The following is a 100,179-nucleotide window of genomic DNA, read 5'->3' on the forward strand; positions in this document are numbered from 1 at the left end:
TCAGCACCGGCGTGAGCTTGGCCAGCGTCTCGGGCCGAGGCGTCGTCACTTTTGAGCCTCCTTCAGGTTGCGCTGCTGCGCCCCGGCGTCGTCGCCGGCGGGCTTGCCGTCGCCGGCCGGCGGGTTGGCCGCCGCGCCGGCCGCCTCGGCCGCCTGGGCGTCGCGCGGCGCGGGCGGCGCGCCGTCGGTCGGGACCTTGGTGCCCGGGGCGTCCGGGACCGCGGTGCTCGCGTCCGGCTGCCGGGTCTCGGCGGTACGCACCTGCGGCGACTTGTCGTCCGGCGCCTTCACGTCCGGCGCGGTGCTGCCGGTGGCCGCCGTCCCGGCGGCCGGCTTCGCGGGCTCCGCGGCGGGGGCCGGCTTCGCGGCCTCGGCCTTCGCCTTCGCCTCGGCGGCGGCCCGGTCGGCCTCGGCCTTGCTGCGGATCGGCGTGTTCGGGTCGAAGCCCGACACCGAGATGCCGTGCTGCTCGGCCAGGCGCAGGCCGCGCAGGCTCGGCTCGCCCGGGCTGCCGTCGGCCACCGCGCCGTCCCGCTCGTCGGCGAACCCGGCGAGCTGGACGGCCATCTCCTTGAGCGTGCAGAGCCGGGCGCCGCGGGTCGGCATCGGCCGGCCGCCGGCGCGCAACTCCTCGACGACGCCCAGCGCGGTCTGCGCGTCGACGTTGTCGAAGAAGTCGTAGTTGACCGTCATCACCGGGCCGTAGTCGCACGCCGCCAGGCACTCGGCGTGCTCCAGGGTGATCTTCCCGTCGGCGGTGGTCTCGTCGTGCCCGACACCCAGGTGCTCGGCCAGGGTGTCGTAGACCTCCTGGCCGCCCAGCACGTTGCACATCGTGTTGGTGCAGACGCTGACCAGGTAGTCGCCGGTCGGCTTGCGCTTGTACATGGTGTAGAAGGTGGCCACCGCGCCGACCTGGGCCTTGTTCAGGCCGAGCACCTCGGCGCAGAACTCGACCCCGGCCGGGGAGACGTACCCCTCCTCGGACTGGACCAGGTGCAGCAGCGGCAGCAGCGCCGAGCGGGACCGGTCGGCCGGGTACCGGGCGATGATCTCCCGCGCCCGCTCCCGGGTCTGGTCAGTGAAAACGGTCATCAGAGCCGCCCTTCGTTCGCGACTGCGGTGCTCCGCTGCGCTGCGCTCCGCGCACTCACCGGTCACACCCCCCCATCACCGGGTCCAGCGAGGCGCCACCGGCGATCACGTCGGCGATCAGGCCACCCTCGGAGATCGCCGGGAGGGCCTGGAGGTTGACGAAGCTCGGCTCCCGGTAGTGCACCCGGTACGGCCGGGTGCCGCCGTCGGAGACGGCGTGCACGCCCAGCTCGCCGCGGGGCGACTCGATGCCGACGTACACCTGTCCCGGCGGGACCCGGAAGCCCTCGGTGACGAGCTTGAAGTGGTGGATCAGCGACTCCATCGACTGACCCATGATCTTCGCGACGTGCTCCAGCGAGTTGCCCATGCCGTCGACGCCGATGGCGAGCTGCGCCGGCCAGGCGATCTTCTTGTCGGAGACCATCACCGGGCCCGGCTTGGCCAGCCGGTCCACCGCCTGCTCGACCAGCTTCAGCGACTCCCGGATCTCGGCGAGCCGGACCAGGTAGCGGCCCCAGACGTCGCCGTCGGTGTGCGTCGGCACGTCGAACTCGTACGTCTCGTAGCCGCAGTACGGCATGGTCTTGCGCAGGTCCCAGGCCAGGCCGGCGGAGCGGAGCACCGGGCCGGTCACGCCGAGCGCCAGGCAGCCGGTCACGTCGAGCACGGCCACGTTCTTGGTCCGCTCGATCCAGATCGGCTGGCCGGAGAGGAGGTCCTCGTACTCCTTGAGCTTCTTCGGCAGCAGGACCAGGAAGTCGCGGATCTTGCGGATCGCGTCCTCCGGCACGTCCTGCGCCACCCCGCCCGGGCGGACGTACGCGTGGTTCATCCGCAGGCCGGTGATCGTCTCGAAGATGTCGAGGATGTACTCCCGCTCGCGGAAGCCGTACAACATCATGTTGATCGCACCGAGCTCCATGCCGGTGGTGGCCAGCCAGACCAGGTGCGAGGAGATCCGGTTGAGCTCCATCATCAGCACCCGGATGGTGGTGGCCCGCTCGGTGATGTCGTCGGTGATGCCGAGCAGCTTCTCCACCGCCAGCGCGTACGCCGTCTCGTTGAACAGCGGGGAGAGGTAGTCCATCCGGGTCACGAAGGTGGAGCCCTGCACCCAGTTGCGGAACTCGAGGTTCTTCTCGATGCCGGTGTGCAGGTAGCCGACGACCGAGCGGACCTCGCGGACCGTCTCGCCCTCCAGCTCGAGGATCAACCGGAGCACGCCGTGGGTCGACGGGTGCTGCGGACCCATGTTGACGACGATCCGCTCGTCGTTGATCGGGTCGGTGCCGGAGACGACCTGGTCCCAGTCCCCACCGGTGACGGTGAAGACCTTGCCCTCGGTGGTCTCACGCTCGGTCGCATAGTTCGACGTCGTCACTGGTAAGACCTCCTCCGGTCCGGCGGCGGGATCTCCGCGCCCTTGTACTCCACCGGGACGCCACCCAGCGGGTAGTCCTTGCGCTGCGGGTGCCCCTCCCAGTCGTCCGGCATGAGGATCCGGGTCAGGTTGGGGTGGCCGTCGAAGACGATGCCGAACATGTCGTACGTCTCCCGCTCCTGCCAGTCGGCGGTCGGGTAGACGGCGGTGACGCTCGGCAGGTGCGGGTCGTCGGCGGGGACCGCGGCCTCCAGCCGGACCAGGCGCCGGTAGGTCATCGAGGTGAGCTGGTAGACCACGTGCAGCCGGCGCTCGTCGGCGCCGAGGTAGTCCACCCCGGACACCGAGGAGCACAGCTCGAAGCGGAGCGCCAGGTCGTCGCGCATCACCTGGCAGACCTCGGCGATCCGCTCCGGGCGGACGTGCAGGGTCAGCTCGCCCCGGTCCACCACGACCTTCTCGATCGCCTCGCCGAACTGCGGGTACGCCTCCTCGAGCGCGTCCCGGACCTCGTCGAAGTAGCCGCCGTACGGGCGGCTGGCCTCCTCGATCGGCTTGCGCTGCCGGACCAGGCCGCCGTAGCCGGAGACGTCACCGGTGCCCTGGTTGCCGAACATGCCGCGCCCGGCGGGGCTGGCCGGCGGGTACTCGGCCGGGGCGGTGCTGCTGGCGCCGGCCGGGGTGACCGGTACCGGCACGCCGCCGTCGTTGTTCCTGTCGTTCGGTGCGGTCACTGCCCCTGCCCTCCGTTCACGACTGCCCGCTCCGCCGTACTCCGCGCGCTCACTTGGGGCCCTGCTGCGGCTGGAGGTGGTGCTGCGCCTTCATCCAGTTCTCAATCCGCAGCTGCTCCTCGCGGCCCTCCCGGACCGCCCGGGTCCACTCGGCCCGACGGGCCTTGTCGCTGCGGTACGACGACGGCATCGAGCCGTACGGCACGACGGGCACGTCACCGCGCTCCTTGCGGGCCTCGAGCATCTTGCGGCCGTTCGGGCCCAGCGGCTCGTACATGATCTTCTCGCGGAGCTTGAGCACCGCGTCGATGAGCATCTCGGGCCGGGGCGGGCAGCCCGGGAGGTACATGTCGACCGGCACGATGTGGTCGACGCCCTGCACGATGGCGTAGTTGTTGAACATGCCGCCGCTGCTGGCGCAGACGCCCATCGAGATGACCCAGCGGGGCTCGGCCATCTGGTCGTAGATCTGGCGCAGCACCGGGGCCATCTTCTGGCTCACCCGGCCGGCCACGATCATGAGGTCCGCCTGCCGCGGCGAGGCCCGGAACACCTCCATGCCCCAGCGGCCCATGTCGTAGTGCGGACCACCGGCGGCCATCATCTCGATGGCACAGCAGGCCAGGCCGAAGGTGGCGCCCCAGACGGACGACTTCCGCGACCAGTTGACCAGCTTCTCCACGGAGGTGAGCAGGACGCCGGCCGGGAGCTTCTCCTCGATGCCCATCTGACGTACCTCCCTCAGTCCCAGTCCAGGCCGCCGCGCCGCCAGACGTAGGCGTAGGCGACGAAGACCGCGACGATGAACAGGACCATCTCCACGAAGCCGAAGATCGGCAGGGCGTCGAAGGAGACGGCCCAGGGGTAGAGGAAGATGATCTCGATGTCGAAGACGATGAAGAGCATCGCCGTCAGGTAGAACTTGATCGGGAACCGGCCGCCGCCGACGGGCTGCGGGCTCGGCTCGATGCCGCACTCGTACGCCTCGAGCTTGGCCTTGTTCAGGCGTCGGGGGCCGGCGAATCGGGCGGCGGCCACGGAGAACAGGGAGAACCCCGCGGCGAGGGCGAACAGCCCGATGATCGGTGCGTAAGGCGAGAGCGTCATCGTAGTCTCCTGCTCGTCCTTCCCTGACCTCGGTGGTTGCCGAAAATCACACTATTCACGTCCCTCACGACCTCGGCCGGCGGGGTCGATCTCCGCCCGTTCCCGGCCCCGCGGTTGCGGGTACGGGTGGTCCTGGACGGCGCCGGCTCACGTTCCGCGACTGCGGGGCTCGCACGCTCACTCCTCGCGCTACACGGCTGGCGCCACCTTCGTCATCGCGTTGATGACCCGGTCCATCGCGTCCCCGCCCCGGGGGTCGGTCAGGTTGGCCAGCAGCTTGAGCACGAAGCGCATCAGCATCGGGTGCGGCATGCCGTGCTTGGTGGCCAGCCGCATGATCTCCGGCCGGCCGATCAGCTTCACGAAGATGCCGCCGAGCCGGTAGTAGCCGCCGAAGCGGGCCTTCAGCTCCTGCGGGTACGCCAGCAGCGCCCGCTCCCGGTCGGCGCCGGCCGGCCGGGCCAGCGCCTGCACGGCCACCTCGGCGGCCAGCTCACCGGACTCCATGGCGTACGCGATGCCCTCGCCGTTGAACGGGTTGACCATGCCGCCGGAGTCGCCGACCAGCAGCACCCCACGGGTGTAGTGCGGGACCCGGTTGAAGCCCATCGGCAGCGCGGCGCCGAGGATCGGCCCCTCCGCGTTGGTCTCGTCGGTCATCCCCCAGTCCTCGGGGGTGTTGGCCAGCCAGTCGGTGAGTAGCCGCCGGTAGTTGGTCTTGCCGAAGGCGGCGGAGGAGTTGAGCACGCCCAGGCCGACGTTCACCCGGCCGTCGCCGAGGCCGAAGATCCAGCCGTACCCGGGCAGCAGCGCGTCGCTGCCCTTGGCCCGCAGTTCCAGCCACGACTCCAGGTAGTCGTCGTCGTGCTTGGCGGGCGAGCGGTAGTAGCGGCGCACCGCCACGCCGATCGGCCGGTCCTCCCGCTTGGCCAGCCCGAGGGCGAGCGGGAACCGACCGGAGACGCCGTCCGCGGCGACCACCAGCGGGGCGTGGAAGGTGGCCGGCTCGTTGTCCGGACCCACCTCGGCCTGCACGCCGATCACCCGGTCGTCGGCGTCGAGCACCGGGCCGAGCACGTTCACGCTGGTCCGCAGCTTCGCCCCGGCGGCGACGGCCCGCTGGGCGAGCAGGTCGTCGAAGTCGAGCCGGGTGCGGACCAGGCCGTAGTTGGGGAAGCTGGCGAGGTCGGGCCAGTCCAGTTCGAGGCGTATCCCGCCGCCGATCACCCGCAGGCCCTTGTTCTGCAGCCAGCCGGCCTCGGGCGAGGTGTCCACGCCCATCCGGATGAGCTGCCGCACGGCCCGGGGGGTCAGGCCGTCACCGCAGACCTTCTCCCGGGGAAACTCGGTCTTCTCCAGCAGCAGCACACGTACGCCGTGCCGCGCCAGGTGGTACGCCGTCGCCGATCCTCCGGGACCGGCGCCCACGACGATGACGTCGGCGTCGTTCTCCACCGCGGTCATCCGCGCCTCCTCCCGCACGCTCGTGAAATGGTTCACAAGCCGATCGGGTTGGAGTCTATGACCGGGGTTACACCGGAACGCGCTGAGGGGGGCCTAACTTGGCGAAAGTCGGCCGGAACGGCTCCCGGCGCTGGTCAGGAGCGGGCCGAACGGGCCGGTCCGAGGCCGGCGTCCAGCCGGATCGTCTCGGGCAGGTGCTCGCGCAGCGCGCCGCCGGCCGCCCGGTCCAGCGCGGCCAGCACCTCGGCGACCACCTGCCGGACGTCCGCCGGATCCGCACCGGCCAGCTCCTTGAGCTGGGCGATGAGTTCGGCGGCGTCGTCGTCCGTGGCCGCCTGCTCCGGTCCCGTCATGGGACCAGCCTACGGGTCAAAGTAGACGAAAGTCTGATATTCACGAAACTTGTCGGTTTGGCGGTTTCGCCCGACCGCGGTCAGTCCTGAACGGCGCGCTCAGTCGCGGACGGCGCGGTGCAGTGCCACCACGCCGCCGGTCAGGTTCCGCCACGCCACCCGGCTCCAGCCGGCCCCGCCGATCCGCGCCGCCAGGGCCGGCTGGTCCGGCCAGGCCCGGATCGACTCGGCCAGGTAGACGTAGGCGTCCGGGTTGCTGGAGACCGCCCGCGCCACCGCCGGCAGCGACCGCATCAGGTACGACAGGTAGACCGTGCGGAAGGCCGGGTTGACCGGGGTGCTGAACTCGCAGACCACCAGCCGGCCGCCCGGCCTCGTCACCCGGGCCAGCTCGCGCAGCGCCGCGTCGGTGTCGTTCACGTTGCGCAGGGCGAACGAGATGGTCACCGCGTCGAAGCTGGCGTCGGCGAAGGGCAGCCGCAGGGCGTCCCCGGCCAGCAACGGCACGCCCGGCCGGGTCCGCTTGCCGGCGTGCAGCATGCCCAGCGACAGGTCGGCGCCGACCGCGTACGCCCCGGAGTGGGCCAGTTCCTCGGTCGAGACGCCGGTGCCCGCGCCCACGTCCAGCACCCGCTCGCCCGGACGCAGTCCGAGCGCCGCCCGGGTGGCCCGCCGCCAGAACCGGTCCTGTCCGAAGGAGAGGACGGTGTTGGTCAGGTCGTAGCGGGCCGCCACGCCGTCGAACATCGCGGCGACCTCGTGCGGCTGCTTCTCCAGGCTGGCGCGCTGGCCCTGCGGGGTACGGCTCACCCCTCCACTCTGCCAGCCGGCCCCCGCGCGGCTCCTGCCGGGTACGCGAACGGGGCGGGATGGTCGCCCACCCCGCCCCGTCGCGTACCGGTCGATCAGTCGCCGTCCGTCTCGTCGGTCGGCGTGACCAGCACCACCTTGCGGCGGCGGCCCAGCATCAGCAGCAGCCCACCGGCGACCAGGACGGCGACGCCGATCCCGCCGATCAGGCCAACCTGGACACCGGTCACCGGCAGGCCACCGTCGCCACCACCGGCACCGCCGCCCGCACCGTCACCGGCGGTCGGCGTGACGCTCGGGTGCGCGCTGCCGCTCGGGCTCGGCTCGGCCGTCGGCGTCGCGCTGGGGGTCGGGGTCGGGCTCGGGGAGGGCTCCGTGGACAGGTCGACGAAGACGTCGAAGATGGTGTGGTTGTCGGGCTTGTCGGTCTCGGTGAACGTCCGCTGCTGGCGCGCGTCGGCCGCCCGCGCCTCCTCCTCCGGCTCACCGGTCGCCTCGTCCAGGCCGTATCCGAAGATGTCACCGGGACGCAGCACCGGCTCGGTGACGTCCTCGGCAACCTTCACCCACACCTCGTCGGTGTAGTACTGCCCCGGCCTGATCACCGCACCGTCGTCCTGGCACAGCGCCTGGGCGAGGCCGTTGATCACCTGGGCGGAGCAACTACCGGGCAGCCGGTCGAAGGTGACCCCGGCGGGCAGCGTGATGCCGTAGAAGATGCCGGTCGCCTTGCGGCTGCCGTGGTTGTAGACGGCCCAGTCCAGCGGCGCGGTGCCGCCCGGCCGCACCGGGCGGAGATCCGTCTCCTTCTCCTGAACGCCGTCCACCCGCACGTTGGCGTAGACGTCCTGGACCCACGTGGTGAGGTCGTAGCCGCGCCGGGTCACGGTGACCGGCACCTCGACCACGTCGGCCGGATCGCGCTCCCAGTTGTCGCTGCTGATCCCGACGATGAGCCTGCCGCCGTCGCCCCGGTCGCCGGTGCTGAACAGCGGCACACCGAAGTCCTGGGTGGTGCCGGCGGGCAGGTCGCCCAGCGGGCAGTCGTAGAGGTTCGGCGTGAGCAGCCGGCAGCCGACCGGGACGACCCAGCCGACCCGCGTCGGGTTCAGCTCGGCGGCGTTCAGCCGATAGTGGACGTTCCGGGCGGTGCCGGGCCCGGAGTTCGTGACGGTGAACTTGAAGGGCTTGGCCCTCGCCTCCTCGACGCCCTTGGCGAGCTGGGAGCTGATCGGGGCGAGGGCGATCTCGGCCTGGTCGGACGCGTGTGCCGGCGCGGCGACGGCGGCCAGCGCACCCGCGGCCAGCACGGCCACCGTGCCGGCGCGGGCGAGTATCGAACGGTGCGCGATGGTCATGGATCCCCCGGGGTAGGGAACGGACGAACGTTGCGGAACGCACGGACGCTACCGGAGCGACGTCACGACACGCCAGCATCGTCGATGCATCCCGTCCGTCCTGAGCAGACCGGACAGACAGCAGGGGCGGGATGGTAGGACCATCCCGCCCCTGCTGCCGTGCGTTATGTGAACGGCCCCTCGCGGGCCGATGGAGGACGAGGTCAGCGAACGAACGATCGACAGCGTAGCCGCCGGAGCCGCCGCGCGGTCCCCGGTCGCGCGGGTCGCCGCCGTCCTGTTATCTGCCGGGTCGGTGGGCCCGCCGCGAGCTGGCCGTTCGGCCGATGGACCGGTCAGTTGACCTCGACCAGCGGCAGCGACTTCCCGGCCCCACCGCCGGGCAGGGCGATCGAGGAGAAGTGCGAGACCACCCGGTCGTCGCTCGGATCGTCGGCCGGGGTCCGGTGCACCGCGAGCCGGTTGTAGAGGGTGTCCCGCTGCGCGGGGATCCGGTCGGCGGTACGGATCATGCCGATCAGCTCGTGCAGGTTGGACCGGTGCCGGGCGCCGGCCGAGGAGATCACGTTCTCCTCCAGCATGATCGAGCCCAGGTCGTCCACGCCCATGTGCAGGGCGAGCTGCCCGACGTCCTTGCCGGTGGTCAGCCAGGACGCCTGCAGGTGCGGCACCGTCTCGAAGAAGAGCCGGGCCACCGCGACCAGCCGCAGGTACTCCAGGGTGGTCGCCTGGGTGCGGCCCTTGAGGTGGTTGTTCTCCGGCTGGTAGGTCCACGGGATGAAGGCCCGGAAACCGCCCGTACGGTCCTGCACGTCCCGGATCATCCGCAGGTGCTCGATCCGCTCGGCGTTGGTCTCGCCGGTGCCCATCATCATGGTCGCGGTGGACTCGAGGCCCTGCCGGTGCGCCAGCTCCATGACCTCCAGCCAGCGCGCGCCCGACTCCTTGAGCGGCGCGATCGCCCGGCGCGGCCGGTCCGGCAGCATCTCGGCGCCGGCCCCGGCGATGGAGTCCAGCCCGGCGGCCTTGATCCGGGCGATCGCCTCGTCCAGGCTCACCCCGGAGACCTTGGCCATGTGCAGGATCTCGCTCGGGCCGATCGAGTGGATGGCGAGCTGCGGGTACGCCGTCTTGACCGCGGAGAACAGCTCCTCGTAGTACTCGACGCCGTAGTCCGGGTGGTGGCCGCCCTGGAGCATGACCTGGGTGGCGCCCAGCTCGACCGCCTCGCCGCAGCGGCGCAGGATCTCCTCGGTCGGGTGGGTCCAGCCCTCCTTGTGCTTCGGGGCCCGGTAGAACGCGCAGAACTTGCACGCCGTCACGCAGACGTTCGTGTAGTTGATGTTGCGATCGATCAGGTACGTGACGATGTTGTCCGGGTAGCGCCGCCGGCGCACCGCGTCCGCCGCCTCGCCCAACGCGTGGAAGGGCGCCTCGGTGTAGAGCAGCAGGGCCTCCTCGGGCGTGATCCGCCCGCCGTCCGCGCCGCGCTGCAGGATGTCGTCGATCTCCCGGCTCACCGTCACGCCTTCGAGGGTACGCCGCTGTGACGCCGACCCCGCCGGGGGTGTTCGCCGCTGTGACGCCTCCGCCCGGGTCAGTTGACCCCTGGGCCGGCCACCGCGAGGCCGACCGCCCTGGCGGCGTCCAGCAGTCGCCGGTCGTAGCTGACGAACGCGCGGGCATCACGATCGACGATCTTCGCCTATCGTGCGGTGTCCGCTCAGGCTTCGCACCGGGAAGAGTCGTGACCGCACCCTTCACCAACCCAGCACCGGTCCCGCACGCGCCGCAGGCGCCGGCCGGGCCCGCCCCCACCGTCCGCACCTGCCGCTTCTGCGGATCCGTGCCGGCCATCAAGGCCTCGCTGCACGGGCACCAGGGCTTCATCATCTTCATGCGCGTGCTCACCCAGCACGGCCCGTTCTGTCGATCCTGCGGCATCGCGATCTGCCGGGAGATGAGCGCCAGGACGCTCTGGCAGGGCTGGTGGGGCTTCCTCTCCCTGATCATCACCCCGCTGGTCCTGCTCGGGAACCTCGTCACCCGGATCCGGCTCGGCCGCCTCGGCGAGCCCGTGCCGGGTGCGCCGGGCACCCCGGCGGCGCCCGGCAAGCCGGTACTCCGGCGGGCCGCGGCGCTCGGCCTCGTGGTGCCCGTGGCGATCGCCGGCGTGGTTGCCTGGAGCATCTCCACCGACCCGTCCTACGCCGAGGTCGGCGACTGCGTCAGCGCCGAGGGCCCGAACACCAGCCCTGAGGTCAGCGTCGTCGACTGCGGCGACCGGACCGCCGCCTACGTGGTGGTGGGCACGGTCGAGGACAGCACCGACAACGCCCGGTGCGCGCAGTTCCCCGGCACGGTGGCCAGCTACTCCGAGCAGCGCGACTCGCGCGAGCTGCTGCTCTGCCTCGGCGAGAACGGCTGACGGCGACGCCGCGGATGGCCCGGGCCGCGGCGAGCCGCCCGGGCCGTCCCGCTCGCGTTCCCGCCGCCGAGGGGAGGCGGGCGGTCCGTCTCAGGCGTCGTAGTCGACGGTGAGCCTGTCGGTCACCGGGCTGGACTGGCAGGTCAGCACGTACCCGGCGGCCAGCTCGTCCGGCTCCAGGGCGTAGTTGCGGGCCATCGTCACCTCGCCCGCGACGACCTTGGCCTTGCAGGTCGAGCAGACCCCGCCCTTGCAGGCGTACGGCAGCTCGCCGCGCACCTTGAGGGCGGCGTCCAGCACCCGCTCGTCCCGCCCCATGGTGAAGCTCGACGACCGCCCGTCCAGCACGATGGTGACCTCGGCGCCGGTGCCGGGCTCGTCGGCCGGGCGGCGGACCGGCTCCGGCGGGGCGTCGACGTGGAACAGCTCGGTGTGCACCGCCGCGTCCGGCACGCCGCGACCGGCCAGCACCGCCTTGGCGTCCACCACCATCCCGTACGGGCCGCAGAGGAACCACTCCTCGATGGCGTCGCCGGGGACGATGGTGTCCAGCAACCGGGTCAGCCGGTCGGCGTCGATCCGGCCGGAGAGCAGCGCCGACTCGCCCATCTCGCGGGACAGCACGTGCACCAGGTGCAGCCGGGTCGGGTAGCGGTCCTTGAGGTCGGCCAGCTCCTCGGCGAACATCACGGTGTTCGCCGTCCGGTTGCCGTACACCAGGGTGAAGGTGCTGGCCGGCTCGACGGCCAGCGCGGTCGCGACCAGCGCGAGCACCGGGGTGATGCCGGAGCCGGCGACCACCGCGCCGTAGCGGCGGGCCCGGTCCGGCGCGAAGGCCGTGGTGAAGTGCCCCAGCGGGGGGAGCACCTCGACGGTGTCGCCGCCGCGCAGGGCGCCGCAGGCGTACGCGGAGAAGGCGCCGCCGGGCACCTCCCGCACCCCGATCCGCAGCCGGCCGTGCCGGGCCAGCTCGTCCGGGGTCGAGCAGATCGAGTACGACCGGCGCACCTCCGTCCCGCCCGCCCCGGCGGAGCCGGTGAGCCCGTCGCCGGCGGTGCGCCGGACGGTCAGGTGCTGGCCGGCGGAGAAGGCGAAGGTCTCCCGCAACTCCTCGGGGACGGCGAAGGTGACCGCCACGGCGTCGTCGGTGAGCCGGTCGACGGCGGCGACAGGCAACGGGTGGAAGACCGGCCGGCGGCGGACCGGCCGGGTGATCGTGACAGTCACAGCGCCTTCAGGTGGTCGAAGGGTTCGGAGCAGGCGCGGCAGCGCCAGAGGGCCTTGCAGGCGGTGGAGCCGAAGCGGCTGACCTGCTCGGTCTCGGGGGAGCCGCAGCGCGGGCAGCGCACGGCGAGGGTCAGCGGCACCACGGTGCCGCCGCGCGGGGCCGGCGCGGGCGGGGCGATCCCGGCGGCGGCGAGCTTGGCCCGCCCGCGCTCGGAGATCCAGTCGGTGCTCCACGCCGGGCTGTAGACCGTGCGGACCTCGGCGTCCGGGTGGCCGGCGGCGGCGAGCGCGCGCCGGATGTCCGCCCGGATCACGTCCATCGCCGGGCAGCCGGTGTAGGTGGGGGTGATGGTGACGACGAGCCGGCCGGTCTCCGGATCCTCGTCGACCGACCGCAGGATGCCCAGCTCGTCGATGGTGATGACCCGGATCTCCGGATCCACCACCGCCGCCACGGCCGCCCTGGGGTCACTCACCACTTCGCTCCGGGGTGGGCGCGGTGCAGCACCTGCATCTCGGCGAGCAGGTAGGAGAGGTGCTCGGTGTGCAGGCCGTCCCGGCCGCCGCCGGGCGTCCAGCCGTCGGCGGGGCGGGTCAGGGTGGCCTGGTCGAGCACGTCGCTGACCCCGGCGGCGAAGTCGGCCCGGAGGGTGGCCGGGTCGACCGGCGCCGCCGGGGCCGGCGTGAACAGCTCATGGGTGTACGGCCAGACCTGGTCGACCGCGTCCTGCATGCGCCGGTGCGACTCCTCGGTGCCGTCGCCGAGCCGCTTCACCCAGAGCGCGGCGTGGTCCAGGTGGTACGCCGACTCCTTGCGCGCCTTCGCGCCGATGGCGGCCAGCCGCTCGTCGGCGCAGTCGGCCAGCGCGGTGTAGAGCGGGAGCTGGTAGGCGGCCAGGAAGAACAGCTTGGCCATGGTGACGCCGAAGTCGCCGTTGGGCAGCTCGACCAGGAGGCAGTTGCGGAACTCCCGGTCGTCGCGGAGGTACGCCAACGCGTCCTCGTCCCGGCCGGCGCCCTCCAGCTCACCGGCGTAGCTGAGCAGCAGGCGGGCGGCACCGAGCTGGTCGAGGGCGATGTTGGCCAGCGCGATGTCCTCCTCCATCTCCGGCGCCCGGGAGGTCCACTCGCCGAGCCGCTGCGCTGCGATCAGCGCGTCGTCGCCGAGGGCGAGGGTGAAGTCGACGAGGCTGGTCACCGGGCCAGTCTTCGTTCCCGACTGCGGGGCTCGCAGAACCGGCTCACTCCTCGCGCTCACAGGTGGGCCACCCCGTCCGGCACCGGGTAGAAGGTGGGGTGGCGGTAGACCTTGTCGGCGGCCGGGTCGAAGAAGGCGTCCTTCTCGTCCGGGCTGGACGCGGTGATCGCGCTCGCCGGCACCACCCAGATGGAGACGCCCTCCTGCCGGCGGGTGTAGAGGTCGCGGGCGTTGCGCAGGGCCAGTTCGGCGTCGGGGGCGTGCAGGCTGCCGACGTGGGTGTGTGACAGGCCGCGCCGGGCCCGCACGAAGACCTCCCACAACGGCGAATGATCCTTCGCGCTGAGCCGGTCGGTTCGCTCGCTGCGCTCGCTCACGCCGCCACCATCTCCCTGCTGTTCTGCTTCGCCGCGTACGCCGCGGCGGCCTCCCGCACCCAGGCGCCCTCGTCGTGGGCGCGGCGCCGGTGCTCCATCCGCTGCCGGTTGCACGGCCCGTTGCCCTTGATCACCCGCAGCAGCTCGTCGTAGTCGGGCTGGGTGTAGTCGTAGGACTGGCGCTGCTCGTTCCAGCGCAGGTCGGGGTCGGGGAGGGTCAGGCCGAGGATCTCCGCCTGCTGGACGCACATGTCCACGAAGCGCTGCCGCAGCTCGTCGTTGGAGAACCGCTTGATCTTCCAGGCCATCGACTGCGCGCTGTGCGTCGAGTCTCCGTCCGGCGGGCCGAACATCGCCAGTGACGGGTACCACCAGCGGTCCACCGCGTCCTGGGCCATCGCCTTCTGGCCGGGGGTGCCGTGGGCCAGGGTGTGCAGGATCTCGTAGCCCTGGCGCTGGTGGAACGACTCCTCCTTGCAGACCCGGATCATCGCCCGGGCGTACGGGCCGTAGGAGCAGCGGCACAGCGGCACCTGGTTGACGATCGCCGCGCCGTCGACCAGCCAACCGATCGCGCCCACGTCGGCCCAGGTCAGGGTCGGGTAGTTGAAGATCGAACTGTACTTCTGCCGGCCATCGAGCAGCAGCTCCACCAGCTCGTCACGGCTCACGCCGAGGGTCTCCGCGGCGGCGTAGAGGTAGAGCCCGTGGCCGGCCTCGTCCTGCACCTTGGCGAGCAGGATCGCCTTGCGCTTGAGCGACGGGGCCCGGCTGATCCAGTTCCCCTCCGGCTGCATGCCGATGATCTCGGAGTGGGCGTGCTGGGCGATCTGCCGGATCAGCGTCTTCCGGTACGCCTCGGGCATCCAGTCCCGCGGTTCGATCTTCTGGTCGGCGTCGATCACGCCGGCGAAGTACCCGGCGAGGTCCTCGTCGCCGGCGGGACCGCCGCGCCGGCCCCGGGCCGCCGCCTCGCGCAGCGCCGCCTCGGCCGCCTCCACCTCACCGAGCAGGCCACCACCCGGACCGTCCTCGGGCGGGGCGAAGTCGTTGCCATACATGAGGCCAGTGTTACAGCTCGCCGTCTAGGACACCAGAGGGTGTAATAGCTTTCCGGCGTTGCACAGCCTTCCGGTCACCGATTGCAGTCGGCACCTCCGGGCTGCGTAAACGTGTGACATCGAACACGCGCGGAAGATGAATCCTCCCAAGAAGTGCATAACGGTCTATTGTCCCGTCTTCCTAGCGAGTCGCCGGTTGTCGGAACCTGGCGTGGGGCCGGTCCGGAAGTAGACTTCCCCCGGCACACCGATCGGCTGCTGACGATCGCCACCAGCCCCAGGCCACCTCCCCCGGCCTCGGCGATCAGGCCGTACCCATTCGGAACAGCCGGTCCCCCCGGCCCTAGATCTGGAGTTCACCCACTCATGCGACCTCGCGTGGCCATGGTGCTCGCCGTCGTGGCAGTGCTCATCGGTGGCGTCATGCTGGTGCCCGCCGCGTACGCGAAGCTCTCCGGCGGCGACCGGCTGGGCGGCCTCGGCGGTATCGGCGGCGGTGTGGCGCAGGTTCCCGCGCCCGCCCCCACGACTCCCCCCGCGCCGACCCTGGCCGCCGGCCCGGTTTCGGTGAACTTCAAGGGCAGGTTCTTCTCCTGGGCGTTGATGGACCGGAAGACCGGCAAGATCAGCGGTGCCCGGAACATGGCCGCGACCAACTCGACCGAGTCGATGATCAAGGCCTGGATCGTCTCCGACTATCTCCGCGGGCTCGGCGGCAAGGCGCTCACCGCGCAGCGCCGGCAGCAGGCCGTCACCGCCATCCGGGACAGCAACGACAACTCGGCCGAGGCGCTCTACAACGCCGGCGGGCGCAAGCCGGTGCTGGACCGGCTGATCAAGATGTGCAAGCTGACCGACACGAAGATTTATCCCGACCGGGCCAAGTGGGCGTACACCCAGATGTCGCCGCGCGACGCGGTGCGGATGGGCGACTGCATCGGCGACGGCACCGCCGCCGGGCCGAAGTGGACGAAGTGGGTGTTGAACGAGATGGCCCACGTGCGGGGCGGCGTCAAGGACCAGAAGTCCGTGACCGTGCAGGGCGGCCACTGGGGCATCGTCGACGGCCTGCCCGACGCGATCACGGCGCAGGGCCCGGTGAGCATCAAGAACGGCTTCACCATGCTCTGGGACGACGGCCAGTGGCACGTCAACTGCCTCGCGGTCACCCACGACTGGACCCTGGCGGTGATGATGCGCTACCCCCCCGCCGGCGACCCGAGGACCCCCTCGTACGGCGCGAAGGTCTGCGCCAGCGTGGCCACCCAACTGGTGACCCCGCAGCCGGGCGCCGCCCTCAAGGTGCCGCAGCAGCCGGTCGGGAAGCTCTGATGGCGGGCACCCGCCGCCGGCCGGGCAGCGACCGCCGTCCGCTGGCGTACAGCGCCGTCGCGGTCATCCTGGTCGGGCTGGTCCTGGTCTCGCTGCGATTCGTGCCCGGCTCGCCGTTCCGCCCGACCCCCACCTCGCACACCGGCACGGCGGACGGCCGCTCCACCGGCGCGCCGGTGAACCGGAGCACCCGGGCCCAGCCGTCGCCCTCGCCGTCGCTGGAGCCGTTGCCGTTCCAGGCCCAGGATCTCGACGACCTCGGGATCAAGGGCTGGTACTCCTGGGCCGTGCTGGACAAGCGGACCGGAAAGATCATCGGTTCGGAGAACATGGCCGAGACCAGCACCACCGCCTCGCTGATCAAGTCCTGGGTGGTCGCCGACTACCTGCGCCGCAGCGCCGAGGCGGGTCGGACTCCGAGCGACGCCAAGCTGGCCGACGCCACGCAGATCATCCGGGACAGCGACAACACCCGGGCCCAGCAGTTCTACGAGAGTGTGGGCGGCTCGGCCTCGATCAAGCGGCTGATCTCGATCTGCAAGCTGACCGACAGCAAGGTCGCCAGCGACGGCGGCTGGAGCCGGACGCTGCTGTCGCCCCGGGACACCGCGCGGCTCGGCCTCTGCATCGACGACGGCCGGGCGGCCGGGTCGAAGTGGACCAAGTGGCTGATCAACGAGATGCGGCTGGTCCGTGGCGTCGGCGACTTCGGCATCCGCAAGGCGTTCCCGGCCGCCGAGCAGAAGCAGATCGCGATCAAGAACGGCTGGATCGACCGGCAGAAGGAGCGGGAGTACCACGTCAACTGCCTGGCCATCGGCGACACCTGGACGATGGGCGTGATGGTCCGCACCCCGTTCGGCACCACCGGCGGCTGGGAGTACGGCATGAAGGCCTGCGAACGCATCACCGAGGCGCTGCTCCGCGACGCCAACTGACCCCCCGCTGCGCGAAGCGGCGGTGCCCCGGCGGACCGGGGCACCGCCGCTTCGTCGTCCCGGGGTCGGGGCTCAGCCCTGGAAGAAGTGCGGTCCGCCCTCGGGCAGGGCGGGCGCCTCACCGGTCGCGGCCGCGCGGCGGGCGAACTCGCGCAGGCCGGCCACCTGCCGGTCGCCCAGCGAGAAGTCGAGGGTACGGAAGTAGGTGGCCAGGGTCGCCGCGTCGAACGGCTCCCAGCGGGCCCCCGCCTCGGCCACCTGGTCCAGCTCGGCCAGGCAGAGGTCGCGCGAACGCAGGAACGCCTCGTGCACCTCCTTGACCAGGCCCGGGTGCGCGGCGGCGAAGTCGCGGCGGACCGCCCAGACGGCGAAGACCATCGGCAACCCGGTCCACTCCCGCCAGGCCTGCCCGAGGTCGGTCACCGCCAGGCCCTTACCCGGCGCCTCGTAGAGGGCCCGCAGCGCCACGTCGCCGATCACCACGCCGGCGTCGGCCTCCAGCAGCATCTGGGTCAGGTCCGGCGGGCAGCGGAAGTACTCCGGGCGGACCCCGTACCGCTCGGCCAGCAGGAGCTGGGCGAGCAGCACCCCGGTACGCGAGGTGGAGCCGAGCGCCACCCGGGCGCCGTCCAGCTCCGTCAGCGGCCGGGTGGAGACCACGTTGACCGAGAGCACCGGGCCGTCGCTGCCGACCGCGAGGTCCGGCAGGAGCAGCAGCTCGTCGGCGTGCCGCAGGTACTCCACCAGGGAGATCGGGCCGATGTCCAGGTCACCGGCGACCAGCGCGGCGTTCAACCGGTCCGGCGAGTCCTTGTGCAGGTCGACGTCGATCAGCGCGCCGGACCGCATCAGCCCCCAGTAGATCGGCAGGCAGTTCAGGAACTGGATGTGCCCCACACGGGGGCGGGCGATGCGGTCGGCCATGCCCCGACCGTATCCCCGCCCGTCGCGGCCGGCTCAGTGGGAGGGGGTCGGAGTGGCCAACTCCGCACCGGGCCGGGCCGCCTCCGCGCCGGTCACCGCCGGGCCGGCGCCCGGGGCGGACGCCGCCGGGTCGGCGGCCGGGGCGGACGCCGCCGGGTCGGCGGCCGGGGCGGGACGGGTGGCGGCGGCCGCGCGCTCGACCCGGACGGCCCGGGTGACCGGGAGCGCGACCAGCATGATCACCAGCAGCCCGGCCACCCCGCAGGCGGCGACCAGGACCCGGGGGGCGGCCACCGCGAGCAGCAGGCCACCGAGCAGGTAGCCGACCATGGCGGTGCCCTGGACGGAGGCGCCCAGTGCCGCGTACGCGCGGCCCCGAGCGGCCTCGGGCACCCGCCGGGCCAGCAACACGTTGTCGAAGACGTTGGCCCCGCCGTTGCCCACCCCGCCGAGCAGCCAGACGGGCACCAGCAGGATTGCGGTGGGTACCGCGGCGGAGAGCAGAATCATCAGGCAGCACCCGCCGAGCAGGGCGAGGTAGCCGACCAGCATCCGACCGTCGTCGACCAGCCGCCGGGCCAGCCGGGCGAACACCCAGGACCCGATCAGGATGCCGAGCGTCCAGGAGCCAGTGACCAGGCCGTACATCGTGGTGGAGCTGCCCAGCGTCTCGCGGATGAAGAAGACCTCGACCACGTTGATCGCCCCGACCGCGCCGATCACCCCGGCGAGGGTCGTGATCATCGCGACCAGCAGCGGGTCCCGGCGCAGCCGCCAGGCGGGGGCCGGGAGGTCGCGGGCCGGCAGGTCGCGGGCCGGGCCGGGAACCGTCGCCGGGGCCGAGCCGGGAACCGTCGCCGGGGCCGGTCGCCGGCCACCCCGCCGGGTGCGGATCAGCAGCCCGGCCGCGACCAACGCGAGGTAGCTGCCGGCGTCGAGCAGCAGGGGCAGCCGGGCGCCGAAGCCGCCGACCAGCAACCCGGCGAGCGCCGGGCCGGCCAGCGCGCCGAGGGTGCCGGCGGTCTGGTTGAGCGCGCTGGCCCGGGGCAGGTCGTCGGCGCGGACCATGGTCGGCACCAGCGCGGAGAGCACCGGCTGGGTGATCGCGAGGCCGGCGGCGAGGGCCGCCACCAGCGCGATGATCAGGGCCGGCTGGCCGGCGTACGCGAGCGCCAGGCAGATCGCGGCCTGCCCGAGCCCGGTGAGCACCAGCAGCAGGCGGCTGTCCACCCGGTCGGCGAGCCGGCCGGTCAGCGGGGCGAGCACCGCGAGCGGCAGGGTGGCGGCGAGCATCAGCCCGGAGACGGCGAGCCCGCTCGCGCCGGCGGACTGGAGGGCCAGCGCCAGGGCACTGGCGGCCAGGAAGTCGCCGCAGGTGGAGACGCCCCGGGCGGCGGTGACGAGCCAGATGTCGGACCAGCGCGACCGACCAGATGTGAAGGACATACTTCGAAGATAATCCTTCACACCTGTTTGTCAATCCCCGCGTTCAGTCCAGGGGCAGCGCCCGGTACTGCACCGCGACCGTCCGCGCCCCCTCCGGCGGGTCGGTCCGCAGCCGCCGCCGGTACGGGTCCAGCAGCCCGTGCACCGCCACGTTCAGCGCGGCCAACTCCTCGGCCGTGAGCAACAGCAGGGTGTCGCTGAACCAGGCCGCCTGGTACCACTCGCGCGGCTCGTCCGGCGCCCGGCGGATCCACTCCCGGACGCGCTGGCTGTCCCGCGCCAGGTGGACGTCGACCAGGTTCAGCTCGGCGGCCCGGGCCTCGGAATCGGCGTCCTGACCCGTCTCCACGTAGTACGACGGGCTGAACGCCTGCCAGACCCGCTCCCGGGCGTCGCCCCGGCTCGGTGCCTCCTGGATCAGCCCGAATTTCGCCAACTCCCGCAGGTGGTAACTGGTGGCGCTCGGCGACAGGCCGGCGATCTCGGCGCACTCGGTCGCGGTCGCGCCGCCCTCCAGCGAGCCGAGATGTTCCATGATCGCCATGCGGGCCGGATGCGCGAGCGCCCGCATCACCTGCGGATCGCTGATCGTCACCCGGCGCTGCTCGGGGTGCTCCTCGGTCATGCCCCCATGATTCCGCCCCGCGGGCGGCCGGGCGAAATTCCGCCCGCACAGGCGGCCGGGCGAAATTCGGTTGCCCGCCGACCCGGCCGGAGTAAGCTGCTCTGTCCCGCCCGACGGCCGTGGTGAGTAGCACCGCACAGGACGTCCCCGCGCCGGCCCCAGGTCGGAAACGCGAGCGGCAGCGTTTTTCCCGTGACGAGGAGTACGTGGATGACCCTGCACGCCCGAGAACAGACCCTCGACGACGAACTCGACGCCGAACGCGCCCACCTGGAGGCGTCCCGCGCGGCGTTGCGCCGGATGCGCGAGCGCGCCGAATCCCTCTTCGCCACCGGCGACAAGGTCGCCGGCGACGCGTACACCGCCGAACAGCTCGGCCGGCACATGGCCCGGCGGGTCAAGGAGCTGGCCGACGACCCGAGCACCCCCCTCTTCTTCGGCCGCCTCGACTTCGGCGACCTGGACCCGGACCACGCCGGGCGCGACTACCACGTGGGACGCCGGCACGTCACCGACGACCTCGGCGAGCCGCTGGTGCTGGACTGGCGGGCCCCCGTCTCCCGGTCGTTCTACCGGGCCAGCGCCCGCGACCCGCAGGGCGTCGCCGTCCGGCGCCGGTTCGGGTTCAGCTCCGGCGTGCTCACCAGCTTCGAGGACGAGCACCTGGACCGCGGCGAGGAACTGGGCACGGCCAGCCGGATCCTCACCGCCGAGATCGAACGCCCCCGCGTCGGCCCGATGCGGGACATCGTCGCCACCATCCAGCCCGAGCAGGACGAGCTGGTCCGGGCCGACCTGGCCGCCTCGATCTGCGTACAGGGCGCGCCGGGCACCGGCAAGACGGCGGTCGGCCTGCACCGCGCCGCGTACCTGCTCTACCTGCACCGGGAGCGGCTGCGCCGGTCCGGTGTCCTGATCGTCGGGCCGAACCGGGCGTTCCTGTCGTACATCGCGGCGGTGCTGCCCGCGCTCGGCGAGGTCGAGGTCGAGCAGGCCACCGTGGAGGACCTGGTCGCCCGGGTGCCGGTCCGCGCGGTCGACGACCCGGCCGTCGCCGTGGTCAAGCACGACGTGCGGATGGCCGAGGTGCTGCGCCGGGCCGTCGAGGCGCACATCGGTACGCCGACCGAGCCGATCATGGTGTCGGACGGCTCGTTCCGCTGGCGGATCGGGCTCGACCCGCTGCACCGCGTCGTCGAGGAGACCCGCCGCGAGGGCCTGCCCTACGCGACCGGGCGGGACCGGGTCCGGGCCCGGGTGGTGGGACTGCTGCAACGCCAGGCCGAGGCGCGCCGGGCGGAGTCACCCAGCGACGCCTGGCTCCGCCGGATGGCGAAGGCGAAACCGGTCACCGAGTACCTCGACGCGGTCTGGCCCGCGCTCACCCCGGAAGGGCTGCTGCACCGGCTGCTCACCGACCCGGCGATGCTCGCCGCGGCCGCCGACGGCCTGCTCAGCGCCGGGGAGCAGGAACTGCTCCGGTCGGGCCGGCTCGGGCGTACCCCGAAGGCGACCCGCTGGACGCCCGCCGACGCGGTGCTCCTCGACGAGATCACCGGGCTGCTGGAACGGCTGCCGGGCTTCGGGCACGTGGTGGTCGACGAGGCGCAGGATCTCTCCCCGATGCAGTGCCGGGCCATCGCCCGGCGCAGCGAGCACGGCTCGATCACCCTGCTCGGAGACCTGGCCCAGGGCACCGCGCCGTGGGCGGCCACCGACTGGCGGGAGTCCCTGACCCACCTGGGCAAGCCCGACGCCGCCGTGGTGCCGCTCAGCATCGGCTTCCGGGTGCCGGCGGTGGTGGTCGCCTTCGCCAACCGGCTGCTGCCGGCGCTCGCCGTCGACGTGCCCCCGGCAGAGTCGCTGCGCCGCGACGGGACGCTGGCCGTGCGTACCGTCGACGACCTGACCGCGGCCACGGTGGCCGAGGTGCGCGCGGCGCTGGCGCACGACGGCTCGGTCGGCGTGATCGCCGCCGACGACACGGTGGAGCGGCTCCGCGCGGCCCTCGCCGACGCGGGCGTGCCGACCGGGAGCGCCGACGACGTCGAGACCGCCACGCGGGTCACCCTGGTCCCGGCCACCCTGGTCAAGGGCCTGGAGTACGACCACGTGGTGGTCGTCGAGCCGGCCGCGATCGTGGCGGCCGAGCCGCGCGGCCTGCACCGGCTGTACGTGGTGCTGACCCGGGCCGTGTCCCGGCTCGCCGTGCTGCACCACGAGCCGCTCCCCACCCCCCTGACCAGCTGACCCCGGTCCCGCGAGGGGCGGGTTCAGCCGGTGAGCGCGGCCGCGACCGCGCGCAGCGGCCGGCCCGACTCGGCGATCGGCACGGTGAAGGCCAGCCAGGACCCGTCGGTGAAGGTGAGCTTCAACCGCTTCGGGTTGAGCCGGTGCCAGCCCACCCGGGCCGAGGCCACCTCGGCGCGCGGGGCGGCCCAGACCACCCGGGTCTCGGCCAGCGCCCGCTCGTCGTCCTCCCGGCTGGACAGCAGCTTCACCGGGCCGGTGACGCAGACCAGCAGCCGCCGGTCGGTGACGGCGAGCAGGGTGTGCCGCACCTTCCCGTCCGGCCGGGCCGGGTTGACGGCCCGGTGCAGCCAGGACGCGGCCGAGCCGGGCGCGCCCCGACCGGCGATCCCCCAGCCGATCAGGTCCACCAGCCGGTCGCCCCGGTCCCAGGTGGCCAGCGGCGCGAGCACGTTGAGCAGCACCGAGGAGACGGTGACCCGGCTCGGGGTGGATGCGACCGTCTCGTCGGGCGGAGGTGCGGGCGTCAGGCCGCCGCCGACCTCCGCCTGGGCGTGGGCGAGCACCCGCTCGCCCGGATCGGCGAGCCGGGCGAGCAGGTCGAGGTATCCGCTCTGGTCCATCGGCTCAGTATCGGTCGTAGCCGTAGCCGTCGTCGGTGCGGCGCTCCGCGGCCGGGGCGTTGCCCATCACCTCGCCGACGATCTCCCGGACCCGGGCGGCGGCGGCCTCCTGGGCGCGGTTCGCGGCCGCGGTGAACTCCTCGGCCAGGGTGTACGAGTCGAGCCGCATGGCCCGGGCGTTCAGCTCGGTGGAGAGGATCTTGCCGTCGGCCGCCGCGGTCACCGTGACCAGGCCGGAGTCGCTCACCCCCTCGGCGCTGCTCTGCTCCAGCTCGGCCATCCGCGCGCCGAGCTCGCGCTGCCAGCCGTCCAGGTTGCGGGCCAGCGCCTCGAGCCGGTCCAGGGCGGGGAAGGTCATCACTGCCTCTCAGTTCACGATCGAGTCGAAGACGTTCTGCACGCCCCGGGTGTACGGGCCCAGGTCTTCGGAGTAGGTGCCGTCCACCAGGTAGTTGCGGTCCTTGTGCCCGTCGGCGACGTCGTACATGCCGACCCCGGTGTCGAGCAGGGCACCGCCGATGCCGGGGATGTTCACCGGGGAGGTGTGGTTGATGGCGAACTTGCCGGGGAAGAGGATCGCGGCCCGCTTCAGCTTGAACTCCAACGCCTCCCGGGTGTAGCCGGACTTGTTCCACGCCCGGTACGCCTTCTTGGCCTTGCGCAGCTCCATCACCAGCTTGCGGTACTTGGTCAGCAGCTCCGCGACCTTCTCCAGCTTGGTGACCAGCTTGGTGAGGATCTCCGCGAACCGGGCCACGATCTTGACCATCCGGCCGACCGTGGTGGCCAGCCGGGCCAGCACCCGGACCACCGTGGCGGCCAGGGTCACGCCGGCGCTGAGCACGGCGGCCACCGCCGCGATGATCACCTCGGTCAGGAACCAGAGCAGGAACTCCAGGATCAGTTCGACCAGCAGGTTGAACGCCTCGACGGCCGCGTTCGCGGCGTCGACCAGCACCTCCTTGGTGCCGTCCAGCCCCTTGGCCAGCTCCTCGATCGCCTCCTCCACAGCCTCCATCGAGGCGTGGAACTTGTCCGCCGCGTCGCCCTCCCAGGCGCTGCGCAGCCGGGCCCGGTCGGCGGTCTGCTCACCGGCGATCTGGCGTACCGCCTCGCCGGTGGTCAGGGCGAGCTGGGCCGCGCGCATCAGGTCGTCCGGCTCCCCGGCGACCAGCTCCAGCAACTCGTTGAACGGCCAGAGCACGGCCTGGGAGAGCGGCTTGAACGGGTCGGGGGTGCCCGACACGATCTGCTCGAAGTAGGTCTTGTTGCGCTGCAACGCCTCGGTGCTCATGCGTCCCCCTCAGGCGCCCGGCGCGAACATGTCGTTGGTGGCCAGGTCGGTGCCGGTGTACGCGTCGGCCGTGTCGCTGATCCCCTCGGCGATGTCCGCCATCACCTCGGCGCCCTCGGCGAGCCCGGTCAGGCACGCCTCGAACTGCTCGGCGTACGCGGCGGCGAGGCTGAACGACGCCGGCATGATGCCGAAGGCGTGCCGGGGCACGTGCCCGTCGTGGAACCGCTGGCGCAACTCGCTGAACTGGGTCGCCCGTCCCCTGGAGGTGGCGGCGAAGGCGACCAGCGCCTCCGGTTGTACGTCCAGGTTCTTGTTCGGACTCGTCACGGACCCTCCCCAGTGTCCTGTCGGCAGCCGCCCGCCGTGGCGTCACCGCCGGGCGGGACTATCACAGTAGGGGATCACGTCCCCCGGCCGCGCGGGGCAGCGGGCGTGGACCGGACACGGTACACAGGGACGCATCACCGACCGGGACCGCAACCCCGAGGAGTTGACCATGATCCTGGCCCGCGCCGACCAGGTCAGCCGCCGCTACGGCGACGTGCTGGCACTGGACCGGGTCGACCTGACCGTCCACACCGGCGAGCTGGTCGGGCTGCTCGGCCCGAACGGCGCCGGCAAGAGCACCCTGATCAACCTGCTGGTCGGGCTGCGCCGGCCCACCGGCGGCCGGGTCGAACTCTTCGGCGGCGACCCGCGCGCCGCGGCCAACCGGCGGCAGCTCGGGGTGACCCCGCAGGAGACCGGGCTCCCCGGCACGCTGCGGGTCGGCGAGGTGGTCGACTTCGTCGCGGCCCACTTCCCCGACCCGGTCCCCCGGGACGAGCTGCTCGACCGGTTCGGCCTCGCCGACCAGGTCCGCCGGCAGACCGGCGGCCTCTCCGGCGGGCAGCGCCGCCGGCTCGCGGTGGCCCTCGCCTTCCTCGGCCGGCCCCGGCTGGTCGTCCTCGACGAGCCCACCACCGGGCTGGACGTGACGGCCCGGCACACCCTCTGGGAGGCGATCCGCTCCTTCCACGCCGACGGCGGCACCGTCCTGCTGAGCAGCCACTACCTGGAGGAGGTGGAGGCGCTCGCCCAGCGGGTCGTGGTGATCGGCCAGGGCCGGGTGCTGGCCGACGACAGCGTCCCGGCGATCCGCGGCATCGTCGGCGTGCGCCGGGTCAGCCTGGTCGCCGACGACCTGCCGGCGCTGCCCGGCGTGGTGGCCACCGAGCACGCCGACGGGCGTACCCACCTGCTCACCAGCGACGCCGACCAGCTCGTCCGGGACCTGGTCACCGCCGGGGTGGCGTTCCGGGACCTGGAGGTCCGGCCCACCTCGCTGGAGGAGGCGTTCCTGGCCATCACCACCGGCGACCGGCCCGCCGTCCCGACCGTCTAGGAGCCCGCCATGCCGCTCGCCCTGATCCACGCCCGCTACCAACTGCTGGAGATCATCCGGATCCCGGTCGCGATCTTCGGCAGCGCCTTCTTCCCGGCCGCCGCGATGCTCTTCTTCGTGGTGCCGTTCGCCGGGGACGACGCCGAGGGCGCCACCTACGCCACCGCCGCGATGGTGACCTTCGCGGTGATGAGCGCCAACATCTTCCAGTACGGGATCGGCGTCGCCGAGGACCGCGACCAGCCGTGGAACCCGTACACCCGGACCCTGCCGGCCGGGCCCGGGCCGCGCTTCGCCGGCCGCATCCTCGCCGGGCTGACCATCACCTACCTCTCCATGCTTCCGGTGGTGGTGATCGCGGCGGTGGCCACGGCCGCCCGGGTCACGCCCGTGCAGTTCCTGCTCGGCGCCGTCGGGGTGGCGGTGATCTCGGTGCCGTTCACCCTGCTCGGCCTGGCCATCGGCTACTCGCTGCCGAGCAAGGCGGCGATCGTGGTCGCTCAGCTGATCTTCTTCCCGCTCGCGTTCGGCGGTGGCCTGCTCTCCGGCCCGGAGGACGCCCCCGGCTTCGTCCAGGCGATCGCCCCCTACCTGCCCACCCGGGGCGCGGTGGAGCTGATGTGGGCCGCGGTCACCGACTGGCGGCCGAGCACCCTCTCCATGGCCATGCTCGGCGTCTGGATCGTGCTGCTCGCCGCCGTCGCCGCCTGGGCGTACCGGCGGGACGAGGGGCGCCGCTTCAGCTGACGATCTGTCCGATTCCGCCCCGGTGGGCCGGGGGACGGTGCCACGATGCCGGCAGGGCGTGCCGTCGGGGCCGCCCCCGGCGAGAGGGGACCGCGTGAACGGCGTCGAGCCCGGCACGCCCTGCTGGGCCGACCTGGCCACGCCCGGGCTGGCCGCGGCGAAGGAGTTCTACCCGCAGCTCTTCGGCTGGACCGGGCAGGTCTCCCCGGAGCCCGCGGCCGGCGGCTACACCGTCTTCCGCAAGGACGGGCGCGCGGTCGCCGGGGCCGGTCCGCCGGCCACCCCGGACCAGGTGCCGATCTGGTCGACGTACGTGGCGACCGACGACGCGGACCTGGTGGCGACCCGGGTGGAGGCGGCCGGCGGTCAGGTGGTGGTCGCCCCGTTCGACGTCTCCGACCAGGGCCGGATGGCGGTCCTCGCCGACCCGGCCGGCGCGGTGTTCAGCGTCTGGCAGCCGATGGCGATGCGCGGCGCGGAACTGTTCAACGAGCCCGGATCGATGTGCTGGAACGAGCTGGTCACCCCGGACCCCGAGAGGGCCAAGGACTTCTACGGCCTGGTGTTCGGCTGGCACCCGGAGGAGCGGACACCCGGCCCGATGCCGTACACCGGTTGGCGCTGCGGCGCCCGGATCGTCGCCGGGATGATGCCGCAGCTGGAGAAGCTGCCGGAGGATCTGCCCGCGTACTGGTCGGTCTATTTCGCGGTCGCGGACGTGGACGCCACCGCGGCGCGCGCCGCCGAGCTGGGCGGCACCATCCTGGTCCCGCCCCGGGACAACCCGGCCGGGCGCAGCGCGGCGCTCCGCGACCCGCAGGGCGCGCTCTTCTCGGTGGCCACGCTGCGCTGACTGGTGCCCGCCACCGCCACCTGGTCCGGTCCGCTCAGCGGGGCCGGACGGGCACCACCAGCGGCCCGTGCTCGCCCGGGATGACGCGGACGTGCGCGCGGTAGTGGGCGGCGAGCAGCTCCTCGGTGAGCACCTCCTGCGGCGGGCCGGAGGCGACCACCCGGCCGTCGGCGAGCAGCACCATCCGGTCGGCGTACTCGCCGGCGACGGAGAGGTCGTGCATGGTGGCCAGCACGGTCAGCACCTGCTCGCGGCGGAGCTGGTCGACCAGCTCCAGCACCTCCTGCTGGTGCCCGATGTCCAGCGCGCTGGTCGGCTCGTCGAGCAGCAGCAGGGTGGCCCCCTGGGCCAGCGCCCGGGCCAGGAAGACCCGCTGCCGCTCGCCGCCGGAGAGGGTGGCCAGCTCACGGTGGGCGAACGCGCCGAGGTCGAGCCGGTCGACGACCTCGCGCACGGCGGCCAGGTCGGCGGCGGACTCCCGGCCCAGCGCCGGGATGTACGGGGTCCGCCCCAGCAGCACGTAGTCGAAGACCGACATGCCGGCCGGCACCACCGGGGACTGCGCCACGGTGGCCACCACCCGGGCCCGGTCCCGGCGGCGGAAGGAGTCGATCGGCGTACCGAAGAGGGAGACCGCGCCCGGCGCGGGCAGCAGGCCGCCGACGGCGCGCAGCAGGGTCGACTTGCCGGCGCCGTTCGGGCCGATCACGGTGACCCACTCGCCCACCGCGACGGTCAGGTCGACGCCGGCCAGGATGGGCGCCCCGCCCAGCGCGACCCGCAGGTCGCGGATCTCGACGGCGGCCGGGCTCACGTGAACACCCGCCGCGCGGTGCGCAGGACCAGGACGAAGAACGGCCCGCCGAGCAGCGCGGTGACCACGCCGATCGGGATCTCCGCCGGCGCCGCCGCGGTCCGGGCCACCACGTCGGTCAGCGCCAGGAACGCGCCGCCGAAGAGCATCGACAGCGGCAGGATCACCCGGTAGCTGGCCCCGGCGAGCAGCCGGACGGTGTGCGGCACGATGATGCCGACGAAGCCGATCAGGCCGGAGGCGGAGACCGCGGCGGCGGTGCCGAGCGAGGCGGCGGCGATCAGCAGGTAGCGGGAGCGCTGCGGGTGCAGCCCGAGGCTGGTCGCCTCGTCGTCGCCGACCGAGAGCACGTCCAGTTCGCGGCGGTGCAGCAGCACCACCACGGCGGTGAGCACGAAGTAGGGCAGGACCAGCAGGACGTCGTGCCAGCCGGCGGTGGCCAGCCGGCCGAGCAGCCAGGAGTAGACCTGCTGGATGCTGTCGGAGTGGCGTTGCAGCAGGTACGTCTGCCCGGCGGAGAAGAACGCGGAGACCGCCACCCCGGCGAGGATCAGCGTGGCCGGTGACCGGCTCCGGCCGCCCGCCGCGCCGAGCCCGTAGGTCATGGCGACCGCGGCGAGCGACCCGACGAACGCGGCGAGCGGGATGGTGACCGGCAGCCCGGTGATCGCCCCGCCGGCGCCGGCGCCCAGCGCGATGACCGCGGTCACCGCGAGCCCGGCGCCGGCCGCCACCCCGAGCAGGTACGGGTCGGCCAGCGGGTTGCGGAAGACCCCCTGGTAGCAGCCGCCGGCCAGGGCGAGCAGCCCGCCGACGAGCAGGCCGAGCACGACCCGGGGCAGGCGCAGCTCGGTGACGATGGCGACCTCCCGCTCGGTGAGCCCGCTCTCCAGGTGCACCCCGGGCAGCAGGTTGAGCAGTTCGGCCGCGACGCTGCCGGGCGGCAGGCTGACCGGGCCGAGGGACACCCCGGCGACCAGGGCGACCAGCACGGCGGCGAGCGCGGCGGCCAGCCAACGCTTGCGCAGCCGGGCCGGCCGGGCCGGCGTACCGGTGCCGGCCGTGGGCCGGGTGCCGCGGCCGGGGTCGGGAGCGGCCCGGCCCGGCCGCGGGCCGGGCGGTCGGGACGCGTCGGGCGCCCCGGCCGGCCGGTCGGCGGGTTCCGCTGGTCGCACGGTCACCGTCAGGCCGGGACCTTGGCGGTGGCGGCCACGATCGCCCGGACCAGGTCGACCACGCGCGGCCCCCAGCGCGAGGCGATGTCGTCGTCGAGGGCGACGACCTGGTTGTTCTTGACCGCCGTGATGCCGGCCCAGCCGCTGCGGGCCTTGACGGTGTCCGGGTTCTGCTTGCAGCACTTGGTGTCGGCCAGGAAGACGAAGTCGGGGTTCGCCTTGACGATGACCTCCTGGGAGAGCTGCGGGTAGCCGCCCTGCTTGCCGTCGGCGTCCGCCGGGTCGGCGATGTTCTCCAGGCCGGCGAGGGCGTAGATCGAGCCGAGGAAGGTCTTGCTGGTGACGCTGTACAGCTCCGGGCCCAGCTCGTGGTAGTAGGTGAGCTTCGTGGTCCGCTTCGGCAGGTCCTTGGTGAGGGACGCGATGTCGTCCTTCATCTTGGTGGTGAGGGCGTCCGCCTCGGTCTGGTGGCCGGTGAGCTTCCCCAGGTCGATGAGCTCCTGGTAGGTGTCGTCCAGGGTGGTCGCGGCCGGGCTGAGCAGCACCGGGATCTTCAGCGTGGTGAGCTGGTCGACGATCTTGTTGGTGTCGTTGGCGAGCACCACCAGGTCGGGGTTGCGGCCGGCGATCGCCTCCGCGTTCGGCTGGTAGCCGGAGAGGTCGGTCTTGGGCGCCTCGGGCGGGTAGTTCGACTGGTCGTCCACGGCGGTGACCTGCTTGCCGGCGCCGATGGCGAAGAGCATCTCGGTCGCGGTGGGCGACAGCGAGACGATCTTCTCGGGCCGCTTCTCCAGGGTCACCTTGCCGACGGTGACCGGGAAGGCGGCGGCCGCCGAGCCGCCGGCGGCGGGGGTGTCGGTCGAGGTCTTCTCGGCGCAGCCGCCGAGGAGCAGCGCGCCGGCCGCGAGCGCGGCGGCGAAGAGCCGGGGGGTACGTCTGGACATCGGTCCTCCTGTCGGTCGAGGAGCGTGGTGCTTCGCCGACAGGAGCGCCCTGGGTGCGCCCGTCCGCGAGGCGCCCTTCCTCGAGAGCGCGTATCGCGACCTGCCGCAGGCGACCTGGCTCATCCCCACGCGGTTCGGCGCCGGCCTCGGGCCGGCGCCGCGTGCGGGGCATCACAGTTGCGGGACAGCGCCGGTTTCTCACCGGCTTCGCTGCGGACTGGTCGGTGTCACCGTAGCGCACGTCCGGCGGAGATCGCCCGGACGGGCGGGGTGGTGGGGGCCCCGGCAGGGGGTGGGACCGGGGCCCCCACGGTGCGGCGGGTCAGCAGTACGTGCTCTGCTTGCCGATCACCCGGTACGGGCAGTCGGCGTACTCGGACAGCAGCAGGACGGCCTCCTTGTTGCGGGAGGTCTGGGTGGGGATCACCTCGTCGGGCGGGTAGAAGCCGCCGCCGGAGGACGACCCGGGGTACATCTCGAAGGTGTAGGCCCAGATCTTGTGGGTGCCCCACATCCAGTCGATGCTGGTGCCGTCGGCGATGTAGAGGTCGCTGGACTGCTCGGGCGTGTAGCCGTTGCTGGACGCCATCTGCCGGCCCAGGGTGGCGAAGGTGTTGTACTGGTCGGTGGTCATCCCGGTGGCGGTGTTGCTGTACGTGTAGCCGTACGGCCAGAGCACCAGCTGCGAGTAGGTGTGGAAGTCGATGTTGGCTTTGAGCTGCTGCACCCCGCCGACCACCCGGCTGTTGACGAAGTTGCGCAGCGCCGCCGTCTCGGGGGCGGAGAAGGCGGACGGGCCCCGGTAGGTCTCCGACGACTTCGAGGTGGACGAGCCGCCGCAGCAGCCCCACTGGTAGCCCCAGTTGCGGTTCAGGTCGGTGCCGACGGCGGTGGAGCCGCTGTTCGGCTGCCGGTTCTTGCGCCAGGACCGGTAGGAGCCGGTGGCGATGTCGTACTCGCTGCCGTCGGGGTTGACGGTGGGCACGATCCAGATCTCCCGGGAGTTGACGATGTTGGTGATCCGGGAGTCGGTGCCGTAGCTGTCGGTGAAGAGATTGAGCAGGTAGATGGCCATCTCGACGGTCAGGTGCTCGCGGGCGTGCTGCTGGGCGTTGAAGAGGATCTCCGGCTCGTTCTCGTCGGTGCCGACGTTGTCGGAGATCTTCACGGCCATCAGGTCCCGGCCCTGGTAGGACGTGCCGATGCTGAGCTTGCGGGCGATGCTCGGGTGGTCGGCGACGACCTTGTTCACCACCGCGGTCAGCTCGGCGTAGTCGTGGTAGTTGGAGTCGGCGGGCGGGAACGCGTACGCGACGGCACCGGGGGCCGCGGCCGGGGTGGCCTCCCGCTCCAGCCGGAAGCCGAGCCGGGTGATCGCGGCGGCCTCGGCGCTGGTCGCCGTGACGTGCAGCACGCCGTGTTCGGAGTAGTCGATCGCCGCGCCGGTCCGGGCGACGGCGCTGCGGTCGGCGACCGTGCGGGGTCCGAGCACCCGGTAGCTGGTGGCGGCCGGCGCGTCGGAGCGGTCCGGGGCGGGCCGGGCGGCGGCCGGCGTGCCGAGGGCGGTGACGAGGGTGAGGCCGACGGCGGCGGCGAGGGCCAGCCGGCGGCGGAGCGGGGACGTGCGGAGGGCCATGGACAACCTCCTCGGGGTACGGGAGATCCCGTTTCGCCCACCTCACCAGGAGTCACATGGTCATATCAATATTCATCACTGTGTTGGTCCATCCCGACCGGATCGTCACGTCGGCAAAGATTTTCCATGCGTTGACCTCTGGCGAAAGTTCCTTCCAGGAGCGACAGTGAACGGCAACGATGCCGCTCACCTGTGGGAGCCGCCATGGCCCGGACATCCCTGCGCGCGATCGCCGTCGCCGGCGTCACCGCGCTCGCCCTCCTCGGCACCACCGCACCGGCCGCCGCCGGCAAGCCGGCCGACGGGGTCACCACCGTCACCCACGACGAACAGATCACCTGGCAGGGCTGGTCCGGCACGGGCTGGTCGGCCGGGACCGCCGCCGGCACCACCGGCACCAGCACCGGCCTCACCCTGACCACCCCGGTCGGCACCGTCCAGTACCGGGACCCGCACACCGGCGTCCGGCGCACCTGGGCGTACGGGACCTGGACCTCGCCGCTCACCGAGGTCGGCTTCGGCGCCACCGAACTGGTCGCCTCGTGGAACGCCGACACCCCCGCCGGCACCTGGCTCCAGATCGAGGTCCAGGGCAGCTACACCACCGGCACCCGGACCCCCTGGTACGTCCTGGGCCGCTGGGCCGCCGGCGACGGCGACATCAAGCGGACCAGCGTCGACAAGCAGGGCGACAAGACCTCCAGCGTGTGGACCGACACCCTCGCGATCAACAACCCGGCCGCCGGGGTGCTGCTGCGGGCGTACCAGCTCCGGGCCACCCTCTACCGGGACCCGGCATCCACCGGCACGCCCGTGCTGCGCTCCCTCGGCGCGATGAGCTCCACCGTGCCGGACCGGTACACCGTCGCACCCAGCGCCGGGCACATCGCCTGGGGCACCGAGCTGGCCGTGCCGCGCTACTCCCAGAACATCCACGCCGGCCAGTACCCCGAGTACGGCGGCGGCGGCGAGGCCTGGTGCTCGCCCACCTCGACGGAGATGGTCGTCGAGTACTGGGGGCGCAAGCCGTCGGCGGCCGACACGTCCTGGGTGGACCCGAGCTACGCCGACCCGACCGTCGACCACGCCGCCCGGATGGCCTACGACTGGCAGTACGACGGCACCGGCAACTGGCCGTTCAACACCGCGTACGCGGCCAGCTTCCCAGGGCTGGAGGCGAAGGTGACCCGGCTGCACTCGCTGGACGAGGTGGAGCACTTCATCGCCGCCGGCATCCCCGTGGTCACCAGCGTGTCCTTCCTCGCCAGCGAGCTGGACGGGGCCGGCTACGGCACCGCCGGGCACCTGATGGTGGTGATCGGCTTCACCGCCACCGGCGACGTGATCGCCAACGACCCCGCCTCGCCCAGCGACACCGCCGTCCGGCACGTCTACCACCGCGACCAGTTCGAGCAGATCTGGCAGCGCACGAAGCGCACCACCGCCAACGGCGGCACCGGCAGCGGCTCCGGTGGCGTCGTCTACCTGATCAAGCCGACGACCGTGGCCTGGCCCGCCGTGGCCGGGTCCACCAACTGGTGACCCATCCCTTCACACCCTGCGGAGTTCACATGGTCAGACCAGCGCTGCGGGCGGTCGCCCTCGCCGGGGCCGCCGCGCTCACCCTGCTCGGCGTCACGGCCCCGGCCCACGCCGACAACAACCTGCCCGTCGCCGCGCACGACGAGCAGATCACCTTCCAGGACTGGTCGAAGTACCCGGACTGGCGCGACGGCACCCACCAGGGCACGTACGCCATCCCGGGGCACCGCACCGGCATCACCATCGACGAGCCGACCGGCACCACCCCGTTCACCGACGAGCACACCGGCGCCACCCGCACCTGGGAGTACGCCACCTGGACCTCGCCGGAACGGCAGATCGGCTTCGACGCCACCGAACTGGTCGCCTCGTGGAACGCCGAGACCCCGGCCGGCACCTGGATCCAGGTCGAAATGCTCGGCACCTACAACACCGGGGAGCAGACCGACTGGTACGTGATGGGCCGCTGGGCCTCCGGCGACCAGGACATCAAGCGGGCCACCCTTGACGGGCAGGGCGACGACTGGTCGACCATCTGGACCGACACCTTCTCCATCGACGATGCCGACGCCGGGGTGCTGCTGCGGTCGTACCAGCTGCGGCTGACCCTCTACCGGGCGCCGGGGCAGACCGCCTCGCCGCGGGTCTGGATGCTCGGCGCGATGAGCTCGAACGTGCCGGACCGGTTCACCGTCACCCCGAGCAAGGGCGGCATCGCCTGGGGCACCGAGCTGCCGGTGCCGCGCTACTCGCAGAACATCCACATCGGGGAGTACCCCGAGTTCGACAACGGCGGCGAGGCCTGGTGCTCGCCCACCTCGACGGAGATGGTGGTCGAGTACTGGGGCCGGAAGCCCTCCGCCGAGGACATCGCCTGGGTCGACCCGAGCTACGCCGACCCGACCGTCGACCACGCCGCCCGGATGACCTACGACTACGAGTACGAGGGCGCCGGCAACTGGCCGTTCAACACCGCGTACGCGGCCAGCTTCCCGGGCCTGGACGCGCGGGTCACCCGGATGCACTCGCTGGACGAGGTGGAACGCTTCATCAAGGCCGGCATCCCGGTGGTCACCTCGCAGTCCTTCCTCGCCAGCGAGCTGGACGGGGCGAACTACGGCACCTCCGGGCACCTGTTCGTGATCGTCGGCTTCACCGCCGAGGGCGACGTGATCGTCAACGACCCCGCCTCCTCCTCCGACGAGGTGGTGCGCAACGTCTACAAGCGGTCCCAGTTCGAGCAGATCTGGCTGCGGACCAAGCGCTACCGGGCCAACGGCACGGTGGCCGGCGGCTCGGGCGGCATCGCGTACCTGATCAAGCCCACGAACAAGCCCTGGCCGGTCGTACCGGGCTCCACCAACTGGTGAACGCCGCGGGCCCGGCGCGGTCCCCTCGGGGATCCCGCCGGGCCCGCGGGGCCTCAGCTCTGCACCGGCGTCCGCGCGAGCCGGTCGATGACGGCCTCTTCCTCGTCCGCACGCCGACGGCCCATGATCGTCCGGACGATCACCACCACCCAGCCGACCGCGGCGAGCGCGCCGCCCACCGTGAAGCCGGTGACCAGCAGCCAGGTGCTGCCACCCGTGGTCGAGAAGACGCCCTTGCCGGCCCCGGTGTCGTGGGCCGCCGCGCTGCCACCCGTGGTCAGGCCGGCCGGATCGTCATAGAGGATGACGTTCTTGCGGACGGCACCGCCGTCGGCGGGGACGAAGTCGCCGTGCCAGGTGCAGCTCCGCCTGCTGCACTCCTCGTTCACGGCGGTGAACGTGCCGGGCGTGCCGGCCCCGGACTTCGCCCGCCACGCCGGACCCACGTCCGGTGCGGCGAAGGCCAGCCCCATCACCGCGATGACCGGCAGCCCGACCCAGAGGAAGAACTTCATCCGCCAACTACTGATCCGCTCCATCACGGGGAGCGACCCTAGCGGGAGGAGGCCCCGCGACGCTGCCCCGCTCCGGCACGGATCGCCGGGATCAGCTCCGGCGGTCGCCGGTCTCGTTCTCGGTGGACGGGTCCTCGCCGGCCAGTGCGGAGCGCAGCCGTTCCTTCTCGGCCCGCCGCCGCTCCGACGCCTCCGCCATCTCCCCGGCCATCTCGTCCCGCCAGCCGCGCAGCAGGAAGAACGAGAGCGCGGCCGAGAAGACCAGCGCCAGCATCAGCCGCAGAAACATGTTCATCTCGACGAGCCACAGGGCCGCCAGCACGCCGACGAACAGCCCGATCCGGCCCAGCGTGTACTTGACCGCCGCGCTCACGTGCGTACTCCGTTCTCCGTTGCCGGCTCAGCCCGTACGCCGAGCCAGCCAGTGGACCCCAGGAAACCAGACCACCGCGTAGACCACGGTGAACGCCGCCGCGGCCAGCGCGCCGGACAGCAGCGGGGGCAGGTCGGCGGCCAGCCCGGCCGCGAGCAGCCCGGCGAGGACGCCGAGCACGACACCGGCCAGCGCGGCGAGCACCCGGGCGGCGCCGAAATCCCAGGCCCGGAAGTCGTCCCAGAAGAGCCAGACCGGCAGGATCACCGCCAGCCAGCCGTTGGTCCGCCCGAACCCGCCGGCCCCCATGGTGGCGAACGCCCACTCGAAGAGCACCAGCGCCGCCACCCCGATCACCAGGCCGGCGAGGCTCACCCCGAGCAGGTCACCGAGGGTGGCGATGCGTCCCTCGGCGTCCCGCCGGGGAAAGCCGCGCGGCTGCTCGTCGGTGCTCATCGGGCGCGGTCAGGCCCAGACCTGCTGCGGCTCGGACCGGCGCTCGGCCAGCGACGGCGCCGCGTCGTACTCGCGGACGATCTCGTAGCGGGTGTTCCGCTCGACCGGGCGGAAGCCGGCGTCCCAGATCAGGTGCAGCAGGTCGTCCCGGTGCATGGTGTTCGGCGTGCCGTACGAGTCGGCATCGTGGGTGATCTTGTATTCCACGACCGAACCGTCCAGGTCGTCCACGCCGAAGTTCAGCGAGAGCTGAGCCACCGAGAGGCCGTGCATCACCCAGAAGCACTTCACGTGCGGGACGTTGTCGAAGAGCAGCCGGGAGACCGCGAAGGTCTTCAGCGACTCGGCCGGCGAGGCCATCGTGGTCCGGGCCTGGATCCGGTTACGGATCTTGCCGTCCGCGGAGTCGACGAAGTCGTGCTGGTAGCGCAGCGGAATGAAGACCTGGAACCCGCCCGTCTCGTCCTGCAGCTCGCGCAGCCGCAGCACGTGGTCGACCCGGTGCCGGGGCTCCTCGATGTGGCCGTAGAGCATGGTCGACGGCGTCTTCATGCCCTTGGCGTGGGCCAGCCGGTGGATCCGCGACCAGTCCTCCCAGTGGCAGGCGTGGTCGACGATGTGCTGCCGGATCTCCCAGTCGAAGATCTCCGCGCCGCCGCCGGTGAGCGACTCCAGACCGGCGTCCATCAGCTCGTCGAGGATCTCGTCCGCGCCGAGGCCGCTGATCTTCTCGAACCACTGCACCTCGGTGGCGGTGAACGCCTTCAGGTTGACCTTCGGCAGCGCCGCCTTCAGCTCGCGCAGCACCTTCGGGTAGTAGCGCCAGGGCAGCGTCGGGTGCAGGCCGTTGACGATGTGCAACTCGGTGAGCTGCTCGTCCTCCATCTCCTTGGCCTTGCGGACCGCCTCGTCGATCCGCATCGTGTAGGCGTCCTTCTCGCCCGGCTTGCGCTGGAACGAGCAGTACGCGCACGAGGCGGAGCAGACGTTCGTCAGGTTGAGGTGCCGGTTGACGTTGAACATCACCCGTTCACCGTTCAGCTCGGTGCGCTTGTGATGGGCCAGCCGCCCGAGCCAGGCCAGGTCGTCGCTGGAGTAGAGGGCGACCCCGTCCTCGCGGGTCAGCCGCTCCCCCGCGTAGACCTTCGCTTCAAGCTCGCGCTTGAGTCCGGCGTCCATCGAAAGCCACGTCCCTTCCACCTGCGGTCCCGGTCGAGCCTACGTCGGCGCTCCGACGAACCGGCGGCCCGGTCGACCCCGACGACCTACTTCACCGGACTCTCAGCCGCTCGTTACCCTCCGCGCATCGACAACCCTCGCCCCGTGAGGTAAGACAGGGTGGGGCGGAACACACACCGAGAACGTCCCGGTCCACCGCGCACACCGAGCGCGGCAGGCACCAGACCGGACGGGGAGCGGAATGGGCGACAGCAAGCGGGTCCGACGACAGCGACGCGGGGGCCCGGTGATCTCGCCGGTGCTCCGGCCGAAGCTCTGGGCCGCCCTGCTCGGCATGGTGGCGGCCGCCGCCATGGCCACGCCGGCCTGGGCCGACCCCACGCCGGACAAGATCCCCTCCACCGGCGCCCGGCCCCCGGTCGCCGGCCTGCGGCTGCCCGGTTCGGTCCCCGCGCTCCCCGGCGTCCCGCCCGGCCTGCCCGGCGCGCCCGGCACCACGCCGGTGGGCGCCAACCCGGGTGACGGTCCGCTGATCGCCCAGATCAACCAGGCCGACGCGCTGGTCGCCCAACTCGGCGACACCCTGCTCAGACTCAAGGCCGAACGCGACGAGGCGCAGGCCCAGGTCGCCACCGCCACCACCAACCTGCGGCAGGCCCAGGACGCCCTCGCCCAGGCGCAGGAGAAGGCGAAGAACGCCGCGGCCGACGCGGTCAAGGCCGCCGCCGCGGTCCCGCCCGGCGAATTCGCCGCGGACCTGCGCGACCTCACCGTCCTCCAGCAGATCAGCCGGGGCGACAAGGCGGACGGGGCGACCACGGCGGTCGCCGGCGAGGTGGCCCGGGCCACCGCCACCGCGAACATCGCCCAGCAGGCGTACGACGCGGCCCAGCAGCGCGCCACCGACAAGGCCGCCGAGTACGTCCGGGTCGAGGCGGACCTGCACCGGCAGGAAGCCGCGCTGGTCAAGCTGCGCACCGACAACGCGGCACTGCTGCTCGACCTCGAGCGCCGCCGGGACGCCGCCGAGCAGCAGATCGGCGGCTCGTACGTCGCCAACCAGAGCATCAGCGGCCTGGCCGCCGACCCGAAGGCGCTGGCCGCGGTCCGCTACGCCCTCGCCCAACTCGGCGACCCCTACCTCTGGGCGGCCGAGGGGCCGGACCGGTTCGACTGCTCCGGCCTGGTGCTCGCCTCCTATCAGGCGGCCGGCTACCGGGGCCTGCCCCGGGTCTCCCGCGACCAGTACTACGCCACCCGGTCCCGGACCGTGAGCCCGAACGCGCTCCTCCCCGGTGACCTGCTCTTCTTCGCCTCGGGCAGCAGCTGGACGAGCATCCACCACGTCGCCATGTACATCGGCAACGGCAAGATGGTCGAGGCGCCGCGCACCGGGGACGTCGTCAAGATCTCCGTGGTCCGCTGGAGCAGCCTCTACGCGGCCACCCGGGTGATCGGCGCGGTGCCCGCCCCGGCAACCCGCCCGCCGGCGCCGACCACGCCGAAGCCGACCCAGACCACCACGCCCAAGCCGTCCCAGACCAGCACGCCGAAGCCGACCGGCACGCCGAAGCCCACCGGGACGCCCTCCACGACGCCGACGCCGCCCACCCGGCCGACGACCAGGCCGCCGGTCCCGCTTCCGGACCCGACGACCTCCTCGCCGACGCCGGAGCCGTCCGAGACGCCGACCGACGAGACGAGCACCGAGCCGACCGGGTCGGCGAGTACCGCCGCCCCGTCGACCAGCGCGGCGGAGAGCAGCTCGGCCAGCGCGAGCTGACCCAACCGTCCACTCGACTGTGCTGCCGGGCCGGAATGTGGCACGGTGAGTTCCAGGCACTCCCGGCCGGCGCCACGGTCCGGGGCGAGGGCGGGCGTGAAGGGGCGAGCATGGGCGAGCGCGAGGTTCCGGCGGAGACGGTCCACCCCGGATCCGCGCCTGCCCCCGCCGACCGGCCGGCGGCATCCGGCGGTGACGGCCGCGCCACGCAGGCCAGACCCGTGGTGGCCCGGGCCCGGGTGAGCGTCGCCGGTGCCGTCCTGGCACCGCCCGACGAGGAGCGCCCGGTGCCGAGACAGGCCAGCGCCGGCACGTACCGAGCGGGCACCGTCGGTCCGTTCGGCAGCCAGCCCGATGCGCGACCCGCCGCTCCGGACGCCCGGGCGACGACCCCGGCCGGGCCGGACGCCCCGGCCGACGCCACCACTCCTGCCGACCCCGCCGCCGAGTCCGGCACGCCGAGCGCGGCGGCGAACCCCGCCCAGGATCGGGCCACCCCGAGCAGCGAGCCGGCCGAAGCCGCCGCCGAGACCGGCACGGCGAGCGAGGCGGCGGACCGCGCCCAGGATCACGAAACGCCGGGCAGCGACCCGGCGGACCCCGCCGCCAAGCCCGACGAATCGAACAGGGCGGCGGAGGTCGCCGCCAAGGCCGACGAGCCGAGCGACCCGGCGGAGGTCGCCGCCGAGGCCGACGAGCCGAGCGCAGCGGCGGATCCCGCCCGGGATCAGGCCACGTCGAGCAGCGACCCGGCGGAGGTCGCCGCCACGTCCGGCGCGCCGCGCGAGACCGCGGCCCGCGCCCAGGGTCGCGCCACGCCGGGGACGGCGCCGGTCGAGGCCGCCGGGACGGCCGACCCGCCGGCGCGGCCGGCGGACGCCCCGGCCGAGGACAGCGAGGTCAAAAAGCGGCCGGCGGCCCCGGCGGAACCGCCCGCTCCGCTGGACCGGCGCCGGCCCGGCGCCACCGTGCCACCCTCGACCTGGTCCGCCTTCGCCGCCGCCGAGCGGTCGCCCGGACAGGGCGGCTCGACCGGCACCCGCACCCCGCCACCGGCCGCGGCGGCGGACGCCGCCACCCCGCCGGCGGCCGACCCGGCCGGCGCATCCCGCGCCCCGCGGGTCACCGGATCCGCCCGGATGCCGTCGCCCGCGCTGCCCCACCCGCGACCCGAGGCGGGGCAGGCGCGGGCCAGCGCCGCCGTGCCCGGCCTGAACCGGGTCTCCCCGGACGAGATCGCCGCCGCCGGGGTGGCCCCGTCCGCCGCCACCGTCTACCGCGCCGGCCCGGTGAACCCGGAACCGCCCGAGCCGGCCCAGCCACCGGAGCCGGTCCAGCCGCCCGAGCCGCCGGGCCCGGAGCCCGAGCCGGCGCCGACCCCGGTGCCGGGTCCGGCTCCCGCGCCGGGTCCGACCCCGCCGTCGCCCACGGAGCCGGAGCCACCGCTGCGCCCGGCGCCGCCGCCCGCGCCCGCGCCGGTTCCGCCCACCCCCGCGCCGCCGCCCGCACCGACCCCGCCGGGACCGGTGCCGCCGATCCCCGGGCCGCCGGTGCCACCACCGGCCCCGCCGATGCCCCCGCCCCCGGCACCGCCCGGCCCGATGCCGGCCCCGCCGTTCCCCCCTCCGCCCGCCATGGCCAGCCCGGCGGGCGGGCCGGTTTCCGCGCCGCCCGTCGTACCGGCCCCCGCGCTGCCCGTCGTACCGGCTCCCGCGCTGCCGACCTGGCCGCCGGCGACCAACCCCAGCGCGCCCGGCGCCGCGGCTGGCCGGGCCTATTCGGCCGGCCGACCCGCGGACCGGGCGGGGCAGCAGGCCGCGCCGGACCTGGCCGGCACCCGCTACGGCGGGACGGAGGGGCCCGGCTTCACCACGGTCTCCTTCCCGCAGGGCAACCCGGTGGAGAATTCCGGCTCGCTGACCGGCCACATCCTGGCCCAGGGCTGGGCCGAGGACGGCCCGGCGACCCGGTCCAGCAACACCCGGGTGGTGATCGTGCTGGCCGTGGCCCTGTGCCTGCTGATCGCGATCAGCCTGCTGGTGGTCTTTCTGGCGAACGACGCGCTGCGCGGGTTGACCGGCGGATAGGCGACAACCGGGGTGAGCCCGCCCACTACGGGTTCGCGGCGCGCTGCCGTGCTCGCCGAGCCGCCGTACACTTGTCGGGATCACTGGACCCGGCGCGCCGTTCGCGCGCCCATGGGCGATCTTGCGGGCGAATCGGCGGCGTACGGAGCCGCGGCGGGCCATCGCGAAGATGCGCCCCGCTCGAAAGGCATTTCTTGACCACCTACGCTGCCCCTGGCACGTCCCCGTCCACCGACCAGACCCCCACGCCGGCGCTCCCGGCCACCGACCCGGTCGACTTCGCCGCGCTGGGCCTGCCCCGGCAGCTCGTCGACGCGCTGACCCGGCAGGGCATCACCACCCCGTTCGAGATCCAGCGGGCCACCCTGCCGGACGCCCTCGCCGGCCGCGACGTGCTCGGCCGGGGTCAGACCGGCTCGGGCAAGACGCTGGCCTTCGGCCTGCCGGTGATCGCCCGGCTCGCCGAGCGCAACCGGGCCCGGCCGCTGCACCCCCGGGCGCTCGTCCTGGTCCCCACCCGCGAGCTGGCCATGCAGGTCAACGACGCGCTGGTGCCGCTCGGCAAGGCCGTCGGCATCTTCCTCAAGACCGCCGTCGGCGGCGTCCCGTACGACCGGCAGATCGACGCGCTCCGGCGGGGTGTGGAGATCGTGGTGGCCACCCCGGGGCGGCTCGGCGACCTCATCGAGCGCGGCGTCTGCCGCCTCGACGACGTCGAGGTCACCGTGCTGGACGAGGCCGACCAGATGGCCGACATGGGCTTCCTGCCGGAGGTCACCGAGCTGCTGGCGAAGACGCCCGCGGACGCCCAGCGGCTGCTCTTCTCGGCCACCCTGGACAACGACGTCGACTCGCTGGTCAAGCGGTTCATGACCGACCCGGTCACGCACTCCACCGCGCCGGCGACCGCCGCCGTGTCCACCATGGACCACCACCTGCTGCTGATCCCGCCGCACGACAAGTTCGCGGTGGCCGCGTCCATCGCGGCCCGGGACGGCCGCACCATGCTCTTCGCCCGTACGCAGCTCGGCGTCGACCGGCTGGTCGAGCAGCTCGCCGCGGTGGGCGTACGCGCCGGCGGCCTGCACGGCGGTAAGACCCAGCGGATGCGGACCCGGACCCTGGCCGAGTTCCGCGAGGGCCGGACGAACGTGCTGGTCGCCACCGACGTGGCGGCCCGGGGCATCCACGTCGACGGGGTGACGCTGGTGCTGCACATCGACCCGCCGAAGGACCCGAAGGACTACCTGCACCGGGCGGGCCGGACCGCCCGGGCCGGCGAGTCCGGCGCGGTGGCCACCCTGGTGCTGCCGAAGCAGCGCCGGACCACCCTGTCGATGCTGGAGAAGGCGGGCGTCGCGCCGGCCGAGACCCGGGTCCGCGCCGGTGACCCGGCGCTGACCGAGCTGACCGGTGCCCGGGAGCCCAGCGGCGTCCCGGTCCGCAATGAGCCGGAGCCGCGCCGCGACCGCCCGTCCGGTGCCCGCCGCTTCGGCGACCGGGACGGGCGCGGCGAGCGGCGCTTCGAGGGGCGGGATCCGGCCGACCGGGATCGGCGCTACGGCGACCGGGACGGGGCGCGCCGCGACCGCGCCGACGGTCCGGGCGAGCGCCGCTACGCCGACCGCGCCTCGGGCGACCGGGAGCGGGGCACGTTCGACCGGGACCGGGGCGAGCGCCGCTACGCCGACCGGGGCCCCGTCGACCGCGACCGGCGTCCCGGCGACCGCACCTCCTTCGATCGGGACCGCAGCTCCTTCGACCGCGACCGGGGGCCCGTCGACCGGGACCGCAGTTCCTTCGACCGCGACCGGGGCGAGCGCCGCTACCCCGACCGGGGCACGTTCGACCGGGACCGCGGCGAGCGCCGCTCCGGCGACCGGCCGACCGGCGACCGCCGCTTCGGTGACCGCCCCACCAGTGACCGCCCCACCAGTGACCGCCGCTTCGGTGACCGGCCGACCGGTGAGCGCCGCTTCGGTGACCGCCCCACCGGCGGGCGCGGCTTCGCCGAGCGGCGGCACGACGACCGCGCGCCGGGCGAGCGGCGGCACGACGACCGCGCCGCGGGCGAGCGGCGCCACGACGACCGGGGACCGGGCGAGCGGCGCTACGGCGACCGGGACGCCCGGGGTGACCGGCGCTTCGCTGACCGGGGCGGGGACGCCCGGTCGGCGGACCGGCGGGACGGCTTCCGGGCGGAGGGTTCCGGCCGGGACGACCGGCGCGGCTTCGGCGGGCGATCCCCGGCCCGCACCCACTGAGCACTGACCAACGGACGGACGCCGCCGTCGGGCCCCGGCCCGGCGGCGGCGTCCGCGCATTCTGAGCCGGTGCCCGCCGGCCGGCGTAACGTCCGGGCCTCGGCTCGGCGGCGGCGTTCGCGCATCCCGTGCCGGTGCCCGCCGGTCGGCGTAACGTCCCGGCCCCGGCCCGGCGGCGTTCGCGCATCCCGTGCCGGTGCCGGCCGGTTGGCGTAACGTCCGGTTCATGCCGACCATGCCGAAGTCGCTCTTCTGGGCCCGGACCGACACCGCCGGCGCGGAACACGTCGTCCTCGACGATCGTCAGGGACTCAGCGCGCAGGGCGTGCAGGTGGCCGTGGACCCGATCCCCTACACCTGCCGCTACCGGCTGACCGTGGGCGCGGACTGGTCGACCAACCGGCTCGAGGTGGAGACCGAGGGGGCCGGCTGGTCGCGGAGCGTACGCCTGGAGCGGGGCGCGGACGGTTGGCGGGTGCGGACCGGCGAGGAGGGCGACCTGGACGCCGCCCTCGGCGCCGCCGGGCACCCGGCGGCCGGGCTGCCCGGCACGGACGATCCGGACCGGCTGGCCGCGGCGCTCGACGTCGACCTCGGCGGCTCGCCGCTGACGAACACGCTCCCGGTCCGCCGGCTCGGGCTGGGCCGGGCCCCGGCGGACCTGGCCCGGTCGGTGACCGTGGCGTGGGTGCTGGTGCCGAGCCTGCTGGTAGTCCCCGCCGAGCAGGTGTACACGTCGCTCGGGCCCGCCCGGGTCCGGTACGCCGGTGACGGGTTCACCGCCGACCTGGACCTGGACCCGGCCGGCTTCGTGGTGCGTTATCCGGGGCTGGCCGAGCGGATCGACCCGCGCTGACTCAGGCCGGCCAGGCGCCGGTGGTCAGGAACCGGTCGATGGTGGCGAGGTGCGGGGCGAGGTCGAGGCCCTGCCGGGAGACCCACTCGTCGTCGTAGTAGGTGTGCGCGTAGCGGTCCCCGGGGTCGCAGATCAGGGTGACCACCGAGCCGGTCCGGCCGGCGGCGAGCATCCCGGCGATCAGCCCGAACGCCCCCCACAGGTTGGTGCCGGTGGAGCCGCCGACCCGGCGGCCCAGCACGGCGGAACCGGCGCGCATGGCGGCCAGCGACGCGGCGTCCGGGACCTGGACCATTCGGTCGACCACGGAGGGCAGGAAGGACGCCTCGACGCAGGGCCGGCCGATGCCCTCGATCCGGGAGCCCCGCTCGGTGCGTACCGACCAGTCGGCGGCCTGCCAGGCCGGGTAGAAGGCGGAGTTCTCCGGGTCGACCACGCAGAGCTTCGTGGGCAGCCGGCGGTAGCGGGTGTAGCGGCCGATGGTGGCGCTGGTGCCGCCGGTGCCGGCGCCCACCACGATCCACGCCGGCACGGGGTGCCGTTCCAGCGCGAGCTGCGCGTAGATCGACTCGGCGATGTTGTTGTTTCCCCGCCAGTCGGTGGCCCGCTCGGCGTAGGTGAACTGGTCCATGTAGTGCCCGCCGGTGTCCTCGGCGAGCCAGCGCGCCTCGATCACCACCTTGGCCGGGTCCTCGACGAGGTGGCAGCGTCCGCCCTGGAACTCGATCTGGGCGATCTTCTCCGGCGAGGTGGAGGCCGGCATCACCGCGATGAACGGCAGCCCGAGCATCCGGGCGAAGTACGCCTCGGAGACCGCGGTCGAGCCCGAGGAGGCCTCGACGACGGTGGTCTCCGGGCCGATCCAGCCGTTGCAGAGCCCGTAGAGGAAGAGCGAGCGGGCCAGCCGGTGCTTGAGCGAGCCGGTCGGGTGCACCGACTCGTCCTTGAGATAGAGGTCGATGCCCCACTCCCGGGGCAGCGGGAAGGGCAGCAGGTGGGTGTCGGCCGAGCGGTTCGCGTCGGCCTCCACGGCCGCGATCGCCTCGGTCACCCAGGTCCGGCTGGCCTCGTCGCACCGGTCGAGATGAGTCACGTCGGCAACCTAACAAGCGAGGTCAGCTCGCCTCCGGGCGGACCCGGCGGGCCTGCCTGCGCTGGCCCGCCCGGCCGGCCGCCCGGACCACCGGGGTCAGCGCCAGGGCGAGCCGGGGGAACGTGTCGAGGAGGCGGACCTGGGCGCCGCGCCAGCGCGGCAGGCTCACCACCGGGCGCGGCCGGCGGGCCAGCCGCACGGCCCGCGCGGCGACCCGCTCGGGCGTGAGCAGCGTCCCGGTGAAGGAGGCCAGCGCCCCCGGGTCGTCGAGCTTGTCGTGCAGCATCGGCGTCCAGATCCCGTCCGGGCACAGGCACGACACGTGTACGTCCCGGAGGCCGGCCATCCGCAGGTCGTTGAGGGTGCCGAGGCTGAACGCGAGCAGGGCGTGCTTGCTGGCCGCGTAGACGGTCTCGCCGGGGGCGGCGATCAGCCCGGCCAGCGACACGACGTTGAGCACGTGCCCGTGGCCCTGCTCGCGCAGCACGGCGAGGGCCGCGAGGGTGCCGGTCATCGCGCCGAGCGCGTTCACCTCGACCAGCCGGCGCCGGGTCGCCGCGTCGTGCGTCCAGGACGGGCCGGTGGCCAGGATGCCGGCGTTGTTCACCCAGAGCCCGAGTCCGCCGGGCGTCCGGCCGGCCGCCTCGGCCGCCACGTCGGCGCAGGCCGCCTCGTCGCGTACGTCGAGGGCGCGGGACCAGCCGCCGAGCGGCGCGGCGGCGGCGGCCGCCCCGGCGGCGTCCACGTCGGTGAGCAGCACCGGCCAGCCGTCGGCGTGCAGGGCGGCGGCGATGGCCCGGCCCAGGCCGCCGGCCGCCCCGGTCACCACGGCCGCGCCCCGCCCTCGTGTCGTCATCGGCGCACGGTAACGCCCCGGGCCGGCCGGGACCAGAGCTGCCGCCGGGCGGGCGCGGTCAGGAGGTGGCCGGCTCGAGCGGCTGGGGGCGGTTCTCCCACTTCGTCGACAGCGCGATGCCGGTGCGGGTCGAGGCGACCCCGGCGGTCCGGTTCAGCCGGACGATCAGCTGCTCCAGCTCGGCGATGGTGCCCACCCGGGCCTTCAGCAGGAAGGACTCCACCCCGGCCATGAAGTAGCAGGACTCGATCTCCGGCATCTGCCGGAACGCCTCCAGCACGTCGTCGGTGTCGGCGGTCGAGTCCTCCACGATGCCGATCAGCGCGGTCACCGCCAGCCCGATCGCCTCCGGCTCGACCTCGGCCCGGTAGGCCCGGATCACGCCGCTGGACTCCAGCTTGCCGACCCGCTCGTGCACGGCCGGGGCGGAGAGCCCCACCTGGCGGGCCAGCTCGGCGTACGACAGGCGGGCGTTGCCGCGCAGCAGCTCCACGAGACTCAGGTCGATCGCATCCACGGAGAGTGACCTTATCCGTTCGGCCGTAACGTGAGACGGTCGGTACCGGTTGAACATGACGTCACGTTGCCATTCACAAACGGTCCGTCATGGGGGTTCTACGCCGGTACCATTTACTAACTTCTCAGTCCGTGCGTTTTTCGCGTTTGGCGGACACGCCAGGTCGCTGGTGCTGTAATTGCCATACGTCCCTCATGACGGCTCTGGGCTCGCACCGGCCGGGGGCAGTGTGTTCAGCCGGGGGCTTCGTCGACGCGAGGAGGGGGCTGTGGACACTGGAGATCGCCTGCTGACACCGGGTGAGGTCGCCGCGCTGTTTCGGGTTGACCCGAAGACCGTGACCAGATGGGCAGCGGCCGGCCGGATAGGCAGCATCCGGACTCCAGGCGGGCATCGCCGGTTTCGGGAATCCGAGGTGCGAGCCCTGCTTGAGGGGGAGGGCATGCTGGACGAGGCGGAGGACATGGGCAAGTCGCGCAACATGGGCCCGACCGCTTCGACCGGGTCCGGTCCGGCGAACGCCGGCATGTACTGACGCGACGGCGACCGGGGCGCGGGGCCGACCGGAGGGCGGCCCCGCGCCCCGGTCGGTCACCATCGGGACGGCCCGGCCGTCAGCTCTGCTCGGCATCCCGCCGGCCCGCCGCCAGCTCACCCGACCAGCGCCGGAACAGGGTGTGCGGTACGCCGAGCGCATCGAGCACCTTGCCGGCGACGAAGTCGACCAACTGCTGGGCGGAGGCCGCCGCTCCGGCGCCGTAGAAGCCCGGGCTGGCCGGCAGCACGACGGCGCCGGCGTCGTGCAGGGCGATGAGGTGCTCCAGGTGGCTGCGGGTGACCGGGGTTTCCCGGGGCACGATCACCACCGGCCGCCGCTCCTTGAGGTTCACCTCGGCGGCGCGCTGCAACAGGTCCTTGGAGAGCCCGATCGCGATGCCGGCGCAGGCGGCCGTGCTGGCCGGGACGACGGCCATCCCGCGTGCCCGGTAGGAGCCGCTGCTGGGGCCGGCGGCCAGGTCGCCGGCCGGCCAGTGCCGCAGGTCGGCGCCGGTGAGGTCGCGGCCCAGCCAGGCTGCCAGGTCCTCGACCCAGCGCCCGTCCCGGAACGGGCGGCCGGTCTCGTCGAGGATGGTCAGCCGGGCCGCCCGGGAGACGACGAGATCCACCGCTGCGCCGGCGTCGAGCAGGCCCCGGATGACGGCGGCCGCGTACGGCGTGCCGGAGGCCCCGGAGACGCCCACCACCCATGGTTCGCGCATGCCGTCCAGCCTGCCTGGTCCCGCTGCGGGCCGGGCGGCCACCCCCGGAACGGCGGGACCGTCCGGCGCGCCGTGCGACCCGTGTCGATTGTCCGGCGGGGCGGCGGGCGCCCCGGCGACCTGCCATGCTTCCGTCGACCCACTGCGTACGGAAGGGATCGGTGATGGCGGAGGCGGTGCTCCGGTCGCTGCGGGCGGACTGCCCGATCGCGCCCCGGCTCTCCCCGTACGCCGATCCGGTGCAGGACTGGCTGCTCGATCAGCTCGACCGGCTCGGGCTGCCGCTGGACGCGGCGGCCCGGCGGCGGCTGTCCCGGGCCGGCTTCGCCCGGTACGCCGGCCGGCTCTACCCGGACGCCGACGAGCCCGACCTGCGCGTGCTGACCGCCCTGTTCACCTGGTTCTTCCTGGTCGACGACGCCTTCGACGGCCCGGGCCGGCCGGATCCGGCGGGCATCCGGGCGTTGCGGGACGGCACGCTGGCCCTGCTCCGGGAGGGGCCGCGGACCCGCCATCCCGGCTTTTCCGGTCCGCTGCGCCGGTTGCTGGTGCAGGCCTGGCGGGAGCCCCGGCAGCGGATGCCGGCCCGCTGGCGGCTGCGCTTCGCCGACGCGGTCGCCGATCACCTGGACGGCGTGTGGCGGGAGGCGGTCGCCCGCGCCGCCGGCCGCCCTCCGGGGGTGGCCGAGTACGTGGAGCTGCGCCGGACCACCTCGGCGGCGTACGTCTCGTTCCCGCTGATCGAGTTCGCCACCCGGCGTCCGCTGCCCGACCCGGTCTACTTCCATCCCGCGCTGCGCCGGCTCGCCGGCCTCGCCAACGACCTGCTGTCCTGGTTCAACGACATCGCCTCGCTGGACCGTGACCGGGCCACGGCCGGGGGCCACAACCTGGTGCTGGCGGTGGCCGCCGAGCGGGGTGTGCCGGTGGACACCGCGGTGGAGCTGGTGGCGGCGCGGTGGCGGGCGGAGATGGCCCGGTTCGTCGCGCTGCGCGCCGCCGTGCCGTCGTTCGGGCCGGCGCTGGACGAGTCGGTCACCGCCCACCTCGACGGGCTGGCCAACGCGGTGCGGGGCACCGTCGACTGGACCCTGGAGAGCGCCCGCTACCCGGCCACCGCCACGCCCTGACCCGGGCCCGGCCGCGGCCGTGGCGCCCGCCGGCCGGCCGATTCCCGGCTCAGCCGCTCCGGCCGGCCGGTTCCCGGCTCAGCGGCGCGGGCCGGCTGATTTCCGGCTCAGCCGCGCAGGCCGAGGCGGATCACCAGGTCGAGCAGGGCGAAGACGAAGAGCGCGATGCCGACGAAGCCGTTGGCGGTGAAGAACGCCCGGTTGACCTTGCTGAGGTCGGTGGGGCTGACCACCAGGTGCTGGTAGCCGAAGGCGACGGCGGTGAGCGCCAGCCCGATCCACCAGAGCCAGCCGAAGCCGACCAGCGCGCCGAACCCGATGAACAGCGCGAACGTCACCACGTGCGCGACGGTCGAGGCGTGCAGCGCGAACCGGCGGCCGTAGCGGGCCGGGACGCTGTGCACCCCGATCTCCTGGTCGATCTCGGAGTCCTGGCAGGCGTAGATCAGGTCGAAGCCGCCGATCCAGAGGCCCACGGCCGCGCCGAGCAGCCAGGCCGGTCCGGAGCCGGCGAGCGTGCCGGTCACCGCCAGCCAGGCGCCGACCGGGCCGACCGCCTGGGCGATCGCCAGGATGGCGTGCGGCCAGTTGGTGAACCGCTTGCCGTACGGGTAGACGACCAGCGGCACCACGGCGAGCGGGGCGAGCGCCAGGCAGAGCGGGTTGAGCAGGGCGGCGGCGACGAGGAACACCACCAGCGCCAGCACCGCGCCGGTCCACGCCGTCCGCACGCTCACCGCGCCGGTGACCAGCTCCCGGTTGGCGGTACGCGGGTTCCGCGCGTCGATCCGCCGGTCGAGGATCCGGTTGGCGGCCATCGCGAACGTCCGCGCCCCGACCATCGCCACGGTGATCAGCAGCAGGTCGAGCCAGCGGACCCGCCCGCCGTTGAGCTGCATGGCGGTCAGCGCCGACAGGTACGCGAACGGCAGCGCGAAGACCGAGTGCTCGATCGTGACCAGCTTGAGGAAGGACCTGACCCGGTTCGGGCGTTCGACGGGCTCCAGCACGGTGGTCATCAGATCCCGTACTCCTTCCAGCGCTTGTCGACCAGGGACGCCACCTCGGGCGCCATGGTCATCTCTTCCGGCCAGCCCCGGGTGTAGCCCTCGGTCGGCAGCTTGCGGGTCGCGTCGATGCCCGCTTTGCCGCCCCAGAACTGCTGGTACGACGAGTGGTCCAGGTGGTCGACCGGGCCTTCGGTGATCAGCAGGTCGCGGGCGTAGTCGACGTTGCCGAAGGCGCGGAAGGCGACCTCGTTGTAGTCGTGCACGTCGCAGTCCTCGTCGACGATCACGATCAGCTTGGTCAGCGACATCAGGTGCGCGCCCCAGATCGCGTTCATCACCTTCTGGGCGTGCTTCGGGTAGCGCTTGCGGATGGAGACGATGGCGCAGTTGTGGAAGACCCCGGCGGCCGGCAGGTCGTAGTCGACGATGTCCGGGATCATCATCTTCAGCAGCGGCAGGAAGATCCGCTCGGTGGCCTTGCCGAGGCCGTGGTCCTCCTGCGGCGGCTTCGACGTGATGATCGAGTGGTAGACCGGGTCGCGCTGCATGGTCATCGTCTCGACGTGCAGCACCGGGAACGGCTCGACCGGGGTGTAGAAGCCGGTGTGGTCGCCGAACGGCCCCTCGGGCAGCCGCTCGCCGGGCTCCAGGTAGCCCTCCAGCACGATCTGGGCGTGCGCGGGGACCTGCAACGGCACGGTCAGGCAGTCGACCATCTCCACCCGCTCGCCGCGCAGGAACCCGGCGAACAGGTACTCGTCGATGTCGCCGGGGAGCGGCGCGGTGGCCGCGTACGAGACGACCGGGTCGCAGCCGATGGCGATGGCGACCGGCAGCCGCTGGCCGAGTCGCTCGGCGACCGCGTGGTGGGCGGTGGAGTCCTTGTGGATCTGCCAGTGCATGCCCAGCGTGTTCCGGCTGTGCTGCTGGAGCCGGTAGAGGCCGAGGTTGCGCTTGCCGGTCTCCGGGTGCTTGGTGTGGGTCAGCCCGAAGTTGTGGAAGATCCCGCCGTCGCCGGGCCAGACCTGGAGGCCGGGCAGCCGGTTCAGGTCGACGTCGTCGCCACGGTAGACCACCTGCTGGCAGGGCGCGGTCTTCACCTTGCGCGGCGGCAGCGAGGTGAGCTGCATGACCTTGCCGAGGCCCTCGCGGATGCCGGACCAGCCGACCGGCAGCTCCGGCTTGATCATCCCGCCGATCCGCTCGCCGATCTCGTCGAGCGTCTCGACGCCGAGCGCCATGGCCATCCGCTTCTCGGTGCCGAACAGGTTGATCGCCACCGGCATCTCACCCCGGGTGGGCCGCTCGAAGAGCAGCGCCGGGCCGCCGGCGCGGACGGTCCGGGTGACCACCTCGCTGATCTCCAGCGTCGGGTCCACCGGGACACTCACCCGCCGCAGTTCGCCCGCGCGTTCCAGGGCCGCGAGGAAGTCCTTGAGATCGGGGTACGGGAAGCCACGAGCCGCCATGCCTGCAAGTCTCCCGCACCGCCCCCGGCACCGCCCCAGCCGGGTCGCCGGCCCGGCGTCGTGTGCCCCGCGTCACACCGGGCGGCGAGCGGACCGGATCTGTCGGGGGGCGTCGGCACCATGCGGGAGCCATCGCCGCAGACGAGAAGGAATCCTGATGCCGCGCCGCACCTCCGTAGCCTTGAACGTCGTCGAGCGGGGCGCCGGCACGCCCGTGCTCGCGCTGCACGGCTGGACGCCGGACCACCGCCTGATGCTCGGCTGCCTGGAGCCGGTCTTCGCCACCCGTCCCGGCTACCGGCGGCTCTACCCCGATCTGCCGGCCATGGGGGCCACCCCGGCCCCGCCGTCGATCGCCAGCTCCGACGACCTGCTCGACGCGGTGCTGGACTTCGTCGACGACAGCCTCGGCGACCAGCCGTTCCTGCTCGTCGGCCAGTCGTACGGCGGCTATCTGGCCCGCGCCCTGGTCCGGTCCCGGCCCGAGCAGGTCCTCGGGTTGGCGCTGGTCTGCCCCGCCGGCACCGCGTTGGAGCCGGCGGACCGGCGGGTGCCGGAGCGGCAGGTGCTCCGCCCCGACCCGGAGCTGCTCGCCTCCGTCGACGCCCGGACCGCCGAGGAGTTCGCGGACATGGCGGTGGTGCAGACCCCGGAGACGCTGCGCCGGTTCCGCGAGGAGGTGCTCGCCGGCCTCGACGCCGCCGACACCGAGTCGATGGCGCGCATCCGGCAACGCTGGACGCTCAGCGAGGATCCCGAGGGGGGCGCGCCGTTCCCCCGTCCGACCCTGATCCTCACCGGGCGGCAGGACCACGCCACCGGCTACCTCGAACAGTTCGACTTGCTGCCGCACTATCCGCGGGCGTCGTTCGCGGTGCTCGACGTGGCCGGCCACAACCTGCAGATCGAGCAGCCGGCGCTCTTCGGCGCCCTGCTGGGCGAGTGGCTCGACCGGGTCGCCGCCGAGGCCTGACCGGCGGCCGGCCCGGCCGACCGTGGCGCGCGCCCGGTCAGCGGCCGGGCGTCCAGGCGTACGCGGCCAGCGGCGGGTCGACCGGGGCGCCGGTGAGCCGGTTGGCGAAGGTGGAGATGGTGTACGCGCCGACGCCGAGCACCACGTCCAGGGCGTGCCGGGGCTGCCAGCCGGCGGCGAGGAAGGCGTCGAGCTGGTCGTCGGGGACGGCGCCCCGGTGGTCGAGCACGGCGACGGTGAACCTGCGCAGCGCCTCCAGGCGGGGGTCGGGCAGCGCCGTGCCGGCGCGCAGCGCCGCGATCAGCTCGGGTGCCGCGCCGTCCCGGGTGAGCGCCGCGCTGTGCAGGGCCACGCAGAGGTGGCACTCGTGGCGGGTGGCGACGGTCAGCACGACCACCTCGCGGGCGGTCGGGTCGAGGTCGGTGGCGTCGAAGACGGCGACCGCGCCGAGGAACCCCTTGAGCAGCTCGGGCGACTCGGCCATCAGGCCGACGGCGGTGGGCAGGTGCCCCTGCTTGCGCTCGACGGCGGTCATGACCGGCCGGGCGGCGGCGGGGGCGCTGCCGGTGGTGTGTGCGGTGAAGACAGGTCGGGACATGACGGGTACCCCTCAGGTAAGATGGACAACGTGGTTGACCAAATAGTAAACGAGGTTGTCGAACATGGCAACGCCTGACCGCCCCGGCTTCGCGCTGCCCCTGCTGCTGCTGGCCGGCTTCCGGACGCTCATCGACGACCTGCACGCCGAACTGGCCCGGCAGGGGCATACCGAGCTGCGCCCGGCCCACGGCTTCGTGCTCCAGGCCGTCGGCACGGGCGGCACCACCGCCTCCGACCTCGGCCAGCGCCTCGGCGTCTCCAAGCAGGCGGCGGGCAAGACGGTCGACCGGCTGGTCGCGCTGGGCTACCTGGAACGCGTCGACGACCCCGCCGACGCCCGCCGCAAGCTGGTCCGGATGACGGCCAAGGGGTACGACGGCCTGCACCGCTCGGCGATCGTCTTCGACCAACTCCGGGACCGCTGGGCGGCCACCCTCGGCGCCGACCGGGTCGCGGCCATCGAGGACGACCTGCGCCGGATGGTCCCCGCCGACGTCTTCCGCCTCGACGTCCCCGGCTGGTTCGGCGCCTGACCACCCATCTTCCTCGGCGGTTCGGCGACCGTCCGAGCGGTTCGGCCGCGGTGCCCGGACCCACAGCTCTCAGCGGGGTGGTTCTACGATCTGCGTCACTGACAGCCACGCCGGGAACCCGCCACGATGGGCGGATGGACGACGCGTACGTGGTGGGGGACCCGGACGGGCTGACGCCACTCCAGGCGGAGATCCGGGACGCGGTGGCCCGCGAGCTGCACGCCCAGTTCGCGCTGCGGGCCGACCGGCTCGACCTGGCCGACCTGCCCGAGGTGGCCTACCAGATCACCTTGCGGGTCGACGGCGTGCTCAGCGGCCGGCGGCCGGCCCGCTGACCCGCCACCATCCCCGGGAGCCGCCCGGACGGGTCAGTTGACACCGGCGTACGAGTGCAGGCCGGTGAAGAAGAAGTTGACCCCGAACAGGTTCATCAGCACGGTCAGGAAGCCCACCACGGCGATCCAGGTGGCCACGTTCCGCTTGATGCTCGGGGTGGCCCGGGCGTGCAGGTAGCCGGCGTACACCACCCAGGAAATGAACGCCCAGGTCTCCTTCGGGTCCCAGCCCCAGGCGCGACCCCAGGCCGCCTCGGCCCAGATCGCCCCGGCGATCACCGCGAAGGTGAAGATCGGGAAGGCGAAGGCGTGCAGCGCGAAGGTCAGCCGCTCCAGGCCGGCCGCCGCCGGCAGCCGGCGGGCCAGGGTGTACGGGAAGCTGCGCCGCCCCTGCTCCCAGCCGGCCCGCATCAGGTACGCCGCGGCCGGCACCACGCCCAGCAGGAAGATGCCGGAGGCGAAGATGATCGTCGACACGTGGATGATGAACCAGTAGGAGCGCAGCGCCGGCATCAGCGGCACCACCTGCACGTAGAGCTTCAGCTCCGCGAAGGCCAGCAGCAGCACCATGACCAGGGTCAGGAAGAGCCCGAGTCGGCGCAGCGCCGGCTGCTTCCAGAGCACCACGAGCCAGGCGGCGACCCCGATGAGGGTGACCGTCAGCACGAACTCGTACATGTTGCCCCAGGGCATCCGCTCGGCGGCGATGCCCCGGGTGACCACCGCGCCCAGGTGCAGGGCGGCGGCGAGCACGGTGACCCAGGCGGCGATCCGGCCGGCGATCCGGGCCCGGGCCGCCGAACGGCTGGGCCGGGTCTCGGCCGGACCGGCGGCCGGCGCCTCGACGGTCCCGCCGGAGCCGCCGACGCCCGCGCCGACCAGCTCCCGGGCCGGTGCCGCGGCCTTCTCCGACACCGCGCGGACGTTGCCGAGCGCGTACTCGACGGCGTGGCTGATCATCGCGACCAGGTACGCCAGGATCGCGAACGTGACCAGCTGGTCGGAGAGTGCGGACATCACTCGGCTCCTTCTCGGGCCGGGCGGTCGGCCCGCCCGTCGTCGCTGATCGCGGCGACGAGCTGCGCGAACTCGTCGGCGAACCCCGGATGGTCGGTGCGCGGCAGCCCACCGGCCTCCACCAAACTACTACCGCTCGTCGGAGATCCGCCCTCGGGGGGCGAAACCCGGAACCAGACCCGCCGGCGCCGGGCGAAGAGCGAACCCATCAGGCCGAGCAGCAGCGTCCCGCAGGCGACCAGCATCAGCGCCTGCCCGGGAGCGTGCCGCACCGAGATGGTGATGTACGGCTTCGTGCCGACGAACTCCAGCGTGCTGCCGTCGTCCAGGGTCCACGTCTCGCCGAGACCGAGCTTCCGGTCGCCGATCTGGGTGAGCTTGCCGCTGTCGATCTGCCGCTGGTCGAGCTTGTAGACCGAGCCGGGGATGCCGGCGTCCAGCCCGAGGTTGCCCCGGTACGCGACCAGCACCACCGCCGGGTTCCGCTCCGCCGGGAACTGCGACGCGACGAACGGCGCGGTCTCCGGCGCGGTCGGCAGGTAGAGCCCGTCGAAGGCGACCTGCTGGTCCGGGGCGCGGGCGCCGGTCTTCGGGTCGACGTTCGCGTCCGGGAAGGCGGCCACCCCCTCCTCCGTCGCGTTCTGGTCGCCGGTGCGCAGGAACGGCGCCACGCTGGTCTGGCTGCGGCCGTACCGGTCGGTGTACTTGAGGATCGGCGCGTAGCCGTTGCCGAGCAGGTAGACGTTGGCCGGGCCGAGCCGCAGCGGCGAGTTGACCGAGAAGCCGGCGGTCCGCGTCGACCCGTCGGTCTCGTCCACGGTCACCGTGGCCCAGTAGCGGGACGCCTGCCCGGAGGCCAGGTAGTCGGCCTCGAACGTGTCCAGGGTGAGGCAGAACGGCGGGAGGTCGGCGCTGTCCACGCGCGGGCCGAGCGAGGCCTCCGCGTACTGCTGGCGGGTGTTGCAGAAGGCGTTGTCCGCGCCGGCCACCAGGATCCGGTTGCCGTGCCAGCCGTACCAGGAGCCGAGCGCGACCCCGAGCAGGACGGCGACCAGCGAGACGTGGAAGAGCAGGTTGCCGGTCTCCTTGAGGTAGCCCTTCTCGGCGGAGACCTCGGCACCGCGCACGGTGACCCGCCAGCGGCGGCGGCGCAGCACCGCCGCGATCGCCTCGGGGTCGGCGGCGGCCGGCGCCTCGAGCACCGCGTGCTGGGGCAGCCGGTCCAGCCGCTTCGGCGCGGCCGGCGGCCGCATCCGCAGCGCGCGGGCGTGGTCGCGGGTCCGGGGCAGGATGCAGCCGACCAGCGAGGTGAAGAGCAGCAGATAGATCGCGGAGAACCAGACCGAGCCGAAGACCTCGAAGAAGCCGAGCTGGTCCAGCCGGGGGGCCAGATCGGGGTGGTCGACGAAGTACTGGTTGACCTTCTCCGGGTTGACCCCGCGCTGCGGCAGCACCGAGCCGGGAATGGCGGCGACCGCGAGCAGGAAGAGCAGGATCAGCGCGGTACGCATGCTGGTGAGCTGCCGCCACGAGTTGCGCAGCAGGGCCAGCACCGGGTTGACCCGCCGCCGGGGCGCGCCGGCCGGTGGCGCCGCCGGCCGGTCGTCCACGGTCGTCATCAGATGCTCACCTCGCCCGTGCCGACGTGCGTCTGCAGCCAGATCACAAAGTCCTGCCACCCGCCGCTGACCAGCGCCAGGCCGATCAGGATCAGCAGCGCGCCGCCGATCCGGGTGACCCAGCGGCTGTTGCGCCGGACGGCGCGGAACACCCCGAGCAGGCGGTGGAAGCCCAGCCCGAAGACGACGAACGGTACCCCCAGCCCGAGGCAGTACGCCACGGCCAGCAGCACGGCCCGGTCCGACTTGCCCTCCACGGCCGCCATGCCGAGCACCGCGCCGAGCGTCGGGCCGGTGCAGGGCAGCCAGCTCAGCGCGAAGACCGCGCCGAGCACCGGGGCGCCGAGCAGCCCGGCGGCGGGCAGCCGCCGGATCCGGAACTCGCGTTGCAGCCCGGGAATCACCCCGAGGTAGCCGAGGCCGAGCAGCACCACCAGCGCGCCGATGACGATCTCCAGCGTGCGCTCGTACTCGAAGAAGAGCCGGCCCACGCCGGAGAAGAGGATCGCGGTGGCGACGAACACGACGGTGAAGCCGCCGATGAAGAGCAGCGTGCCGGCGAGCACCCGCCCCTTCACCGCGGCCGTCGTCCGGGCCGGCGCCGCGGTCCGTTCCGCCACGTCCACGCCGCCGCCCGGGTTGGGCGGGGACCCCGCCGCCCCCGGATCCGTCGCGCCGGGCCGGTTCCGCTCCCGGCCCTCCAGATCGGCGCCGGCCAGGCCGGTGACGTACGACAGGTAGCCGGGCATCAGCGGCAGCACGCACGGGGAGAGGAAGCTGACCAGCCCGGCGAGCGCCGCCGCGCCGACGGCCAGCAGCAGCGGGCCGGACTCGGCGAGCTGGCGGAACGTCTCGCCCATCAGCGGGACCCGGCGACGGGCTGCTCGGCCGCGATCCGCTCGACGATCGGCCGCAGCCCTTCCTGGGTGACCGCGGCCCGGACGACGGTGGCGATCCGGCCCTCCCGGTCCAGCACCACGGTGGCCGGGATGGTGTTCGGCGGGATGTCCAGGGCCAACGCCAGCCGGCTCGCCGGGTCGAAGAGGCTCGGATAGCTGATCCGGCCCTCCTCGAAGGCGGTCGCCTTGTCCTTGCTGTCCTGCACGTTGATGCCGAGGAAGGTCACCCCGGACGCCTTGGTGGCCTGGTAGGTGGCCTCCAGGTCGTCGGCCTCGGCCCGGCAGGGCGCGCACCAGGAGCCCCAGAAGTTGACCACCACGACCTTGCCCCGGTCCTGCGAGACGTCGTACCGGCCGCCAGTGAGCAGCTCACCGGCGAGCGCGGGGGGCGCCGACCGCTGGTCCGGGGCGCACTCGATGATGCCGCTCCGGTCCGCGCAGCGGCTCTCCTGGTTGCCGGAGGAGCAGCCGACCAGCGCCGTACCGGTGGTGACGGCGGCCAGCAGGGCGGCGACGAGCCTCCGGGTACGCATCAGGCGCCCTTGGCCGTCCGGGCGCCGGGCGAGATGGCGATCAGGTGGGCGGCCGGCTCGGAGTAGCCGATGCCGACGATCTTGGCGCCGTCGAAGTGGAAGGTGGTGAGGCTGGCCAGCCCGCACTGCCGCCGGCGCGGGTCGTGCCAGAGCCGCTTGCGTTCGACGTAGCGGCGCAGGGTCCAGATGGGCAGCTGGTGCGAGACCAGCACCGCCTCCCGCCCCTCGGCGGCGATCCGGGCGGCGTGCAGCGCCGCGAACATCCGCTCCGCGATGGCCTGGTACGCCTCACCCCAGGACGGGGTGAGCGGGTCGCGGAGCACCCACCAGTTACGCGGGTCGCGGAACGAGCCGTCGCCCGGGGAGACCTTCTTGCCCTCGAACCAGTTGGCGCTCTCGATCAGCCGCTCGTCCACCCCGACCGGGAGCCCGAACTGGGCGGCGATCGGCTCGGCGGTCTGCTGGGCGCGTTCCAGCGGGCTGGCCACCACGTGCACCACGGTCCGCTCGGCGAGCGCCTGGGCGGCGGCCTTCGCCATCTGGACGCCCAACTCGGAGAGGCGGAAGCCGGGCAGCCGGCCGTAGAGGATCCCGTCCGGGTTGTGCACCTCGCCGTGCCGCAGCACGTGGACCACCGTCTCACTCACGCCTGAGCCCCTCTCGTCCGCGACCCGGCCCCACTCCTCGCGCGCACCGTCAACCCCCGTGTCCCGCCACCGCCGCAGCGGTCGCCGCGCCGGGCAGGGCGGCGGCGATCTGGTCCAGGGCGGCGTCGTCGATCGCCGCCGACACGAACCACGACTCGAACGCGCTCGGCGGCAGGTAGACGCCGGCGGCGAGCATCGCGTGGAAGAACGCCTTGAACGCCGGCACCTGCTGGGTGCGGGCGCTGTCGTAGTCGACCACCTCGGCGTCGGTGAAGAAGATGGAGAACATGTTGCCGGCGGTCGACAGGCGGTGCGGCACGCCCGCGGCGGCCAGCGCGTCGGCGGCCAGCTTGCCCACCGTGGCGGCGGTCTCGTCCAGCCTGCGGTAGAGCGCGTCGTCGGCCAGCCGCAGGGTGGCCAGGCCGGCGGCGCAGGCCAGCGGGTTACCGGAGAGCGTGCCGGCCTGGTAGACCGGGCCGGCCGGGGCGAGTCGCGCCATGATCTCGGCGCGCCCGCCGAACGCCGCCGCGGGCAGCCCGCCACCCATGACCTTCCCGTACGTCCACAGGTCGGCGTCGGACGGGTCGAGGCCGTGCCAGCCGGCGCGGGAGACCCGGAAGCCGGTCATCACCTCGTCGACGATGAGCAGCGCGCCGTGCGCGTGGGCGATCCGGGCCAGCGCGGCGTTGAAGCCGTCCCGGGGGGCGATCACGCCCATGTTGCCGGCGGCCGCCTCGGTGATGATCGCGGCGATGTGCGGGCCCTCGGCGGCGAAGACCTCCTCCACCGCGCGCAGGTCGTTGTACGGCAGCACGATGGTGTCGCCGGCGGCGGCGCCGGTGACGCCGGGCGAGTCCGGCAGGCCGAAGGTCGCCACGCCGGAGCCGGCGGCGGCGAGCAGCGCGTCGGAGTGGCCGTGGTAGCAGCCGGAGAACTTGACGATCTTGGCGCGGCCGGTGAAGCCGCGGGCCAGCCGGATCGCCGACATGGTCGCCTCGGTGCCGGAGTTGACCAGGCGGACCTGCTCGACCGGGGTCCGCGCGACGATCTCCTCGGCCAGGTCGACCTCGCCCGGGGTGGGCGTGCCGAAGCTGGTGCCGAGCGCGGCGGCGGCGCGCAGCGCCTCGACCACCTCGGGGTGGGCGTGCCCGAGGATCAGCGGACCCCACGAACAGACCAGGTCGACGTACCGCCGACCGTCGGCGTCGAAGAGCCAGGGACCCTCCCCCCGGACCATGAAGCGCGGGGTGCCGCCGACGGCACGGAACGCGCGCACGGGTGAGTTCACCCCGCCGGGCACGAGGGCCTTGGCGCGGTCGAACAGGGCCTCGGAGGCCGGCGCGTCGGCCGGGTAACGGCCGGATCCGGCGGAAAAGGTATCGGTCACGATGCCGCCATTGTGTCAGCGCCGGACGGTGAATCAGCAGGCACCCCGCTTCGGGGGTTACCCGGCTCACGCCCCGGCGGACCCGGGTCGGCACGACCGGCAGGACGAGCCGGCGCCGGGGGGCCGTGGTGGTGGCCGTCGCCCTCGCGAGCCGGACGCGCCGGTGGCCGACCACGCCCCGCTCGACAGGCCCGGTGGTCGAGATCGCGATAGGCTGACCGGGTGGATCGTGCCGAACTGTCCATCGCCGTACACCGGACCGGGGACGAAGCCGTGCTTCGCCTGGCCGGTGAGATCGACATGCTCACGGCCGCCCAGCTGTCGACGGTGGTCAATGAGGTGCTGGCCGACCCGCCGCCCCGCATCGTGCTCGACCTGGGCGGGGTGACCTTCTGCGACTCGCAGGGCCTGGGCACCCTGGTGGTGCTCAGCCGCAAGGCCAGTCACGCCCAGAGCCTGCTGGTGCTGAGCAACGTCGGTGACTTCCTGCTCCGCGTGCTCGACATCACCGGCCTCCGCAGCGCCCTCATGATCCGCAACGAGACCGCCCCCTGACCCACCCCGGCCCTTGTCGGCCGAGGAGGTTGCGTCCGCGCCGAGCGCGACGCAACCTCCTCGATCGACGCGGGTGGGGTCAGGTGGTGGGGACGTCGCGGCGGTGCAGGGTGGCCAGGCCCGTGAGGGCCAGGGCCAGGGCCAGCGCGGTCAGCAGCCAGAGCGGGGTGGCGCTCCAGGCGGTCCGGAGGACCTGCGGCGTGTGCGTGAACGGGGACAGGTCCAGCAACCACTGGTCCAGCTGGAGGACCGCGCCGAGCTGGCCGAGCAGCACGCAGACCGCCAGCAGCGCCCAGGCCGCCGGTGCCAGGCGCGGCGCCAGACCGAAGAGCAGCACCGCCATCCCGGCCAGCACCCAGGCCGCCGGCGCCTGGGCCAGGCCGGCCGCGGTCATCCGGCCCACCTGGCCCGCGTCGTGCACGCTGATGCTGTAGGTGAGGCCGATCGCCAGCCCGGTCACGGCCAGCACCACCACCGGGCCGAGCAGCGCGAAGACCACATGGGAGAGCAGCCAGGTCGAGCGGTGCGTGCCGGTGGCCAGCAACGGCTCCGCCCGGCCGGCGGTCTCCTCGGTCCGCATCCGCAGCGCCGCCTGCACCCCGTACCCGGCGGCGGCCAGCCCGGCGATGCTGAGCGTGGCGCCGAGGTAGGCGTCGGCCAGCCCGGAGGCGCCACCGAGCCGGGACATGATCTCCTCGAGCTGCGGGTTGCCCGCCACCGAGCGTCCGGCCGCCTCGGCCGCGCCGCCCAGGATCAGCCCGAGCAGGCCGAAGCCCACCGACCACCAGAGGAGCTGGCCCCGGTGCAGCCGCCAGGCCAACCCGAACGGCCCGGCCAGGGCCGGACCGGCGGTGGCCGGGCCGAGCCGGGGCGGCAGCATCCCGGCGCCCAGGTCGCGGCGCACCGACAGGGGGTACGCGACCGCGGCGACCAGCACCGACGCCACCAGCGGCAGGGCCAGCACCCACCAGCGGTCCCCCTCGAACGGGCGCACCCGGGCGGCCCAGCCGAGCGGGGAGAGCCAGCTCGGCCAGTCGTTGCCGGCGGTGTCGCCGACCAGCCGGAGCGCGAAGGCGGCACCGAGCACCGCGATGCCGATGCCCCGCGCGCCGCCCGCCGTCTCGGTGAGCTGGGCGGCCAGCCCGCCGACGGTGGCGAAGACGGCGCCGGTCAGCGCGGCGGCCAGGCCGTACCCGTACGAGCCGGCTGCCGGCAGGCCGGTGGCGGCCAGCCCGGCGGCGGTGAGCAGGCCGAGCAGCAGGTCGGCGGCGTACGTGACGAGCAGTGCGGCGGTGAGCCCGGCGTACCGGCCGAGCACGGTGGCGCCGAGCAGCTCGCGCCGGCCGGCCTCCTCCTCGGTACGGGTGTGCCGGATGACGGTGAGCAGGCTGGCCAGCCCGACGATGACGAGCAGGAAGCCACTCCGCTGGGCGGTCAGCGCGCCCACGCTGTCGCCGTACACCGGGCCGAGCAGCGCGATGATCGACGGGTTGCGGGCGGTGCCGGCGGTGTACGCGGCCCGCTCGGCGGCGGTGGGGAAGAGCTCGAAGAAGCTGGCCGCGTACGACATCGGCAGGACCGCGAGGATCAGCACCCAGAGCGGGAGCAGGAAGCGGTCCCGGCGCAGGATCAGCCGGACCAGGTGCCGGGTGCCGGTGAGGGTGCTCATGCGATTACCTCGTTCCGCTCGGCGGTCGCACCCGGCTCCACCGCGCTGTACTGCTGATTCGCTGGCTGACGCTCGCTCATCGGGCCAGCTCCTCGGGGGCCGCCTCGTAGTGCCGCAGGAACAGCTCCTCCAGCGTCGGCGGCTTGCTGACCAGGCTGCGTACGCCCAGCTCGGTGAGGCGGCGCAGGGCGGCGTCCAGGGCCGGGGTGTCCACGTCGAAGCGCACCCGGTTGCCGTCGGTCCGCAGGTCGTGCACGCCGGGCAGCTCGGCCAGGCCGTCGAGCGGGCCGGCCAGTTCGGCGTCGATCGAGGTGCGGTGCAGGTGCCGCAGCTCGCCCAGGGTGCCGGACTCGACGGCGCGGCCGTTCCGGATGATCGTCACCCGGTCGCAGAGCGCCTCGACCTCGGCCAGGATGTGGCTGGAGAGCAGCACCGTGCGGCCATCCTGCTTGGCCCGGTGGACCCAGTGCTGGAAGACCTCCTCCATGAGCGGGTCGAGGCCGGAGGTCGGCTCGTCGAGGATGAGCAGTTCGACGTCGGAGGCGAGCGCGGCGACCAGCCCGACCTTCTGCCGGTTGCCCTTGGAGTAGGCCCGGCCCTTCTTGCGCGGGTCCAGTTCGAAGGACTCCAGCAGCTCGGCCCGGCGCTTCGGATCGAGCCCGCCGCGCATCCGGCCGAGCAGGTCGATCACCTCGCCACCGCTGAGGCTGGGCCAGAGGGTGACGTCGCCGGGCACGTACGCGAGCCGGCGGTGCAGGGCGACGGCGTCCCGCCAGGGATCACCGCCGAGCAGCCGGACGGCCCCCGCGTCCGCCCGCAGCAGGCCGAGCAGCACCCGGATGGTGGTCGACTTGCCGGAGCCGTTGGGGCCGAGGAAGCCGTGCACCTCTCCGGTGCGGACGGTCAGGTCGAGTCCGTCGAGCGCTCTGGTCCGGCCGAAGGTCTTCACGAGGCCGGACACCTCGATTGGGGTTTCCATACTTCGGAAGCTACGCTCGTTTCACAAACTTGTGAAGACAGTGAGATCTGAGAGACGATCAGGTGTGATGAGCGAGACGACGCCGATGACCGACCCGCCCCGGCCGGACGAGGAAGAGGTCCACCTCTTCGTCGAACGGATGGCGATGGCCTTCGCGGACGTCGGCTTCCCCCGGATGGCCGGCCGGGTGCTGTTCACCGTGATGAGCGCGGACGAGCCGCTCACCGCCGCCGAGATCGGCGAGCGGCTGGGGGTCAGCGCGGCCGCCGTGTCCGGCGCGGTGCGCTACCTCACCCAGTTCGCCATGCTGGTCCGCGAGCCGGTCAAGGGCTCCCGACGGGACCGCTACCGGATGCCGGCCAACCCCTGGTACGAGGCCACCATCACCAAGACCGGCCTCTACAAGAACTTCATCGACATCGCCAACGGCGGGGTGGACGCGCTGGGCGGGCGGGACAGCCAGGCGGGCGAGCGGGTAGCCGAGATGCGGGACTTCTTCCTCTTCGTCCAGGAGGAGATCGACGCCCTCGGCGAACGCTGGCGGGCCCGGCGCGCCGCGACCGGACACGACGGCCGGGCCGACGCCTGAGCGCTCAGCCGGTGTTACCCCAGCGGGCCTGCTCCAGCAGGTCCACGGCGCGGTCCCGGGACTCCGCGCCGTCGTCGGCGCGCAGCAGGGCCGTCGCCTCGTCCACCGCGTCGGTGAGCCCCCGCCACTGGGCGTCCCGCTCCCGCACCAGGTCGGACTGGGCGGCGAGCTGCCGGGTCTTCACCCACAGCTCCACGAAGACCGAGACCTTGGCCCGCAGCACCCACGGGTCGAACGGCTTGGTCAGGTAGTCGACCGCGCCCACCGCGTAGCCGCGCAGCGCGAGCTGGGCGTCCTTGTCCGCCGCGGTGAGGAAGATGATCGGTACGTGCCGGGTGCGCTCGCGCCGCTTGATGTGGGTGGCCGTCTCGAAGCCGTCCATGTCCGGCATCTGCGCGTCAAGGAGGATCACCGCGAAGTCGTCGACGAGAAGCTGCTTCAACGCCGCCTCGCCGCTCTCCACGGCGACCGACTGCACCGGAAGCCCCTGGAGGATCGCCTCCAGGGCCATCAGGTTCTCCCGCCGGTCGTCCACGAGCAGCGCCTTGGCCAACTGGGTCACGAAGTCTCCTCGCCTCGGCTCCGGTTGATCCAGGACGCCATCAGCTCGATCAGCTCGTCCAGGTCCACCGGCTTGGTGATGTAGTCGCTGCCCCCGGCCGCGATCGCGGACTCCCGGTCGCCCGGCATCGCCTTCGCGGTCAGGAAGACGATCGGCAGGTCCGCGAAGCGGTGATTCCGGCGGATCTGCCCGGTCGTCTCGTACCCGTCCTGGTCCGGCATCATCGCGTCCATCAGCACGATGTCCACCTCCGGATGCTCGGCCAGCTGGCGGACCCCGTCCGCCCCGTTGTCCGAGTACAACACGGTCATGCCGTGAAGTTCCAACGCGGAGGTGAGCGCGAAGACGTTCCGGACGTCATCGTCGATGATCAGGACGGTCACCCCGTCCAGGCGGCGGGCGGTCGGCGTCTCCACCGGCTGCGGCAGCTCCATCGGCATCAGCAGCGACGACGGCAGGCCCGCCCGCTGCGGCGACGGCGGCGCCGGCGCCACCACCGCGTCCGGCGCCAGCACATCCGGTACGAAGAGGGTGAACGTCGAACCCTGACCGGGCGCCGACGACACGGTGATCGTGCCGCCGAGCAGCCGGGCCAGGTCCCGGCTGATCGACAGGCCGAGGCCGGTGCCGCCGTACCGCCGGCTGGTGGTGCCGTCGGCCTGCTGGAACGCCTCGAAGATCAGCGAGAGCTTGTCGTCGGAGATGCCGATCCCGGTGTCGATCACGGTGAACGCGATGACCCGCTGGGCGTTGGTCAGCGCCGGCACGTCGAAGACCGCGTTCTCGGCGGCCGGCGCGATCCGCAGCGTCACCGCGCCGTTGTCGGTGAACTTGACCGCGTTGGAGAGCAGGTTGCGCAGGATCTGCTGCAACCGCTGGGCGTCGGTGACCAGCGCCGGCGGCAGCTCCTTGCTGACCCGGACCTGGAAGTCGAGGCCCTTCTCCTCGGCCTGCGGGGCGAACGCCTGCTCGACGTAGCCGCGGATCTCCGAGAAGCGGATCTCGGTGGGCTCCACGTCCATCCGGCCCGCCTCGATCTTGGACAGGTCGAGGATGTCGTCGATCAGCGAGAGCAGGTCGGAGCCGGCGCTGTGGATCGTGCGGGCGAACTCGATCTGTTTCGGGCTGAGGTTCTGCTCCGGGTTCTCCGCCAGCAGCCGGGCCAGCAGGAGCAGCGAGTTCAGCGGCGTACGCAGCTCATGGCTCATGTTCGCCAGGAACTCCGACTTGTACGCCGACGCCCGGGTGAGCTGCTGCGCCTTCTCCTCCAGGCCGAGCCGGGCCAGCTCGATCTCCCGGTTCTGCGTCTCGATGTTGGTCTTCTGCTCCGACAGCAGCCGGGCCTTGTCCTCCAGCTCGGCGTTGGTGCGCTGGAGTTCCGCCGACTGCTCCTGCAACTCGTGGGCCAGCCGCTGGGACTGGGCCAGCAGCTCCTCCGTACGCCGGTTGGCCTGGATGGTGTTGACCGCGACCCCGATGGTCAGCACCAGCCGCTCCAGGAACGCCAGGTGCAGCTCGGAGAAGGTGGTCACCCCGGCGAACTCGATCACCCCGAGCAGCTCGCCCTCGAAGAGCACGGGCAGCACCACCAGGTCGGCGGGGGGCGTCTCGGCCAGCCCGGAGCGCAGCACCAGCCGCCCGTCGGGCTGGGAGTTGACCCGGATGGTCCGGCGGGACAGCGCGGCCTGCCCGACCAGCCCCTCGCCCGGCCCGAAGGTCACGTCGTGCCCGCGGGCCACGTACCCGTAGGAGGCGGTGAGCCGCAGCCGGACGCTGCCGTCGGAGCTGTCGGCCAGGAAGAACGCGCCGAGCTGCGCGTCGACCAGCGGGGTGACCTCCATCATGATCATCCGGCAGACCTCGCCGAGGTCCCGCTGGCCCTGGAGCAGGCCGCCGATGCGGGCCAGGTTGGAGTCCAGCCAGCCCTGCTCGGCGTTCTTCTTGGTCGTCTCCCGGAGGGTGACGATCATCTGGTTGATGTTGTCCTTCAGCTCGGCGACCTCGCCCTGGGCCTTGACCGCGATCCGCTGGGTCAGGTCGCCCCGGGTCACCGAGGTCGACACCTGGGCGATGGCCCGCAGCTGGGTGGTCAGCGTCGAGGCGAGCTGGTTGACGTTCTCGGTGAGGTCCCGCCAGGTGCCGGAGACCCCCTTCACCTGTGCCTGACCGCCGAGCTTGCCCTCGGTACCCACCTCGCGGGCCACCCGGGTCACCTCGTCGGCGAACGACGACAACTGATCCACCATCGTGTTGACCGTCGACTTCAGCTCCAGGATCTCGCCCTGCGCGTCGACCGTGATCTTCTGCGACAGGTCACCCTTCGCCACCGCCGTGGTGACCGAGGCGATGTTCCGCACCTGCGACGTCAGGTTCGACGCCATCGAGTTCACGTTGTCCGTCAGGTCCCGCCAGGTGCCAGAAACCCCCTTCACCTGCGCCTGACCGCCGAGCTTGCCCTCCGTACCCACCTCGCGGGCCACCCGGGTCACCTCGTCGGCGAACGACGACAACTGATCCACCATCGTGTTGACCGTCGACTTCAGCTCCAGGATCTCGCCCTGCGCGTCCACGGTGATCTTCTGCGACAGGTCACCCTTCGCCACCGCCGTCGACACCTGGGCGATGTTGCGCACCTGCGCGGTCAGGTTCGACGCCATCGAGTTCACGTTGTCCGTCAGGTCCCGCCAGGTGCCGGCGACGCCCCGCACCTGGGCCTGGCCGCCGAGCTTGCCCTCCGTGCCCACCTCGCGGGCCACCCGGGTCACCTCGTCGGCGAACGACGACAACTGATCCACCATCGTGTTGACCGTCGACTTCAGCTCCAGGATCTCGCCCCGGGCGTCCACCGTGATCTTCTGCGACAGGTCACCCTTCGCCACCGCCGTGGTGACCGAGGCGATGTTCCGCACCTGCGACGTCAGGTTCGACGCCATCGAGTTCACGTTGTCGGTCAGGTCCCGCCAGGTGCCGGAAACCCCCTTCACCTGCGCCTGACCGCCGAGCTTGCCCTCCGTGCCCACCTCGCGGGCCACCCGGGTCACCTCGTCGGCGAACGACGACAGCTGATCCACCATGGTGTTCACGGTGTTCTTCAGCTCCAGGATCTCGCCCTGCGCGTCGACCGTGATCTTCTGCGAGAGGTCGCCCTTGGCCACCGCGGTGGAGACCTGTGAGATGTTGCGCACCTGGCTGGTCAGGTTGCCGGCGAGCTGGTTCACGTTCTCGGTGAGGTCGCGCCAGGTGCCGGAGACGCCGCGCACCTGGGCCTGGCCGCCGAGCTTGCCCTCGATGCCCACCTCCCGGGCCACCCGGGTCACCTCGTCGGCGAACGACGACAGCTGATCCACCATCGTGTTCACGGTGTCCTTCAGCTCCAGGATCTCGCCCTGGGCGGCCACGGTGATCTTCTGGGAGAGGTCGCCCCGGGCCACCGCCGTGGAGACCTGGGCGATGTTGCGCACCTGGCTGGTCAGGTTCGACGCCATCGAGTTGACGCTGTCGGTCAGGTCCTTCCAGGTGCCGGCCACGTTCGGCACGTCCGCCTGGCCACCCAGCTTGCCCTCGGTGCCCACCTCGCGGGCCACCCGGGTCACCTGCTCGGCGAAGAGCCGCAGCGTGTCGGTGAGGTAGTTCATCGTGTCGGCCAGCTCGGCCACCTCGCCGCGGGCACCCACCGTGATCTTCTGCGACAGGTCGCCCTTGGCCACCGCCGTCGCCACCTGTGAGATCGACCGCACCTGGCCGGTCAGGTTGGAGGCCATGGTGTTCACCGAGTCGGTGAGGTCCTTCCAGGTGCCCGCGACGCCGCGCACGTCCGCCTGGCCGCCCAGCTTGCCCTCGGTGCCCACCTCGCGGGCCACCCGGGTCACCTCGTCGGCGAACGACGACAGCTGACCCACCATCGTGTTCACCGTGCGGCCGATGCGCAGGTACTCACCGCGCAGCGGGCGGCCGTCGATCTCCAGCGCCATGTGCTGGGAGAGGTCGCCGTCGGCCACCGCCACGATGACCCGGGCGATCTCGGTGGTGGGGCGGCCCAGGTCGTCGATCAGCGAGTTGACCGCCCGCTGGCCCTCCGCCCAGGAGCCGTCCAGCCCCTCGTCGTCGAGGCGTTCGGTGAGCCGGCCGTCCCGGCCGACGATCCGCGAGATCCGGCGCAGGTCCAGGTGCTGCCGCTCCTGCAGCGACACCACCTCGTTGAAGGCGTCGGCCACCTCACCACCCAGGCCGGCCCGCCGGGGCAGGCGCACCCGGAGGTCGCCGCGACGCACCCGTCGCAGCGCCTCCACCAGCTCACCCAGGAGCACCTCGTGGTCGTCGGTGGCTACCGCCTGTTTCGCCGTCGTCATCATTCCTCGCTCAGCTCGGGGCCGACCGGATCGTGCCGACACGCCATCCCACCATTCTGCCTGCGTCGGCGTCGAGGCCACGGCCAGCGCGAATCGGGCCGCGCGGGCGCGCCGCCGGCCGCCCCGGGCGGGCGATCGGGGTGGCCGCTCTTGGCACCCGGGGCGGGGGCGGTGGAGGATACGGAGGTGTCAGCGGAGACGGGGCCGGCGACCAACGGCGGCTCGGACGAGCACGTCCGGCGGGTCCGGCTTCCCGCAGACCGGCGTACGCCCGCCGCCGCCCGGGCACTGGTCCGGTCGGTGCTCGCCGAGGTGGACCTGGCCCAGCTGCTCAACGAGGCGCTGCTGCTCACCACCGAACTCACCACCAACGCCGTCGAGCACGCCCGCACCGAACTGGACATCGAGGTCACCGCGGACCGGACCGGACTGACCGTGACGGTCACCGACTTCGCCTCCGGCCCGGTGGAGGAACTGATCGTCGGCGTCCGCAACGACAGCTCCGAGATCGACGAGGTGGCCGAGCGCGGTCGCGGGCTGCTGCTGGTCGACCACTTCGCCAGCCGGTGGGGCACCACGTACCTGCCCACCGGCAAGGGCGTCTGGTTCCGGCTCGACCGGCCCGGCACGGCGTCCGCCCGGCCGGCCGCCGCCGAGACCCGGACACCGGTCACCGCCGCCGACGGCATCGGGGGGAGCGTCCCGAGCGCCGCCGCGATGAGCGAGCTGATGCAGATCAACCCCGATCCGTACGCGGACGACCCGCTGCCCGAGTTCGCCGCCGACCTGCTGGCCCGGCTGGGTGAGATGGTCGGCGCGGCCGGTGGCGCGATCCGGCTGGACCGGGGCGAGGGGCAGGGCGACCAGGTGCTCGCCCGGTACGGCCGGCCGCCCCGGGAAGACAGCGACCTGCTCCGGGTGCCGCTCGCCGTGCACCGCCCGTACGCCGGTGAGCTGGAGCTGGACGCGGCGCCGTCGGCGTACGCCGGGCCGCTGGCCGTGCTGGCCGCCGAACGGCTCTCGCTGCACCTGGAGAACGACCGGCTGCGCCGGGCGGACATCCGCCGCTCGGCCTGGCTGACCTTCCTCGCCGAGGCGAGCGAACTGCTCGCCCAGTCCCTGGACGTCGAGCTGACCATGGCGCTCATCCCGCAGCTCGTGGTGCCCCGGCTGGGCCAGTGGTGCGCCGTGCACACCACCGACGAGTGGGGCCGGCTGCGCCTCGCCGCCGCCAGTCACGCCGACGAGGCGATGCTGCCGCAGCTGCACCGGGTGCTCCGGGAGACCGGCCCGGACTCGATCCAGGCCCGGCTGCGGGAGGCGTCCCGCAGCGCGACGCAGGCCCCGCTGAGCGGGCCGATGGAGGGGTTCGCCGTACCCCTGATCGCCCGTGGGCAGCGGCTCGGCACCCTGGCGGTCGGCCGTCACCAGCGGCACCGGCACGACGCGGACGAGGTCTCGGTGCTGGAGGACGTGGCCCGGCGGGCCGCCCTCGCCATCGAGAACGCCCGCATCCACGCCGAGCGGCGCCGGGTCGCGCAGACCCTCCAGCAGTCGCTGCTGCCCCCGGTGCTGCCGGTGGTCGAGGGCATCGGCTTCGCCGCCGAGTACGTGCCGACCGGCGACGACGCCGACGTGGGCGGCGACTTCTACGACGTGGTGCCGCTGCCCGACGGCCGCTGGCTGGTGGTGATCGGCGACGTGTCGGGCAAGGGCGTGCAGGCGGCCGCGGTGACCGGCCTGGTCCGGGACGTGATCCGGGTGCTGGTCGGGGACGGCAAGCCGCTGCCGGAGGTGCTGAGCCGGCTCAACGAGACGCTGGTCGAGCGGGGCGGCGGCCGGTACTGCACCCTCGCCCTGGCCGCGGTCGGGCCCGGCGAGGGTCGGCAGCTCGACGTGTCGCTGCACCTCGCCGGCCACGACCGGCCGGTGCTGCTGCGCTCGGCGGGCGGGGCCGCCTTCGTCGGCACCGGCGGCACCGCGCTCGGCCTGCTCGACACGATCGCCACCCCGACCGCCGAGATCCCCCTCGGGCCGGGCGACACGCTGATCTTCTACACCGACGGGGTCACCGAGCGCCGCCGCGGCCGGGAGCTCTTCGGCGTCGACCGGCTGCGCGAGTCCGCCGCCCCGCTGGCCGGCTACTCCGCCGACGTGATCGCCGCCCGGCTACGCGCCACCGCGATCGGCTTCTCGGTCGAACCACCCCGCGACGACATCGCCATCCTCGCCCTCCGCAACGACGCCCTCTGACCCCGCCTCAGGCGGCCGCCCGGGGAGACGACCGGGAGGTCAGAGGCCGCCGGTGAGACGGCCGGGAGGCCAGAGACCGCCGGTGAGACGGCCGGGAGGCCAGAGGCCGCCGGTGAGACGGCCGGGAGGTCAGAGGCCGCCGGGGAGACGGCCGGGGGCCAGGCGGTGGTCGGGGTCCAGGTGGGCCTTGGCGGCGCGGAGTCGGGACAGGGCGGGCACCTCGCCCCACAGGTCCACCGTGCGGCGCACCGGCCCGGGCGCGGCGACCACCACGCACCGGCCCTGCCGGGCCAGCAGGACCTCGCGGACGGCGGCGAGGATCGAGGCCACCCGCTCCGGCGGCAGCGAACCGGGCAGCGCGGCGTGCACCGTGCCGACCCCGGCGGAACCCCGGACGGGCACCGGCCCGCCGGCCGCGTCCCGCAACGCGTAGACGGCCGCGTGCAGGTCGTTGATGGGCACCTCGATGCGCAGGGCGGTGTCGCCGGGGGCGAACGGGTAACGCCCCCACCACTCCGGCGCGGAGTGGCTGGCCACCGCCTCGTCGCCGAGCACCTCGACCAGCCGGTCGGTGCGCTCCGCGACGTGCGCCGGACCGCCCTCGAGGAGCACCACGAGGCTGCCCGCCGCGGCCGGCCGGCTCGACCGCCCGGTCAGCGCCGGGTGGTCGGGGCGCCCGACCACGGAAGGATGGAACGGGCTGACCCGGCGGCGCGGCAGCGGCACCGGCACGGGCAGGTCCAACTCGACGGCGGCCGGATCCAGCCCGGCGCCGAGCACCGCGCGGACCAGGTCGTGCACCTCGAGCGGCGTCCAGACCGGGCGGGACACCCAGATCCGGCTGGCCGGCACCGCCTGGACCCGCAGGGTCGCCGAGACCAGCACGCCGAGGCCGCCCTGCGACCCGCAGAGCAGCCGGGCCACGTCCAGCCCCGGCAACTCGCCGCCACCGAAGAGGGCGGCCGCGCCGAGGTGCGCCGTGCCGGAATCCGTCCCGCCGGCGTGCGTACCGCCGGGACACGTGCCGCCGCGGCACGTCCCGCCGGCGGGCGTCCCTGCGGCATGCGTCGTGCCGGGGTGCCGCGGGCCGGGGTGCCTCGGGCCGCCGCCGGACGGCGCCGCCCGGCCCAGCAGCTCGGTGCCCGCCTCGCCCAGGCTGACCAGCTCCCCCTCGGCGTCCAGGTAGCGCACGCCGACGAGTTGGGCGCACGGGGTCCCGTGCCGGTGCCGGAGCGGGCCCGCCTCGTCGGCGGCGAGCACCCCACCCAGGGTCGCGCCCGGCGAGGGCGCGTCGACGGGCAACCGGCGGCCGGTGCGCTCCAGGGCCGCCTGCACCGCCCGCAGCGGGGTCCCGGCGCCCACCTCGGCCAGCGCCGAGCCCTGCGGCTGGTGCCAGACCCCGGCGAGCCGGCCGGTGTCGAGCATGATGTCGACCTGCTCGGGCGCGGCACCCCAATCGATCTTGGTGCCGGCGCCCCGGGGCACGACGGTCAGGCCGTGCGCCGCGGCCAGCCGCAGCACCTCGGCGGCGGCGTGCGGGCCACCCGGCACCGCCACCCAGCGGGCCGTCCGGCCGGCCACCTCGTCCGCCGCGCCGGCGAAGCGGGCGAACGGCGGGCCACAGATCTCCGTCAGTCGTCGGGTTATCTCGAGGGCTCCGGGTCGATCGGTCGAACTCGTTGCAGCCGCCATGGCGGTTATCGTACACATGTTCGAAAGCGCCGGTAGCGGATTGCCGACGCCGCCCCCGAGGGTCCGGCCCGAGGTGGTCCAGAACCAGTCGCGCGAGCACTTCGGTTCGGGCGTCCCGGTTCCGGCACCGCCGGCCGGTAACGTGACGCCGTGACCACCGAGACCTCCGAGCCGTCGCCCGCACCCGTCGCCAAGCGCGTCCCCAGCGGGCGCACCCACCACGGCGACACCGTCGTCGACGAGTACGCCTGGCTGGCCGCCAAGGACGACCCGGCGACGATCGCCTACCTGACCGCGGAGAACGCGTACACCGAGGCGCGCACCGCGCACCTCGAGCGGCTGCGCGGGCAACTGTTCGAGGAGACCCGGCGGCGGACCCAGGAGACCGACCTCTCCGTGCCCACCCGCAAGGACGGGTACTGGTACTACACCCGCACGGTCGAGGGCCAGCAGTACGGCGTGCACTGCCGCCGTGCGGTCCGGGACGGCGAGCAGGTCCCGCCGATCAGCGCCGACGGCGCGCCCCTCGACGGTGAGGAGGTGCTGCTCGACGGCAACCGGCTCGCCGAGGGGCACGACTTCTTCGCCCTCGGCGCCTTCGACGTCAGCCCCGACGGGCGGTGGCTGGCGTACTCGACCGACCACGCCGGCGACGAGCGGTTCACGCTGCGGATCAAGGACCTGAGCACCGGCGAGGTGCTGCCCGACGAGATCCCGGACACCTTCTACGGCACCGCCTGGTCCACCGACGCCTCCACGCTGTTCTACGTCACGGTGGACGACGCGTGGCGGCCCAACCGGGTCTGGCGGCACGCGGTGGGCACCCCGTCGAGCGAGGACGTGGTGGTCCACCAGGAGGACGACGAGCGGTTCTGGGTGGGCGTCGAGCTGACCCGCTCCGAGCGGTTCGTCGTCATCGACATCCACAGCAAGATCACCAGTGAGGTACGGGTGATCCCGGCCGGCAACCCCACCGGCGAGCCGGCCGTCGTGGCCCCCCGCCGGCAGGGCGTCGAGTACGCGGTCGAGCACCACGGCCACCGGTTCCTGATCCTGCACAACGACGGCGCCGAGGACTTCGCGCTGGCATTCACCTCGGCCGACGTGCCGGGCGACTGGACCCCGCTGATCCCGCACACCCCGGGCACCCGGCTGGAGTCCGTCGACGCGTTCGAGAACCACCTGGTCGTCTCGCTGCGCAGCAACGGGCTGACCGGGCTGCGAGTGCTGCCGGTAGGCGGCGCCGACCCGTACGACATCGACTTCCCCGAGCCGCTCTACAGCGTCGGGCTGGACGCCAACCCGGAGTACCGCACCAGCGAGGTGCGGCTGCGCTACACCTCCCTGGTCACCCCGGACTCGGTCTACGACTACGACCTGGTGACCCGGCAGATGGTGCTGCGCAAGCAGAAGCCGGTCCGGCCCGGGCCGGACGGGCGGGCGTACGACCCGGCCGACTACGAGCAGCACCGGGACTGGGCGGTGGCCGACGACGGCACCCGGGTACCCATCTCGCTGGTCTGCCGCCGGGACACCCCGCGCGACGGCTCCGCCCCCGCCGTCATCTACGGCTACGGGTCGTACGAGGCCAGCATGGATCCGTGGTTCTCCATCGCCCGGCTCAGCCTGCTGGACCGCGGCGTGGTCTTCGCGGTGGCGCACATCCGCGGCGGCGGCGAACTGGGCCGGCGCTGGTACGACGAGGGCAAGCTGCTGGCCAAGAAGAACACCTTCACCGACTTCGTGGCCTGCGCCCGGCACCTGGTCAAGGCCGGCTGGACCGGCGCCGACCGGCTGGTCGCCCGGGGCGCCTCGGCCGGCGGCCTGCTGATGGGCGCGGTCGCCAACCTGGCGCCGGACGCGTTCACCGGGATCGTCGCGCAGGTGCCGTTCGTGGACGCGCTCACCTCGATCCTCGACCCGTCGCTGCCGCTCACCGTCACCGAGTGGGAGGAGTGGGGCAACCCGCTCGACGACCCCGAGGTGTACGCGTACATGAAGTCGTACACGCCGTACGAGAACGTGGCGGCGGTCCGGTACCCGGCCATCCTCGCGGTGACCAGCCTGAACGACACCCGGGTGCTCTACCACGAGCCGGCCAAGTGGATCGCCCGGCTGCGCAGCGTCGCCCCGGACGGCGACTACCTGCTGAAGACCGAGATGGGCGCCGGGCACGGCGGTCCCAGCGGCCGCTACGACGCCTGGCGGGAGGAGGCGTTCGTCAACGCCTGGATCCTCGACCGGCTCGGCCGGGCCGGAGGCGAGGCGGGGTGAACAGCGGCAGCCGCAGCTAACCGCCGGAGCCGAGCACCGCGGCCAGCACGGCCGGGTCGACGTTGCCGCCGGTGACCACGGCGACGGTCGGTCCCGGCGGCAACTCGTCCCGGTGGAACAGCCGCGCCGCCAGCGCCACGGCGCCGCTCGGCTCGGCCACCAGCCGGGCGTCCCGGACCAGCCGGCCGGTCGCGGCGCGGATCTCGTCCTCGGTCACCGTGACGATGCCGTCCAGCCGCTCCCGCAGGTGGGCGAGGGTCAGCTCGGACAGGTTGGTGCGCAGCCCGTCCGCGCAGGTCCGGTAGGTCCGCTCGACCTCCCAGACCACCAGCTCACCGGTGGACAGCGAGTCCCGGGCGTCGGCGGCGAGCAGCGGCTCCACCCCGACGACCGCGGCGGCCGGCCGCAGCGCCTTGATCGCGGTGGCCACCCCCGAGGAGAGCCCGCCGCCGCCCACCGGCACCAGCACCACCGCCACGTCGGGCAGGTCGGCGACGATCTCCAGCCCGATGGTGCCCTGCCCGGCGATGATCCACGGATGGTCGAAGGGCGGCACCAGCGCGGCACCGCTGCCGGCGGCGATCCGTTCCGCCTCGTCGACCCGGCGGGCCGGCGGGACCAGCCGCACGTCCGCGCCGAGCGCCCGGATCCGCGCCACCTTGACGCGCGGCGCGCCCTCCGGCACCACCACGGTGCACGGCACGCCGGCCCGCCGGGCCGCGTACGCCAGCGCCTGGCCGTGGTTGCCGGAGGAGTGCGTCACCACGCCCCGGGCCCGGGCGGCCGGGTCCAGCCGGGCCACCGCGTGCGCCGCCCCGCGCAGCTTGAACGACCCCACCGGTTGCAGGCTCTCCGGCTTGAGCCACAGCCCGTCGTCCCAGAGCGCCGGCAACAGCGGGGTACGCACCGCCGTGCCCGCGATGTCGGCGGCGGCGGCCCGGACGTCGGCGATCGAGACCAGCTCCATCGCCCCATCCTGCCTCGGCGCCCGGACCGCCGTCGCCCGGCGACCGGCCACGCCCGCGCTGGGGAACCGCGAGCCCGGTCCGCGCCGGCGGCACGCCCGCGCCGAGCCGGCACCTAGACTGCCCCCGATGACCGAGGACCAGCAGGACGTACGCCCGCCGGGCGCGGCCCGGCGCGGGCCGGCCTGGGTGATCGTCGCGGTGGTGGCGGCCGCCCTGCTGGTCTGCTGCTGCTCGGCCGTGATCGGCCTGGTCGTCTCCTGGTCCGCCGGGCTCCTCGGCGCCCGCTGACCCGGACCTCGACGGGTCAGTACGGGCGTCCGCCTCGACCAGCGGCGTTGACCGGGGCGTCGGCGCGCACCCCGGCGAGCGCGGCCGCCTCGCCGGTGCGGATCATCCGCTGCCAGCGCAGCCGGTTGCCGATCACCGCCGTCACCACCGACTGCACCACCACCAGATACATCACCTGGCGGTAGACGAGCTGCTGCAACGGCAGGGCCCAGAGCGGAGCGAACCGCTCCCGGTCCAGCCGCAGCGCGTACGCGGCGGTGCCGGCCTGGAGCAGGAGCAGCCCCAGCCAGGCCACCGCCAGCGTGGACCAGGGCAGGAAGAGCAGCCCGTAGAGGGCGAAGACGTCCACCGCCGGCGCGGTCAGCGGCAGCACGATCTGGAAGACGGTCAGGTACGGCAGGCCGCGCCGGCCCAGCTTCCCGCCGGCGCCCGGCTCGCGCAGGGCGTGCCGGTGCTTCCACATCGCCTGCAGCGTGCCGTAGCACCAGCGGTAGCGCTGCCGCCAGAGCTGACGCAGCGACGCCGGCACCTCGGTCCAGGCGATCGCGCGCTCCTCGTACGTCACCCGCCAGCCGGCCCGGAGCACCTTCATGGTCAGGTCGGTGTCCTCGGCCAGGGTGTCGGCCGGTACGCCCCCGACGGCGAGCAGCACCTCGCGGCGGAACGCGCCGATCGCGCCGGGGATGGTGGGCATGCACTCCAGCACGTCGTACATCCGGCGGTCGAGGTTGAAGCCGATCACGTACTCCAGGTGCTGCCAGCGCCCGAGCAGCCGGCGCCGGTTGGCCACCTTGGTGTTGCCGCTGATCGCCCCCACCGCCGGGTCGGCGAAGCCCTGGACCAGCCGGTACACGGTGTCCGGCTGGAAGACGGTGTCCCCGTCGACGAGCACCAGCAGGTTGGCGCGGGCGGCCCGGATGCCGGTGTTCAACGCGGCTGGCTTGCCCGCGTTGGCCTGCCGGATGACCCGTACCCCGCGCAGCCCCAGCCGCTCGACGATGTCGGCGGTGCCGTCGGTGGACCCGTCGTCGACCACGACCACCTCCAGCGCCGGGTACGCGCTGGCGACCAGGGACCGCACGGTGGCCGCGATGTTCGCCGCCTCGTTGTAGGCGGGCACGATCACCGAGACCGGCGCGGTGACCTCGGGGCCGCGGCGGGTCCGGCGGACCCGCCGGACGTGCCGCTGGGCGCAGACCACCTGGACGGCGAGCCGCGCGACGCCGAGCACGAGCGCCACCCCGAGCAGCACGTTCATCGTCGAGGCCAGCCCGCCGGCCCCGGCCTGCGCCCAGCGCAGCGCGGTCCCACTCAACCGGGACCCGGGGCCGGCCGGCACCGTCGACCCGGGCGCGCCGATCCCCTCCGACACGGTGGTGAACCGGTAGCCGGAGCGGGACAGCCGGGGCAGCAACTCGTCCAGGGCGGCCACGGTCTGGCTGCGGTCGCCGCCGCCGTCGTGCATGAGCACCACGGCGCCGCCGCCGCCGGGCGGGATGGCGGCCCGGACGATGGCCGGCGCGCCGGGGCGCTGCCAGTCCCGGGTGTCCCGGTCGGCGAGCACCCCGAGGTGGCCGGTGCCGGCGGCGGCCCGCAGCGCCTGGTACTGGGGCTGGCTGAGCGAGTTCGTGGTCGACGAGAACGGCAGCCGGAGCAGGGTCACCTCGCGCCCGGTCGCCGCGGCGACCGCGTTGCGGGTCCAGGACAGCTCGGTCCGGGCCCGCCAGGCCGGCAGGCCGCCGAGGTCCGCGTGGGTGAAGGTGTGTGAGCCGAGCTCGTGCCCCTCGGCGAGGATCCGGCGGACCAGTTCGGGGTGCTCGTCGACCCGGGCGCCGACCACGAAGAACGTCGCGTGGGCGTGGTGCCGGCGCAGCACGTCGAGGATCCGCGGGGTCCACCGCGGGTCCGGCCCGTCGTCGAAGGTCAGCGCCAGGGTCCGCGCGGGCAGCCGCCGGGCGACCGGTGTCGGCCCGTCCAGCCGGAGCACCGGGCCGCCGGTGGTGACCTGCGGGGGCGCCGGGGCGGCGGGCGCGGTGGACGGGCCGGAACCGCCGCCGACGTGGCTGACCAGGCCGTTGAAGCTGAGGGCGGCGAGCAGGACGATCAGGCCCAGCAGCAGGAGGATCCAGTGGGCCCGCGGGTCGCGCCGCGCGACGTGTCTCGCCATCGTCAGGGCTTGCCCGCTGTCCTGGTCGGCTTGGCGGTGTTCCGCCGTTCGTCGCCCCGGCCGTGGTTGCTGCTCGTCGGCCCCGGTGCGGTCGGCACGGTGGCCCGGGTGGCGGCCGGCTGGCTCGGGCCCGGTGAGGCGGACGTGGCACGCGCCGGTGCCGGCCGAGGGGTCGGGCCGGGCCGCGTGGCGGGGTCGTCGGGCGCGTCGACGCCGGCCTCGACGGGCGGTCGCACCTTCGTCTCCGACCAGCCGGGGATCGGCACCGTGGAGTCGAAGAAGAGCCCGGCCAGGATCAGTCCGAGGCTGGCGAGCAGGCCGAGGCCCAGCGCCGTGCCGGCGATCACGGTGAGCCGGCGGCGGCGCCCGGTCCGGTCGACGAACACCGGCGGCGCGCTGCCGGGCTGGTTCTGCATGGTGCCGCTCTCCCGCTGGTCCGCGTCACGCCGGCCGGGGCGGCCGGTCCGGGAGGTGGTGGCCTCCCGGACCCAACAGCGCCCGGGACGGGGAACGTGTCACGCCGGGCCGTGCCGGCGCCCCGACGGGGCCGGCGCGGGTCAGCGGTTCCAGGCGGGGTCGCGGCCGGTCCGGCCGAGCAGGCGGTCCAGGTCGGTGGCCTCCGGCGTGGTCGGCACCGGCTCGCCGAACGCGCCCATCCGCTGGCCGGTGTCGCCCATCGCGTCCATGAAGCCGTGCCCCGCGGCCAGCACGGCCGGGTCGACCGCGATCGACTGCCCGGTGGCCCGGGCCAGGTCCCAGCCGTGCACGGTGAGGTCGATCAACGCCATGTCGCCGACGGTCTCCTGCGGCAGCCCCATCCCGGGGGAGACGCCCTCCAGCGTGGCCGGATCCGACCACGCCTCGACGAGGCGTTCGGCCTCGACGGCGAAACGGTCCCGCCAGCCGTCGGTCAGGTGGTCGGTCTTGCCGGACCAGTCCACCTCGCCGCGCCGGGCCAGCACCTGGAAGTTGACCACCACGTCGAAGAGGTGGCCGAGCAGGTCCCGGACCGAATAGTCGGGGCACGGGGTGGGCAGGTCCAGTTGGTCGTCCGAGATGCCGCGGACCACCGCCACCGTCCGCGGCGCGGCGACGGCCAGCAGCTCGCTAGTCTTCGTGGTCATAGGACCAGCGTATGAGGGCGGTCTTGAAGAAATGCGACACGAACCGCGGCGGGACAGTCGGGGCATCCTCGACCCCGACCGGCTGCGGCGACGGGTCCACTTCCGCCGCCGGCTGCCGGCCCCGGCACTGCGCCCGTACGTCGAGCACTACTGGCTCGTCGACTGGGAGCTGACCACGCCGTTCGACCAGCGGCTGGTGCCGCACCCGGCGGTCAACCTGGTCTTCCAGGCCGGCGCCGAGGGCGTCGAGACCGGTGAGCTCGCCGGGGTGGACACCGGCCTGTTCACCATCACCCTGGGCGGGACCGGCCGGGTCACCGGGGTGCAGTTCCGCCCGGGCGGCTTCCGCCCCTTCTGGCGCCGGTCGGTCGCCGAGCTGACCGGGCGGCGCCGCCCGCTGGCCGGCGGCCCGGTGCCCGAACTGTGCGCCAGCACGCCGATCTGTGCGGGCACCGACGACCAGCGCTGCCGGCGGCTGGACGACCTGCTCACCGCCGCGCGGCCGGTGCCGGACCCGGTCGCCGCCGAGGCCACCGCGCTGGTCGAGGAGATCCGCCGCGACCGGAGCGTCCTGCGGGTGGCCGACTTCGCCCGCCGGCACGGGGTCTCCACCCGGCGGCTCCAACGGATCTTCCTCGACCACGTCGGGATCGGTCCGAAGTGGGTGATCCGGCGGTACCGCCTCCAGGAGGCGATCGAGCAGGCCGCCGCCGGCCCGCTGGACTGGGCGCGGGTCGCCGCCGACCTCGGGTACGCCGACCAGGCCCACCTGGTCCGCGAGTTCACCGCGGTGGCCGGCGTCTCCCCGGCCGCGTACGCCCGCTCGCTGGCCACGTCGCGCGGCGGGTGACCGGCCGGCGGCCACGTCGTGCCGCCGCCGAGCCGGCCTCAGCGCCGCGCGGTGACCAGCCGGTCAGCGGCGGCGGACCGCGACCACCGCGACGTCGTCGTGGATCTCCGTCGGGGCCAGCTCCACCAGCAGCCGCTCGCAGAACCGGTCCAGGTCGTCGTCGACCCGGGTGGCGACCACGGCCAGCGCGGCCAGCCCGTCGTCGATGGTGGCGTCCCGCCGCTCGATCAACCCGTCGGTGTAGAGCACCAGCGTGGACCCGGCCGGCAGGACGAACTCCAGGTCCGGTGGGCGGGGCGCGCGCACCCCGAGCAGCGGCGCGGTGTGCTGCACGAACTCCACCCGCCCGTCCCGGCTGATCAGGGCCGGCAGGTGCCCGGCGCTGGCCAGCCGGACCAGTCCGCTGCCCGGGTGCAGCAGCAGCAGGCAGAGGGTGGCCTGCTCGTTGGGGAGCAGGGTACGCATCAGCTCGTTGACCCGGTCCAGGATCACCCCCGGCTGGTGCCCCTCCACCGCGTACGCCCGCACCGCGTGCCGCAGCTCGGCCATTACGGTGGCGGCGTGCAGGGAGTGGCCCGCCACGTCACCGACCGCCATCAGCAGGTGCCCGTCCAGCATCACCAGCTCGTAGAAGTCGCCGCCCACCTCGGTCCGGGCGCTCGCCGGCTCGTAGCGGACGGCCAGGTCGAGGCCGGCGATCTCGGGCAGCCGTTGGGGCAGCAGGCTGCGTTGGAGGGTCACCGCGATCCGGTGCTCCTCGTCGAAGGAGCGCTGCGCCTCCACCGCCGAGGCGATGGCCTGGGCGAGCTGCACCAGCACGGGGGTGCGGACGGTCTGGGTGGCGGTCGGCACCACCACGTAGAGCGGGGCGCGGTCCTCGCGCAGCCGGGCGGCGCCCACGGTGACCGTGTCGCCGGTCGGCCAGTCGGCCAGCCCCCAGTTGCCCGGCTCGTCGACCCGGACCGTGGTCCCGATCGGCACCCCGGCGTCGTCCACCGTCCACGGCACCACCCGCGCCGGGGCGTCCGGTCCGGCGGCCACCCCGGCCAGGCAGTCCCCGTCGAAGGTCTCGGCGATCACCGCCGCGGGGCCCCGGAAGATCCGGGCGGCGCCGGCCGACGCGGCCTCCAGCAGCCGGACGAAGTTCGACGCGGCGTGCATCTCCACGGTGGCGTCGGCCAGCGCGGCCAGCCGCTCGGCGAGCTGCTCGGCGCGTTGCCGGGCCTGGTAGTAGCGGAGCACCGCGTGCGCGGTGGCGACCAGTTCCTCCGGCTCGATCGGCTCGGCCAGGTAGGCGTCCGCGCCCCGGGTCAGCCCCTGGGCCCGGTCCACCACGTCGACCGCGTGCGCCGACACGTGGATGACCGGGATCGCCGGATGAGCCTCCTTGATCTGCTCGCAGACCTCGAACCCGCTCACGTCGGGCAGCCGTACGTCGAGCACCACCAGGTCGATCCGGTCCTTCTCCACCCGGTCCAGCGCCTCGGCGCCGTTCTCCGCCTCGATGGTCGCGAAGCCGGCCCGGGTCAGCCAGCTCACCAGCAGGTACCGCTTGGGCCGACTGTCGTCGACCACCAGCACGGTCGCCGGCCCGCCGTCCACCGTCACGCTCCGCCCGCGGGAAGGACGACGGTGAAGACGCTGCCCCGGCCGGGTTCGCTGGTCAGCTCCAGCGTCCCGCCGAGCAGCGTGACCAGCCGTCGCGCGTACGGCAGGCCGAGCCCGGTGCCACCGACCCGGGTGGTCCCCGGCACCTGGTAGAACTCCTCGAAGATCCGTTCGTGCAGCTCCGGGGGAACGCCCACGCCGGTGTCGCTGACCGACAACGACCAGCGGTCGTCCTGCCGCTCGGCCCGCAGCCGCACCTCGCCCCGCTCGGTGAACTTCAAGCCGTTGTGCAGCAGGTTGCGCAGCACCTGGGCGAGCAGCACCTCGTCCGAGCGGACCGTGGCCGGGGCGGGCGGCTCCTCCACCACCAGCTCCACCTCGGGCCGGGTGGACAGCGCCCGCAGCGTGCCGCGGAGCTGGCCGAAGACGCCGCGCAGGTCCACCTCGGTCCAGTTCGGCTCGAGCCGGCCCGACTCGGCCTTGGCCAGGTCGAGCAGCTCGTTGACGAGGGACAGCAGATCGGCCGCGGAGGACCGGATCAGCCCCACCTGCCGGGCCTGCTCGGCGGTGAGCGGGTCGGACGCGGAGTCGGCGAGCAGCCGGGCCAGCCCGATGATCGCGGTGACCGGGGCGCGCAGCTCGTGGCTGACGTTGGCCAGGAACCGGCTCTTCGACTCGCTGGCCGCGCGGAGCTGCGCGGACTTCTCGTCCAGCTCGGCGTAGAGCGCCACGACGCCACGGTTGGTCTCCTCCAGCTCCTCGGTGAGCTGGTTGTAGAGCGCCATCACCCCGTGGTTGGTCTCCTGCAGCTCGGCGTTGAGCACCGCCAGCTCGTCGCGCTGGCTGCGCACCTCGTCGAGGGCATTGATGAGCTGGGCGTTCTGCGCCGTCAACTCGTCCAGGGCGGTGCCCGGAGCGTTGCTGGCCAGCTCGGCGCGGAGCTCGGCGAGGCGCTCCGGTGTCAGCGCCGGCGCGTGGGCCGGGAGACGTCGGGACATCCTCACGACCGTATCGTCCCCGTGACCGGTCACGCCCAGCATGTCCACCAGCCGGGCCACCGCGCCGGACCGTGGCTCGTACCGGCCGTCGGGCAACGGGCGGGTCGGGGCCAGGTCGACCCGGAGCAGCTGCCGGCCGGTGCGGGCGTCGAGGTCGACCGCGAAGGTGACGTCCGCGCCGGCGACGCTCTGCAACAGGTCTCGGGCCACCTCGCTGAGCGCGGTGGCCAGGCGTACCTGGTCCTGGTGCTCCAGCCCGACGGCGGCGGCCACCTCCCGGCCCCGCTGGCGGACCAGGAAGATGTCGTGTTCCACCCGCAGCGCCATCTGCAGCAGCGGGTCGGTGGCGGACGGCCGGGTCACGGCTCCGCCCGGGCGACCAGGACGCAGGCGTCGTCCCGACGGATGCCGGCGTCGCGGAGCAGGACGGCGGCGGTCAACAGCGGCGCGCGGCCGGCCAGGCCGGGGTAGTCGGCCAGGTCCCAGCGGTCCACCACGCCGTCGCTCTGCATCACCAGGGTGGCGTCGGGCGGGAACGGGTACTCGTACTCGCGCACCACGGGGCGCTGGTGCCCGGCGATGCCGGGCAACGAGACGAGACCCCGCCGCCGCTCGCCCGCCACCACGATCATGGCTGCGATGTTGCCGAGGCCGGCGTACCGGAGCAAGCCTGACGCGGGATCCGGTTCGGCGACGGCGAGCGCGGCGCCCCGGGTGTGCGACATGGAGCGGTGCAGCTGCTGCACCACGGCGGCCGGCGGACCGGCGGGCGCGGACCGGAAGGCGGCGACGGCGGCGCCGCTGGCGGCGGCGGCCAGCGGGCCGTGCCCCAGCCCGTCGCAGACCAGCACCTGGCGGCGGCCGTCGGCGACCCGCACCGCGTACCCGTCGCCGCTGACCTGCTCGCCGGTGATCGGCCGGGTCAGCGCGGCGACCCAGTCCGTGGCGGGGGTCGGTCCCGACCAGACCTGGACGGCCAGCGCCGTGCCCCGGCCGGGCAGCGAGTAGCCGTCGAACCAGCTCGCCTGCCGGGTGATGGCGCCTAGACCGATGCCGAGCGTGCCGGTGGTGGAGTGCCCGTCCCGGGCGGACTGGGCGAGGTCGGCCATGCCGGGGCCGGTGTCGACCGCCACCAGCTCGACGCCGGCCCGGCCGGCCCGGCGCACCGGCCGCAGCAGCAGGTTGCCCTCCTGGGCGTGCTTGACCAGGTTGCTGGTCAGCTCGGCGGTGATGATGGCCAGGTCGGCGACGCGCTGCTCGGGCAGCTCCACCTGCCGGCCGAGGCGTTCGGCGGCGCGCCGGGCCGCGCTGGCCGCGCTGCCGTTCTCCACCCGGAACCAGAGGCCGTGGTCGTCGACCACGTCGCCGGTCATCGGGACCACTTGGTGACCGTGATCCGGGTGCCCTCCCCGACCGCGGTCCAGATGTCGAAATCGTCCACCAGCCGGCGGGCCCCGCTGAGCCCGAGGCCCAGCCCGCCGCCGGTGGTGAAGCCGTCGGTGAACGCCTGGTCGAGGTCGGCGATGCCCGGCCCGTCGTCGGCGAAGACGATCCGCACCCCACGCCGGCGACCGTCCTCGACCGGGGTCACCTCGGCGGAGCCGCCCCCGCCGTAGATCAGCGTGTTGCGGGCCAGCTCGCTCGCGGCGGTGACCAGCTTGGTCTGGTCGACCAGGGAGAGCTTGGCGGCGACCGCCGTGGTACGCACCAGCTGCCGCACCCGGACCACGTCCTCGTCACTGCGGATCGCCTGGACGTCCGGCACCCCCAGGCCGACTCCGGTCATGACGTGGCCGTCGTCTCGGCGTCCTCGTCGCCGTCGAACGCGTCCCACTCGTCGGCACGGCTGGCCGCGACCAGTTCCATGCCCCGCTCGACGTTCAGCGCGGTCCGGATGCCGTTGAGCGACAATCCCAGCTCGACCAGGGTGATGGCCACGGCGGGACGCATCCCCACCACGACCGTCTCGGCGTCCAGCACCTTGGAGATGGACGCGATGGTGGAGAGCATCCGGCCGACGAACGAGTCGACGATGTCCAGCGCCGTGATGTCGATGATCACGCCGTGGCAGCCGGTGGCGACGATCCGCTCGGCCAGGTCCTCCTGGAGCTGGATCGCCGTCTGGTCGGACATGTCGACCTGGATCGAGACCAGCAGGATGTCACCGATCTTGAGGATCGGCACCCGCTCCATCAGGACTCCCGGCGCTGGCGACGGGCGGTGGTCTCGACCCCGGTCAGCCGCAGCACGTGGCGCAGCGCGTCGGCGAGGCTGGCCTTGGTCGCGATGTCCCCGAACTCGATGCCGAGGGCGACGATGGTCTGCGCGATCTGCGGCCGGATGCCGGAGATGATGCAGTCGGCGCCCATCAGCCGGGCGGCCACCACCGTCTTGAGGATGTGCTGGGCGACCTGGGTGTCCACCGCCGGCACGCCGGTGATGTCGATGATCGCGTACGGCGAGCCGGTGTCGACCAGGGTCTGCAGCAGCCGCTCCATCACCACCTGGGCGCGGGCCGAGTCGAGGGTGCCGACCAGCGGGACCGCGACCACGCCCTCCCACAGCTTCACCACCGGCGTGGAGAGCTCCAGCAGCTGCTCCGCCTGGTCGGCGATGAGACCCTCGCGGGTGCGGACGTAGCTCTCGAAGGTGAAGAGCCCCATCTGGTCGATCAGGGCGGAGAAGGCCACGAAGTCCCGGAGAGTTTCCTCGGCCCTGCTCTCCTCCATCAGCTCCAGCAGGGCGTCCTTGACCGCGAACACGCTGATCGCGGTCTCGCTGGCGCTGAAGCCCTGCCGGGCCCGGTTGGTGGACAGCTCGGCGAGCACGGCGCGCAGCTCGCCGCCGTGCTCGTCGGCCAGGTCGGTGAGGCCGTTCCGGCCGGCGTCGATCATGCTCCGGTGCAGCTCCCGCACCTGTCGGGCCAGCTCGGCCTGGCTGAGCCGGCCGCGCAGCGAGGCGGCGACGGTTTCCGTCCAGCGCTCGGTCAGCCGGTCGGTGTGCTCACTCAGCAGGCGGGCGAGCCGACCACTCTGTTCGGCGCTCATCGCCATCGTGACCTCCCTGAACGTTGAACGGGGCGGACTCTATCATCGGGACCTGCGGGACTACTTGCCGCGCGGCAAAGAATGATCGGCGCAACCTGGTCGGCTCCCGTTCTGCGTATCCCGCGCTTCGTGGGATACCGTTCCACCGAACACAGGAGGTCGACGAATGTCCCTGACGGTGCACACGGAACAGCGCGGCGACGTGGTCGTCGTGTCGGTCGCGGGCGAGCTGGACATGGCGACGGCACCGCAGTTGCAGGACCAGATCACGGATCTGCTGGACAAGGGCCGCAGCCGGCTCGTCTTCGACCTGGCGGACGTCTCGTTCTGCGACTCCACCGGGCTGTCGGTCTTCGTCCGCGCCAAGAACAGCTGCGACGAGGTCGGCGGCGTGGTCCGGCTGGCCGCCCCGCAGCGCGGGGTGCTGCGCATCCTTGAGGTCAGCGGGCTGGTCGAGGTGCTGCACACGTACCCGACGGTGGAGCAGGCGGTCGCGGGCGACCCGACCCCCGCCTCCTCCTGACCGTCGCCGCTCAGCGCTCGTCCTCGATGTGTCGGGGGCGGGCGATCACCAGGCCCGCCGTCGTCTGCACGGCGAGCGCCGCCAGCAGGAAGCCGAGCGGCGCGGTCCACCCGCCGGTCGCCTCGTAGAGGATGCCGACCAGCAGCGGGCCGAGCGCCGCGATCAGGTAGCCGGTGCTCTGCGCGAACGCGGAGAGCGCCACGGTGCCCTCGGCGGTCCGGGCGCGCAGCCCGATGGTGGTCAGGATCAGCGGGAACGCGCCCTGGCCGAGGGCGAGCAGCAGCACCCAGAACGGTGCCGGGCCGTGCGGGGCGAGGGCGAGGCCCAGGTAGGCGGCCGTGGAGAAGGCGGTCAGCCCGAGCACCAGCGGCCGCAGGGTGCGCAGCCGGCCGGCGACGGCCGGCATGGCCAGCGCCACCGGCACGCCGAGCGCGGTCACCCCGGCCAGCAGCAGCCCGGCGGTCTGCGCGGAGTAACCGGCGTCCCGGAAGAGCTGGGCCAGCCAGCCCATGATCGCGTAGCCGCTCAGCGACTGCGCGCCGAAGTAGATCGCCATGGCCCAGCCGAGCCGGGTCCGCCCGGGCCGGATCCGGGCCGGGGTGGCGACGGCCGCCACCGGGGTCGCCGCCCGCCGGGCCCGGCGGTCGCGCAGCGCCAGCGGCACCCACGGGAGTACGGCCAGGGCGGCCAGCCCGGCCCAGACACCGAGCCCGGCGCGCCAGGAGCCGAACGCGTGCGCCACCGGCACCGCCGAGGCGGCGGCCACCGTCGTGCCGACGGTCAGCGCCATCGTGTACGCCCCGGTGACCAGCCCGGTGCGGTGCGGGAAGTGCTGTTTGACCAGCATCGGCAGCAGGATGTTCGCCACCGCGATGCCGGACAGGGCGAGCGCGCTGGTGAGCACGAAGACCACGGTCGAGTCGGTGACCACCCGGAGCACCTGGCCGGCGGTGAGGGCCAGCATCGCCAGCACCAGCACCCGGGCGGCCGGCCAGCGGCGGACCAGCCACGGGGTGAGCGCGCCGAGCCCGGCGAAGGCGATGGTGGGCAGCGTGGTGACCAGGCCGGCGGTGGTGCCGGAGAGCCCCAGCCCGCCCCGGATCTCGTCGAGCAGGGCGCCGAGGCTGGTGACGGCGGTCCGCAGGTTGACCGCGACGAGCAGCATCCCGACCAGCACCAGCAGGCCGCCGCGGGCCGGCGTGGCCGGGGGCGCGGGGGCGGCGGCGGGGGCCGGGCCGGGTGTCACGTCGGTGGTCGGCGCGCCGGCGGGCGCCGCGGTGCGCGCGGTTGGCGGGGTCATGACCTCGAACCTACAATCATGGGATGAATTTCGGCAGGAGGTGTAACCGGTGACACCCGCCGTCGATTCCGTCGCCGTGCCGCCGCGTGGGCACCGGGTGCGGCAGACGATCGAGCAGCTCCGGGCCCGCATCCTCGGCGGCGAGTGGCCGGTGGGCGGGCGGATCCCGACCGAGCCGCAGCTCGTCGCGGCGCTCGGCGTGGGGCGCAACACGGTCCGCGAGGCGGTCCGGGCGCTGGTCCACGCCGGGGTGCTGGAGTGCCGGCAGGGCTCCGGGACGTACGTGGTCTCCACCGACGAGCTGGCCCCGGTGGTGGCCCGCCGGCTCACCGACGACCGGATGACCGAGGTCATCGAGGTCCGGCGCGCCTTCGAGGTGGAGGCGGCCCGGCTCGCCGCGCTGCGGCGTACCCCCGGGGACCTGGCCGCGCTCGACGGCGCGCTCGCCGCCCGGGAGGCCGCCTGGCGCTCCGGCCGGGTGGACGAGTTCGTCGAGGCCGACGCCGCGCTGCACAGCGCGGTGGTGGCCGCGGCGCACAACGCCATGCTCGCCGAGCTGTACGCCTCGGTCGGCGCGGCGCTGCGCAGCACGGTGGCCCAGGCGATGGGCGAGACCCTCCAGCCCGAGCGGTACGTCGACCACGGCCGCCTGGTGGCGGCGATCCGGGCGGGCGATCCGGCGCGGGCGGCGATCGAGGCCGGTGCTTTTCTCGAACCACCGTCCGGGGCATAGGTTGTCCGCGACGCAGAATCGGACAGCACGGGAGTGCGGATGCTCAAGGGCTTCAAAGACTTCATCATGCGCGGCAACGTCGTCGACCTGGCGGTCGGCATCGTCATCGGCGCGGCCTTCACCGGCCTGGTCTCGCAGTTCACCAAGTCGTTCCTGGAACCGCTGATCAAGCTCTTCGGCGGCAGGAGCGCGCTGACGGCCGGTCGGTGGAAGATCGGCAACGGCAACTACATGGACTGGGCCGCCTTCATCAACGCCGCGATCACCTTCCTGCTGACCGCGGCGGTGCTCTACTTCCTGGTCGTCTACCCGATGAACAAGCTCGCCGAGCGGCGCAAGCGGGGCGAGGAGCCGCCGCCGGCCGCCCCGAGCGAGGAGATCAAGCTGCTCACCGAGATCCGGGACGCGCTGCTCGCCGGCACCCACGGCACTCCGGTGCAGCGCGGCGCGCTCGACGACGTGCTCGGCCGGCGCCAGGAGCCGCCCGCCGCGCGCTGACCCATAGCCGATCGGCCCCTGTGGGAATCCCGCGGGGGCCGACGTGTGTCGAACACATGTTCGATAGAGTCCACGGCATGGAGCAGCGCAAACACTGGTGGAACGGGAAATGGGGGCGGCTGGCCCGGCGGGACGTCTTCCTCCGGGTCGACGGCGACCGCTGGCACGTCGAGCAGCGCGCCGGGGGCGCCGAGGGGGTCTCCCAATTCTACGAGTACGCCAGCGTGGACGAGGCGGAGGAGACGGTCCGGGCGCTGCTGGAGGGGCCGGACAGCTGGCGTGAGCTGTCCCCCCGCCCGCCGAGCGGCTGGACCCCACCCGTTTAGCGGCCGGGCGACCCGGGAACCGCGCCACCATGAGCCAGCAGCAGGACACCGTCGCCCAGGTCACCACCGGCATGCGGGTGGTCGACTCGACCGGCGTCGAGGTGGGCACCGTGGATCTCGTCCAGCGCGGCGACCCGAGCGCGGTCACCGTGCAGGCGCCCGCGCCGGTGGACCCGGGGAGCAGCCTGGACGAGCTGATCGAGTCGGCCGCCGCCGAGGAGCCGGACGTCCCCGCCGACCTGGCCGCCCGGCTGCTGCGCCGCGGCTACCTGAAGGTCTCCACCGGGCTGGTCCGCACCGGCGCGGTCTACGTGCTCGCCGACCGGATCGCCGCCGTCGGCGACGACGGGGTACGCCTCACCGTCCCGGTCGCCGACCTGCCCGAGGAGGAGTGATCCAGGCCGTACCGTGGGCGGCATGTGGATGGTGATCGGGGAGCAGGGCGGCACGCCGACCGAGGCGGCGGCGCGGGCCGCCCAGTTCGCGCACATGGCCGAGGTGACCCGCCAGTTCCCCGGCTTCGTCCGGGGCTGGTGGGGCGCCGACGGCGACGAGCCGGACCGCAGCCACGCGCTGGTCGTCCTCGACACGCTGGAGCACGCCCGGGCGTTGCGGCAGACGGTCGAGGAGAACGTCCCCGGCGTGCGGCTGCGGCTCATGGAGATCGGCGCCGAGGTCGAGGGCAGCGCCTGATCAGCCGACCCGGGCCGCGGCGCCCGGAGCCGGCTGCCCGGCCGGCCCGGCGACGGCAGCGGCCGGCTCCCCAACGGCGATCGGACCCGACCGCTCGGCTGGTCCGGCGGCCGCGTCCGACTCCTCGGGCGGCCCGGCCGCGGGTCCGGTGCGCTCCGGATCGGGCTGACCGGCCGGCCCGGCCGCCGGGCGGCGGCGGAAGAGCAGCAGCATCAGCCAGCCGGCGACGAGGCCCCAGAACGCCCCGCCCACGCCGAGCAGGCTCACCCCGGAGGCGGTGACCACGAAGGTGACCACCGCGGCCTCGCGGCCCGCCGGCTCGGCGACGGCCGTCGAGACGGCCCCGGCCAGCGCGCCGAGCAGGGCGAGCCCGGCCACCGCCTCGACCAGGATCGGCGGGGAGAGCAGCACCAGCGCGGTCGCCAGGCCGGCGCCGAGACCGAGCAGCGCCATGCCGATCCCGGCGGTGACCGAGGCGATCCAGCGCCGGTCCGGGTCGGGGTGGGCGTCCGGGCCGGCGGCCAGGGCGGCGGTGATGGCGGCGAGGTTCAGCGCGTGCCCCCCGGCCGGCGCGCCGAGCATGCTGGCCAGCCCGGTGACCCGCAGCGCCGAGCCGAGCGGGGCTCGGTAGCCGTAGCCGGCGAGGACCGCGGTGCCGGGCACGTTCTGCGCGGCCATGGTGACCAGGAAGAGCGGCAGCGCCAGGCCGACCACCGCGGGCAGCGTCCAGGCCGGCGCGGTCAGCGCGACGGCCGGCGCGAGGTGGGCGTGGACCGGGCCGGGCGCGGTCAGCGCGATGGCCGCCACCGCCACGGCCAGCGCGCCGGGTACGGCCCACCGGCGGGCGAACCGGTGCAGCAGGAGCCAGGCCAGCACCACCGGCCCGGCCAGCCGGGGCACCTCGACCAGTGCCCGCACCGGCGCGGTGCAGAGCGGCAGCAGCACCCCGGCGAGCATGGCGCTGGCGACCGGGGCCGGGATCGCGGCGACCGCCCGACCGAGCGCCGGCACCAGTCCGGCCGCGACGATCAGCGCCCCGGCGAGCAGGAACGCGCCGACCGCCGCCGGCCACCCGCCGGGCACCGGACCGGTGGCCACGAGCAGCGCGGCGCCCGGGGTGGACCAGGCGATGGCGAGCGGCATCCGGTGCCGCAGCCCGAGCCAGACCGCGCAGCATCCGGTGCCGACGCAGAGCGCCAGCAGGCCGGAGGCCGCCTGCGCCTGGTCGGCGCCGACCGCCCGGAGCCCGGCCAGCACGACGGTGAACGAGCTGGCGAAGCCGACCAGCGCGGTGACCACACCGGCCAGTACGGGTTGCAGCCGACCGGCCATGTCCCGACCTCCTCCATCGTTCCGTTTACGGAACGGCACGGTGTAGGACGATAGCCGGCATGGCAACTGCTCCACCAGCCGGTGGCCACGGTGCGGACGAGGTCGGCCGACGCATCCGCATCCTGCGCGAGGAACGCGGCCTCTCCCTCTCCACGCTGGCCCGGCTGGCCGGCGTCGGCAAGGCCACCCTCTCCGGGCTGGAGAACGGCACCCGCAACCCGACCCTGGAGACGCTCTACGCGGTCACCGCGCAGCTCGGCGTGCCGCTGACCGCCGTCCTGTCCGGGCCGGCCGAGACGCCGACCGTGCGCGGCGCGGCGGTGGGCGCCACCCTGCTGGAGGTCTTCACCGACGCCGACGCCACCTACGAGCTGTACCGGATGCGGGTGAGCCCCGGCCCGCCGCAGCTCTCCCCCGCCCACCAGGCCGGCGTCACCGAACACGTGATCGTCTTCTCCGGCGTGCTGCGCGCCGGGCCGGTGGACCACCCCGGGACCGCCGGCCCCGGCGACTACCTGCGCTGGACCTCCGACGTGCCGCACAGTTACGCGGCGGTCGGCGACGAGCCGGTCCGGGCCAGCCTGCTGCTGCGCTACCCCACCGACGACCAGGGTGGACGGTCGGCGGCCCGCCCGGAGTGAATCTTTCCCGGCCGCCATACCCGGTGTGTAGAGACGAGAATGGGGTCTTCTTGGCAAGCTTGACCCCATGACGCTGATCCTCCGCTCGGCCATCCTCAACGACGTCGGCCTCGTCCGGACCAACAACGAGGACTCCGCCCTCGCCGGTGACCGCCTGGTGGCGGTGGCCGACGGCATGGGCGGCCTCCCGGCCGGCGAGGTGGCCAGCGAGATCGTCATCCGGATCCTGGACGAGCTGACCCCGCCCACCGGGCCGGACGAGGCGGCCGACGCGCTGCGCGCCGTGGTGAGCACCGCCAACCAGCGCATCCGGGCCGCGATCAGCGTCGACCCGGCCCGCGACGGCATGGGTACCACGCTCACCGCCGGCCTGCTCGCCGGCGACACCCTGGTCCTGGCCCAGGTCGGCGACTCCCGCGGCTACCTGCTGCGCGACGGCGAGCTGACCCAGCTCACCCGGGACGACACCTTCGTGCAGGCGCTGGTCGACCAGGGCGCGCTCTCCCCCGACCAGGCCCGGCACCACCCGCAGCGCTCGCTGGTCACCCGGGCCGTGCAGGGCTCGGACGCGCCGCCGGCCATCGGGATGCTCACCGTCTTCGCCGGGGACCGGGTGCTGCTGTGCAGCGACGGGCTCTCCGACTACGTGGACGACCTGGCCATCGCCTCCGCGCTGAGCACGTACCCGGACCGGCAGCAGTGCGGTGAGCAGCTGGTGAAGCTCGCCCACCAGGCCGGCGCCCCGGACAACGTCACCGTCGTGGTCTCCGACGTCGCCGCGGCCTGACCGCGACCGCCGCGCGGCTGCGCCGCCGCCGGCCCGTCCGGCACCTGCCGGTGACCTGACCCGGATTCGGGTTGCGGGCACCGGCGGGTCGGGTTGGGATGAACGGATGCGTATTCGCCGCCTGGCCGCCGAGGAACGCCTGACCACCAGCTTTCCGCTCCAGGCGTACGCGTTCGAGGCGTCGCCGATGGCCGCCTCCCGCACCGAGGAGTTCCGCGAGTACCTGCCGTACAACGCGGGCAACCGGACGCTGGTGGTCGAGGATGACGGGCTCACCACGGCCGCCGTGTCGGCCATCCCGATGCGGCAGAACCTGCGCGGCCGGGTGCTGCCGATGGCCGGCGTGGCCGGGGTGACCACCCATCCGCTGGCCCGGCGGCGCGGTCACGTCCGGACCCTGCTCGAGCGACTCCTCGACGAGCTGCGCGAGGAGGGGCACGCGTTGAGCGCGCTCTACCCGTTCCGGGCCTCGTTCTACGAGCGCTTCGGCTACGTCGGGCTGCCGCGCCGGCGGACCGCGGTGTTCTCCCCGGCGGACCTGGCCCCGCTGCTCCGCGCCGAACTGCCCGGCGACGTGAGCTGGGAGCGGATCGGCGCGGGCTGGGCGACCTGGCGCGGCTACACCGAGCGCCAGCTGCGGGAACGGCACGGCTTCGCGATCTTCCCGGAGTTCCGGGCGGTGTCGCTGCGCGACCGGGACGACCGGTGGCTGCTCACCGCCGTCCGGGACGGCGTGCCGGTCGGCGCGGTGACCTACCGGATCGACGACCACGGCGGCGAGCTGATCGCCGACGACCTGCTCGCCGACGACCCGTACGCCCGGGCGTCGCTGCTCCGGTTCTTCGCCCACCACGTCGACCAGGTGGACCGGATCCGGGTCGAGCTGCCCGCCGACGAGTTGCCCGAGCTGTGGCTGACCGACCTGGCGGTGCACGTCGAGGCGCGGGTGTCCCGGCCGGGTTCGCCGGCGCCGATGGCCCGGCTGCTCAGCCTGGACGCGCTCGCCGGCCTGCCGGCCGGCACCGGCCGGGTCCGCGTCGAACTGGTCGGCGACCGGTGGCTGGCCGGGGCGCACCTGCTCGACGGCGCCACCGGGCGGCTGGAACTGCTGCCCGGGGAGAGCGCCGCGGCGGGCAGCGTGCCGACCGCCACGTTGACCGCCGCCGGGCTCTCCGCCCTGGCGTACGGGGTGCTCGACCCGGTCGAGGTGGCGATCCGAGGGCTCGGCGAGGTGCCGCCGGACGCGGCCGGGGAACTGCGCCGGATCTTCCCGCGCGCGCTGCCGTACCTGTTCGCCGATTTCTGAGCGGTTTTCCCGTTCCGGGCGCGGGGTAGGGTCCTGCGGGTGCCGGAGTGGTTGGAAGCGGGACTGTGGGGGTTGCTGGCCGGCTCCGCCCTGGTGATCGGGGCGGTGGTGGGCTACGTCGCCCGGGTGCCCCGCCGGGTGATCGCGTCCGTGATGGCGTTCGGCGCGGGCGTGCTGCTCTCCGCCGTGTCGTTCGAGCTGATCGCGGAGGCGCACGCGCAGGGCGGACTGCTGCCGGTGGCGTTGGGCGCGGCGATCGGGGCGCTCACGTACACCGGGGCGAACATCCTGCTGGCCCGGCGCGGCGCCCGGCACCGCAAGCGCTCCGGCGACGAGCAGCCCTCCGAACAGGAACAGCCCGGCTCGGGTAACGCCATCGCGGTCGGCGCGCTGCTGGACGGCGTACCGGAATCGGTGGTGATCGGCGCGAGCCTGCTGGCCGGCGGCCCGGTCAGCCTGGTCACCGTGCTGGCCGTCTTCCTCAGCAACGTGCCGGAGGGCCTGTCCAGTGCCGCCGGCATGCGCCAGGCCGGCCGCAGCCGGCGCTGGGTGCTCCTGCTCTGGTCGGCGATCGCGCTGGTCAGCGGCGCGGCCGCGCTGGCCGGGTACACGCTGCTCGGCGGCGCCCCGCCCGAGGTGCTGGCCACCATCACGGCGCTGGCGGCCGGCGCCATCCTCGCCATGATCACCGACACCATGGTGCCGGAGGCGTTCGAGGACGCGCACCTGCTGGTCGGCCTGATCACCGTGCTCGGCTTCCTGATCGCGTTCGCCCTCTCGCACGCCTGACCCGCCCGCGGGCCCGACCCGGTCGCCGCGGTCCCGGCCTCGTCGCTGCCGGCCGGGCCTCGTCACCGCGGACCCCGGCCTCGTCGCCGCGGACCGGTCTCGTCATCGCGGTCCCGGCCTCGTCGCCGGCCCTGACCGTCGTGGGTGGGTCCTTGCCGGGTGGCGGCGGGCGGCTTAGCGGCGGGTTAAGGATCCGGTGTCGGGTCGTGCGCCGGCCGGTCGCGCTCCTAGCATCGGGCGGTGCGCGTGAAGTCCGCTCTCCTCCTGCTCGTCCTCGTCGTCGGCACCGCGGGGCTGCCCGCCTGCGCCGCTGGCGACCCGGCCGGTCCGCCCGCCGCCCCGGCCGCGGCGACCGGCACCGTCTCCGCTCCGGCGGCCACCCCGACGGCCGGTCCGAGCGCCCGCGCCGGACTGGGCGTCGTGACGCCGGGCGCCACCCCGTCGGCCGCCGCGTTCCGTGCCGGCAACCCGGCCGGCCGCGCCGCCGTGCCGGCCGAGGCCCGAGCGGTGGACACCTCGCACCCGACCCGCAGGATCGGCACCGGCACCGCCGCGAGTTGCACCTCGGAGGCGGTGGTGAAGGCCGTGGCGGCCGGCGGCATCATCACCTTCAACTGCGGCCCGGCCCCGGTGACGATCACCATGAAGGCGACCGCGAAGGTGGTCAACTCGCACGGGCCGCGGATCGTGCTGGACGGCGGCGGCAAGGTCACCCTGAGCGGTGGCGGGAAGCGGCGCATCCTCTACCTGAACACCTGCGACCAGGCCCAGGGGTGGACCACCTCGCACTGTCAGAACCAGGATCACCCGCAGCTCACCGTGCAGAACCTGACCTTCACCGGCGGCGACTCCACCGGCGACCGGACCGAGGGCGGCGGGGGCGGCGCGATCTTCGTCCGGGGCGGCCGGTTCAAGGTGGTCAACTCGCGCTTCATCGGCAACCGCTGCGACCGGACCGGCCCGGACCTGGGCGGCGCGGCGCTGCGCGTGCTCAGCCAGTACGAGAACCGGCCGGTGTACGTGGTGAACAGCACCTTCACCGGCGGCAACTGCGCCAACGGCGGGGCGTTGAGCAGCATCGGCGTCTCCTGGACGGTGCTGAACAGCGTCTTCCGGGACAACCGGGCGGTCGGCACCGGAGCCAACCCGGCCCGGTCCGGCACCCCCGGCGGGGGCAGCGGCGGCGCGATCTACTGCGACGGCAACGAGTTCACCGTGCGGATCGCCGGCACGATCATCGAGGGGAACCGGGCCGCCGAGGGCGGCGGGGCGATCTTCTTCGTCAGCAACAACCGCACCGGCACCCTGCGCATCGAGCACTCGACCCTGCGCCGCAACCCCAGCGCCGGCTTCGAGACGCGCGGCTACCCCGGCATCTTCTTCCTGGGCGCCCGCCCGCCCACCGTCCTCCCCTAACCCCTCTCGCCCTGTCGACCAGGAAGGTCGCCGCCCCTCCCCCCTCGCCCTGTCGGTCAAGGAGTTCGCGTCGGCGGGAGTGCCCGTATCGACGCAAACTCCTTGATCAACGCGGCGGCAGGGGGCCAGGGGTCAGTAGGGGTTGGGGTGGCCGGGGAGGCGGGCCTTGAGCAGGGCGGCGGGGCGGCCGGGCAGGCCCGGGTCGGCCGACAGCGGCGGTGAGGCGGTGCCGGCCCGGTGCGCCATGCCGGCGAAGAGGTCACGGAGCGCGGTCACCGCGTCCACCCTGGGCGTCCAGCCGAGCTCCCGCTCGGCGCGCTCGCTGGACAGCAGCGGGACGTTCAACGCCAGGTCCACCCAACCCGCGTCGACCGGTTGCAGGCGCGCCCACCAGGTCAGGCTCGCCGCCGCGCGGAGCACCGGCGCCGCCACCGGCACCGTCCAGCCGTGGAAGTGCCGGGCCACCAGCTCCGGGGTCAGCACCGGGTCCGCGGCGACATTGAAGGCGCCGCGCGCCTCACCCAACACCGCCCGGGCGTACGCGTCGGCCACGTCGTCGGCGTGCACCGCCTGCATCCGCAGCCGGCGGTTGGCGGGCACCAGCGGGATCCGGCCGTACCGGAGCAGCTGGACCGGCAGCAACGGGCCGATGAAGTAGCGGCTGATCTCGGTGCCGGCGTCACGCTGGAAGATCAGCCCCGGCCGCAGCCGGACCACCCGCAACCCCGGCTGCTCCCGCTCGACCGCGTCCAGCAGCCGCTCCACCTCCGCCTTGTCCCGGCTGTACGACGACCCCGCCACCCCGGTGACCGGCCAGTTCTCGCTCACCGGGTGGTCCTTCGGACCGGGCGCGTACGCCCCCACCGACGAGGCGTGCACCAGGGCGGGCACGCCGGCCCGGACGACCGCGTCGATCACCGCGCGGCTGCCCTCGACGTTGGTCCGGTACAGCGTCCGCCGGTCATGGCTCGGCTGGATCTGCCAGGCCAGGTGCACCACCGCCTGAGCACCGGCGACGATCGTGGCCAGCCGGTCGGCCGCCCCGGGCGCCCCCACGTCGCAGGCGTGCCACTGCACCCCGTCGTACGGCTCACCGGCCCCCGGACCGGGCAGCCGCCGGGCCACGCCCACGAGTTCCGACCCGGACTCCTGCCGCAACCGGCGCAGCAGGGCGGTGCCCACGTTGCCGGTGGCGCCCACGATGACGACGCGCATGCCCGCTGCCGTACCCGCTGCTGCGGGCACCAACCCCCGGACCGGTCAGGGCCGCGGATTCGTCCGGGTCCAGCCCCGCTCCCCCTGGCGGCGGCCCTGCACGGCGGCCAGGCAGCGCGGGCAAACCCAGCCCTCCGGGTCAGCCTCGGTGAGCACGTCGGTGGCCGAGTAGTCGAACGGCACGTGCGGGAACCGGCGCAGCCGGGTACGGCTCAACGGCAACCCGCAGACCGTCTGGTTCTGCCCCGACAGCCACGCGTGCACCTCGCCACCGGGCCGGCGTACCCCGTCGGCCCCCGGCACCTCCCTCGACGCGGCCACCGCGGGAGTACTGCTCAACCTCATGCCCACCCCCGTTCCCCGGCCCAGCCGTCCCATACCGGCGGGGCTGTCGGAAGATCGACTGCGGGGGAAGCCGGAAGGTCGGTGTGAGCGGGTTCCGGTAACCTGGGCGGGCGGGCCGCTAGCTCAATGGCAGAGCTGTGGACTTTTAATCCATAGGTTCAGGGTTCGAGTCCCTGGCGGCCCACTCCTCTGCAGGTCAGCGGTCCCGTCCGGGGCCGCTGTTGCCATGATCGAGGCCGGTACAGCAGCGAAGTACAGCAGTGGACCAACCGCCAGCCTGACTTCCGTGTCGGGATGGTCTCCGAAGCGGCGGCGGACCGAACAGCTGGAGGGCGGACGATGACGGACGGACCGCTCGTGCGCAATTCGCGGCTGCTCGGCCTGTTCGTCGAGATCGTTCAAGGGCCCGAAGGGACCCTGCGGGCAGTCGAGACCGCCGGCCGTGGCATCACGGCAGAAGCACGCTGCACACTGACCGTCGTCGCAGACAAGATGACCACCAGCTCCGGCAGCCCGGCCGAGGCACGTCAGAGAAGCCTCGCCTGCGCCGACCGACTCATCGAACTGGGTGCCGTCGAAGATGACCTGAGCGATTTGTGGTCCCGCCACCGGGGAGGCGAGCTTGACGAGGCCGCGTTTGAGGCAAGCCTCCTGCGAATAGTCATGCGCCTGGAAGCGTGGCCGCAATCCTGGCCGCGCATGCCCGACTGAGCGGCGGCTTCCGTGGCCTTGGTGGCGTACTTCGCCAGGTAGGCGGCTACCTTCCCATCGGTCAACTCGTCGTCAGCGGCGTTGATCCGCCGGACATCGACCTGCTCACCCCAGGCGACCAACCAGCCCTGCGGCCGGTCCGGGTGCGCAGGCGTAGTGACCGTGATCCGCGAAGCGCCGGTGTGGACCGCCTCCTCCAGGTCGTCGACGGTGATGCCGTCTGGCGGCGGCGCAAGCGCGTCCAGGTCGTCGGCGTCGACGCCGTCGAGGCGCAGCAGCGTGTGAAAGTGCACCGCTGCCCGGCGCTGCATCTCGGCGACCTTGCCGTGAGACACCCGCACAGGCGGCACCCAGCGGACCTTGCCCGATGCCGACACGACCCGGACGAAGGGGATGCCGCGCTTGCGGCAGAGGGCGGCGAGGTGACGTTCGATGGCTTGCTTGGTGCGCCTCCACAGCTCGCCGGAGAAGTAGTTCCAGACGACCTGGTGGGCGTGGTCGTAGCAGTCCAGGCACGAGCCGCGGATCATCGCTGTCGTGGCGGGCGAAGCACGCCGCGGGCTGCCCGTGCGGGCAGGTGCCGGCGGTGCTGCGGGCGCGGCAGGGTGCCGGTCGGCAGTCGCAGCGCTGCCGGTTGCGGCAGGTGTGCCGGGGGACGTGCCGGTGGTGGACGGGGCCGAAGGAGGGGGCGGTGAAGGTGGCAAAGACGACCAGGTGGCGGCCGACCGAGGCAGGGACGCCCTTGCCGCCGGTCAGGCCGCAGCGTGTGAGCTGGTAGGCGTCGCCCCGATAGACCCAGGCGCAGTCCGAGCACACCGATTCGCGGCGGTTGCCGCACGCCTTGTAGAGCGTGCCGTCGGGCAGCTCGTCGGTGTGCAACTGGCCGGTTATGCGGCCGGTGTTCCGGTCGACGGCGGCGATGGTGCCGGTTAGGCGGATCGGACGGCTACAGCCGCCGGCGGGGCGGGTGTGCTCCATCCAACCGGAGAACTCCGGCGATGCGGCCCGGTGCAGGACCTGGGCGTCACGGCCGACGACGAGACCGGGCCGATAGAGGGTAAGCGGAGTGGTGGACACGACTGTCTCCTCATCAGGGGGTGGCAGGGACGGGAGACGAAGCACCACCAGCCATGGACGTCTGTCCGCTGGTGGTGTTCGTCGTGTCTCCTGGCACCGCCGAGAGGGCGGCTGACGCCGGAGGGCGGAGTCGTGGTCGTGCCACTGCCCGCCGATGGGTCATGTCCTTTCACGCTTCTGGACTTGGCAATTGAGGCCGGCACGGGTGGGGAGCCTGGATGTCGGCATTCGGTGGGTTGCCGCAGACTGCCCCCACCCGTGGAGATGCGCGAATCCGGGCCAACGTAGACGGCAGGAAGACCGCGCTGGGCCGTTCAGCGGATTCGGGAGGCCGGCGCAGCGGCCGGTGCGATCGAGAGCCGGCGTGGCCCGCATCAGCGGCAGGAAGGCCGCTCGGCATCTCCGACGTCGAGTCCAGCGATCCGGCAGGAAGGCCGCGCTAGCGTGCTCGACGAGCGCCAGAGTAGCACCGGGTACCGACACGTCAACCCGTCGTGACTCCTGCGGCCGGGGTGGGACGGCCGACTGCCGGCCTGTGCAACCGACGGTGATCGTTTACGCCTGGGTCGTGGTTTTCTGCTTGAGGCGTTCGTAGGGGGTTTGGCCGCCGAGGCCGCCGTGCGGTCGAT

Annotated in this window: 97 protein-coding genes, 1 tRNA gene, 2 pseudogenes and 1 riboswitch (1 of these 101 only partly in view); of the genes and pseudogenes, 36 read left to right on the forward strand and 64 right to left on the reverse strand. The window is 73.6% G+C overall.

Annotated features, from left to right (window positions below):
• From nuoF to mqnC, 11 genes are all read right to left on the reverse strand, one after another.
• Positions 1–49, reverse strand: partial view of an NADH-quinone oxidoreductase subunit NuoF gene (gene nuoF, locus ACIBPB_RS04010; RefSeq protein ID WP_396838068.1) — the 5' portion only. It extends 1,268 nt beyond the left edge of the window; only the first 49 of its 1,317 coding nucleotides appear in the window; its start codon is at positions 47–49; the stop codon falls past the left edge of the window.
• Complete coding sequence (gene nuoE / locus ACIBPB_RS04015) at positions 46–1,095, reverse strand: NADH-quinone oxidoreductase subunit NuoE (protein ID WP_396838069.1); 1,050 nt, start codon at positions 1,093–1,095, stop codon at positions 46–48. Before nuoE ends, nuoF begins: the two co-directional genes overlap by 4 nt.
• A gap of 55 nt (positions 1,096–1,150) precedes the next feature.
• A complete protein-coding gene (locus ACIBPB_RS04020; protein ID WP_357309068.1) occupies positions 1,151–2,479 on the reverse strand; it encodes an NADH-quinone oxidoreductase subunit D in 1,329 nt (442 codons plus the stop codon).
• Positions 2,476–3,213: an NADH-quinone oxidoreductase subunit C gene (locus ACIBPB_RS04025; RefSeq protein ID WP_357309065.1), complete on the reverse strand. Its 738-nt coding sequence runs from the start codon at positions 3,211–3,213 to the stop codon at positions 2,476–2,478. The genes ACIBPB_RS04020 and ACIBPB_RS04025 overlap by 4 nt, the downstream gene beginning before the upstream one ends.
• 49 nt (positions 3,214–3,262) lie before the next feature.
• Positions 3,263–3,940 carry a NuoB/complex I 20 kDa subunit family protein gene (locus tag ACIBPB_RS04030; protein ID WP_396838070.1) on the reverse strand — a complete coding sequence of 226 codons (678 nt, stop codon included), beginning with the start codon at positions 3,938–3,940 and terminating at the stop codon, positions 3,263–3,265.
• Between the two features lie 14 nt (positions 3,941–3,954).
• The gene (locus ACIBPB_RS04035) at positions 3,955–4,320 is read right to left on the reverse strand and encodes an NADH-quinone oxidoreductase subunit A (protein WP_091668660.1); all 366 of its coding nucleotides are present in this window, start codon (positions 4,318–4,320) and stop codon (positions 3,955–3,957) included.
• Between the two features lie 189 nt (positions 4,321–4,509).
• Positions 4,510–5,784 (reverse strand): geranylgeranyl reductase family protein, encoded by a 1,275-nt coding sequence (locus ACIBPB_RS04040; protein ID WP_357309059.1) that lies wholly within the window; start codon positions 5,782–5,784, stop codon positions 4,510–4,512.
• A 134-nt stretch (positions 5,785–5,918) separates the two neighbouring features.
• Positions 5,919–6,137: a hypothetical protein gene (locus tag ACIBPB_RS04045; RefSeq protein ID WP_357309057.1), complete on the reverse strand. Its 219-nt coding sequence runs from the start codon at positions 6,135–6,137 to the stop codon at positions 5,919–5,921.
• Positions 6,138–6,236: 99 nt separating this feature from the next.
• Positions 6,237–6,947, reverse strand: coding sequence for a demethylmenaquinone methyltransferase (locus ACIBPB_RS04050; protein WP_357309054.1), 711 nt, complete (start codon positions 6,945–6,947; stop codon positions 6,237–6,239).
• 95 nt (positions 6,948–7,042) lie between these two features.
• Positions 7,043–8,305 carry a cell wall anchor protein gene (locus ACIBPB_RS04055; RefSeq protein WP_396838071.1) on the reverse strand — a complete coding sequence of 421 codons (1,263 nt, stop codon included), beginning with the start codon at positions 8,303–8,305 and terminating at the stop codon, positions 7,043–7,045.
• Between the two features lie 335 nt (positions 8,306–8,640).
• Positions 8,641–9,831 (reverse strand): cyclic dehypoxanthinyl futalosine synthase, encoded by a 1,191-nt coding sequence (gene mqnC, locus ACIBPB_RS04060; RefSeq protein ID WP_396838072.1) that lies wholly within the window; start codon positions 9,829–9,831, stop codon positions 8,641–8,643.
• Positions 9,832–10,052: 221 nt separating this feature from the next.
• Between mqnC and ACIBPB_RS04065 the strand changes: the two genes are divergently transcribed.
• The gene (locus tag ACIBPB_RS04065) at positions 10,053–10,733 is read left to right on the forward strand and encodes a hypothetical protein (RefSeq protein ID WP_396838073.1); all 681 of its coding nucleotides are present in this window, start codon (positions 10,053–10,055) and stop codon (positions 10,731–10,733) included.
• A gap of 90 nt (positions 10,734–10,823) precedes the next feature.
• On the opposite strand, the gene paaE is transcribed toward ACIBPB_RS04065, so the two are convergent.
• From paaE to paaA, 5 genes are read right to left on the reverse strand one after another with little or no spacing between them, the layout of a single operon-like run.
• A complete protein-coding gene (gene paaE / locus ACIBPB_RS04070; RefSeq protein WP_396838074.1) occupies positions 10,824–11,960 on the reverse strand; it encodes a 1,2-phenylacetyl-CoA epoxidase subunit PaaE in 1,137 nt (378 codons plus the stop codon).
• Complete coding sequence (gene paaD / locus ACIBPB_RS04075; protein WP_396838075.1) at positions 11,957–12,436, reverse strand: 1,2-phenylacetyl-CoA epoxidase subunit PaaD; 480 nt, start codon at positions 12,434–12,436, stop codon at positions 11,957–11,959. The genes paaE and paaD overlap by 4 nt, the downstream gene beginning before the upstream one ends.
• Positions 12,433–13,158: a 1,2-phenylacetyl-CoA epoxidase subunit PaaC gene (gene paaC, locus ACIBPB_RS04080; protein ID WP_396838076.1), complete on the reverse strand. Its 726-nt coding sequence runs from the start codon at positions 13,156–13,158 to the stop codon at positions 12,433–12,435. Before paaC ends, paaD begins: the two co-directional genes overlap by 4 nt.
• Before the next feature lie 56 nt (positions 13,159–13,214).
• Positions 13,215–13,535 (reverse strand): 1,2-phenylacetyl-CoA epoxidase subunit PaaB, encoded by a 321-nt coding sequence (gene paaB / locus ACIBPB_RS04085; RefSeq protein ID WP_396838077.1) that lies wholly within the window; start codon positions 13,533–13,535, stop codon positions 13,215–13,217.
• Positions 13,532–14,596, reverse strand: coding sequence for a 1,2-phenylacetyl-CoA epoxidase subunit PaaA (paaA, locus tag ACIBPB_RS04090; RefSeq protein WP_396838078.1), 1,065 nt, complete (start codon positions 14,594–14,596; stop codon positions 13,532–13,534). Before paaA ends, paaB begins: the two co-directional genes overlap by 4 nt.
• Positions 14,597–14,962: 366 nt before the next feature.
• Between paaA and ACIBPB_RS04095 the strand changes: the two genes are divergently transcribed.
• Positions 14,963–15,928: a hypothetical protein gene (locus ACIBPB_RS04095; RefSeq protein WP_396838079.1), complete on the forward strand. Its 966-nt coding sequence runs from the start codon at positions 14,963–14,965 to the stop codon at positions 15,926–15,928.
• On the forward strand, positions 15,928–16,866 hold the full coding sequence (locus ACIBPB_RS04100) for a hypothetical protein (RefSeq protein WP_396838080.1): 939 nt from the start codon (positions 15,928–15,930) through the stop codon (positions 16,864–16,866). The genes ACIBPB_RS04095 and ACIBPB_RS04100 overlap by 1 nt, the downstream gene beginning before the upstream one ends.
• 72 nt (positions 16,867–16,938) lie before the next feature.
• Here the strand turns inward: ACIBPB_RS04100 and ACIBPB_RS04105 are convergent, their stop codons facing one another.
• Genes ACIBPB_RS04105 through ACIBPB_RS04115 form a run of 3 tightly spaced genes read right to left on the reverse strand, consistent with a single transcriptional unit; the run spans position 16,939 to position 19,861 of the window.
• Positions 16,939–17,790 (reverse strand): menaquinone biosynthetic enzyme MqnA/MqnD family protein, encoded by an 852-nt coding sequence (locus ACIBPB_RS04105; RefSeq protein WP_396838081.1) that lies wholly within the window; start codon positions 17,788–17,790, stop codon positions 16,939–16,941.
• A 33-nt stretch (positions 17,791–17,823) separates the two neighbouring features.
• Positions 17,824–19,236, reverse strand: a complete 1,413-nt coding sequence (locus tag ACIBPB_RS04110; protein ID WP_396838082.1) for an MFS transporter — start codon at positions 19,234–19,236, stop codon at positions 17,824–17,826.
• A gap of 43 nt (positions 19,237–19,279) precedes the next feature.
• Complete coding sequence (locus tag ACIBPB_RS04115) at positions 19,280–19,861, reverse strand: winged helix-turn-helix domain-containing protein (protein ID WP_357309008.1); 582 nt, start codon at positions 19,859–19,861, stop codon at positions 19,280–19,282.
• 210 nt (positions 19,862–20,071) lie between these two features.
• Between ACIBPB_RS04115 and ACIBPB_RS04120 the strand changes: the two genes are divergently transcribed.
• A complete protein-coding gene (locus tag ACIBPB_RS04120; RefSeq protein ID WP_396838183.1) occupies positions 20,072–22,111 on the forward strand; it encodes a HelD family protein in 2,040 nt (679 codons plus the stop codon).
• A 23-nt stretch (positions 22,112–22,134) separates the two neighbouring features.
• Here ACIBPB_RS04120 and ACIBPB_RS04125 read toward each other — a convergent pair whose 3' ends face one another.
• Genes ACIBPB_RS04125 through ACIBPB_RS04140 form a run of 4 tightly spaced genes read right to left on the reverse strand, consistent with a single transcriptional unit; the run spans position 22,135 to position 24,358 of the window.
• Positions 22,135–22,734 carry a hypothetical protein gene (locus ACIBPB_RS04125; RefSeq protein WP_396838083.1) on the reverse strand — a complete coding sequence of 200 codons (600 nt, stop codon included), beginning with the start codon at positions 22,732–22,734 and terminating at the stop codon, positions 22,135–22,137.
• 4 nt (positions 22,735–22,738) lie between these two features.
• Positions 22,739–23,092 carry a YbaB/EbfC family nucleoid-associated protein gene (locus tag ACIBPB_RS04130; protein ID WP_396838084.1) on the reverse strand — a complete coding sequence of 118 codons (354 nt, stop codon included), beginning with the start codon at positions 23,090–23,092 and terminating at the stop codon, positions 22,739–22,741.
• A 9-nt stretch (positions 23,093–23,101) separates the two neighbouring features.
• Positions 23,102–24,028 carry a WXG100 family type VII secretion target gene (locus ACIBPB_RS04135; RefSeq protein ID WP_396838085.1) on the reverse strand — a complete coding sequence of 309 codons (927 nt, stop codon included), beginning with the start codon at positions 24,026–24,028 and terminating at the stop codon, positions 23,102–23,104.
• Positions 24,029–24,037: 9 nt separating this feature from the next.
• Positions 24,038–24,358: a hypothetical protein gene (locus tag ACIBPB_RS04140; RefSeq protein ID WP_046569164.1), complete on the reverse strand. Its 321-nt coding sequence runs from the start codon at positions 24,356–24,358 to the stop codon at positions 24,038–24,040.
• Between the two features lie 169 nt (positions 24,359–24,527).
• On the opposite strand from ACIBPB_RS04140, the gene ACIBPB_RS04145 reads away from it, so the two are divergent.
• The 3 genes from ACIBPB_RS04145 to ACIBPB_RS04155 all read left to right on the forward strand — a co-directional run bounded on the left by ACIBPB_RS04145 (position 24,528) and on the right by ACIBPB_RS04155 (position 27,015).
• Positions 24,528–25,415: an ABC transporter ATP-binding protein gene (locus ACIBPB_RS04145; protein ID WP_396838086.1), complete on the forward strand. Its 888-nt coding sequence runs from the start codon at positions 24,528–24,530 to the stop codon at positions 25,413–25,415.
• A gap of 9 nt (positions 25,416–25,424) precedes the next feature.
• Complete coding sequence (locus tag ACIBPB_RS04150; RefSeq protein WP_396838087.1) at positions 25,425–26,162, forward strand: ABC transporter permease; 738 nt, start codon at positions 25,425–25,427, stop codon at positions 26,160–26,162.
• A gap of 94 nt (positions 26,163–26,256) precedes the next feature.
• A complete protein-coding gene (locus ACIBPB_RS04155) occupies positions 26,257–27,015 on the forward strand; it encodes a VOC family protein (RefSeq protein WP_396838088.1) in 759 nt (252 codons plus the stop codon).
• A 34-nt stretch (positions 27,016–27,049) separates the two neighbouring features.
• Here ACIBPB_RS04155 and ACIBPB_RS04160 read toward each other — a convergent pair whose 3' ends face one another.
• From ACIBPB_RS04160 to ACIBPB_RS04175, 4 genes and pseudogenes are all read right to left on the reverse strand, one after another.
• Positions 27,050–27,829: an ABC transporter ATP-binding protein gene (locus ACIBPB_RS04160; protein ID WP_396838089.1), complete on the reverse strand. Its 780-nt coding sequence runs from the start codon at positions 27,827–27,829 to the stop codon at positions 27,050–27,052.
• On the reverse strand, positions 27,826–28,857 hold the full coding sequence (locus ACIBPB_RS04165) for a FecCD family ABC transporter permease (protein ID WP_396838184.1): 1,032 nt from the start codon (positions 28,855–28,857) through the stop codon (positions 27,826–27,828). Before ACIBPB_RS04165 ends, ACIBPB_RS04160 begins: the two co-directional genes overlap by 4 nt.
• Before the next feature lie 155 nt (positions 28,858–29,012).
• The gene (locus ACIBPB_RS04170) at positions 29,013–29,948 is read right to left on the reverse strand and encodes an ABC transporter substrate-binding protein (RefSeq protein ID WP_396838090.1); all 936 of its coding nucleotides are present in this window, start codon (positions 29,946–29,948) and stop codon (positions 29,013–29,015) included.
• 113 nt (positions 29,949–30,061) lie between these two features.
• Positions 30,062–30,154, reverse strand: a riboswitch (cobalamin riboswitch).
• A gap of 119 nt (positions 30,155–30,273) precedes the next feature.
• A pseudogene (locus tag ACIBPB_RS04175) lies at positions 30,274–31,584 on the reverse strand (M14 family metallopeptidase); the annotation flags it as partial.
• Positions 31,585–31,788: 204 nt separating this feature from the next.
• Here ACIBPB_RS04175 and ACIBPB_RS04180 point away from each other — a divergent pair.
• Positions 31,789–33,126 carry a C39 family peptidase gene (locus tag ACIBPB_RS04180; RefSeq protein WP_396838091.1) on the forward strand — a complete coding sequence of 446 codons (1,338 nt, stop codon included), beginning with the start codon at positions 31,789–31,791 and terminating at the stop codon, positions 33,124–33,126.
• 29 nt (positions 33,127–33,155) lie between these two features.
• Positions 33,156–34,496, forward strand: coding sequence for a C39 family peptidase (locus ACIBPB_RS04185; protein WP_396838092.1), 1,341 nt, complete (start codon positions 33,156–33,158; stop codon positions 34,494–34,496).
• Positions 34,497–34,549: 53 nt separating this feature from the next.
• Here ACIBPB_RS04185 and ACIBPB_RS04190 read toward each other — a convergent pair whose 3' ends face one another.
• The 4 genes from ACIBPB_RS04190 to mqnE all read right to left on the reverse strand — a co-directional run bounded on the left by ACIBPB_RS04190 (position 34,550) and on the right by mqnE (position 37,019).
• Positions 34,550–35,038, reverse strand: a complete 489-nt coding sequence (locus ACIBPB_RS04190; RefSeq protein WP_396838093.1) for a hypothetical protein — start codon at positions 35,036–35,038, stop codon at positions 34,550–34,552.
• A gap of 64 nt (positions 35,039–35,102) precedes the next feature.
• Positions 35,103–35,384, reverse strand: coding sequence for a DUF4229 domain-containing protein (locus ACIBPB_RS04195; RefSeq protein ID WP_396838094.1), 282 nt, complete (start codon positions 35,382–35,384; stop codon positions 35,103–35,105).
• A gap of 27 nt (positions 35,385–35,411) precedes the next feature.
• Positions 35,412–35,840, reverse strand: coding sequence for a hypothetical protein (locus tag ACIBPB_RS04200; protein WP_396838095.1), 429 nt, complete (start codon positions 35,838–35,840; stop codon positions 35,412–35,414).
• 9 nt (positions 35,841–35,849) lie between these two features.
• Complete coding sequence (gene mqnE, locus ACIBPB_RS04205; RefSeq protein WP_396838096.1) at positions 35,850–37,019, reverse strand: aminofutalosine synthase MqnE; 1,170 nt, start codon at positions 37,017–37,019, stop codon at positions 35,850–35,852.
• Between the two features lie 241 nt (positions 37,020–37,260).
• On the opposite strand from mqnE, the gene ACIBPB_RS04210 reads away from it, so the two are divergent.
• The 4 genes from ACIBPB_RS04210 to ACIBPB_RS04225 all read left to right on the forward strand — a co-directional run bounded on the left by ACIBPB_RS04210 (position 37,261) and on the right by ACIBPB_RS04225 (position 44,009).
• The gene (locus ACIBPB_RS04210; protein WP_396838097.1) at positions 37,261–38,802 is read left to right on the forward strand and encodes a C40 family peptidase; all 1,542 of its coding nucleotides are present in this window, start codon (positions 37,261–37,263) and stop codon (positions 38,800–38,802) included.
• Positions 38,803–39,089: 287 nt separating this feature from the next.
• Positions 39,090–40,889, forward strand: coding sequence for a hypothetical protein (locus ACIBPB_RS04215; protein WP_396838098.1), 1,800 nt, complete (start codon positions 39,090–39,092; stop codon positions 40,887–40,889).
• Between the two features lie 194 nt (positions 40,890–41,083).
• The gene (locus tag ACIBPB_RS04220; RefSeq protein WP_396838099.1) at positions 41,084–43,153 is read left to right on the forward strand and encodes a DEAD/DEAH box helicase; all 2,070 of its coding nucleotides are present in this window, start codon (positions 41,084–41,086) and stop codon (positions 43,151–43,153) included.
• A gap of 235 nt (positions 43,154–43,388) precedes the next feature.
• Positions 43,389–44,009 carry a putative glycolipid-binding domain-containing protein gene (locus tag ACIBPB_RS04225; protein WP_396838185.1) on the forward strand — a complete coding sequence of 207 codons (621 nt, stop codon included), beginning with the start codon at positions 43,389–43,391 and terminating at the stop codon, positions 44,007–44,009.
• 1 nt (position 44,010) lies between these two features.
• On the opposite strand, the gene ACIBPB_RS04230 is transcribed toward ACIBPB_RS04225, so the two are convergent.
• From ACIBPB_RS04230 to ACIBPB_RS04240, 3 genes are read right to left on the reverse strand one after another with little or no spacing between them, the layout of a single operon-like run.
• The gene (locus tag ACIBPB_RS04230) at positions 44,011–45,102 is read right to left on the reverse strand and encodes a PLP-dependent cysteine synthase family protein (RefSeq protein WP_396838100.1); all 1,092 of its coding nucleotides are present in this window, start codon (positions 45,100–45,102) and stop codon (positions 44,011–44,013) included.
• A gap of 22 nt (positions 45,103–45,124) precedes the next feature.
• Positions 45,125–45,958: an SDR family NAD(P)-dependent oxidoreductase gene (locus tag ACIBPB_RS04235; protein WP_396838101.1), complete on the reverse strand. Its 834-nt coding sequence runs from the start codon at positions 45,956–45,958 to the stop codon at positions 45,125–45,127.
• 58 nt (positions 45,959–46,016) lie between these two features.
• Positions 46,017–46,475, reverse strand: coding sequence for an Lrp/AsnC family transcriptional regulator (locus ACIBPB_RS04240; protein ID WP_357308943.1), 459 nt, complete (start codon positions 46,473–46,475; stop codon positions 46,017–46,019).
• 268 nt (positions 46,476–46,743) lie between these two features.
• Here ACIBPB_RS04240 and ACIBPB_RS04245 point away from each other — a divergent pair, with 268 nt between their 5' ends.
• On the forward strand, positions 46,744–47,010 hold the full coding sequence (locus ACIBPB_RS04245; RefSeq protein WP_357308940.1) for a BldC family transcriptional regulator: 267 nt from the start codon (positions 46,744–46,746) through the stop codon (positions 47,008–47,010).
• Between the two features lie 79 nt (positions 47,011–47,089).
• Here ACIBPB_RS04245 and ACIBPB_RS04250 read toward each other — a convergent pair whose 3' ends face one another.
• Positions 47,090–47,734: a UbiX family flavin prenyltransferase gene (locus ACIBPB_RS04250; RefSeq protein WP_396838102.1), complete on the reverse strand. Its 645-nt coding sequence runs from the start codon at positions 47,732–47,734 to the stop codon at positions 47,090–47,092.
• 164 nt (positions 47,735–47,898) lie between these two features.
• Here ACIBPB_RS04250 and ACIBPB_RS04255 point away from each other — a divergent pair, with 164 nt between their 5' ends.
• Positions 47,899–48,864: a terpene synthase gene (locus tag ACIBPB_RS04255; protein WP_396838103.1), complete on the forward strand. Its 966-nt coding sequence runs from the start codon at positions 47,899–47,901 to the stop codon at positions 48,862–48,864.
• A 107-nt stretch (positions 48,865–48,971) separates the two neighbouring features.
• On the opposite strand, the gene mqnP is transcribed toward ACIBPB_RS04255, so the two are convergent.
• Both mqnP and ACIBPB_RS04265 read right to left on the reverse strand, forming a co-directional pair.
• A complete protein-coding gene (gene mqnP / locus ACIBPB_RS04260) occupies positions 48,972–49,883 on the reverse strand; it encodes a menaquinone biosynthesis prenyltransferase MqnP (protein WP_396838104.1) in 912 nt (303 codons plus the stop codon).
• A complete protein-coding gene (locus ACIBPB_RS04265) occupies positions 49,883–51,343 on the reverse strand; it encodes a menaquinone biosynthesis decarboxylase (RefSeq protein WP_396838105.1) in 1,461 nt (486 codons plus the stop codon). The genes mqnP and ACIBPB_RS04265 overlap by 1 nt, the downstream gene beginning before the upstream one ends.
• 157 nt (positions 51,344–51,500) lie before the next feature.
• On the opposite strand from ACIBPB_RS04265, the gene ACIBPB_RS04270 reads away from it, so the two are divergent.
• Positions 51,501–52,316 (forward strand): alpha/beta fold hydrolase, encoded by an 816-nt coding sequence (locus tag ACIBPB_RS04270; RefSeq protein WP_396838106.1) that lies wholly within the window; start codon positions 51,501–51,503, stop codon positions 52,314–52,316.
• Positions 52,317–52,353: 37 nt separating this feature from the next.
• On the opposite strand, the gene ACIBPB_RS04275 is transcribed toward ACIBPB_RS04270, so the two are convergent.
• A complete protein-coding gene (locus ACIBPB_RS04275) occupies positions 52,354–52,914 on the reverse strand; it encodes a carboxymuconolactone decarboxylase family protein (protein WP_396838107.1) in 561 nt (186 codons plus the stop codon).
• A 64-nt stretch (positions 52,915–52,978) separates the two neighbouring features.
• Between ACIBPB_RS04275 and ACIBPB_RS04280 the strand changes: the two genes are divergently transcribed.
• Both ACIBPB_RS04280 and ACIBPB_RS04285 read left to right on the forward strand, forming a co-directional pair.
• Positions 52,979–53,449 carry a MarR family winged helix-turn-helix transcriptional regulator gene (locus ACIBPB_RS04280; RefSeq protein WP_396838108.1) on the forward strand — a complete coding sequence of 157 codons (471 nt, stop codon included), beginning with the start codon at positions 52,979–52,981 and terminating at the stop codon, positions 53,447–53,449.
• 134 nt (positions 53,450–53,583) lie between these two features.
• Entirely contained in the window at positions 53,584–53,784 is a 201-nt protein-coding gene (locus ACIBPB_RS04285; RefSeq protein WP_357308919.1) for a hypothetical protein, read from the forward strand.
• Positions 53,785–53,817: 33 nt separating this feature from the next.
• On the opposite strand, the gene ccsB is transcribed toward ACIBPB_RS04285, so the two are convergent.
• Genes ccsB through hemL form a run of 6 tightly spaced genes read right to left on the reverse strand, consistent with a single transcriptional unit; the run spans position 53,818 to position 59,886 of the window.
• Complete coding sequence (ccsB, locus tag ACIBPB_RS04290) at positions 53,818–54,801, reverse strand: c-type cytochrome biogenesis protein CcsB (protein ID WP_396838109.1); 984 nt, start codon at positions 54,799–54,801, stop codon at positions 53,818–53,820.
• Positions 54,801–56,420 (reverse strand): cytochrome c biogenesis protein ResB, encoded by a 1,620-nt coding sequence (locus ACIBPB_RS04295; protein ID WP_396838110.1) that lies wholly within the window; start codon positions 56,418–56,420, stop codon positions 54,801–54,803. The genes ccsB and ACIBPB_RS04295 overlap by 1 nt, the downstream gene beginning before the upstream one ends.
• Positions 56,420–57,280, reverse strand: coding sequence for a cytochrome c biogenesis CcdA family protein (locus tag ACIBPB_RS04300; protein ID WP_396838111.1), 861 nt, complete (start codon positions 57,278–57,280; stop codon positions 56,420–56,422). The genes ACIBPB_RS04295 and ACIBPB_RS04300 overlap by 1 nt, the downstream gene beginning before the upstream one ends.
• Positions 57,280–57,852 (reverse strand): TlpA family protein disulfide reductase, encoded by a 573-nt coding sequence (locus ACIBPB_RS04305; protein WP_396838112.1) that lies wholly within the window; start codon positions 57,850–57,852, stop codon positions 57,280–57,282. Before ACIBPB_RS04305 ends, ACIBPB_RS04300 begins: the two co-directional genes overlap by 1 nt.
• Positions 57,852–58,499: a histidine phosphatase family protein gene (locus ACIBPB_RS04310; RefSeq protein WP_396838113.1), complete on the reverse strand. Its 648-nt coding sequence runs from the start codon at positions 58,497–58,499 to the stop codon at positions 57,852–57,854. The genes ACIBPB_RS04305 and ACIBPB_RS04310 overlap by 1 nt, the downstream gene beginning before the upstream one ends.
• Positions 58,500–58,548: 49 nt before the next feature.
• Positions 58,549–59,886 carry a glutamate-1-semialdehyde 2,1-aminomutase gene (hemL, locus tag ACIBPB_RS04315; protein ID WP_396838114.1) on the reverse strand — a complete coding sequence of 446 codons (1,338 nt, stop codon included), beginning with the start codon at positions 59,884–59,886 and terminating at the stop codon, positions 58,549–58,551.
• A gap of 222 nt (positions 59,887–60,108) precedes the next feature.
• Between hemL and ACIBPB_RS04320 the strand changes: the two genes are divergently transcribed.
• Positions 60,109–60,441, forward strand: a complete 333-nt coding sequence (locus ACIBPB_RS04320) for an STAS domain-containing protein (protein WP_046563819.1) — start codon at positions 60,109–60,111, stop codon at positions 60,439–60,441.
• Positions 60,442–60,520: 79 nt separating this feature from the next.
• On the opposite strand, the gene ACIBPB_RS04325 is transcribed toward ACIBPB_RS04320, so the two are convergent.
• Together ACIBPB_RS04325 and ACIBPB_RS04330 are read right to left on the reverse strand one after the other, a co-directional pair.
• The gene (locus tag ACIBPB_RS04325; protein WP_396838115.1) at positions 60,521–62,110 is read right to left on the reverse strand and encodes an ABC transporter permease; all 1,590 of its coding nucleotides are present in this window, start codon (positions 62,108–62,110) and stop codon (positions 60,521–60,523) included.
• Between the two features lie 76 nt (positions 62,111–62,186).
• Positions 62,187–63,089 (reverse strand): ATP-binding cassette domain-containing protein, encoded by a 903-nt coding sequence (locus ACIBPB_RS04330; RefSeq protein WP_396838116.1) that lies wholly within the window; start codon positions 63,087–63,089, stop codon positions 62,187–62,189.
• Positions 63,090–63,156: 67 nt separating this feature from the next.
• Here ACIBPB_RS04330 and ACIBPB_RS04335 point away from each other — a divergent pair, with 67 nt between their 5' ends.
• On the forward strand, positions 63,157–63,678 hold the full coding sequence (locus tag ACIBPB_RS04335) for a GbsR/MarR family transcriptional regulator (protein ID WP_396838117.1): 522 nt from the start codon (positions 63,157–63,159) through the stop codon (positions 63,676–63,678).
• A gap of 4 nt (positions 63,679–63,682) precedes the next feature.
• Here the strand turns inward: ACIBPB_RS04335 and ACIBPB_RS04340 are convergent, their stop codons facing one another.
• Both ACIBPB_RS04340 and ACIBPB_RS04345 read right to left on the reverse strand, forming a co-directional pair.
• Positions 63,683–64,240 carry a two-component system response regulator gene (locus ACIBPB_RS04340; protein ID WP_396838118.1) on the reverse strand — a complete coding sequence of 186 codons (558 nt, stop codon included), beginning with the start codon at positions 64,238–64,240 and terminating at the stop codon, positions 63,683–63,685.
• Positions 64,237–68,589, reverse strand: coding sequence for a HAMP domain-containing protein (locus ACIBPB_RS04345; protein WP_396838119.1), 4,353 nt, complete (start codon positions 68,587–68,589; stop codon positions 64,237–64,239). The genes ACIBPB_RS04340 and ACIBPB_RS04345 overlap by 4 nt, the downstream gene beginning before the upstream one ends.
• 186 nt (positions 68,590–68,775) lie before the next feature.
• On the opposite strand from ACIBPB_RS04345, the gene ACIBPB_RS04350 reads away from it, so the two are divergent.
• Positions 68,776–70,842, forward strand: a complete 2,067-nt coding sequence (locus tag ACIBPB_RS04350) for a SpoIIE family protein phosphatase (RefSeq protein ID WP_396838120.1) — start codon at positions 68,776–68,778, stop codon at positions 70,840–70,842.
• Between the two features lie 129 nt (positions 70,843–70,971).
• On the opposite strand, the gene ACIBPB_RS04355 is transcribed toward ACIBPB_RS04350, so the two are convergent.
• On the reverse strand, positions 70,972–72,534 hold the full coding sequence (locus tag ACIBPB_RS04355) for an FAD-binding oxidoreductase (protein ID WP_396838121.1): 1,563 nt from the start codon (positions 72,532–72,534) through the stop codon (positions 70,972–70,974).
• A gap of 150 nt (positions 72,535–72,684) precedes the next feature.
• Between ACIBPB_RS04355 and ACIBPB_RS04360 the strand changes: the two genes are divergently transcribed.
• Positions 72,685–74,808 (forward strand): S9 family peptidase, encoded by a 2,124-nt coding sequence (locus ACIBPB_RS04360; RefSeq protein WP_396838122.1) that lies wholly within the window; start codon positions 72,685–72,687, stop codon positions 74,806–74,808.
• A gap of 16 nt (positions 74,809–74,824) precedes the next feature.
• Here ACIBPB_RS04360 and ACIBPB_RS04365 read toward each other — a convergent pair whose 3' ends face one another.
• Positions 74,825–75,775 (reverse strand): threonine/serine dehydratase, encoded by a 951-nt coding sequence (locus ACIBPB_RS04365; RefSeq protein ID WP_396838123.1) that lies wholly within the window; start codon positions 75,773–75,775, stop codon positions 74,825–74,827.
• Positions 75,776–75,902: 127 nt separating this feature from the next.
• On the opposite strand from ACIBPB_RS04365, the gene ACIBPB_RS04370 reads away from it, so the two are divergent.
• Positions 75,903–76,064 (forward strand): hypothetical protein, encoded by a 162-nt coding sequence (locus ACIBPB_RS04370; protein ID WP_396838124.1) that lies wholly within the window; start codon positions 75,903–75,905, stop codon positions 76,062–76,064.
• 16 nt (positions 76,065–76,080) lie between these two features.
• Here the strand turns inward: ACIBPB_RS04370 and ACIBPB_RS04375 are convergent, their stop codons facing one another.
• The 3 genes from ACIBPB_RS04375 to ACIBPB_RS04385 form a co-directional block, all read right to left on the reverse strand.
• Complete coding sequence (locus ACIBPB_RS04375) at positions 76,081–78,231, reverse strand: bifunctional polysaccharide deacetylase/glycosyltransferase family 2 protein (protein WP_396838125.1); 2,151 nt, start codon at positions 78,229–78,231, stop codon at positions 76,081–76,083.
• A gap of 2 nt (positions 78,232–78,233) precedes the next feature.
• On the reverse strand, positions 78,234–78,647 hold the full coding sequence (locus tag ACIBPB_RS04380) for a hypothetical protein (protein ID WP_396838126.1): 414 nt from the start codon (positions 78,645–78,647) through the stop codon (positions 78,234–78,236).
• 141 nt (positions 78,648–78,788) lie between these two features.
• On the reverse strand, positions 78,789–79,355 hold the full coding sequence (locus ACIBPB_RS04385) for a TIGR03086 family metal-binding protein (RefSeq protein ID WP_396838127.1): 567 nt from the start codon (positions 79,353–79,355) through the stop codon (positions 78,789–78,791).
• A gap of 31 nt (positions 79,356–79,386) precedes the next feature.
• On the opposite strand from ACIBPB_RS04385, the gene ACIBPB_RS04390 reads away from it, so the two are divergent.
• Positions 79,387–80,205: a DUF6597 domain-containing transcriptional factor gene (locus ACIBPB_RS04390; RefSeq protein ID WP_396838128.1), complete on the forward strand. Its 819-nt coding sequence runs from the start codon at positions 79,387–79,389 to the stop codon at positions 80,203–80,205.
• Between the two features lie 63 nt (positions 80,206–80,268).
• Here the strand turns inward: ACIBPB_RS04390 and ACIBPB_RS04395 are convergent, their stop codons facing one another.
• Genes ACIBPB_RS04395 through ACIBPB_RS04420 form a run of 6 tightly spaced genes read right to left on the reverse strand, consistent with a single transcriptional unit; the run spans position 80,269 to position 85,864 of the window.
• On the reverse strand, positions 80,269–81,807 hold the full coding sequence (locus ACIBPB_RS04395) for a SpoIIE family protein phosphatase (protein ID WP_396838129.1): 1,539 nt from the start codon (positions 81,805–81,807) through the stop codon (positions 80,269–80,271).
• A gap of 2 nt (positions 81,808–81,809) precedes the next feature.
• Positions 81,810–83,138 (reverse strand): ATP-binding protein, encoded by a 1,329-nt coding sequence (locus ACIBPB_RS04400; protein ID WP_396838186.1) that lies wholly within the window; start codon positions 83,136–83,138, stop codon positions 81,810–81,812.
• Positions 83,139–83,170: 32 nt separating this feature from the next.
• Positions 83,171–84,184, reverse strand: a complete 1,014-nt coding sequence (locus ACIBPB_RS04405) for a SpoIIE family protein phosphatase (RefSeq protein WP_396838187.1) — start codon at positions 84,182–84,184, stop codon at positions 83,171–83,173.
• Positions 84,181–84,597 carry an ATP-binding protein gene (locus ACIBPB_RS04410; RefSeq protein WP_396838130.1) on the reverse strand — a complete coding sequence of 139 codons (417 nt, stop codon included), beginning with the start codon at positions 84,595–84,597 and terminating at the stop codon, positions 84,181–84,183. The genes ACIBPB_RS04405 and ACIBPB_RS04410 overlap by 4 nt, the downstream gene beginning before the upstream one ends.
• Positions 84,594–85,004, reverse strand: a complete 411-nt coding sequence (locus tag ACIBPB_RS04415; protein ID WP_396838131.1) for an STAS domain-containing protein — start codon at positions 85,002–85,004, stop codon at positions 84,594–84,596. Before ACIBPB_RS04415 ends, ACIBPB_RS04410 begins: the two co-directional genes overlap by 4 nt.
• Positions 85,004–85,864 carry an STAS domain-containing protein gene (locus ACIBPB_RS04420; RefSeq protein WP_396838132.1) on the reverse strand — a complete coding sequence of 287 codons (861 nt, stop codon included), beginning with the start codon at positions 85,862–85,864 and terminating at the stop codon, positions 85,004–85,006. The genes ACIBPB_RS04415 and ACIBPB_RS04420 overlap by 1 nt, the downstream gene beginning before the upstream one ends.
• A 160-nt stretch (positions 85,865–86,024) precedes the next feature.
• Here ACIBPB_RS04420 and ACIBPB_RS04425 point away from each other — a divergent pair, with 160 nt between their 5' ends.
• Positions 86,025–86,381, forward strand: a complete 357-nt coding sequence (locus tag ACIBPB_RS04425) for an STAS domain-containing protein (RefSeq protein ID WP_357308842.1) — start codon at positions 86,025–86,027, stop codon at positions 86,379–86,381.
• Positions 86,382–86,391: 10 nt separating this feature from the next.
• Here ACIBPB_RS04425 and ACIBPB_RS04430 read toward each other — a convergent pair whose 3' ends face one another.
• On the reverse strand, positions 86,392–87,681 hold the full coding sequence (locus ACIBPB_RS04430) for an MFS transporter (RefSeq protein WP_396838133.1): 1,290 nt from the start codon (positions 87,679–87,681) through the stop codon (positions 86,392–86,394).
• 49 nt (positions 87,682–87,730) lie between these two features.
• Here ACIBPB_RS04430 and ACIBPB_RS04435 point away from each other — a divergent pair, with 49 nt between their 5' ends.
• The 5 genes from ACIBPB_RS04435 (at position 87,731) to ACIBPB_RS04455 (ending at position 89,931) form a co-directional block, all read left to right on the forward strand.
• The gene (locus ACIBPB_RS04435; protein ID WP_357308837.1) at positions 87,731–88,414 is read left to right on the forward strand and encodes an FCD domain-containing protein; all 684 of its coding nucleotides are present in this window, start codon (positions 87,731–87,733) and stop codon (positions 88,412–88,414) included.
• Positions 88,415–88,453: 39 nt separating this feature from the next.
• On the forward strand, positions 88,454–88,912 hold the full coding sequence (gene mscL / locus ACIBPB_RS04440) for a large conductance mechanosensitive channel protein MscL (protein ID WP_396838134.1): 459 nt from the start codon (positions 88,454–88,456) through the stop codon (positions 88,910–88,912).
• A 77-nt stretch (positions 88,913–88,989) separates the two neighbouring features.
• Positions 88,990–89,238 carry a hypothetical protein gene (locus ACIBPB_RS04445; protein ID WP_357308831.1) on the forward strand — a complete coding sequence of 83 codons (249 nt, stop codon included), beginning with the start codon at positions 88,990–88,992 and terminating at the stop codon, positions 89,236–89,238.
• Positions 89,239–89,267: 29 nt separating this feature from the next.
• Positions 89,268–89,633 (forward strand): hypothetical protein, encoded by a 366-nt coding sequence (locus tag ACIBPB_RS04450; RefSeq protein ID WP_396838135.1) that lies wholly within the window; start codon positions 89,268–89,270, stop codon positions 89,631–89,633.
• A gap of 22 nt (positions 89,634–89,655) precedes the next feature.
• Positions 89,656–89,931, forward strand: coding sequence for a hypothetical protein (locus ACIBPB_RS04455; protein ID WP_396838136.1), 276 nt, complete (start codon positions 89,656–89,658; stop codon positions 89,929–89,931).
• Here ACIBPB_RS04455 and ACIBPB_RS04460 read toward each other — a convergent pair whose 3' ends face one another.
• The gene (locus ACIBPB_RS04460; RefSeq protein ID WP_396838137.1) at positions 89,932–91,263 is read right to left on the reverse strand and encodes a benzoate/H(+) symporter BenE family transporter; all 1,332 of its coding nucleotides are present in this window, start codon (positions 91,261–91,263) and stop codon (positions 89,932–89,934) included.
• A gap of 59 nt (positions 91,264–91,322) precedes the next feature.
• Here ACIBPB_RS04460 and ACIBPB_RS04465 point away from each other — a divergent pair, with 59 nt between their 5' ends.
• From ACIBPB_RS04465 to ACIBPB_RS04485, 5 genes are all read left to right on the forward strand, one after another.
• A complete protein-coding gene (locus tag ACIBPB_RS04465) occupies positions 91,323–91,904 on the forward strand; it encodes a helix-turn-helix domain-containing protein (protein WP_396838138.1) in 582 nt (193 codons plus the stop codon).
• 67 nt (positions 91,905–91,971) lie between these two features.
• Positions 91,972–92,691: a PP2C family protein-serine/threonine phosphatase gene (locus ACIBPB_RS04470; protein WP_396838139.1), complete on the forward strand. Its 720-nt coding sequence runs from the start codon at positions 91,972–91,974 to the stop codon at positions 92,689–92,691.
• Positions 92,692–92,797: 106 nt separating this feature from the next.
• Entirely contained in the window at positions 92,798–93,997 is a 1,200-nt protein-coding gene (eis, locus tag ACIBPB_RS04475; RefSeq protein ID WP_396838140.1) for an enhanced intracellular survival protein Eis, read from the forward strand.
• 39 nt (positions 93,998–94,036) lie between these two features.
• Positions 94,037–94,786: a ZIP family metal transporter gene (locus ACIBPB_RS04480; protein WP_396838141.1), complete on the forward strand. Its 750-nt coding sequence runs from the start codon at positions 94,037–94,039 to the stop codon at positions 94,784–94,786.
• 246 nt (positions 94,787–95,032) lie between these two features.
• Entirely contained in the window at positions 95,033–96,202 is a 1,170-nt protein-coding gene (locus ACIBPB_RS04485) for a hypothetical protein (RefSeq protein WP_396838188.1), read from the forward strand.
• Positions 96,203–96,334: 132 nt separating this feature from the next.
• On the opposite strand, the gene ACIBPB_RS04490 is transcribed toward ACIBPB_RS04485, so the two are convergent.
• Entirely contained in the window at positions 96,335–97,417 is a 1,083-nt protein-coding gene (locus tag ACIBPB_RS04490; protein WP_357308798.1) for an NAD-dependent epimerase/dehydratase family protein, read from the reverse strand.
• A 45-nt stretch (positions 97,418–97,462) separates the two neighbouring features.
• A complete protein-coding gene (locus ACIBPB_RS04495; protein ID WP_046571378.1) occupies positions 97,463–97,762 on the reverse strand; it encodes a hypothetical protein in 300 nt (99 codons plus the stop codon).
• Positions 97,763–97,874: 112 nt separating this feature from the next.
• On the opposite strand from ACIBPB_RS04495, the gene ACIBPB_RS04500 reads away from it, so the two are divergent.
• Positions 97,875–97,946, forward strand: a tRNA-Lys gene (locus tag ACIBPB_RS04500).
• Between the two features lie 475 nt (positions 97,947–98,421).
• Here ACIBPB_RS04500 and ACIBPB_RS04505 read toward each other — a convergent pair.
• Positions 98,422–99,487, reverse strand: a pseudogene (locus ACIBPB_RS04505) (replication initiator); the annotation flags it as partial.
• Positions 99,488–100,179: the final 692 nt, after the last annotated feature.

This window comes from Micromonospora sp. NPDC049836 (assembly GCF_044465125.1).
In the GTDB taxonomy this organism is placed as follows: Bacteria; Actinomycetota; Actinomycetes; order Mycobacteriales; family Micromonosporaceae; genus Micromonospora.

Coding starts and splice junctions, on each gene's coding strand:
- ACIBPB_RS04450 (WP_396838135.1), top strand. CDS start 89,268: ATGAGCCAGCAGCAGGACACCGTCGCCCAGGTCACCACCGGCATGCGG.
- ACIBPB_RS04425 (WP_357308842.1), top strand. CDS start 86,025: ATGTCCCTGACGGTGCACACGGAACAGCGCGGCGACGTGGTCGTCGTG.
- nuoE (WP_396838069.1), bottom strand. CDS start 1,095: ATGACCGTTTTCACTGACCAGACCCGGGAGCGGGCGCGGGAGATCATC.
- ACIBPB_RS04325 (WP_396838115.1), bottom strand. CDS start 62,110: ATGAGCACCCTCACCGGCACCCGGCACCTGGTCCGGCTGATCCTGCGC.
- ACIBPB_RS04490 (WP_357308798.1), bottom strand. CDS start 97,417: ATGCGCGTCGTCATCGTGGGCGCCACCGGCAACGTGGGCACCGCCCTG.
- ACIBPB_RS04200 (WP_396838095.1), bottom strand. CDS start 35,840: ATGAGCACCGACGAGCAGCCGCGCGGCTTTCCCCGGCGGGACGCCGAG.
- ACIBPB_RS04400 (WP_396838186.1), bottom strand. CDS start 83,138: ATGGCGCTGCGGGTGGAACACGACATCTTCCTGGTCCGCCAGCGGGGC.
- ACIBPB_RS04285 (WP_357308919.1), top strand. CDS start 53,584: ATGGACGACGCGTACGTGGTGGGGGACCCGGACGGGCTGACGCCACTC.
- ACIBPB_RS04145 (WP_396838086.1), top strand. CDS start 24,528: ATGATCCTGGCCCGCGCCGACCAGGTCAGCCGCCGCTACGGCGACGTG.
- ACIBPB_RS04130 (WP_396838084.1), bottom strand. CDS start 23,092: ATGACCTTCCCCGCCCTGGACCGGCTCGAGGCGCTGGCCCGCAACCTG.
- ACIBPB_RS04410 (WP_396838130.1), bottom strand. CDS start 84,597: ATGACCGGAGTCGGCCTGGGGGTGCCGGACGTCCAGGCGATCCGCAGT.
- ACIBPB_RS04385 (WP_396838127.1), bottom strand. CDS start 79,355: ATGACCACGAAGACTAGCGAGCTGCTGGCCGTCGCCGCGCCGCGGACG.
- ACIBPB_RS04045 (WP_357309057.1), bottom strand. CDS start 6,137: ATGACGGGACCGGAGCAGGCGGCCACGGACGACGACGCCGCCGAACTC.
- ACIBPB_RS04125 (WP_396838083.1), bottom strand. CDS start 22,734: ATGGACCAGAGCGGATACCTCGACCTGCTCGCCCGGCTCGCCGATCCG.
- ACIBPB_RS04445 (WP_357308831.1), top strand. CDS start 88,990: ATGGAGCAGCGCAAACACTGGTGGAACGGGAAATGGGGGCGGCTGGCC.
- ACIBPB_RS04420 (WP_396838132.1), bottom strand. CDS start 85,864: ATGGCGATGAGCGCCGAACAGAGTGGTCGGCTCGCCCGCCTGCTGAGT.
- ACIBPB_RS04170 (WP_396838090.1), bottom strand. CDS start 29,948: ATGTCCAGACGTACCCCCCGGCTCTTCGCCGCCGCGCTCGCGGCCGGC.
- ACIBPB_RS04185 (WP_396838092.1), top strand. CDS start 33,156: ATGGTCAGACCAGCGCTGCGGGCGGTCGCCCTCGCCGGGGCCGCCGCG.
- ACIBPB_RS04265 (WP_396838105.1), bottom strand. CDS start 51,343: ATGGCGGCTCGTGGCTTCCCGTACCCCGATCTCAAGGACTTCCTCGCG.
- ACIBPB_RS04460 (WP_396838137.1), bottom strand. CDS start 91,263: ATGGCCGGTCGGCTGCAACCCGTACTGGCCGGTGTGGTCACCGCGCTG.
- ACIBPB_RS04305 (WP_396838112.1), bottom strand. CDS start 57,852: ATGCGTACCCGGAGGCTCGTCGCCGCCCTGCTGGCCGCCGTCACCACC.
- eis (WP_396838140.1), top strand. CDS start 92,798: ATGCGTATTCGCCGCCTGGCCGCCGAGGAACGCCTGACCACCAGCTTT.
- ACIBPB_RS04330 (WP_396838116.1), bottom strand. CDS start 63,089: ATGGAAACCCCAATCGAGGTGTCCGGCCTCGTGAAGACCTTCGGCCGG.
- ACIBPB_RS04210 (WP_396838097.1), top strand. CDS start 37,261: ATGGGCGACAGCAAGCGGGTCCGACGACAGCGACGCGGGGGCCCGGTG.
- ACIBPB_RS04235 (WP_396838101.1), bottom strand. CDS start 45,958: ATGACGACACGAGGGCGGGGCGCGGCCGTGGTGACCGGGGCGGCCGGC.
- ACIBPB_RS04295 (WP_396838110.1), bottom strand. CDS start 56,420: ATGACGACCGTGGACGACCGGCCGGCGGCGCCACCGGCCGGCGCGCCC.
- paaA (WP_396838078.1), bottom strand. CDS start 14,596: ATGTATGGCAACGACTTCGCCCCGCCCGAGGACGGTCCGGGTGGTGGC.
- ACIBPB_RS04415 (WP_396838131.1), bottom strand. CDS start 85,004: ATGGAGCGGGTGCCGATCCTCAAGATCGGTGACATCCTGCTGGTCTCG.
- ACIBPB_RS04110 (WP_396838082.1), bottom strand. CDS start 19,236: ATGTCCTTCACATCTGGTCGGTCGCGCTGGTCCGACATCTGGCTCGTC.
- ccsB (WP_396838109.1), bottom strand. CDS start 54,801: ATGTCCGCACTCTCCGACCAGCTGGTCACGTTCGCGATCCTGGCGTAC.
- ACIBPB_RS04300 (WP_396838111.1), bottom strand. CDS start 57,280: ATGGGCGAGACGTTCCGCCAGCTCGCCGAGTCCGGCCCGCTGCTGCTG.
- ACIBPB_RS04030 (WP_396838070.1), bottom strand. CDS start 3,940: ATGGGCATCGAGGAGAAGCTCCCGGCCGGCGTCCTGCTCACCTCCGTG.
- ACIBPB_RS04370 (WP_396838124.1), top strand. CDS start 75,903: ATGACCGAGGACCAGCAGGACGTACGCCCGCCGGGCGCGGCCCGGCGC.
- ACIBPB_RS04465 (WP_396838138.1), top strand. CDS start 91,323: ATGGCAACTGCTCCACCAGCCGGTGGCCACGGTGCGGACGAGGTCGGC.
- mqnE (WP_396838096.1), bottom strand. CDS start 37,019: ATGGACGCCGGACTCAAGCGCGAGCTTGAAGCGAAGGTCTACGCGGGG.
- mqnP (WP_396838104.1), bottom strand. CDS start 49,883: ATGACCACCGTGCTGGAGCCCGTCGAACGCCCGAACCGGGTCAGGTCC.
- ACIBPB_RS04135 (WP_396838085.1), bottom strand. CDS start 24,028: ATGAGCACCGAGGCGTTGCAGCGCAACAAGACCTACTTCGAGCAGATC.
- ACIBPB_RS04035 (WP_091668660.1), bottom strand. CDS start 4,320: ATGACGCTCTCGCCTTACGCACCGATCATCGGGCTGTTCGCCCTCGCC.
- ACIBPB_RS04470 (WP_396838139.1), top strand. CDS start 91,972: ATGACGCTGATCCTCCGCTCGGCCATCCTCAACGACGTCGGCCTCGTC.
- ACIBPB_RS04430 (WP_396838133.1), bottom strand. CDS start 87,681: ATGACCCCGCCAACCGCGCGCACCGCGGCGCCCGCCGGCGCGCCGACC.
- ACIBPB_RS04405 (WP_396838187.1), bottom strand. CDS start 84,184: ATGACCGGCGACGTGGTCGACGACCACGGCCTCTGGTTCCGGGTGGAG.
- ACIBPB_RS04345 (WP_396838119.1), bottom strand. CDS start 68,589: ATGACGACGGCGAAACAGGCGGTAGCCACCGACGACCACGAGGTGCTC.
- ACIBPB_RS04275 (WP_396838107.1), bottom strand. CDS start 52,914: ATGTCCCGACCTGTCTTCACCGCACACACCACCGGCAGCGCCCCCGCC.
- ACIBPB_RS04055 (WP_396838071.1), bottom strand. CDS start 8,305: ATGACCATCGCGCACCGTTCGATACTCGCCCGCGCCGGCACGGTGGCC.
- ACIBPB_RS04225 (WP_396838185.1), top strand. CDS start 43,389: ATGCCGAAGTCGCTCTTCTGGGCCCGGACCGACACCGCCGGCGCGGAA.
- ACIBPB_RS04335 (WP_396838117.1), top strand. CDS start 63,157: ATGAGCGAGACGACGCCGATGACCGACCCGCCCCGGCCGGACGAGGAA.
- ACIBPB_RS04380 (WP_396838126.1), bottom strand. CDS start 78,647: ATGCAGAACCAGCCCGGCAGCGCGCCGCCGGTGTTCGTCGACCGGACC.
- ACIBPB_RS04270 (WP_396838106.1), top strand. CDS start 51,501: ATGCCGCGCCGCACCTCCGTAGCCTTGAACGTCGTCGAGCGGGGCGCC.
- ACIBPB_RS04280 (WP_396838108.1), top strand. CDS start 52,979: ATGGCAACGCCTGACCGCCCCGGCTTCGCGCTGCCCCTGCTGCTGCTG.
- ACIBPB_RS04095 (WP_396838079.1), top strand. CDS start 14,963: ATGCGACCTCGCGTGGCCATGGTGCTCGCCGTCGTGGCAGTGCTCATC.
- ACIBPB_RS04115 (WP_357309008.1), bottom strand. CDS start 19,861: ATGACCGAGGAGCACCCCGAGCAGCGCCGGGTGACGATCAGCGATCCG.
- ACIBPB_RS04180 (WP_396838091.1), top strand. CDS start 31,789: ATGGCCCGGACATCCCTGCGCGCGATCGCCGTCGCCGGCGTCACCGCG.
- mscL (WP_396838134.1), top strand. CDS start 88,454: ATGCTCAAGGGCTTCAAAGACTTCATCATGCGCGGCAACGTCGTCGAC.
- ACIBPB_RS04355 (WP_396838121.1), bottom strand. CDS start 72,534: ATGGCGGCTGCAACGAGTTCGACCGATCGACCCGGAGCCCTCGAGATA.
- ACIBPB_RS04455 (WP_396838136.1), top strand. CDS start 89,656: ATGTGGATGGTGATCGGGGAGCAGGGCGGCACGCCGACCGAGGCGGCG.
- ACIBPB_RS04255 (WP_396838103.1), top strand. CDS start 47,899: ATGGCGGAGGCGGTGCTCCGGTCGCTGCGGGCGGACTGCCCGATCGCG.
- ACIBPB_RS04390 (WP_396838128.1), top strand. CDS start 79,387: ATGCGACACGAACCGCGGCGGGACAGTCGGGGCATCCTCGACCCCGAC.
- ACIBPB_RS04150 (WP_396838087.1), top strand. CDS start 25,425: ATGCCGCTCGCCCTGATCCACGCCCGCTACCAACTGCTGGAGATCATC.
- ACIBPB_RS04105 (WP_396838081.1), bottom strand. CDS start 17,790: ATGGCCGACCGCATCGCCCGCCCCCGTGTGGGGCACATCCAGTTCCTG.
- ACIBPB_RS04040 (WP_357309059.1), bottom strand. CDS start 5,784: ATGACCGCGGTGGAGAACGACGCCGACGTCATCGTCGTGGGCGCCGGT.
- ACIBPB_RS04120 (WP_396838183.1), top strand. CDS start 20,072: ATGACCCTGCACGCCCGAGAACAGACCCTCGACGACGAACTCGACGCC.
- ACIBPB_RS04495 (WP_046571378.1), bottom strand. CDS start 97,762: ATGAGGTTGAGCAGTACTCCCGCGGTGGCCGCGTCGAGGGAGGTGCCG.
- ACIBPB_RS04100 (WP_396838080.1), top strand. CDS start 15,928: ATGGCGGGCACCCGCCGCCGGCCGGGCAGCGACCGCCGTCCGCTGGCG.
- ACIBPB_RS04250 (WP_396838102.1), bottom strand. CDS start 47,734: ATGCGCGAACCATGGGTGGTGGGCGTCTCCGGGGCCTCCGGCACGCCG.
- ACIBPB_RS04365 (WP_396838123.1), bottom strand. CDS start 75,775: ATGGAGCTGGTCTCGATCGCCGACGTCCGGGCCGCCGCCGCCGACATC.
- ACIBPB_RS04375 (WP_396838125.1), bottom strand. CDS start 78,231: ATGGCGAGACACGTCGCGCGGCGCGACCCGCGGGCCCACTGGATCCTC.